This is a genomic window from Vibrio sp. YQ_11 (assembly GCF_043103065.1).
GTDB lineage: Bacteria > Pseudomonadota > Gammaproteobacteria > Enterobacterales > Vibrionaceae > Vibrio > Vibrio parahaemolyticus.
In genome coordinates, this window is record NZ_JBICJM010000053.1 from 1 (window position 1) to 115,343 (window position 115,343).

Sequence of the window (115,343 nt, forward strand, 5' to 3'; positions counted from 1 at the left end):
TTTTAGGCTGTCATTTTCCCTTCCAAGAGAAGTCATACCAATCTGGAAAATTAACTGGTCAGGTCTATCCATCTTCTCGAGCATATTTTGGTGACTCTTTTGGAGCAATCCAAAAACCGATACTATGCATCGCAGACTTTGGAGATGATGTCGTCGTAACCCGTAAAAGGTTGGTTGGATAAATCGCGTTGCCTCAACCAACGCCATACTTGTTCGATAGGGTTTAGCTCTGGAGAATAGGGCGAAAGTTTGATGACACTGACATTCTTAAAGTCATTGGCAATTTCTTCTGTAAGCCATCCTCCTCCATCCATTACAACGACGGCGCGACATCCCTCCTCCGTGACTGCTAATATTGGTTTTAAGTGCTCTATCATGATGTCTTTATTAACCCAGGGACAATGATAGCCTCACCAATTCCTTTTCTGGGACAGACTGAACCGAACAGATAAGTATACACAAATTGTTCTTGCTTCACGGCTCTTGGGCGAGTTGCTTTTTCAGCCCATAAGCGTGTTGTCGTGTTTTGAGCGGGAAGTTATTCATGAAAAGCCCATGTGGTCGAGCAGGTAATAGATAGAGTCAGGGCGGTAGTGCTTGCCAAATTTTTTCATGATATAAGCGTGGATATCGAAAACAGTCAGTCGTCCGCCTTGTGTATCATTGGTTTTATCTTTTATATCTTGACTCAATTGTTCTTTTTGCTCGGAAGTTAAGAATGGTGATCTTCCTCTTCTTGGCTTTTCTTTGCCGTCCTTCCGTCCCTTCTTAAAGAGAGGTCTGAACCCACTTATTGACACTGGTTCGGCTTACCTTGAGAAACTTGGCGATTTGTGTGCGTGAATGTCCATCATTTGAAATGAGCAAGGGCCTGCAGGCTCATTTTCATCTGAATGGATTTTTGCTGACTTGCGAGCTTTTTAAAGTCGATATTAAGGATGTAATGATGGTGGTTTGGTTCGATAAATAGCGAACACATATAGAGCACTTTTTACTAATAGTTATAAAGGTTTTAGATAAGCGAGTTTTTAGCGATGTTATTGTGGGGAGTGCGTAGGACGGAGGTTTCTTAGTAAAGAGGCTATTGTGGTCAGAAAGGGGGGAACTTATATTTAAGAAACTCTTTGTATTTTTAAGTGACCGGCTTGATAAAGCTTAAGATCTGGCAGGTTTTCGTAAGCTAGGGTGACTTGATTGCGTCCTGAGTGCTTTGAATAGTACATCGCTTTATCGGCCTCGATTAGAAGCTCTTTTGCGTTGGATTGTTGTGAATTCAACCCTGCTACACCAATACTAACAGTGGTCGTAATTTCAACGTCATCGACATGACAGATCGTTGCTTGTATAGCTTGGCGTATGCGCTCAGCTACGTCATACGCTTGAATCGCATTCGTATCTGTTAAGATTACTGCGAACTCTTCTCCTCCCAATCGACCTATAAAGTCGCTGCCACGAATGACTCCTTGGCAAACGTGAGCAATGCGAGTGATAACATGATCACCAGAAAAATGACCAACTCTATCATTAATATCTTTGAAGTGATCAATATCGATCATCAAGCATGAAAGTGTTTTAGAACGTTTTGTATGTTGAATGATCGCATTATCTAAATTGGAGATAAACGCCCGGCGGTTGAGAAGACCAGTAAGTGCATCAGTTTCTGATAATTGTTTAAGGCGTTGCTCTAGCAAATGAGTCTTGGTGATATCACGTACAGACCAGATCACCAGTTTGTTTGCATTTTCAGGAGCGTTAACTGGTTTGATAATCGCTTCAAACCACATTTCTTCTGGATTTTCTAACGCTTCTAGTTCTTCTATAGGCAGGAGTAGGTGGTCATGCAGAGAAAGATTGTATTTCACGACTTTCGCTTCGTTATCTTGCATAACGTCAAAAATGAACCCCATGAGTTCATCTGCTTTGCTTGGGGAAAGGACATCGCTAAGCTGTAAGCCAGTGTAGCGTTTTGCGTTGAACGTTTTGGAGTGGTGGGTTCCACCAAAGCTTTCAATATAGCGCCCGCTTTCGTCTAGGATAAACACATGATCAGGTAGGGTGTTTAAAATGGCTTCTAACCATGTTTCCCTTTCTTTATAAATCATGTGGTTACTTTCCTTCTTTTCGGCAAGTAGCCGATTATATAGGTTTGTATTGATGACACAATCAATATGGAACACATAATGGTTTATCGATTCAGCTAATCTGTGTGTGTTAGCTTTTGAGCTGTTTGAGTGAAATTTTTATAGCACTTTGTTTCGTGCGGGTGTAGGCTCTTGCCTGTATATTTTTGAGACAAAAATTCATGTTATATCTCTTGTTTAAAAACTTCGTAAGAAGGCTGAACTCCGTGCATAAAACGCGATGAAGTGTTGCTCGGAGTCATAAATTATCTTCATCAGATGTGGAAATACGTGCACAGCTAAGCTGGAAAATGCGTAAGTTGTATTACATCTGAGTAAAGACAAGAGACCGCCGGTGATATTTCATCACTGGCTTTTTTGTATCTGAAGTTTGAAATCAGATATGAAGTTACCCATAGTTGAAATAGGGGCCGGTATGTAAGTACCGGCCCTTTTTATTTGGTAAAAAACATGAGTGTGTTACACGTTAAAAATATGTCCTATCAGGTTGTTGATCATCACCTATATAGCCATTCCCACTTCACTATTCATGCTGGAGAGCATGTAGGAATCACCGGTGCAAACGGAGTAGGAAAAAGTACGTTGTTAAAGTTGCTTGTTGGTGAAATTTCTGCCGATGAGGGAGATATTCATTGGCAGCCAAACTTAGAGATTGGCTATCTTGATCAACATCTTGTGGTTGATAAAACTCAGACGATTAGAGAATGTTTACAATCGGCATTTAATGAGTTGTTTGAAGCTGAACGTGAATTATTTTCTTTGTATCAAGAGATGGCTGAATCTGCATCGCCTTCTTTGCTTCGCCGAGTTGCTAAGTTACAAACGGAATTGGAAGCCCAAGGCTTTTACGCCTTACATGCCCAAATTGAAAGTGTATCCGCAGGGCTTGGTATACAGCAGTTGGGACTGGATACTCTAATGAGTGCGTTAAGTGGCGGGCAACGCCATAAGGTTTTATTAGCGCGCTTATTGTTGCGTGAACCAGACGTCTTATTGTTAGATGAGCCGACTAACTATCTTGATGCAACTCATATTGAGTGGTTGAAGAGTTATCTCAATGCTTATGTAGGAACCGTACTGTTGGTGTCTCATGATGTGAGTTTCCTGAATGCGGTTACTACCTGCATCTGTGATATCGACTATCAAAAAATCCAGAAATACACCGGCTCATACCACAAAGCAATGGCGCAAAAGCGACACAACAATTCGCTGTTGGAAAAAGAGTACCACTCACAGCAAGCTGAGATTAAGAAACTGGAACAGTTTATTGCGAAAAATGGCGCAGGTGTGAATGCGAGCATTGCGAAGGGCCGTAAGAAACAATTGGATAAAATTGAAAGGATTCAGTTGCATAAAACAGATGCCGTGACTGAATTTGATTTTTCTTATGCTGCCTGCTTGTTTCGTTTTTGGCATCTCCTCGATTCTGACTGGCTTGGTTAGCCAGTTTGAATGGGCTTTAGTCACTCGTGTTGTTACGGGCATTGCTAGCGCAGGAATGCTGCCAATCGCATTTGCGTTGGCTGGTGATGCAAAAGGTGGGCGCTCGATGCGGCAGATTGTGATGGTGCAAGCTGGATTGACATTAGGAATGATAACCAGCCCTGCTATCGGCGCACTGATCACTCAGCTCTTATCATGGCGAGCTGCTTTTATCATCTTAGGGATGGCGGCACTTGCTGTTGGGGCCTTAGTTTGGGGATGCATGAGAGAGCACCATGAGCAGAACGAGCGGTTAATGACATTACCTCCCGTTATAGAGGCATTTCGCCTTCCTGGAGCTTTGGGTGCGATTGCGGCTATGTGTTTTGGCTTAGGTGGTGGTATTGGTGTGTTCAATCTCATTGGGCTCAATATGCGAGATGTCGCGGGAGTGTCGATAAGTTGGATTGGCATGATGTACGCAGCTTTAGGAATCGTGAGTGTTCTTGGAAATCTACTCACGACTCGAGCTTCTCATCGCCTTGGAAGTGGCCGAGCTGTAATGCGTATTGCGCTTATGGTGTGCATGCCATGTAGCATCTGGGTATTTGCGTGTGGTGCGAGCCAATTCGTGGCCTATCTTCCCATATTGGCAATTTGGTCGTTGGCAGGCGGTATAGGCTCTCCGGCTCTACAGGCTTATATAGCGAGCTTATCGGATGAATATCGAGGAGTTTTAATGTCATCTGCGATGAGCATGATGCATTTTGGCGTCGCAATTTGGTCTGCGCTTGCTGGATTTGCCTATGATGTAGGGAGTGAATGGGTCGCTGTATTGGCCGTATTACTCTTTGGCTTCGGTATCGCAGCATTGAAGCCCATTCAGGAAATGGAGCAACTCCAGCGCTACTCATAAAAGAGTGTGAATCGCGTGATGCGAAAGTGTCACGCGTGTTTCTTCACTAATATTTTTAGATCAGTAGATAAAGAAAAGCCGCTACCCGAAGGTAACGGCTTGTTCCAAATACTTTTGAAATCCGGTCTTAGTTCATGCCGTATTTCTTAAGTTTCTTGCGAAGAGTACCGCGGTTGATACCCATCATAGTTGCTGCGCGAGTTTGGTTACCGCGAGTGTACTGCATGATAGTATCTAATAGTGGCTGTTCAACTTCAGCTAGAACTAATTCGTATAGTTCTGTTACTTCCTGGCCATTTAGTTGAGCAAGGTAGTTTTTAAGAGACGCTTTAACAGAGTCACGTAAAGGCTTTTGAGTAATCTGGTCTTGTGACGTTACTGTAGTTACTGTTAATGCTTCTGAAGTCAGATTTTGTTCGAACATATTCGGTCTAGCTCTTCTCTTAATTATGATGCAACGTTATCAAAATAACCTTCTAGCGCTTCAATTTGCAGCGGAGCTGCGTCGATAGCGTTGAAGGTACGGCGAAACTCACTCGCTTGTTCATGTTCTTTCAGATACCAACCTATGTGCTTACGCGCGATACGTGGACCTAAATACTCACCATAAAATTCATGAAGAGCATTCACATGACCAAGCATAATGGCTTTCACTTCCTGAGTGGGAAGCTCCTCCATTGTGGTGCCGTTTTCCAAATAGTGATGGATTTCCTGGAAAATCCAAGGACGGCCCTGGGCAGGGCGTCCAATCATTAAAGCGTCCGCACCGGTGTACTCCAGTACAAATTTGGCTTTCTCCGGGCTATCGATATCACCGTTCGCGATAACCGGAATTGAAATCGCCTCTTTTACCGCTTTAATGCTGTCGTATTCGGCCTCACCTTTGTACATACACGCTTTTGTTCTGCCATGCAGGGCAAGAGCTTGTATGCCGCAGTCTTCGGCTAATTTAGCGATTTGGACACAGTTTTTGTTGTCTGTATCCCAGCCTGTTCGGGTCTTTAACGTTACAGGAACGTCTACCGCATTCACTACCGCTTTCAAAATCTCTTCGATAATGGTTGGGTATTGAAGCAGTGCAGAGCCCGCCAGCTTCTTATTCACTTTTTTTGCCGGGCAGCCCATGTTGATGTCGATGATTTGCGCACCGTTTTCAACACTGAATTGAGCTGCATCTGCCATAAGCTGTGGATCGGAACCGGCAATTTGTACAGAGCGAATGCCCGATTCGCCTTCATGTACCATGCGCTGTTTCGACTTCGACGTTTTCCATAGTTTTGGGTTGGCGGACATCATTTCACTGACGGCCATTCCCGCACCATAACGAAGACACAACTCGCGGAACGGTCTATCCGTTACACCAGCCATAGGGGCTACGATTAGATTGTTCTTAAGTTGGTAGTTTCCGATTTTCAAAACGTCATCACAGTTCTGTGCCAGCAAGGGCGCGCATTTTACGCATTTTTTCACTGCGTGAAAAGACTAATATTTGAGCATTTACAAATTGTTTTTGTAAATTGTATGAATTTCAAACAATTAGCCCTGAAAACCTTGTCTAGCCTTGCTTACGACCAGAGATGCGACACCATTCGCTTTGCTCAATGATAGGGTCAATGTGAAGCTCATCACGGTAATAGCTTGCAACATCTTCCGCTTGCGTGTCCAAAACACCAGACATCGCTAGGGCGCCATTTGGCTTAACTAGGCCTTTAATGATTGGTGCAAGTTCACGTAGTGGGCCAGCAAGAATGTTAGCAACAACCACGTCTGCAATCAGACCTTCTGGTTGGTTGTGAGGAAGGTATACTTCTAGTTTGTCGGCAACGCCGTTACGCTCTGCGTTGTCTTTTGAAGCAAGTAGCGCTTGAGGATCAATGTCGATCCCGATAACTTTTTCTGCGCCCAGTTTGATCGCTGCGATCGCAAGAATGCCTGAGCCACAGCCGAAGTCGATAACGGTTTTACCGCTTAAGTCCATGCTTTCTAGCCACTCAAGGCAAAGCGCGGTTGTTGGGTGAGTACCAGTACCGAATGCAAGACCTGGATCCAGCATTACGTTGACAGCGTCTGGTTCTGGCACTTCACGCCAGCTTGGGCAAATCCATAGGCGCTCACCAAATTTCATTGGGTGGAAGTTTTCCATCCACTCGCGTTCCCAGTCTTTGTCTTCAAGCTGTTCAACTTTGTAAGCAAAATTTTCTGCTAGCATATTGCTTGCTTTGATTTGGTCGATGATGAAGTTGGTATCGGCTTCTGCATCGTACAGTGCCAGAATGTCAGTATCGCCCCATAAGCGAGTCTCGCCAGGTAGAGGTTCGAATACAGGTGTATCCTGCGCGTCTAAGAAAGTTACAGACAGCGCACCAGTCTCTTCCATTAGCATGTCGCCGATTTGCTCGGCGTTTTCATTGGTCGCGTTGAGTTTGATTTGAATCCAAGGCATTTGTTTTTGCTCTTAAAGTGAATGAAGTGGCGCAGAGTTTACCAGAACTCTGCGATTTGTTTGAGTATAGACTTTATACAAAACAAAAATGCCCACAGATGTGGGCATTTATTTAGAGGTTCGCTGAGGCTTATTGTAGGCCTAGTTTCTTCTCTAGGTAGTGAATGTTCGCACCGCCGTGTTGGAAGTTTTCATCATTCATGATTGACACTTGCAGTGGCACGTTAGTTTTAATGCCTTCGATGATCATCTCACCCAGTGCATTCTTCATACGTGCAATCGCTACGTCACGGTTTTCACCGTAAGTGATCAGCTTACCGATCATTGAGTCGTAGTGAGGTGGTACTGTGTAACCAGAGTAGATGTGCGATTCCCAACGAACACCCATGCCGCCTGGCGCGTGGAAGCGTTGAATCTTACCTGGAGATGGTAGGAAGCGCTCTGGGTCTTCTGCGTTGATACGACACTCAATCGCATGGCCGCGGATCTTGATGTCATCTTGAGTGAATGACAGTGGTTGACCTGCTGCTACGCGAAGCTGTTCTTTGATTAGGTCGATACCGGTAACCATTTCTGTTACTGGGTGTTCTACCTGAATACGAGTGTTCATTTCGATGAAGTAGAATTCACCGTTCTCGTATAGGAATTCGAACGTACCCGCGCCACGGTAACCGATTTCAATACATGCACGAGTACAACGTTCGCCGATGTACTTACGCATCTCTTCAGTGATGCCAGGAGCTGGAGCTTCTTCCACTACTTTTTGGTGACGACGCTGCATAGAACAGTCACGTTCACCTAGGTGGATTGCACCGCCTTGACCATCAGCAATAACTTGTACTTCAACGTGACGTGGGTTTTCTAGGAATTTCTCCATGTAAACTATGTCGTTGTTGAATGCAGCTTTTGCTTCTGCACGAGTCATAGCAATAGCTTGAACGAGGTCTTTTTCTGCACGAACTACGCGCATACCACGACCGCCGCCGCCGCCAGATGCTTTGATGATAACAGGGTAGCCGATACGCTTAGCGTGAGCTTTGTTCTTGTCTTCGTCGTTATCTAGTGGACCGTCTGAGCCAGGTACACATGGAACGCCCGCTTTTTTCATTGCGGTGATCGCTGATACTTTGTCGCCCATCATGCGGATAGTGTCCGCTTTTGGACCAACGAAGATGAAACCACTGCGCTCAACTTGCTCTGCGAAGTCAGCGTTTTCTGACAAGAAGCCGTAACCTGGGTGGATAGCTACCGCGCCAGTTACTTCTGCTGCAGAAATGATGCGTGGGATGTTTAGGTAGCTGTCGATACCACGAGCAGGGCCGATACATACGGTTTCATCTGCAAGTAGTACGTGCTTAAGATCGCGGTCAGCTGTTGAGTGAACAGCAACGGTCTTAATACCTAATTCTTTACAAGCGCGAAGAATACGAAGTGCAATTTCACCTCGGTTCGCGATGACTACTTTGTCTAGCATAAGGCAAGCCTCGCTTATTCGATTACAACTAGAGGTTGGTCGAATTCAACTGGTTGGCCGTCTTCAACTAGGATTGCAGTAACAACGCCAGATTTGTCCGCTTCGATTTGGTTCATCATCTTCATTGCTTCAACGATACATAGCGTGTCGCCAGCGTTAACTTTTTGGCCCACTTCTACGAATGATTTCGCATCAGGACTTGGAGAGCGGTAGAAAGTACCAACCATTGGAGAAAGAACTTGGTGACCTGCAGGTACCGCTGCTGCTGGAGCTTCAGCTGCTGGCGCGTCTGCTACAGGTGCTGCTACTGGCGCAGGTGCTGCTACTGGAGCTGCTGCGTAGTGAACTGGTGCTGGAGCTGCTGTGCCGTGACGACTGATGCGTACTGACTCTTCACCTTCAGAAATCTCTAGCTCAGCAATGCCAGACTCTTCAACTAACTCGATTAGCTTCTTGATTTTACGAATATCCATCTTTTCTTTCTCTTTTATCTTGTGATTAAGACAACCCCTGTGGGGTTGCAGAGTGTTAGGGTTACTTTGCCTGTAGCTTTTTAATCGCGGCAGACAGAGCGAATTCATAACCTTGTGCGCCTAAACCGCAGATCACGCCTTCTGCCTTATCAGACAGGTAAGAGTGATGACGAAACGGCTCACGTGCATGCACGTTCGATAGGTGCACCTCGATAAATGGGATGGCAACGCCAAGTAATGCATCTCGCAGTGCTACACTGGTGTGAGTGAAAGCAGCTGGATTGATGATGATGAAATCAATCTTGCCGTAAGCGGCATGAATGGCTTCAATCAGTTCGTACTCACGATTTGATTGTAGGTGTTCCAATTCCACCCCTGCGTTGTGCGCTTGTTCAGTCAAAGCGTCCACAATTTGTGCTAGGGTGTTGTTACCATAGTGTGTCGGTTCACGCAGACCTAATAGGTTAAGATTTGGTCCGTTTAGAACAAGAATCCGTGACTTTGCAGACATTATGTTGCTATCTTCCCTTATCGTGAGTGGAACGTTTATATTCCCAAATATACGATAATTCAGCACGATTTTTTTGTTAAAACCGAGCAAATTTTAAAAAATCGACCAAGATTATAGCTAATTCATAGCAATTAGCAGCAATTTACTGGTCTAATCTCCCAATTGCCCGCTTCGTTTCTGTAACCAAGTTAACAAAAACAACATAATCACCATATCTATGCTGTGGTTAATTTGCGCCCAAAAGCAAAAAACCGCCATGCAAAGATGGCGGTTTTCGTTCACTGTTTAAAACAGGCTGGCGAGCTTATACCAGTTCTGCTTTTTCGGCGATGAGTTTGTCTACTACACTTGGATCGGCAAGCGTTGAAGTATCGCCTAGGTTGCTTGTATCACCTGTCGCAATCTTACGCAGAATACGACGCATGATCTTACCTGAACGAGTCTTTGGTAGAGAGTCTGTCCAGTGCAGTACATCAGGCGTTGCAATTGGACCAATCTCTTTACGCACCCAATCTTTCACTTCTTTGTGCAGTTCTGCGGATGGGAATTCGCCATCGTTGAGCGTGATGTAGGCGTAGATCGCTTGGCCTTTGATGTCGTGTGGAATACCAACAATCGCGGCTTCGGCAATTTTGTGATGCGCGACTAGCGCAGATTCAATTTCAGCGGTGCCCATACGGTGTCCAGACACGTTCAGTACGTCATCGACGCGGCCAGTGATCCAGTAGTAGCCGTCTTCGTCACGACGCGCACCGTCACTGGTGAAGTACATGCCCTTAAAGGTTGAGAAGTAGGTTTGTTCGAAGCGTTCATGGTCGCCGTAAACCGTACGCATCTGACCTGGCCATGAATCAAGAATTACCAAGTTACCTTCAGCCACGGTGTCTTCAAGGATATTACCCATGTTATCAACCAGTGCAGGTTGTACGCCGAAGAATGGGCGAGTTGCTGAACCTGGTTTGAGATCTGTCGCGCCCGGAAGTGGAGCGATCAAGATGCCGCCGGTTTCCGTTTGCCACCAAGTGTCGACGATAGGTGAATTTTCGTTACCGATCGTTTTGTAGTACCACTCCCATGCCTCTGGGTTGATTGGTTCGCCCACTGAGCCCATGATGCGAAGGCTTGAGCGAGACGTGCCAGCAACCGCTTCGTTGCCTTTTGCCATCAGCGCACGAATAGCCGTTGGTGCGGTGTACAGAATGTTCACTTGATGCTTATCGACCACTTCGCTCATACGGCTTGTGTTCGGGTAGTTTGGTACACCTTCGAACAGGATGGTTTTCGCACCGTTCGCAAGTGGTCCGTAGATAAGGTACGTGTGGCCAGTAATCCAGCCTACGTCTGCGGTACACCAGAACGTTTCACCTGGTTGGTAATCGAAGACGTATTTAAACGTCATGGCAGCATAAACAAGGTAGCCACCTGTTGTGTGAAGTACGCCTTTTGGTTTGCCTGTCGAGCCTGATGTGTAGAGGATGAACAGTGGGTCTTCCGCTTTCATCTCTTCTGGTGGACAAACATCAGATACTTTTGCGGTTGCTTCGTGCCACCAAACATCACGATGCTCATGCCAATCTACATTGCCGCCTGTGCGTTTTAGTACCACAACTTTGCTGATGGTTTTTACTTCTGGGTTAGTGAGTGCTTCGTCCACGTTCTTTTTCAGTGGAACGGCACGTCCACCGCGCACACCTTCGTCCGCAGTGATCACAACTTTCGCGTCAGAGTCGATGATACGACCAGACAGTGCTTCTGGTGAGAAACCACCAAACACCACGGTATGCACCGCGCCGATGCGTGTACACGCCAGCATAGCGATAGCTGCTTCTGGCACCATTGGCATGTATAAACACACCACGTCGCCTTTGCGCACGCCTTGGTCTTTTAATGCGTTAGAGAACTTGCACACTTCTTTGTGCAGTTCGTTGAAAGTCAGCGTTTTGTCGTCTGCTGGATCATCGCCTTCCCAGATGATCGCTACGTCGTCGCCGTGTTCCGCGAGATGACGGTCGATACAGTTTTCAGATACGTTCAGTGTGCCATCTTCAAACCAGCGAATGTCAACGTGGCCGGTGTCGAATGAGGTGCTTTTTACTTTGGTGAAAGGTTTGATCCAATCAACGATTTTGCCGTGCTCGTTCCAGAAGCCCTCTGGATCGGTGACTGACTGCTGATACATGGCTAGGTAGGTATCATTATCCGCGTGTGTATGAGTTTTAATATTTTCTTTTACCGGATAAACGTGGGCTTCGCTCATGGCTTCTCTCCTTGTGCCTTAATTCTCGGCCTTACACCAATCTACTTAAGATTCTGAATATGTATTTTTGTAGGGCTGTCTTTTGGTTCTTAAATACTCAGTCGTCCTAGAACGACGTTGTGCCTATAACTGTCAGTCACAGCGCGTATTTCCACAATTAGACTTTAGGATGAGACAGAGGGGTGTGCCGGAAAATGCTTGAAATAAAAGTAATTATGGGAGCTAGGTCAACAGGATTTATGTGTATGGCGCGGTGAGATTTGGCAGATCGCCCTTGGTGAGGCGCACAAAAACCAAGGCGGCAGAAATCGCATCTTGCAGCGCGTCGTGTTTATCTTGAATGGGCAGTTCAAGGTGCTTGCAAATCGCATCCAGACTTAAGTCGAAGTAGGCATTGGGTAAATGCCGTTCTAGTTTGTCGTGATAAATCTGGCTGACTTCAATCAATGGGTTTGGCAGTGGGAAGCCGAGTTGCCTTTGGCAGGCAAGGTCGAGAATTTTTTTGTCATAGCGAATGTGATATCCGACTAAAGGACGGTTGCCGATGAACGTGAGCAGTTTCAGCAACGCTTCTTTCTCGCTGATACCATCAGCCAGATCTTGGTGGCGAATTTTATGAATTTTCACTGACCCAGAATCTAACGATTGGGGTGCACGTAAGCGTACTTCAAAAGGCTGACTGGTGAGGATGCGGTTGTCGATGATCTTGGTTGCCGCGATGGTTACCAACTCAGCACGGTTCGGATCAAGGCTGGTGGTCTCACAATCTAGAGACACAAACTCGGTTTTGTGTGGCGCACAAAACAGCGACTGATAAGGCGAGCCTTTCAGTTTGTAATGCCAATATTTGCGTTGTAACCAGTTCATCCTCTACGCCTCATTTTGACTTGTGTAAGCGCTTAATCGCGGATTTGATAGTGGAAGCCCAAGAACTGCTTAAACTTCTTCACCACATGCAAGCTATGACGCAGCAAGTCACGCTCGGTTCGGTCTAACTGTTTGATATCAATGTTGTTAAGTGTTTCTTGTTTACTCAATTGCTGATGAAGGCGAATCTTAAAGAACAGCTTCAACGCTTCGTTTAAGTTGTCTGCGGTCTCCGGTTCTAAGATGCGTTTTTTTCTTAGTGCTTCGATGCGTTCAAAGGTGTTTTTTTCTTCAATCGCATATTCCAACGACAAGGTGCGAATACCATGCACGATAGGGAAGATGCCACCACGTTTGATATCCAAACCATCCTTGGCACTTTTTACGTTGCCAAACAGAGTCAGGGGCACGGAAAATTGCAAAGCAGGGCGCGTGAAATCCGACAAAACCAGCATGCGATCTTTCATGCTGTCTCTGAGGTGATTTGCTATTGGGGTGAGAAGCTCTCGATTCCCTGCTACTGCATGTGCGTCACTGAAAATCGCCAAGTCCATGATTGGTTCAGGTTCCGCCTTCGCAATCCAATGATCTAAGGTGTGGATCCACTCTTGCTGCGTTTTGACCCATTTCGGGTTGTTGACCATCACTTTGCCGGGGCAGAGTGGGTAACCAAGCTGCTGCAGAGTGTGGGTGAATGATTGCATCACTTGTTTGCAATGTTGCCATTCTAGCCCGTCTTCAATAATGAGCGCGTTGTCTTGGTCGGTCTTAAGAATTTGCTCGCCACGCCCTTCTGAGCCCAGCACGATCAAACAACAGTGGTCGTGCAAAGCGGGTGGCACCACCAGTTCAAAGGCTTTTTCGATAATTTGTTCGTTTACCGCAGAGATGAGCTCCATGATGAAGCGAGTGCGGATGCCGTTTCTCAGCAAGCTTTCTACCAGTTGACGTTGACGGTTTGAGGCCAACGCCAGTTCTTCTACGCTGCTTGCTCGTGCAATGCTGAGTGTTAACACGTGGGAGTGCGTCGAAAACGCGCTCAGAATCTGTGTCATGTCGAGCATGCCCACCGCGCGATTGCCTTCGCAAACCATCAAACGTTTCATGCGATTACGTGTCATGGTGATCATGGCGTTAAACAGAAAATCCCCGTCATCAACATGGTAGACAGGGAAAGTTGCGATCTCACCTACGGGCGTGTTCACGGCGCAATTATCCAACATAACCGAGTGCAGCATGTTGGTACGAGTCACGATGGCGTACGGGTGAGCTGACGGCCATTTTGCCAATCGCGGGTCGTCGTCATGGAGCTGAACCAATGCAGCATCGATGCCGTTATCTTTTAGAGTTCGAGTTACCTCGTTGATTGGCGTTTCTGGCGCGAGGATCATCGGCGGATGATAAATGCTGTTATCGACTTTAGTCAGAATGAATTCGGCCAAGTTTTGCTGTTGCTGCGCGGCTTCGATGAGTTCTTGTCGTTTGGATAAGTTGTTGTCGAAGTAAGCCGCGAACTGGCCATTCTCGTTATAAAGCTCGAGAAAAACGTCTTTTGGCAGCAAGTACGAAAGGGTGTCTTCCAGCGCGATGTATTGATGTCGAACGCATTCTTCAAACAGCGAGCGCACATCAAACATGTCATCATTGGCGTAGTGAGCGAACACTTCGGATTGGTCTTTGGAACGTTCTTCGACTGCGCCTTTGATCAATATGTGCAAGTGAGGGTTGGTCTGCCCGCTAGATAAAATGACATCTCGAGTTCGATAGTACGCCACATCTAAGGACGAGCGTAGCCGAGTTTGCTGGGCATCGGTCAGACGATCGAACGGGGGAGATTGCATATTAAATTTGTCAGGCATGGAGACACCTAAAATTGGGAGGAACACAGTATAAGTCTGACAAATTTCTTGCCGTAAGCCAGACGACTTTGGTCTAAACCGCTGGACATTGATGAGCGAGTTCGGCGCTTCAAAAGTCAGAATGACATCGAGGAAACGGTAAGTTGCCTATTCTTCCCTTTTTCTAATACGCATAGCGATCCATAATCCACGGTTCGAGCGATGGTGTTCCCGTTTTAGGATATTAGTAATGTTGAAACCTTCTCCGTATGGCTGGATTTCCCAGTACTTTCTCGGATTCTTTTTTGCGTATGGCGTTTACCTGCCATTTTGGTCGTTGTGGTTTAAAGAACAGGGCGTTTCTTCCACGGACATTGGTTTACTGGTTGGTTTAGGGTTGGCGACACGCTGCGTGGCTAACATCGTCATTACCCCTCGTGTACACCGAGTTGAACATCTAATGCCAACGTTGCGTTGGTTGAGTTTTGCTGCCCTCATTTTTGTTGGTTTCCACTTTTTTACGGGCGGCAGTTTTTGGCTCATGGCATTGGCAACGGTGTTGTTTAACTTGTGTTGTGGTCCGGTAGTACCGCTATCAGACGCGATGGCAAACTACTATGCTCGCTTGAAAATGTTGGATTACGGGCGCACGCGTTTGTGGGGTTCTATAGCCTTCATTGCGGGTTCGACGGTGGTGGGTTTCCTTGTCGCAGAATTTGGCTCGGATATGATTCTGTACACCGCGATGGTGGGGGTGTTCTTTTCATTGCTTTTCGCGATGCGCAGCATCAATCCAATGCCTGTCACTCGCGGTGACCAGCATGCTGAACGTCCGAAATTATCCGCACTGCTTACCGATAAATCAGTGGTGAAGTTCTTGGTTTTGGTGTCACTTATCCAAGGTAGCCATGCGGCGTACTACGGCTTTAGTGCCATTCACTGGAAAGCGGCGGGTCACTCAGAAGACGTGATCGGCTACTTGTGGAGTCTAGGCGTTGCGGCAGAAGTGGCTGTGTTTGCATTGAGTAAGCGTCTGTTTGCTGGTTGGGCGCTGCGCACGCTGTTTATTGTTGCAGCTTGTGGTGTGATGATGCGTTGGGGCATGACCGCAGCAACAACGTCTATCGTTGCGTTGGTTATTGTGCAACTTCTGCACGGCGTGACATTCGCGACGGCGCACATTGCGGCCATTCAATACATCCAAAACTCTGAAGAGCACAAAATGGTGGCGCTGCAAGCGCTATACAATGCAATTCCGCTTGGCGCATTTATCGCGCTGATGACGGTGCTCAGTGGTTGGGGTTACGAGCACTGGGGGGCGCTGGTGTTCTGGGGTATGGCGGCAATGGGCCTATTGGCGCTGTTCATCAAATTGGACCCTCAAGAGCCTAGCCACAACGTGGTGGATGTGTCTGAAAAGGCACTTGAAACACAGAATTAGACTTCTGTGACAAAGGTTAAAAACTAATCTTTGTCTCCATTGTGAAAGCAGTGTTAAATGAAACCTCTCCCTCAAGGAGAGGTTTTTTATTTTCTGTAAGAAAAGCTAGAAAGGATATCAGATGCAAGGATGGCTGGTGGTTCCCGTTTCTTTGGCGTACTTGGGAGCCCTATTTATAATCGCGTGGTACGGAGACATACAGAAGCGCTGGCTCGCCCGTTGGCGACCGTGGATTTATAGTCTCTCGATTGCGGTGTACTGTACCTCGTGGACCTTCTACGGCACGGTCGGACAGGCGAGCAGCAATCCTTGGTCTTTCTTGCCCATCTATATCGCGCCGATTTTGGTGTTTACCATCGGATGGCGGGTTCTGGCTCGACTCATTCTGATCGCGAAGCGCGAACACATCACTTCCATCGCTGATTTTATTGGTGCCCGTTACGGAAAATCGCAAGGTTTGGCGGTGGTCGTCACATTGATTGCGGTGGCGGGGATCTTACCTTATATCGCCTTGCAGCTGCGTGGCATCACCATGGGGTTGGAGATCATCGCCCCAGAATTGGCGACCGATTTTGGTTATCAGAATGACAGCGTGTCTTGGTTTGTCGTGGTGGCACTGGCCATTTTTACCATGTTGTTTGGTACTCGCCATATTGATAACACCGAGCATCACCGTGGGATGATGATGGCGATCGCGTTTGAATCCATCATCAAATTGCTGGCGTTTTTGGTGGTGGGGATTTTCATTGTCTGGTTGGCGATGAGCACGGAAAACTTGAGTCTGGTTGAAGTGGCTTCTGAAACCTACCAGTCGCCAAACATTCCAACCTTATTGATTCATACTGTGCTGACCATGTTGGCGATTGTCTGTTTGCCGCGTCAGTTCCACACCATGGTGGTGGAAAATGAACGTGCGCAAGACTTGCATGTCGCGCGTTGGTTGTTCCCGCTGTATCTGATTTTGATGGGCGTATTTGTGTTGCCAATCGCGTGGGTCGGGCAAGGGTTATTGAGCGGAACATCTGCCGATACTTACGTGATCAGTGTGCCGATGGCGGTGGGGGCAAGCGAGATTGCGTTACTGGCGTTTTTAGGCGGTACTTCGGCGGCGAGCGGTATGGTGATTGTTTCAACCATTGCGTTGGCGATCATGGTATCGAACGACTTAGTGATGCCGCTGATATTGCGTCGAATGCGCTTGGCACAGCGCAACCATCACCACTTTTCTGAGCTTTTGCTGCGTATTCGCCGCGCTCTAATTCTGATTTTGTTGATTGGTGCATGGGGATTTTATCAGGCCTTAGATAGTATCCACTCACTCTCTGCGATAGGTTTTCTCTCGTTTGCAGCCATTACCCAGTTTGCTCCTGCATTGATTGGCGGTATGTATTGGCGTCAGGGTAACAAGAAAGGCGTTTATGTTGGCCTCGCGGTCGGTTTTACGATTTGGTTGATTACCTTAATGAGCCAAACCGACATGTTGGCTGGTAATGCCAGCAACAACTTTTTGATTTGGTTAATCACGCCGCCAGAGATGCTGTCGAGCTTCGACATTGCGATTTCGGATTGGGGCATGATCATGAGTGTGGTGGCGAACGCGGTGTGTTTTGTCGCGGTGTCTCTGGCGACGCGTCCAAGCCTAAGTGAGCGCTTACAGTCGGCGTCTTTTGTCGGAACACCGCTGCCTGAAAGCGAAAACATCAGCTTGTATCAAAGTCGAGTTACCGTGGCTGAGTTGGAAATGCTTGCCTCGCGCTTTGTTGGCCGCACTCGGGTAAAAGTGGCTTTCCAAGCCTATTGGAGTCAGCAGCGAGAGGAGTTGTTACCGAACCAACAAGCGCCGTCTTCGTTGATTCGTCACACTGAGCGCGTGTTGGCAGGGGTGTTTGGTGCCTCTTCCGCTAAGTTAGTACTTACTTCTGCGTTGCAAGGCAGAAATATGCAGCTTGAAGAAGTCGCAACCATCGTTGATGAAGCATCCGAGTTGTACGACTTTAGCCGCGGATTACTCCAAGGGGCGATTGAACATATCGGCCAAGGGATTGCGGTGGTCGACAAACAACTGCGGCTGGTGGCGTGGAACCAGCGTTACCTAGAGCTGTTTGTATTCCCACCAGGATTAATTCAAGTCGGCCGACCGATTGCTGATGTGATTCGCCACAATGCTGAGCAAGGTTTGTGTGGCCCCGGCGATCCGGAAGACCACGTACGCCGCCGCGTGTATCACCTTGAGCAAGGCACGCGACATACCTCTTCCCGTGTGCGTCCTGACGGTCGAGTAATTGAAGTGCAAGGGAACCCAATGCCCGGCGGTGGTTTTGTAATGAGCTTTACGGACATCACCGTATTCCGCGATGCCGAGCAAGCGCTGAAAGACGCCAATGAAACGTTAGAAGAACGAGTGCGCGCGCGCACCAGAGAGTTGGAGCAACTCAACAAACAGTTGGTGGCAGCGACGCAGCGTTCGGATTTGGAGTCGAAATCGAAATCGCGTTTTTTAGCGGCCGTGAGTCACGACTTGATGCAGCCGCTCAATGCCGCCCGTTTGTTTGCGTCTTCACTTTCTGAAGTAGCCAAAGACAGCGAAACTCGCAAGTTGTCGGCACATATCGAAAGTGCGTTAGGCGCGGCAGAAGATTTGATCGGAGATTTGCTGGATATTTCGCGTTTGGAATCGGGTAAGTTGGAAGTCAATGTGCATGGCTTCGCGGTCAACGATGTTCTGGCGAACCTCAATGCGGAATTCAGCGCATTGGCCAAACAACAGGGGATCGAGTTCACTATGATTCCATCTTCTCTAATGGTGAAATCGGACCCTAAATTACTGCGCCGTGTGGTGCAGAATTTCCTCACCAATGCCTTTCGTTACAGTCCAAATGGAAAAGTTGCGCTGGGTGTGCGCCGAGTTCAAGGACGTGTGCGCATTGATGTGTGGGATAACGGCATGGGCATCGAGGAAGAAAAACAGCAGGAAATTTTCGAAGAGTTTAATCGCGGAACGCAAGTGCGCTCCGATCAAGGTTTGGGATTAGGCTTGGCGATTTCCAAAGGGATTGCGCAGGTGTTGGGGCACGAAATTTCAATGCGTTCGTGGTTTGGTAAAGGCAGCGTGTTCTCGATAACGTTGGATAAGGCTCATCACGTTCAGCCACACCCTGCGAAAGTCGAGACCAGTCCTCAATCGGAGTTGTGCCACTTGCGAATTCTGTGTGTCGATAACGAACCTGACATTTTGGTCGGAATGGAAAATCTTCTCTCTCGTTGGGGATGCGACATACGCGTTGCGACGGATCTCGTCGAAAGTTTACAAGCGCTCGAAGGCGATTGGGTGCCAGACGTCATTTTCTCTGATTATCGATTGGATAACGGACGTACGGGGTTAGAAGTGTTGCAACAGTGTCGTTTGCGTCTGGGGAATCGTTTTGAAGGGGTGATCATCAGTGCTGACCGTACTGACGATATGATGGAAGGCATCAAAGCGAACTGTTTCAGCTTTATTGCCAAACCCGTTAAGCCACTCAAATTACGCTCGGTGCTCAATCGAGTCGCGTAACTTAGATAAGTTGAGCGCATGAGCCAGATAGTAAGAGACCTCCAATGAGAGGTCTCTTTATATTCTGCGGAAATTCAAAGTAAGTGCTTTACTCTGCCACGCCACCTTGAGTCAATTTGGCTGGATTAAGCAGCCTTTCAAGCGTTTCGCGGTCTAAATCCGTTTCCTCTTCGGCCATATCAATGATGGCTCGTCCTTGTTTGTAGGCTTTTTTCGCGACTTCTGCCGCTTTCAAATACCCGATCACCGGGTTTAGTGCGGTGACTAAAATCGGATTCTTGGCCAAAGCAATATCGAGGTTATCTTGTCGAACGTCAAAGGTCGCAATCGCCTTATCGGCAAGGGCGGTCGCACTGTTCGCAACGAGCTCAATGCTCTCCAAAATATTATGTGCAATCACAGGTAGCATAACATTCAACTGGAAGTTGCCAGACTGACCCGCGATGGTGATGGTTGCGTCGTTGCCAATCACTTGCGCTGACGCCATGGCTGCGGCTTCAGGAATAACCGGGTTTACTTTGCCCGGCATGATTGATGAACCCGGCTGTAAGCCTTGCAGTTCGATTTCACCCAAGCCAGCCAATGGGCCAGAGTTCATCCAGCGAAGATCGTTTGCGATCTTCATGATCGCAACTGCTGCTGTTTTGAGCTGTCCAGACAGTGCGACGATCGCATCCTGGCTGCTGAGGTTGAAGAAGAAATTGTCGCTTGAAGTAAAGGTGACTCGAGTGGACTGAGTGAGGTTGTCTGCAAACAGAGAGGCAAAACGCGGATCGGCGTTGATCCCTGTGCCAACGGCAGTGCCGCCTTGAGCAAGGGCTTTCACCATCGGCAGTGTTTGTTCAATGGCTTGTTTAGCGTGTTCAATCTGGAATTGCCAGCCGCCCAGCTCTTGCGCGAAAGTGATTGGCATGGCGTCCATCAAATGAGTTCGGCCTGTTTTTACCACACCTTGCAAAGCTTGCTTCTTGGTTTCTAGGCTTTGGCTAAGATGAGCCAGTGCAGGCAACAACTTGTGTTCAATAGCAAGTGCTGAGCTGACTTGAATCGCCGTCGGCACCACATCGTTACTGCTTTGACCCATGTTAACGTGGTCATTCGGATTGACGTTGCCGCCAAGCAATTCAGACGCAAGCGTGGCAATCACTTCATTGGCGTTCATGTTGGAGCTTGTCCCAGAACCGGTTTGGAACAGGTCGATAGGGAACTGATCGAGATGTTGCCCATCAATAATGGCTTGCGCGGCGTCTGCAATCGCATTGGCGATATCACCTTCTAGTAACCCTAGTTGTGCGTTGGTCAGTGCTGCCGTTTGTTTGATGTGGGCTAAAGCTTGGATGAAGCCGCTTGGCATGGTGTGCTGGCTGAATGCAAAGTTATCGATAGCGCGCTGAGTTTGCGCTTGATACAAGGCATTCGCCGGGACTTTTACTTCGCCCATGCTGTCGGTTTCAATACGAAATTCGGTGGTCATAGTAGGGTTCCTTTCGTTTAATCAAGAGAAGTCTGAATGAGGCGTAATTGTTGTTGTAATTGGAGAAACTTTACGTCGCCATGTTCAAACTGATAGTAGTAACGTTTGAGGCAGAATAAGGGGGTGTGAACCGAATCAAGGCAGACTCGGCGAAATGTACGAGTGCGAGTTGGGTCTTGAATCGCTTCGAGAAGGTGGAAATACACTTGGCGTAAAAACAGTTCGCACAAGAGTAAGTTTTCGTCTTCTGCTTCATGCTCATAGCTGGATGACAACACCATACCCCAATGAATATAGTCATGAATGACGTCGGGCTCAAAGCCACTGGGCGCGGCAAGTTGGAAGCGATCTTGCGCTTTGAAGAAGGCGTTGAATATGTCCTTTCTGCGTTTCATATCTGCCTCAATAAATTAGATAATGATAATTATTATCAATTAAGAATAAATTAGCAACCCTCTATTTTCAGCAAGGCTAGATATAAAAAAGCCGACGCAGTCGCATCGGCAGAAATGGTTGGGTTTTCATCCCGCAGCAAAGTTTATCCGTTGTTTAGAAGGATAAGCAGCGTAATGTTACTCAGTAAACAAGGTTTCGTATTTCACAAATGCTGTTTGTGTTTCGCCGTAGTAAAGCGTGCCTTCGGCTTGGATAACGACTCGCAACCAGCTCTCTGCGGAGGTTGGCTTTGGCAGAGTGATGTACCAGTTTTGGCCAGCTTGATCGGCGCGTGTCATATCAATCGGTTGAGCGTTCTGTTGTTGGTCATCGACTACGGACAGCTTGACGCCTTCCAGCGGATAGGCAGCGTTGAGAGACAGTTCTAGGCTATCTTTTGTCAGTTTTTCAGAACGGAACTTAACTTTAAAATCGCCATTTTCCATGTCACATAGGCCACTGGTGTAACGGCAGTTGGACTTACTCGCGAGCTTGTAAGTTTCCCCTTCTTTAGCGGCATGAGGCTTTTCGCTCAGTGCCATATCGGTACCAAAGTAGGCAATGATAGAAAGGATGGGCGCGATTAACAGGGCGAGAATAAAGTGCTTGCTTTTGAACATCTTGGCTTCCTTGCAACGACATACTGCGAATATGGTAACTGAAACGTGAGAATAAAAAAGCCCCGGACGGCAGGTTCCAAACGGGGCTTTTGTGGTTTTGGTTATATTTTAGTGATCCACTGCGCTACCAGCACCTACCGGTACGCGAACGTGTTCGACTAGGTCTTTCACTTCTTGTGGTGTTTCTGCTGTTACTTTCGATACAGCGAACGCGACGATGAAGTTGAATAAGGCACCAATCGCACCAAATGCGTTTGGCTCAATGCCTAGGAACCAGTTGCTGCCCCAGCTTTCTAGGTAAGTCCAATCTGCGATGAATAGGATACCTTTGTGTTGGAACACGTAGAACAGAGTGATACTGATACCGGCAATCATACCCGCGATAGCACCTTCTTTGTTGATGTTCTTACTGAAGATACCCATCATCAGAGCCGGGAAGATGGAGGACGCCGCCAGACCGAAGGCCAGTGCTACCGTACCTGCCGCGAAGCCCGGTGGATGCAGACCCAAGTAACCTGCGACTGCAATGGCCACCGCCATCGAGATTCGACTCGCGAGCAGCTCTTTCTTCTCTGAGATATTCGGGTTAATTACCCCTTTGATTAAGTCATGGGAAATCGCGGACGAAATCGCCAGCAATAGACCCGCTGCGGTTGATAGTGCGGCGGCTAGACCGCCCGCTGCGACCAGTGCGATAACCCAGTTAGGTAGTTTCGCGATCTCAGGGTTAGCCAGTACCATGATGTCGTTATCAACTTTCAGTTCGTTAGTTGCAGCATCTGATGTGTAGTTGATGTTTCCATCACCGTTCTTATCATCAAAGCCTAGCAGACCCGTTTTCTCCCAGTTTTTGAACCAAGTAGGACGTTCGTCATAAGCCAAGTGTTGGCCCGGAGCTGGGTTAACGGTATCCATTAGGTTTAGACGTGCCATTGCTGATACTGCTGGAGCCGTTGTGTATAGGATAGCGATGAACACAAGTGCCCAACCTGCAGAGGTACGTGCATCACGCACCTTCGGTACAGTGAAGAAACGGATGATTACGTGTGGCAGACCTGCAGTACCGATCATCAGTGACATGGTGTAAACGAACATGTTTAGCGTGTCACCGCGGACTTGAGTGGTGTATTCACTAAAGCCGAGCTCCGTCACCACTTGGTCGAGCCGATCCAACAGATAGACATCGGTGCCGGCCATGGTACTACCGAGCCCTATTTGTGGAATTGGATTGCCGGTAAGCTGCAGAGAGATAAAGATTGCAGGAATAGTGTAAGCCAAAATGAGTACGCAATACTGAGCAATCTGCGTGTAAGTGATGCCTTTCATGCCACCAAGAACGGCGTACATGAATACGATACACATACCAATCAGTAGACCGGTTGAGTAATCCACCTCAAGGAAGCGACCAAACGCAACGCCAACGCCTTTCATCTGACCGATAACATAAGTGACCGACGCGATGATCAGACACACTACGGCTACGATACGCGCTGTCTTGGAGTAGAAACGCTCGCCGACAAACTCAGGCACGGTAAATTTACCGAACTTACGTAGGTAAGGGGCAAGCAACAGTGCAAGCAGCACGTAACCACCAGTCCAGCCCATTAGGAATACGCTGCCGCCGTAACCCATAAAGGCAATCAGACCCGCCATCGAGATAAACGATGCCGCAGACATCCAGTCTGCTGCGGTTGCCATGCCGTTAGCGATAGGGTTTACACCACCGCCCGCGACGTAGAACTCTTTGGTTGATCCAGCGCGTGCCCAAATCGCAATACCGATGTAGAGGACAAACGTCGCACCAACAACCAGATAAGTGATAGTTTTCAAATCCATCTGAGTGACTCCTTACTCATCCACGCCGAATTCACGGTCGATTTGGCGCATTCTCCACGCGTAGTAGAAAATAATACCTAGGAAGGCATAGATGGAGCCCTGTTGAGCAAACCAGAAACCAAGTTTGTATCCACCTAATTGAAATTGATTAAGTACGTCGACAAATAAAATGCCGCAGCCGAAAGACACGACGAACCAGATGACCATTAGACCGATCATGAGCTTCACGTTTTTGTCCCAATAGGCTTTGGCTCTTTCTTCGCTTTCAAATGCCATTGCCGTCTCCTTACGATTGGTATTGTTGTTAAAAAAATGTTTCACAATGTACATTAGCAAGGTGTTGGCAATAACTCTTTTCAACTTTAGTCGGGGCGTAAAAAAGGAAAAACGACCGAATAATGGGCGTTTACGGCGAAATTGATAAGATTTAATGATGTTAAAAAGGTGTTAAATTAGCCTAAGGTCTAATGATTTGATGCATAAAATTTTCAATATGTTGCATTGGTTAATCTTTTCTTCATTGATTTCACCGAATCTATACCTAGATTCAACCTTCTCAAGTGATTTGTTTACATAAAGTTTTCGTACCGGAGCTCGGTTTTGAGGCACAATAAAGCCTGTGCTTAACTCATCACGCTTACATCTTAAAGTTGAGGTGATTTAGGAACTTATATGCTTACTCGTTGAGATTGTTTGTAGCTTTTCATTTAGGGAGGGTGAGAATGGACGCAGACACCATTAACAGCTTTTTTCTGATTGGTGCATTACTGATTGCACTGAGCGTTCTTTTAAGCCCCGTGTCCTCAAAATTGGGGATTCCAATCCTTCTCGTATTTCTTGCGGTAGGTATGTTGGCTGGGGAAGATGGCCTTGGCGGAATCTTATTTGATAATTATTCCATCGCTTATTTAGTCAGTAACTTAGCGCTCGCCATCATTCTTTTGGATGGCGGGATGCGAACGCGAGTCGCCAGTTTTCGGGTCGCCTTGTGGCCTTCGGTGTCGTTGGCAACCATAGGCGTAGCCATCACGACATTGTTAACCGGTTTGATGGCGACTTGGTTGTTCGATTTGGATTTATTGCAAGGTATCTTGGTTGGCGCGATTGTCGGTTCAACGGATGCGGCCGCGGTCTTCTCTTTATTGAAAGGCCGCAGTCTGAACGAACGTGTTGGCTCGACGTTAGAAATTGAATCGGGCACCAACGACCCAATGGCGGTGTTCTTGACCGTCACGTTAATTGCGATTCTTTCTAGTACGGGAACGGAGTTAAGCGCCGGATTTTTAGCGCTCAGTTTTGTTAAGCAGTTTGGTATCGGTGCGCTACTTGGTTTTGCTGGTGGCTGGGTCTTGTGGAAAGTCATCAATCGCAATCAACTGCCGGATGGCTTGTACTCGATTTTGACCGTCAGCGGCGGCTTGATCATTTTCGCGTTGTCGAACTCGTTAGGCGGCAGCGGTATTTTGTCGATTTACCTAGTGGGTTTATTGCTGGGTAACCGTCCAACGCGCAGCCGTCATTCGATTCTGCATGTATTAGATGGTATGACGTGGCTAGCGCAAATTGGCATGTTCCTCGTGCTTGGTTTGTTGGTTACGCCGTCGAACTTGCTGAGTATTGCGGTGCCAGGCTTGGCGCTTGCGTTTGGTATGATTTTGTTTGCCCGTCCTATTTCCGTGTGGATTGGACTGCTGCCATTTAAGAGTTTCACGCCACGTGAAAAGTGGTTTGTCTCTTGGGTTGGTTTGCGTGGCGCGGTGCCAATCATTCTTGCGGTATTCCCTATGATGGCTGGTTTACCAGACGCGCAGCTGTACTTCAACTTGGCCTTCTTCGTGGTTATGGTATCGCTGATCGTTCAGGGCGGTACGCTGACCAAAGCGATGTCGCTTGCCAAGGTTGAGTTGCCACCAAAGCCTGAGCCAATCTCTCGCACTGGTGTGGAGATTTACCCAACCAGTGAGTGGGAACTGTTTATCTACCGATTGAAAGCGGATAAATGGTGCATTGGCGAACCGCTGCGTAGTTTGTCGATGCCTGAAGGCACGCGCATTGCGGCTGTTTTCCGTAACCAAGAACTGCTTCACCCATCGGGTAGTACCAGGTTGGAAGAAGACGATACCCTATGTGTATTGGCTCAAGAGAAAGACTTAGCTGCACTGAGCTTGTTGTTCAGTGAAGCGCCGGAGAAAGCCTCTCTGACTCGTTTCTTTGGTGATTTCTTCTTAGATATTGAAGTGAAGCTGGCCGACGTGGCGATGATGTACGGTTTGAATTTGGGCGATGAACTGCAAGATAAAACCTTGAGCAATATTGTTGAAGAACAGCTGGGTAGCACGCCTGTTTTGGGCGACCAGTTTGAATGGCAAGGTTTGCAATGGGTAATCGCGGACGTGGTGGGTCACCAAGTGACTAAGGTTGGTTTACGTTTACCCAATGAAGAAGAGGAAGGGGAAGAGGAGGACTAAGTCCTAATCATTCATTTCCGTTAACATGATGACGGCTTGCGTGCGGTTCTTCACGCCGAGCTTGCGGAAAATCGCCGTCATGTGTGCTTTGATGGTGGCTTCTGATACATTCAACTCGTAAGCGATTTGTTTGTTCAGCAAGCCATCAGACAACATCCCCAACACTTTGTATTGCTGTGGCGTTAGCGCGGCAATCTTCTCTGCTAAATCATTACACGCTGCGTTATTGGTGATCAGCCCTTCAGGGAAGTACGGGTCGCCATTGAGCACTTGGTTGAGTGCATTGACCAATTCACGCATATCACTCGATTTCGGAATAAAGCCAAACGCACCATGGCTCTTCACTTGACTCACCACCGTTGGCTCTTCGCTGGCGGATACCACGACGATAGGCAAATCTGGGTATTCCGCTCTTAAGTGGATAAGCCCTGACATTCCATTAGCCCCAGGCATTTTGAGATCCAACAGCACCAAATCCGGCTCTTCCTCTTTGGCGAGTAATGCAAGCAGGGCATCAAGAGAGTCTGCTTCAAGCAGATTGGCACCACTGACAGCCATGTGTACCGATTGGAACAATGCATTACGGAAGAGAGGGTGATCATCGGCGATGATGATGGTGTAGGTCGAATCCATGACGTTAAACACTTTTGACTATTTCGTTAAATGAATTATTGTCCAGCTTTGAGAAGGTGGACAATATTTATTCGCTAAAAGTCTGAACCAAATCGACTTTTATTAGGAAAATTGCATATAGCCGCATTTTTCTCATTCAAATCTGTGCAACAAAAAACGCCAGCGAAAATCGCTGGCGTTTGAATGATGTGATATCAGAATCGATTGATGTGCTCTAAGAAAGGCTCGGCTTGCATAAAACCAGTTAAACGAGCGTTTGAAACGTGTTCGCCTTTCGCATCCCAGAATTCGATGGTCGGCAAACCCAGCACGTTCATGTGTTTGAGTAGCTCAATATCTTGCACTTGGTTTTTGGTGACATCCGCTTGCAGCAACACAAAGTCTTGCAGCTTGGCTTCGACTTTTGGATCGTGGAAGGTGTACTTCTCAAACTCTTTACACGCTACACACCAGTCGGCGTAGAAGTCGAGCATGACAGGTTTACCTGCTGCTTTCGCCTGCGTCAGTTGCTCTTCAAGCTCGGCCACATTAGCAATGCGAGTAAAGCTAACCGTTGTTTGCTGTGCTTGGGTTTCGTGATTGCCAAACCAATAATTCAGTGCTGGTTGCGCGGAGGCGAACAAACCGAGGACGGCAATAATGCCAATTGCGCTTTGCTTCCAGCCACCAAATTCCAAGCTGTTTTTGATGTGATACAACCAACCAAATGCCGCGATACCGAGCGCAGACCACAACGCCGTCGACCATATTTCTGGCAAGATGCGCTCAAGCAAGAAGATTGGAGCTGCCAGCAGAATGAAACCAAATAATGTCTTCACGCGGTCCATCCAACCGCCGGCTTTTGGCAGCAATTTGTTGCCAAATACCGCTACGAGAATCAGCGGAATACCCATACCCATCGCCAGTGCGTAAAGCGCAATACCACCAGTCAGCAAGTCACCACTTTGTGCAACGTAGAGTAGTGCGCCCGACAGAGGTGCTGTGGTACACGGTGAGCACACCAGACCTGAGATCGCGCCCATCGCGAATACGCCTGCGCTGCTGCCGCCTTGCTGTTTGTTGCTCAGGTTGTTTAGCCACGTTTGTACACTGCTTGGCAATTGCAGGGTGTACACACCAAACATGGAGAGTGCCAACGTGACGAATAAGATACTCAAACCAATCAACACATATGGGTGTTGCATCGCCGCTTGGAACTGCATGCCCGCTGATGCCACCACTAAGCCGAGAAGAGTGTAAGTCAGCGCCATGCCTTGCACGTAAACTAGGGATAAACCCAGAGCGCGGCGTTGGCTGAGTTTCCCACTGCCAAGTACGATGCTGGTCAAAATTGGGTACATTGGCAGAACACATGGCGTAAACGCTAAGCCTACACCGAGAGCTAAAAATAGCAGCGGAGTCCACCAATTGTCAGCAAGGTTCGCCGCGAGGCTGTCTTGCTCAGTGACTGGTGCTGGAGCGTTGTTTGATGACACTGACGTGCTCACCGTTGGTGATGTCGTGCTTGTTTGGTTATTGTTCGCTGTTGATTGAGTTGGTTTTGTTGCGACTGCGGAATCAGCAATGGAAGCCGTAAAAGCGTCAATTGGAATGATGCGAGTTTCTGGCGGGTAGCAGAATCCAGCCTTTGCACAGCCTTGATATTGCACGATCACGCGTGCGCCTTCTTGCCACTCATCAAGCGGTACATTCACAAATAAAGGCGTGGTGTAGATATGCACATCACCGAAAAATTCATCTTTATGTGGCGTGCCGTTTTCCATTTGCAGTTCGCCCAGAGAGATGTTTTCACCAGACACAGACAAGCGCTCTTGATACAGGTAGTAGCCGTCTCGTACCTGCCAATCGAGCATCAACTTGTCGTCTTGTTGGTAGAAGTTAAATGGGAACGCTTGGTCGACCGGAACAAAGCTGTCGTTGTTGTTACCAAAGCTGTTATTCTGGCTATTGTTAAACTGGTCTTTGCCAAATAAAGCCAAAGACGGAGTGGAAAAGGTAATGAGCCCTAAGAGTAAAACGGAAAGTAATGCGCGCATAAAAGGTTCAATTCATCTTAGATAATTGCCGTTAGTGTAACTCAATCAGACCCGCAGGCGAGTTAATAAGTTTCATCCAAGTGAAGATTTGTTAAGCAATACTCAAGGCGCAGAAAAGAAAAAAGGGAGCCGAAGCTCCCCGAGTAAGACTCTGTTTCTACTAGATCAGTAGACCACCGAATGCGAAGCCAAGTGCTACCGCTGATGCGATGGTGACCACGCCTGGAACGAAGAACGGGTGGTTAAATACGTACTTACCGATACGAGTTGAACCCGTGTCGTCCATCTCAACCGCAGCTAGTAGCGTTGGGTAAGTTGGTAGTACGAATAGCGCACTTACTGCTGCGAAAGACGCAACCGCTGTTAGTGGCGCTACACCGATTGCAAGTGCTGCAGGCATAAGCGCAACGGTAGTTGCACCTTGAGAGTAAAGCAGCATAGACGCGAAGAATAGAACAAGTGCTAGCATCCATGGGTAGTCAGCTAGTAGTGCACCAGCCACTTCTTTGATGCCATCAACGTGCGCGTTAACGAACGTAGAACCTAGCCATGCCACACCAAGAACACACACACACGCTGTCATACCAGAGCGAAATGTCGCTGCTGCTGGGATTTTGCCAGCATCAATTTTACAGCTCATTACGATCGCCGCGGCTGCTGCCAGCATTACCGTCATGATTGCTTCGTTACGACCCAGTGCTGGGTTCTCGATTAGACCCACAGAACCAGAGATAGCCGCTGCGTAGCACACGACGAAAGCGATAGCGCCAAGGAAGATGAACGTCGCTTTTTTCGCCGTTGGTAGGATTTCGCGTTTTGCTTCTGTGTTTAGCTTGATTAGGCCTTTCTCTAGACGCTCTTGGTATTCAGGATCGTCTTTTAGCTCACAGCCCATGAAGTTCGCAACGAATGCACCGATCATACAAGCGATGAACGTGGTTGGAATACAGATTGCAAGTAGCGTTAGGTAATCCACACCAAACGGATGCAACATTGCAGCAAACGCCACAACTGCCGCTGAAATTGGAGAAGCTGTGATAGCGATTTGCGATGCCACAACCGCTATAGACAGTGGACGAGAAGGACGAACGCCTTGGCCTTTCGCTACTTCTGCAATAACCGGTAGCGTAGAGAATGCTGTGTGACCTGTACCCGCCATTAGTGTCATTAGGAATGTCACGATTGGCGCGTAAAAGGTGATGCGCTCAGGGTGTTTACGCAAAAAGTCTTCCGCAACTTGTACCATCCAATCCAAACCACCAGCCACTTGCATTGCTGCGATAGCCGTGATTACAGACATGATGATCAAAATTACGTCAACAGGAATGTACGCTTGGCTTGTCGGGACACCCAAGATCAAAGACAACGCAATGACCCCAGCACCACCGGCAAAACCAATGCCGATACCGCCGATTCTTGCCCCCAAATAGATGAAGAGCAGAACCACGAAGAGTTCGACCATGACCATATTGATACCTCTTTAGTTTTTTATTTGATTCTGATTTTTTGAACACTCAGGAACAGGAGTAAATGTTCAGAGAATCAGAACCCAGCGGCCTACGGCAATAAAAGCTTATTAAAAATGTGGTTACCGTGAAAAAGCCTAAAAAAGGGGCCTGGATGGCCCCCCTTAGCTTCAATGCTTACTCGTAGCGTTTCGCTTTGTAAGTAGGATGCATGAAGTTTTCAACTGTTAAGATTTCATCAAGTTCTTCTGCAGTTAGCAGGCCGCGCTCAAGTACGACTTCACGAACACTCTTACCAGTTTCTGCACAAATCTTACCGACAATGTCACCTTCGTGGTGGCCAATGTATGGGTTTAGGTAAGTTACGATACCGATTGAGTTGTAAACGTAGTTCTCACAGATTTCTTTGTTTACAGTGATGCCGTCGATACATTTATCACGTAGGTTCACACACGCATTGTGTAGTAGAGAGATAGACTCAAACATGCTTTGTGCGATAACCGGTTCCATTACGTTGAGCTGTAGCTGACCGCCTTCTGCTGCGAAAGAAACCGTGTTGTCGTTACCTAGAACTTTGAAACAAACTTGGTTTACTACTTCTGGGATAACTGGGTTTACTTTCGCTGGCATGATTGAAGAACCTGCTTGCATTTCAGGTAGGTTCAACTCGTTTAGACCCGCGCGAGGACCAGAAGAAAGTAGACGAAGGTCGTTACAGATCTTCGATAGTTTCACTGCTAGACGTTTTAGCGCGCCGTGAGTCATTACGTATGCACCACAGTCAGAAGTCGCTTCGATTAGGTCTTCTGCAGGCACAACGTCAAGGCCAGTTACTTCTGCTAGGTGTTTCACTGCTAGAGCTTGGTAACCAGTTGGAGTGTTAAGACCAGTACCGATTGCGGTTGCACCTAGGTTGATTTCTAGTAGGAGTTTAGATGTGTAATCTAGAGCACGAATCTCTTCGTTTAGCGTTACAGCCCAAGCGTGGAACTCTTGACCAACAGTCATTGGTACCGCGTCTTGAAGCTGAGTACGACCCATCTTCAATACGTCTTTGAATTCAGTTGCTTTAAGATCGAATGCGCCTTTTAGGTATTCAATCGCTTCCATTAGTTTGTGTACGCTGTTGTAAACCGCGATACGGAAACCAGTTGGGTACGCACAGTTAGTAGATTGGCTCTTGTTAACGTGGTCGTTCGGGTTGATGAACTCGTATTGGCCTTTTTCTTTGCCCATCAGTTCAAGTGCAACGTTCGCGATAACTTCGTTAGTGTTCATGTTAACGGAAGTACCCGCGCCGCCTTGGAATACGTCTGAAGGGAACTGATCCATACACTTGCCTGTTTCTAGGATCAAATCACACGCTTCTAGGATGTAGTTAGCAACTTCTTTAGGAATAGCGCCAAGTTCTTTGTTCGCCAACGCCGCTGCTTTCTTCGTCATCACCATGCCGCGTACGAACTCAGGTACGTCAGAAATAGTTACGTTAGAGATGTTGAAGTTTTCGATCGCACGTAGGGTATGAATGCCGTAGTACGCATCAGCAGGGACATGACGTTGACCTAATAGATCTTCTTCAATACGAGTGGCTTGGTTTGCTGTTTTTGGAGCATCAGATAGGGTAGCCATAGCAGGATCCTTAGATGATAATTCTGATAATAAAGTTATTTATTAGCCATTTCTGCAATCTAGAATCCATTCATCAGAATTTTTGGCTGGAAAATCCGTCCTGACTTATGTGGCACATCATACTGCACCTAGCGCATAAAAATAGTAACTAGATCACCTTTTTCGCTTTTCATGAGTCAATAATTTGCAAAGTATGAACGGGTTATTAATAACCCTTTGTGGGTATTCAATTTTCCTCGACAAACATGGTTTTTTAGAGTTCGAAATTGGCACTTTTCAAGCACGAAAAAATCGGTATGCGCACAAATGCAACGTATAAATGTATAGCGTGTTTTCGCAAAGTTTGCCTGTGTGTTCGCCTGAATAAAAAAGCCATGAGTATGAACACGCTTTTTTACAACGATTCGTTTGAGGTTACTTGGCTTTTACCATTACACTGAATTAAACAAAGGAGGGCGTGTGTTTCCTATCTTATTATTGGCGTTTATTTTCGTCCCAATCATTGAAATTGGCTTATTTATTCAGGTGGGGGGCTTTTTAGGTCTCTGGCCAACCATCGCATTAGTGCTGATCACGGCATTTGTCGGCGCGTCATTAGTGCGCAGCCAAGGTATTCAAACCTTGATGTCTGTTCAGGGCCGTCTTGAACAAGGCGAAATTCCAGCACAGCAAATTTTTGAAGGTGTGATGCTAGCGGTTGCCGGTGTGCTATTGCTGACTCCCGGCTTTATGACCGACGCGTTGGGTATGGTGGTATTGCTGCCTGCGCCGCGTGCCGCGATTGCGAAATATTTGATGAGCAAGATGGTCGTCAAAACCATGCATGGTGGTGGCTTCCAAGGTGGTTTCTCAAACCAAGGGCCATTTGAGCAAGATCCGTTTCATCGTGACCCGTTTGATTCTCGCTCGGACAACGGCAACACCTTCGAAGGTGAATTTGAGCGTAAAGACGACGATGATCGTAACAAGCTCAACTGATTGAATCAGTGAATCAAGAAAACAAAAGGGCGCATTCCGCGCCCTTTTTTGTGCCTGGAATTCGTTGAGCTTACAACGCCCCTTCAAAGCCCATTTGACGCCAGGCTTCAAAAGCAATGATCGCAACGGCATTCGAAAGGTTCAGGCTGCGCGCGTCTGGCATCATTGGGATGCGAATACGCTGTTCCATTGGCAAGCCTTCAATGATCTCTGCTGGTAGGCCGCGAGTTTCAGGACCAAACATCAACACATCACCTGCTTGGTATTGCGCATCAACGTGGTGACCTGTGGTTTTGGTGGTGCAAGCAAACAGACGGTAATTGCCTTGCTTTTCTTTATCGAGATATTCCAAGAATGCTTGATAGTTCTTATGACGCGTTACGCGAGCCAAATCGTGATAATCCAATCCTGCGCGGCGGACTTTTTTCTCTTCCAGATCGAAACCCAGCGGTTCAATCAAATGCAGATTTGCACCGCAGTTGGCACAAAGTCGAATGATGTTGCCGGTATTCGGCGCGATTTCTGGTTCGTATAAAGCGATATCAAACATGGTATTGAAATAGAGTTGGTCAAAGAGAGGGGCAGTATATACTCAAGTGCAGCGACTTGGGTACAAAAGAGGGCTTGGCGCTTACCAACCTTACCCCTTCATCGTTAGCGGTTACACGAGCGCGCGAGCGTAGTTCTCTTCGACGGCGCGCCAGTTCACCACATTCCACCAAGCGTCGATGTATTCTGGTCGACGGTTCTGATAACTGATGTAGTACGCGTGCTCCCACACATCTAATGCAAGGATAGGCTCGCCGCGTACATCGGCCACGTCCATTAACGGGTTATCCTGATTGCTGGTGGAGGAGATGTGGATGTCGCCATCTTTCACAACTAACCATGCAAAGCCAGATCCAAACGTATTAACGGCTGCTTGAGCGAATTCGTCTTTGAACTTTTCGAAGTGACCAAACTTGTCGTTGATGGCTTGCGCAAGTGCGCCTTGTGGTTCACCGCCGCCTTCTGGCGACATGCAATTCCAGTAAAGGATGTGGTTGTAGTAGCCGCCGCCATTGTTGCGAATGGCTGGGCTATGTTGCGAAACGGCTGCGAAGATTTCGTCTAGCGATTGTGTTTCAAGCTCACTGCCTTGCACGGCGGTGACGAATTTATCGAAGTAAGTTTTGTCGTGTTTGCTGTAATGCACTTCCATGGTTTTTGCGTCGATGTATGGCTCTAACGCATCGTATGGGTAAGGCAGAGCGGGAAATGTATGCGACATAGTAAATCCTCCTTAATCGGAGGATTTACTCTAATGTTAATGAAAATCATTATCAACTAAGATCTTGTAGGGTTATTTGCCTACTTTAACTAAAGGCAACGTGATGGAGACGCGTAAACCTCCCAGTGGGCTGCGGCTCGCGACTATCGTACCGCTGTGCTGACGAATCGCACTTTCGGTGATGGTTAACCCTAATCCTGTGCCGCCAGAGTGACGATCACGAGCAGTAGACACACGATAAAATGGACGGAAAATCGCTTCTAACTCTTCATCCGGCACACCATCACCGTTGTCATCGACGGTAATCGTCAGTGTGTCAGTCTTGTCTTGAATGTCTATCTGCACTTCATCTTTTCCGTAATAAATCGCGTTGCGGATGATGTTTTCTACCGCGCTCATCAACAGTTTTGGGTTGCCTGAGATATGTCGCTCAGGGATCTCTGAATAGCGGAGTGTTTTACCCATTTGCTCGGCTTCAAACTGCGCATCTTTAATGATCTCTTCCCACAAACTTTCTATTGGCTGTGTCTCGCGTGTCATGTGGCTGTTCACCTGCATGCGCGAGAGCTCAAGCAATTCGCTGATCATCTGCTCAAGGCGCTGCGCTTCGGTATCAATGCGAACCAATTCAGGGCTGTCACCCTGTTTGCGCGTTGCTAATGCACTGGCCATGCGCAAGCGAGTGAGTGGCGAGCGTAATTCGTGAGAAATGTCCGACAGTAAACGCTGCTGACCTGAAATCATCTGAATCACCGCTTCGACCATTTGGTTGAAGCTGCTGCCCGCTTGACGAAATTCTGCGGTGCCTTTTTCAAGGTTCGGATCGATGACGAACTCACCTTTTGCTACTCGCTGCGCGGCGGCTTCAAGGCGTCGTGCGGGTTGGCTCAGCGCCCAAGCAAGCCACAGCAGTAATGGCGTGCTCACCAGCATGACGGCCAACAGTAACTGGAATGGGTGGTCGAAGAGACGTAGCAGCAGCGGTGGTGGCTCGTTCCATTTAAAGCCAACGTACATCAGCAGTTCAGAGTCGGCCAGAACGATTGGCACAGGGCCGGCAATCATATAGCGGCCATAAAGTCTCTGTTTTGGCTTGTTGTAATCTTCAATACTGGTGACAAAGTTTTGCATCGCACGCAGTTGGAAGTTGCTGCGCTTATCGGTGGTTAAGACGTTGCCGTTGTAATCCGAAAAGAACACTCGTGGTCGTGGGTCATGCTTCCCTGCGCGATTGCCCTCTACGCGGAACAAAATGCGTCCTAGATCGGTTTCTTTGCTGTACTTGTTTTGAATGGCATCACGCGTTTCAATGATCCGCTGATAATGCTCGTCTGGGATGTCGCGTGCTTTCCTTGGATCCAAATGTGGCAGTGATAGCACGGCTATCAACACCAACAGCATAGTGAACCAAAAGATGGCAAAGATGCGTCCATACAAGCTATTAATCTTTGGCAGTTTGATGCGTGATAGGCGCATTAATCCTCCTCAAGCAGCATATAGCCGCGACCACGTAGGGTTTTGATGCGCGGTTTGCCATTGCTTTGGTCGGGCAGCTTTTTGCGTAAGTTCGACACGTGCATATCGATTGCGCGGTCAAAGGCCGCCAGTCGTTTACCTAGTACGTCGAGGCTCAACGTCTCTTTGGTGAGTACGTGTCCTGGGTTTTGGACAAAGTGGGTCAACAGCGCGAACTCGGTTGCGGTTAGATCCAGCAGTTGTTGATCGCAGTAAGCCTCTTGCTTGCCCGGATACAGGCGCAACTCTTGGTACTCAATACAATCGCTATTTTTGCCGTTTTTCTGCGTGTTACTGGTGCGACGTAAAATCGCGCGAATACGAGCGAGCAGCTCTCGGTCGCTGAAAGGTTTTGGTAAGTAGTCATCTGCGCCGAGCTCTAAACCGATCACTCGATCAATCTCTTCACCTTTGGCGGTCAACATCAACACGGGGGTTTCCCAGTTCTCTCGCAGACGCTTCAGCGTTTCCATACCATTCAATTTTGGCATCATTACATCCAGTAGGATGAGGTCGATACCGCTGTTGATTGCGGCAAGGCCGGCTTCACCGTCGTTTGCTTCACTGACTTCGAATCCTTCGAAGCTGAGCACCTCTTTTAATAGGCTTGTCAGTTCTATGTCGTCATCAATTAAAAGAATGTTTGCCATCGGGGCACCTTTGGTCAGTTACCGTTTACTTAATATTACATTGGATTGATGTGCGACGAAGAGGGCAAAAATCACTCTTTACGATTCTTTACGCTCCCTATACGCCGCTTTACCTAGCGAGTCGTATTCTATACTCAAGCGCTGTGAGAACAGCCCAGAAGAATCACTCACTTGTGTAAGGAATCGAATTATGAAATCTGCAAAAAAACTTGTGTTAGCTGCTGTTGTTCTACCTCTAACTTTAGGCACTGCGAGTGCATTCGCATTTGGCGGTAAAGATCACCACAAAGGCCCACGTGATGAATGTGGTATGGGTATGGACCGTGGCATCATGCGCGATTTGAACTTAACTGACGCACAAAAAGACCAACTGCAATCTTTCCGTGATGCAAACCGTGCGGAAATGAAAGGCAAATATTCACAAAACCGCGAAGCACGCATGGCAGAGCGCCAAGCGCATCACGCGAAAATGCAGTCTCTATTGCTAGCGGATACGTTCGATGAAGCGCAAGCCACTGCTCTAGCGAAAGAGATGGTTGAGCGCCAAACTGAGCACCGCGTGAAAATGCTGGAGAGAAAACACCAAATGTTGAGCGTGCTGACTCCAGAGCAAAAAGCTGAATTTGTAAAACTGCAAAACGAGCGCATGCAAGAATGTGGTGACCAAATGCAACAACGCATGGGAAAACACCGCAATAATTAAGTCATGATCCGATGATATATATGAAGAGGCAGCCACCGGTTGCCTCTTTTTGATCTGGCGATTTCACGCGCATTCAACGTATACTCAAAATACGGTTTGAGTTAACTCTTTGATTATGAAACAGCAATATGCACGCTTAGTCACGACGGCAGCTTGGACAGCAACCATAGTGGCGACGCTTCTTCTCATTGTAAAAGTCATCACATGGTGGGTGACGGGATCGGTCAGCCTATTGGCATCGCTTATTGATTCGATGCTGGACATCGCCGCTTCAGTGGTGAATTTGGTGGTGGTTCGCTATTCGCTGCAACCAGCCGACAGAGAACACACTTTTGGGCATGGTAAGGCCGAGTCTCTCGCTGCGTTGGCACAGGCGATGTTTATCTCCGGTTCTGCGGTATTTTTGATCCTCAACGGTATCGATCGTTTCTTCAGACCACACGAGCTGAACGCGCCGGAGCTGGGTGTGTATGTCTCCTTGTTTGCGATGATGGTGACGTTTGGTTTGGTCGTGTTCCAGAAACGCGTGGTGCGCATCACGGGCAGCCAAGCAATCGCGGCAGATTCGTTGCACTACCAAACGGATTTATACATGAACGGGGCGATCATGGTCGCGCTTGGGCTCAGCTATTTTGGTGTAACGCAAGCGGATGCGGTCTTCGCGATTGGTATTGGTATCTTCATTCTTTACAGCGCCTTCAAAATGGTCAGCGAAGCGATTCAAACGTTGCTCGACAGAAAGCTGCCCGATGAAGAGCTTGAGCAAATTAACCAAGCTTGTTTGAGCGTGAAAGGCGTGCTGGGCGTACATCAGTTGCGTACCCGTATGTCTGGGCCAACACGTTTTATTCAATTGCATTTGGAATTGGATGACAACTTGCGTTTAATTGAGGCGCATTATATTGCCGATAAAGTGGAAGATAACTTATTGGCATTGTTCCCAGAAGCGGATGTATTGATCCATCAAGATCCGTTGTCGGTGGTATTTGGGCCAGAAAAAGAGCAAAAAGCACAAGATTGGTAAGAGTCGAAAAAACGTTTTGATCTTAACGACAAACAAGCGCTTATTGACTATCTTTCCATCAATGCTTATTAAGATTCGTGATCCTGATGTGAATCAACAAAGTTTCAAAGAGAAACTGTAATACTCTTACATAAGTAGAAAAGTTACATAAAAAAGTGCGTTTTAATTGGTATTCCTGTAGAGGAAATGTAACATAACGCACAGTTCTGGATTATGCAGGTTGCTTGGTAACAAGGGGCCTAAAAGAAAATTAAATAATTGATTGCCAAAGATCGAGGGTGAGCATGATTAAGAAGATCGGTGTTTTAACAAGTGGCGGTGACGCACCTGGTATGAACGCTGCTATACGCGGCGTAGTACGTACAGCACTATCCGAGGGATTGGAAGTTTTCGGTGTGTACGACGGCTACCTAGGCCTATACGAAGGCCGCATCGAGAAGCTAGATCGTTCTAGCGTTTCAGATGTGATCAACAAAGGTGGTACGTTCCTAGGTTCTGCACGTTTCCCTGAATTTAAACAAGTGGAAGTGCGTGAAAAAGCGATCGAGAACCTAAAGAAACATGGTATTGATGCGCTAGTCGTGATCGGTGGCGACGGTTCGTACATGGGTGCGAAGAAACTGACTGAAATGGGTTACCCATGTATCGGTCTTCCAGGCACAATCGATAACGATATCGCTGGTACTGACTACACAGTGGGCTACCTAAGTGCACTAAACACAGTTATCGATGCAATCGACCGTCTACGTGATACTTCTTCATCTCACCAACGTATTTCAATTGTAGAAATCATGGGCCGTCACTGTGGTGACCTAACTCTGATGTCTGCAATCGCGGGTGGTTGTGAGTACATCATCACTCCAGAAACAGGTCTAGACAAAGACAAGCTGATCAGCAACATCCAAGACGGCATCGCAAAAGGTAAGAAACACGCAATCATCGCGCTTACTGAGCTAATGATGGATGCAAATGAACTGGCTCGTGACATTGAAGCGGCTACAGGTCGTGAAACTCGTGCAACAGTACTTGGTCACATCCAACGTGGTGGTCGTCCAACTGCATTTGACCGCGTTCTAGCATCTCGCATGGGTAACTACGCTGTTCACCTACTGCTTGAAGGTCATGGCGGTCGTTGTGTCGGTATCGTGAAAGAGCAACTTGTTCACCACGACATCATCGATGCGATCGAAAACATGAAGCGTCCAGTGCGTAACGATCTATACAAAGTTGCTGAAGAACTGTTCTAAGCAAGCTTGAAATAGATAAAGAAAAACCGCGGCTTTCCGCGGTTTTTTTGTATTTGAGTATCAGCGAAAGGAAGCTGATGTATCGGGTAGAATCTTACGAAGCGCCGTTTTGTTCAATCAGCGTCAATTTACGTTCGCGCAATGCGAACATGTAACCCAGTAGCCCACCTAGTGTGTTGCCCAGCGCAATACCGATGAACAAGCCTTCAATGCTGTACATTTGGCTGCCAACCCATGCAGCAGGCAACGTAAACACGAATAGACGCATGAAGCTCCATTGGAAAGCGCGTAGCGGCTTGTGCATCGCATTCAGCCCACTCACCAACATCATCACAATACCTTGGAAACCATAGCTAAATGGAACCACGAGTAGATAGTGCCAAAGCAGATTCTTCACAGTTTCTTCTTGTGAAAATAACGCCGCTAAAGGAATGCTCAATGGCACCATCATCAAGAAGATAAACCCTTGGAAAACCACTGCAAAACGCATGCTGAGAAACAAACCAGAGAAAGCGCGCTGAGGATTTTTTGCCCCTAAGTTCTGCGCCATAAATGGCGTGAGTGCGGAGGTTAGCGACATCAACACTAAGATCAGAATCGACTCAATACGCTGCGCAGCGCCGTAAGCTGCCACCGCTGCCGTGCCGTGGCTAGATAGCAGCATCATCAAAATCGCGCCCGACAACGGATTCATCGCATTGGATAGCGCTGCAGGGGTGCCAATTTTTAACGTCTGTTGCCAATCTTGTTTCAATGAGGCCCATTGAGGTTGTGCGAGCAGTTTTTCGCGTTTCACCAACACATAGAAAGAGCCGCACAAAGCGCCTAGCCAACTAAAGGCACTCGCTATAGCTGCGCCTTGAATGCCAAGTTCTGGGAAGGGGCCGTAACCGAAAATCAGTAGTGGATCGAGCATGCCGTTGATCAGACCGGCCAACATCATGATCTTAGCGGGTGTCTTAGTGTCGCCAGTGGCACGAATCGCACTGTTGCCCGCCATTGGAATCACCAACAGTGGAATGGTGAGATACCACACCTGCATGTATTGTTCGATGAGTGGAATCAGATCGTCGGTCGCGCCAAGGAAACGAAACAGTGGCGCAATGGTAGCAAAGCCAATAGAAGAAGCGATAGCGACGAGCAACACCGCCAACAGCAAACCGTGAGTCGTAAATCGCGCCGCTTGTGGAGCGTGACCTTGACCAAGTAAGCGGCCAATGTTGGTCGATAGCCCCATCCCGATCCCCATCGTGATGCAGTTAACCGCAAAGGTGACAGGAAACGTGTAGCTGATTGCCGCCAGGGCATGCGTCCCCAACAACGAGATAAAAAACGTATCCACCAAGTTAAACATCAAAATTGCGATCATGCCCATGGTCATGGGGATGGTCATCTTGCGCAGTGTTTCGGGAATGGGCGCGCTCAGCAAACCATGCTTATCTGTCGCGTGGCTTTCTGGCTTGTTCTTTTCCAGCATGTTGAACATCTATCTGGTGGGCAAACTGCAAGGATACAAGAAAGCGAGAAGCTGGGCGAGTGAGCATTTCGCACGCAAACCGTTGCTTAGCTGTTCGTTATTTTAACTAAGTCACAAAAAAAATACGTCTCCCCCTTGGGATTACTCGTTTGACCCCTTATATAGGGATCACGTGCCCCAACGCGGGCAATTATCAAATAAACATGGAAATTTTCAGGAGAGACGACCGATGAACATTCGTCCATTACATGACCGAGTTATCGTTGAACGTAAAGAAGTTGAATCTAAGTCTGCTGGTGGCATCGTTCTTACTGGTTCTGCTGCGGAAAAATCAACTCGCGGTGTTGTTCTAGCTGTAGGCAAAGGCCGCATCCTAGAAAACGGCACAGTACTACCGTTAGACGTAAAAGTTGGTGACACCGTTATCTTCGCTGAAGGTTACGGCACTAAAACTGAAAAAATCGACGGTAAAGAAGTGCTTGTCATGTCTGAAAACGACATCATGGCGATCGTTGAATAATAGCAATCATTGAGTAATTTTTTGCTCAGATTCAAATTGAAAATCAAACACAAAGAATTTTAGAAAGGAAATCAAAGATGGCTGCTAAAGACGTTAAATTTGGTAATGACGCACGAGTTAAGATGCTAGAAGGTGTAAACGTTCTGGCTGACGCAGTGAAAGTAACACTGGGTCCTAAAGGTCGTAACGTAGTTCTAGATAAATCTTTCGGTGCTCCAACCATCACTAAAGACGGTGTATCTGTAGCGCGTGAAATTGAGCTGGAAGACAAGTTCCAGAACATGGGCGCGCAAATGGTTAAAGAAGTAGCGTCTAAAGCAAACGACGCTGCGGGTGACGGTACAACAACAGCAACCGTACTAGCGCAAGCAATCGTAAATGAAGGTCTAAAAGCAGTTGCAGCGGGTATGAACCCAATGGATCTTAAGCGCGGTATCGACAAAGCTGTTGCAGCGGCAGTAGAGCAACTAAAAGAGCTTTCTGTTGAGTGTAACGACACCAAAGCAATCGCACAGGTTGGTACTATCTCTGCGAACTCTGACGCAAGCGTAGGTAACATCATTGCTGAAGCAATGGAACGCGTTGGCCGCGACGGTGTTATCACTGTTGAAGAAGGTCAGGCTCTTCAAGACGAGCTAGACGTAGTAGAAGGTATGCAGTTCGACCGCGGTTACCTATCTCCTTACTTCATCAACAACCAAGAAGCGGGCAGCGTTGAGCTAGAAAACCCATTCATCCTTCTAGTTGATAAGAAGATCTCAAACATCCGTGAGCTTCTACCAACTCTAGAAGCAGTAGCAAAAGCATCTCGTCCACTGCTAATCATCGCAGAAGACGTAGAAGGCGAAGCACTAGCGACATTGGTTGTGAACAACATGCGCGGCATCGTGAAAGTTGCTGCGGTTAAAGCGCCTGGTTTTGGTGACCGTCGTAAAGCAATGCTACAAGACATCGCTATCCTGACTGGCGGTACTGTGATTTCTGAAGAAATCGGTCTAGAACTAGAAAAAGTAACGCTTGAAGATCTAGGTCAGGCTAAGCGCGTAAGCATCACGAAAGAAAACTCAACCATCATCGATGGTGCGGGTGAAGAAGCGATGATCCAAGGCCGCGTTGCTCAAATTCGTCAACAAATCGAAGACGCAACTTCAGACTACGACAAAGAGAAACTACAAGAGCGCGTTGCTAAACTGGCTGGCGGTGTTGCAGTAATCAAAGTTGGTGCAGCGACTGAAGTTGAAATGAAAGAGAAAAAAGACCGCGTAGAAGACGCGCTACACGCGACTCGCGCAGCGGTTGAAGAAGGCGTAGTTGCTGGTGGTGGTGTTGCACTAATCCGCGCTGCATCTAAGATTGTTGACCTAGAAGGCGACAACGAAGAACAAAACGTTGGTATCCGCGTTGCGCTACGCGCAATGGAAGCGCCAATCCGTCAAATCACGAAGAACGCAGGTGACGAAGACTCTGTTGTTGCGAACAACGTGAAAGCGGGTGAAGGTTCTTACGGCTACAACGCAGCGACGGGTGAATACGGCGACATGCTAGAGATGGGTATCCTAGACCCAACTAAAGTAACTCGTAGCGCTCTACAATTTGCAGCGTCTGTCGCTGGTCTAATGATCACAACAGAAGCGATGGTAACTGACCTACCACAAAAAGAAAGTGCAGGCATGCCTGACATGGGTGGTATGGGCGGTATGGGTGGCATGGGCATGATGTAATCATCCCGCGCTATTCCAAGCCGAGTAGAACAAAAAGCCGAGGTGTGAACCTCGGCTTTTTTGCGTCTGGCGTTTACCCACTGTGTATTTTTCAGTACAGGTAAAAGAAGATGTGAATTGTGAGGGATGCGTTCCGGCAGCGTCAGTGGAAAAACAGAAAAATAACTGAGATGAATTTTTTCTAGGATAGTCAGATTGTTAAATATGACCTATTGCTAACACTTTTTGTGTCCGAATAGCGCAAAATCTGAACATTACACTATGTTGTAAATTACTGCTTACCATCATGGAGATAAAAATGAAAAAGCTTATGACGTCATTGGCTGTTGCAGCCACTATCGCATCACCTGTTGCTCTTGCGAACAGTACCCCTGTGATGTTTTCAACGATCGACCATACTAACGCTCCATCAAACTCTGCTGTTGGTGGTGTTCGTTTGGCGGTACTGCATGGCCAAGTAAACGAAGTAAAAGGCGTCGACTTCTCAGTTCTAGGTATGTCTGAAACTGACCGTACTACGGGTGTGAACTTCGGTCTGTTCTTTGGGGCAGCGAAAGTAAACCAAGAAATGAAAGGTGCGTCACTTGGTTTGGTTAACTGGAACCAAGGCCAAACAACCGGTGTGAACTTTGGTGCGGTAAACATCACGAACAACGTGAAAGGCCTAAACTGGAGTGCGGTGAACTACTCAGAAGGTTACACCATGGCAGACGTTGGTCTGGCGAGTATTTCTAAAAAGTCTAACTTCCAACTTGGTTTTTTCAACATGACAGACCAAATCGATGGCGTGCAAATTGGTCTGTTGAACTGTGCGGATAACGGCTTCTTCAAATGTTTCCCTATCATCAACTTCGCTAAATAATCTTAGCGAAAGCCAGATACCAAAAAGCCCGCGATGTTCGCGGGCTTTTTTATTGGAAAATTGAAACAGGCCAACCATTCTCTTATTTGATCAAGCGAGAGGAGGTTTTGCGCTGCTGAATTTTTTGATGAACACCGCGACGTAACGCCTTGATACGGTTTTCAGCTTTATCCACGCCAAGCAGAACGCTCAACGCAAGCAAGGTAATCACGACCGATTGCATTAAGTAACCGAGGCCGATCATCAAACCAAGCCCAGCCAGTACCCAAATGACGGCTGCCGAAGTGACGCCATGGATTTTGCCATCCAGCGTCATCATCACGCCAGCACCCAAGAAGCCGACGCCAGTAATTATCTGACCAAGCACACGAGCTTGGTCGAGCGTGTTTGGTGATAACGACACTGCCATCGACATAAACAGGTAGGTGCCTGAAATAATGAGAATTGCTGTGCGAATACCTACTGGTTTACCACGGGTTTGGCGTTCTATGCCAATCATTAACCCATTGATGGCACAGCAAAATAGGGCAGGCCAACTGAATGGGCCAAGATCGAAAATTTGTTCGAATGTTGTATGCATCTTGACCTCCAAAGCAGCGGAGTATGCATAGACTTATCCTGCAAAGCGAACAAAAAGGATCGTTCGTGTCGACAAATTTACATTGAACATCTGCTTCTGGTTTGGAGCGCGACGATGAGCCAAATGGTGAGCAAAAACGATCAAATTGGCGATGATCTTATTTTATCGTTTTGATGGAATGATTTTATTAAACAATAGACATAAAAAAGGCCAGTATGAGACTGGCCTTGGTGATTATTGCACTTGCCATTTAACGGTAAACGCGAGGGTTAGTTGCACCCCAGATAGTGTAGTGCTCAGGCAGAATACGACCGCTTTTCTCTTCGGTTTCTTCTGCTGTGATTTCTTCAAAGCCTTGGCGGCCAAATACAACTACTTCGTCGTTTGCCTGAACACCAATGATGTCAGTGACATCAACCATAGTAGTGTTCATTGACGCTTTACCCATTACGCGAGCACGCTGACCGTTGATCAGAACGTCAGCTTTGTTGCTTAGTGAACGGGCGAAACCGTCTGAGTAGCCGATAGGCAGGTTAGCCAGGATAGAGTCACGCTCTAAAACTTTAGTGCTGCCGTAGCCGATTGTGCTGCCTGCAGGGAAGAAGTGCAGTGATGCTACGCGTGTTTTGAAAGACACGATGCGCTCGTAAGGTAGGGTTGCAGGGTAATCACCGTACAGCATGCCGCCAGGACGAACCATATCCAGATGTGCTTCAGGAAGATTTAGCGTGATGTAAGAGTTAGCCACGTGCAGTGTGATGTCTTTACGTTTCAGACCTGCGCTGTCCATTAGCCACTTTGTTTCTACTTTGAAACGGTCAACCTTGCGGCGGATTTCATCAAGACCTTCATTCGGGAAGTGGGTCATCATACCTACGATTTTTAGGTTAGGATCGCTTGCGATTTCTACACCTTCAACCTGACCTTCATACGTTGTCAGATCCAGACCATTACGACCCATGCCTGAAGTATTCAGAGCAAGGTGAACAGGAATAACGGTATTGTAGTTGTATGCAATCTCGATGATTTGATCCGCCTGCATCTTAGTGCCAATCAGCTCTTCGATTTCGTACTGTACGCCGTTTTCAATTTCGTTGCGGCTAGCCGCACGGACACGCATGATCTTGCCTTCGAAGCCGTGCTCACGCACTACGCGAGCTTCTTCATTACTGGTGATACCTACACATGCAACGTTGTTCGCGATGATGCTAGGCATCAGGCCTGCGATACCGTTACCGTACGCGTCAGCCTTCATGATGGCACAGATCTGAGTGTTGCCCTTTAGCTCCTTCTGAAGCAACTGAATATTATTTGAAAATGCCTGAGTATCAATTTCTAGCCAAGCGTTGCTCGCCTGAACGCGCTCTTCGCGCTCGCTGTCATCAAAATCAACTAGCAGAGGAGCGGCATGTGCGGCTGTTTGGCCCATCAGAGCCAGTGCAGTTAGGCTAAGTTTCAGTTTCAAAGGATATCTCCTGTTATGAGTTTTTTCTTCTTGTTGGTTGAAGTTAAAGTGTAAATAGATGTACAACGTCGCGTAGCGCAGTAGCTTTGCGTTTCCGCTCTTCAACCCCTTGTTGTGCGTCCTTAGTAGATAATCGGTTTTCTTCGGCACTGTTGTTCAGTGCGGCAAGATTGAATGATAAGTGTTCGCAGGAAGAGTTCTCTCTTTGACCGATTCAGTCCTCTCTTCCATGCTTTGGCAACGGTTGAGATTTCGCTGCGTAAACCGTTAAGTGAGGCGTTGGCCTGGTCGACAGAATGCTTGATTACATCCCGAATCATCGGTGTCAGCTAGGTAATGGTTGCCGCAATACTTTCTGGTGGACGGGTTAACTTTCCGCAGGGCTGCCTTAAAGGCGATGAAGGCATTTACCATTGCGTAGACTTCACGTTTACTGGCTACCGTTCTTAACGTCTTTCATCTTCAGTTTGGTTGAATATGGATGTCGTAAACTCGACCATTTTTCATCACAATAGTGTGATTTTCATTCCATATTTTGTGTCGCAAATAATCTAGGCGGCAGAGACTACATGAGACTTAAATGTTTTAGAACGGTTTGGTGTCTTTTTTATTGAGTTTTCTGAAAATAAACAAAAATCAGAGAGAAATCGTAAGATTTTGCGTCTCGACCGACACAAAATCTCATGATTTGTAGGAGTTATAGATGGTTATGCGAGGTGTAGGTCGAGCGGCGTTTTGCTTTTTCGGCCGCCGATTTCACGGGTGAGGGTCGGGATCAGGTAGCCAGAGACGTTTTCTAATAAGCCTGCCATTAGTTGTCGGGCTCGTTCGTCATCGACCATAAAGTGGGCCGCTCCCTGGACTTTGTCTAGCACGTGCAAGTAATACGGCAGGATCCCAGCATCGAACAGGGCCTCGCTGAGCTGGCTCAGGGCATCAACGGAATCATTAACGCCTCTTAGTAAAACTCCCTGGTTTAGCAGGGTGACATTGGCTTCTTTTAGTTTTTTCATTGCCTGGCGCAGCTCATCGTTAATCTCATTAGCATGGTTGATGTGCGTAACCAGGATAATTTGCAAGCGTGACGCTTTTAGCAACTGACACAGCTCATCTGTGATTCGAGCTGGGATCACTACAGGCAAACGGCTGTGAATGCGCAGACGTTTGATGTGCGGAATCTTAGCAATGTGTTCCAGCAGCCAATGAATCTCATCGTCTTTTGCCATTAATGGATCACCGCCAGAGAAAATTACCTCATTGAGCTCTGGTTTTTCCGCCATGTATTCGATGCACTGGCTCCAAGCTTGTTTGCCGCTCTTGTTCTCTTGATATGGGAAGTGACGACGGAAGCAATAACGGCAATTCACCGCACAGCCGCCTTTGAGGATCATCAGCACTCGGTTTTTGTATTTATGCAGCAATCCCGGGATCGCATTGTCTTGTTCGTCAAGAGGATCATTGGAATAGCCTGCATGCACTTCAAACTCGTCACTCAAGGGTAAAACCTGACGCAAAAGAGGGTCTTTAGGATTGCCTTTTTCCATCCTATCGACAAAACTTTGCGGTACACGCTGTGCAAACAGCTTGCGTGCGGCAAACCCGTCTTGCCACGGTGAGGGATCTATTTCCAGTATTTCGAGCAATTTTGCAGGATCAGAGATCCCATTCGCCAACTGTTTGAGCCAGTTTTGCTCAACAGAATCGACTTTTCGGGTTATTATGTGCGGCATTGGAATTTAGCTCTAAGAATGTAAGAGGAAAAAATGGCTACAGTTAGCACCAATGAATTTAAAGGCGGTCTTAAGTTAATGCTTGATAATGAGCCTTGTGTAATTCTGGAAAACGAATACGTTAAACCAGGTAAAGGCCAAGCGTTCAACCGCGTGAAAATTCGTAAACTTCTTTCTGGTAAAGTGCTAGAGAAAACATTCAAGTCTGGTGACACTTGTGAAGTGGCAGACGTAATGGATATCGACCTAGATTATCTATATTCAGACGGCGAATTCTACCACTTTATGAACAATGAAACGTTCGAACAGATCGCAGCTGACGCGAAAGCGGTAGGTGAAAACGCTAAGTGGTTGGTAGAAAACAACACTTGTATGATCACTCTTTGGAACGGTAACCCAATTACCGTTACTCCACCAAACTTCGTTGAGCTAGAAGTTACAGATACTGATCCAGGTCTGAAAGGTGATACTCAAGGTACTGGTGGTAAACCAGCTACACTAGCAACTGGCGCTGTTGTTCGTGTTCCACTATTCATCGCAATTGGCGAAGTGATCAAAGTTGACACTCGTACTGGTGAATACGTAGGTCGTGTGAAGTAATTAATACTTCTCTGAGAAAGGTCGCTTCGGCGGCCTTTTTTATTGCCCGCAATTTCCCTTTTCTACTGCTTTTCAGCGAAATACGAAGCTCACCGCATATTCTTATCTATTTTGTATTATTCGTAAAAATCGCATTAATTTCATGAATCTTTCGATTATTTCTTAATGTAACAATTTGATACATTAACACCTGTTGTCAGCGAGTTGCTTAGCAGCTTGATTTTCATCGATTTAACTCAATGACAACCGAAATAATAAGGAGAAAAACATGGAAAGCAGAAGCTTAGGACAAGGCTTAAAAGTAGAAGAACGACGTCAGTTGCTTCATCGCGGGATAAAAGCTGCATTGATTGGTGTGCCTTTATTGGCTGTAGGTTTAACGATCAACAGTTCGGTTTTGATGACAGATGCTGGCTATAGTTATGTGCATCAAAACAACATCACTGGTGAGTTGGATGTGTTTACTGAACCTGGTATTCATTTCCGGATGCCGTTTCTATCCAAAATCACTAAGTACGATCAAGTGATCACTGTGTCTTTTGGTAATAGCAAGGGTGAAGACTTTTACCAACGTCTTGATTCGGTTCAAGTTCGTTTCGCTGATACCTATATTGGTCAAATTCCGGTGACGTTCCGCTTTAAATTGAGTAACGATCCAGAAGCTCTAAAAAAGATGCATCGTGAGTTTCGCAATAACAACAACTTGATCGACGCACTGCTTGTGAAAAATGCGCGTAACGTGACAGTGATTACCGCCACGCAATACACCGGAGAGGAGTTTTTCCAAGGTGGTTTGAACCAGTTCAAATCGAAACTTGGTGATCAGTTGCGAGAGGGAATTTATCTTACAGAGCGACGTCAGGTTGAAGTGGAAGAACTGGACCTTGCGCCTGTTGGGGCGAATCAGGCTAACGCGAACCAATTGCAACGTACCAATCAGCTGGTTTGGAAAACCGTGCCAGTCGTAGACAAAACCGGGCAACCGATTCGTCAAGATAACCCGTTGCAACAATACGGTATTCAGGTAACGCAGGTGACCATTGGTGATCCACAACCAGAGAAACAGCTCGACCAATTGCTGGCGGATAAAAAGCGTTTAGTGGCAGATCGCATTCGTGCGATTCAGGAACAAGAAACGTCGAAAGCACAGGCGGAAACGGAGCAGTTGCGAAAAGAAATTCAACGTACTCGTGAAGTGCAAGATGCACAGCGTCAGAAAGAGTTGGCGATTATTTCACAGCAAAAAGAGGTCGAGGTTGCGCGCCAAATCGCGGAACGTGAAATCGTCGAAGTGGAAAAAACCAAACGACTTGCAGAAGTTGAGAAAGAGAAAGAGTTGGCAATTGCCGAGGCTAACTTAGCGATTCAAAAAGCAAACGCACTTTCCGCAGAGTTTGAAGCGAAAGCGATATTAGCGAAAGGTCGCGCAGAATCTGAAGTTCTAAAAGGTAAGTATGCGGCGTTAGGAGCAAACCGTGAAGTTTACTTGGCGGAATTGAATCGAGACGTAGCGAACTCGTTGTACAACAACTTGCAAAACTTCCAAGTTCAGATGCCACAAAACTACATCGGTGGAAGTGACGAAACGGGCTTGAAAACGAACTTAGATGTGATTACTGGCTTTGGTGCGCTGGGTCTTATGGACCAAACAAAGAAGGTCACACAGCAATAAGATCATGGGTGGTCAAAAGCTTAAAAAGCAAAAAGATCATTGGTAACCCAAAGCAATAAAAAAGCTGGCATTGAGCCAGCTTTTTCTTTTGGGTCAGTCTCTTAAATCATGAAGATAAAGATAACTGCTAGTGCAGTGATTAAGCCTGCAAATGCGTAACATGCTACTTTACCAATCACACCTGTGTGGAATTTAAGGTCATGCATGCCGTGGTGTACACGGTGCATTGCATGCCACATTGGCAATGCTAGCGTGCCAATGATGAATAGCGCACCGATGATGCTGGTTGCGAATGCAGAGACACGCTCGTAGCTCATCGCTTCTGCGTCAATCACGCCTAGTGGTACCAAGATACCTAGCACAAGAACAGTGATTGGCGTCAGCATCGCGAACCAAGTACCGCCCGCACCAAACAGACCCCACCAGATTGGCTCATCAGAACGTTTTGGTGATGTGTTTACACTATAATTCGGTTTCATTGCTCAGCTCCTTACACCACGATGAGAACGATCAGTGAGATGAACGCAACAGCGGCCCACTGAGTCAATACGATGATTTTCTTGTCCACTGGTTTGCCTTTCAAACGAATTGGCATTACTTGTGGCATCATGCTGAAGAAAGTTTGAGCGTGGAATAGGCTACCTAGCAGCGCAACGATGTTGATTGCGACTACGACTGGGTTCGCCATGAACGCTAACCAACCTTGCCAAGCTTCAGGACCTTTCACCAAGCAACCTAAACCGAAAGTTAGGAACAGAGTGAATAGGATCAAAGGAAGCACAGTCGCTTCACGTAGCATGTAGAAGCGGTAGAAAGGATGGTTCTTCCACCAAGTGCGTTTTACTTCACGAACGTAAGGTTTACGGTTGCTCATCCTTATGCCTCCTGAGGTTTCAACATAGCAATCACGAAGTCCATAGAAGACTCCACTTTGCCTTGGTTTACTGCCGCTGCTGGGTCAACATTCTTCGGACAAACTTCAGAACAGTAACCAACAAACGTACAACCCCAAGCACCGTTTTCACCGTTGATAAGCTTCATGCGCTCATCTTTACCGTTGTCACGGCTGTCTAGGTTGTAGCGGTGCGCTAGTGTTAGTGCCGCAGGGCCGATGAACTCTGGGTTTAGACCAAACTGAGGACATGCTGCGTAGCACAGACCACAGTTGATACAGCCAGCGAACTGCTTGTATTTCCCCATCTGTTCTGGCGTTTGCAAGTTCGTACCGTCTTCTGGTTTACGGTCGTTACCAATGATGTATGGTTTGATTGCTTCAAGACGTTCGATAAACGGTGTCATATCAACAATCAAGTCTTTCTCGATTGGGAAGTTTGCTAGAGGCTCGATAGTCACGCCGTCTGGGTAGTCACGTAGGAAGCTCTTACAAGCAAGCTTCGGTACGTTGTTCACCATGATGCCGCAAGAACCACAGATCGCCATACGGCAAGACCAACGGTAAGACAGATCTTTGTCTAGGTGATCTTTGATGTAGCCAAGTGCGTCAAGCACAGACATGGTTTCATCGAATGGTACTTCGAATGTTTGCTTGTATGGTTCTGCATCTTTTTCTGGGTCGTAACGCAGGATGTCTACTTTTTGAATGCGATTTGCTGACATTATGCTTGCTCCTCTGCGTTCTTCTCTTCAGCCGCTGCTTTTTCTGCTGCTTCACCGTATAGACGAGCTTTTGGTTGTGACTTAGTGATGGTCACATTGCTGTAATCGATACTTGGCGCTGAATCTGGTTTGTAGAAAGCAAGTGAGTGTTTTAGGAAGTTCACGTCATCACGCTCTGTACAACCATCGTCTAGACGTTGGTGCGCGCCGCGAGATTCTTTACGTAGAATCGCAGAGTGAACCATCGCTTCTGCGACTTCTAGGCCGTAACCCACTTCGATTGCATATAGAAGGTCTGTGTTGAACACTTTACCTTTGTCTTTGATGCTGATGCGTTTGTAGCGTTCTTTCAACTCAGTGATTTTGTCGATAGTCGCTTGCATCAAATCTTCTTGGCGGTAGATACCACAGCCCGCTTCCATGGTGTGACCCATTTCTGTGCGGATCTCTGCCCAGTTTTCGTCGCCTTCTTGGTTCATCAGTTTCGCGATGCGTTCTTCAACGGCTTTTACTTGCGCGTCAATTGCCGCGTCGTTCCAGCCTTTGAATTCTGCCGCACGTTTCACTGCGTTTTCACCAGCTACGCGGCCAAATACCACGAATTCAGCCAGTGAGTTAGAACCTAGACGGTTTGCACCGTGAAGACCAACAGACGCACATTCACCAACCGCGAATAGGCCTTTAATGCGAGTTTCACAGCCGCCGTCCGTTTCAATACCACCCATGGTGTAGTGAACGGTTGGACGAATTGGAATTGGCTCTTTTGCTGGGTCCACGTTTACGTAAGCTTTTGCTAGCTCACAGATGAACGGTAGACGCTCTTGTAGGTACTCTTCACCAAGGTGGCGAAGGTCTAGGTGCACCACGTCACCCAGTGGGTGTTTGATGGTGTTGCCTTTCTGTTGTTCGTGCCAGAAAGCTTGAGAAACTTTGTCACGAGGACCCAGTTCCATGTATTTGTTCTTCGGTTGGCCAACTGGAGTTTCAGGGCCCATGCCGTAATCTTGTAGGTAACGGTAGCCGTTCTTGTTAACGATGATACCGCCTTCACCACGACAACCTTCCGTCATCAGGATACCTGTGCCAGGAAGACCTGTTGGGTGGTATTGAACGAATTCCATATCACGTAGAGGAACGCCGTGACGGTAAGCCATTGCCATACCATCGCCCGTTACGATACCGCCGTTGGTGTTACAGTGGTAAACACGGCCCGCGCCACCTGTTGCTAGAACAACAGATTTTGCTTTGATAGTAACAAGCTCGCCTTCAGACATGTGAATAGCAATCAGACCTTGAACTTCGCCTTCATCAACAAGCAGATCCACCACAAAGTACTCATCAAAACGTTTGATGTTGCTGTACTTCATTGATGTCTGGAATAGCGTATGAAGCATGTGGAAGCCAGTTTTGTCTGCAGCGAACCAAGTACGTTCAACCTTCATACCACCAAAGCGGCGTACGTTGACTTCACCGTTCTCTTTACGACTCCATGGGCAACCCCATTGCTCCATTTGGATCATTTCGCGAGTCGCGTTCTCTACAAAGTATTCAACAACATCCTGTTCACATAGCCAGTCACCACCGCCAACAGTGTCGTTGAAGTGGTTGTCTAAGCTATCTTCATCCTTGATAACTGCTGCTGAGCCACCCTCTGCAGCGACCGTGTGGGAGCGCATTGGATAAACTTTAGAAATCAGAGCGACTTCTAAGTCAGGGTTTGCTTCAGCCGCTGCAATAGCAGTACGAAGACCAGCGCCGCCTGCGCCGATGACTGCGATATCTGTGGTGATAATTTGCACAGTTATCCTCCAGTGTGTGATTGCGGAAATCCGCTTGTTATTGTGATTGCGAGGCGCTCTTTAAAAAGAACCCCCCAAAAGTAGTAGGGTTAGTGTAGATGAGCCACATGGCAGAAAAATTGATGTAATTGGGTTTTTGCTTCGGTAATGCACTTAAGGGCATAGAATTTATAGGTTATGTGACTGCTATCACGGCACGAAACATTTGAAACTCAAACGTCATATCCATGAATGTTAAATGAGTGTTGCCCGACATTGCTGTCATTGATAACAGGTTTTATTTCGAATGCTTTTTGTACTGCAGCACGAGTATTGCTTGCTTCAAATTTAAACAATGTGGCGGGAAAATAGAGAAGGGAAATTCCCCTCTCGTCGAACCGTGAAAAGCATGTAGAATGGGGTTTTTACGCGCTAAATTAGAGTTTTGAGAGACTTATTATGCAAACCAACTGGCAACCTACCGCTTCCATTGACCAACTGCGTCAACGTGCGACGTTAATCGCGTCGATTCGCCAATTCTTCGCTGATCGACAGGTGATGGAAGTCGACACGCCAGCCATGAGTCACGCGACCGTGACCGACATTCATTTGCATACTTTCCAAACCGAGTTTGTTGGCCCCGGTTACGCTGATGGCAGTAAGCTGTTCTTTATGACCAGTCCAGAATTCCATATGAAGCGCCTTTTGGCAGCGGGCAGTGGTTGTATTTATCAAATCAATAAAGCGTTTCGTAACGAAGAAAATGGTCGATACCACAACCCCGAGTTTACGATGTTGGAGTGGTATCGCGTTGGCTTTGACCATCATAAATTGATGGATGAAATGGATGACCTGTTGCAACTAGTATTGAAGTGTGGCGCAGCGCAGCGCATGACGTATCAACAAGCCTTCATTGATGTGTTGGGTGTGTGTCCACTAGAAGGCTCGATGACTGAGCTGAAAGCGGCGGCAAGCAAGCTGGGCTTGAGTGACATTGCTGAGCCAGAAGAAGATCGCGATACGTTGCTGCAACTGTTATTTAGCGTGGGAGTAGAAAACAAAATTGGTCAGGATGTGCCGGCTTTTGTGTACGACTTCCCTGCGTCACAGGCGGCGCTCGCAAAAATCAATCCTCAAGATCATCGCGTCGCGGATCGTTTTGAAGTGTACTTTAAGGGGATAGAGTTGGCGAACGGATTCCATGAACTGGACAATCCGAAAGAGCAATTAGCGCGCTTTGAACAAGATAACGCAAAGCGTATCGAAATGGGTTTAAAACCGCAGCCGATCGATTATCATCTGATTTCTGCACTGGAAGCAGGGTTGCCAGACTGTGCAGGTGTCGCGCTGGGTATTGATCGTTTGATCATGCTGGCGCTAGGCTGTGACCACATTGATCAAGTCACGGCCTTTCCATTTCCAATCGCATAAGGATATCCAATGAACTTGACGGCTGCACGTTTCGTCATCTTGAGCTACGCCATATTGATCGCTTTTTTATCTCTGAGTTCAGGTGAACTACAAGACTGGGGCAATATCGCGTACCTCGACAAAATGCAGCACGCCATGGCGTACAGCGGCTTTGCGTTTTTAGGTTGCTTTTGCGTGTGGCGTTGGCGCCAACGTTGGGCGGTGGCGATGGGTATTTTGCTATTTAGCGCCGTCATTGAGTGGCTACAAGGCTATGTCGGCAGACAAACCTCTTGGTTAGACCTTGTCGCCAACTCGACAGGCATCTTAACTGGTCTGTTATGTTACCGTATTTGGAGCCTCTATCGACCTAGGTTGGTGAAGCCGCTATACTCGATTCGTTAATGAAGAGGGAATACGATAACAATGAAAACGCGCGACAAAATCGTCTACGCGGCACTGGAGTTGTTCAACCAACATGGTGAGCGCAACATCACCACCAATCACATTGCCGATCACATCGAAATTAGCCCTGGTAATCTGTATTACCACTTCCGCAATAAGCAAGAAATCGTTCGTGAGATCTTTGCGCTTTATTCAGCAGAACTTTTAGAAAGATTTACCCCTATTCAAGGCTCGCAAGAGAGCCTGACTATGCTGAAGAGCTACCTAGACTCTATTTTTACCTTGATGTGGAAATACCGCTTTTTCTACGCAAACCTACCAGAAATCTTGTCACGAGATGAACAGCTGCACGAGCAGTACATCGATGTGCAAGAGAAGCTGCAAGCCAACCTCATTGCGATTATGCAGGAGTTTGTTTCTTTGAAGTTGCTGGATGTGAATGAACAGCAGTTGAAATCATTGGTGTGCACGCTGCATTTGATCGCTTGTAGTTGGTTAGCTTACCAATCTGCAATGGCATCGAAAACCAGCATTACCGAGCAAATGGTGAAGCAGGGGATGCTGCAGATGCTGAATGTTGTGAAACCTGTCGCGACTGAACAAGGTTTGGAGCAACTACAGCTATTGGAAGAAGCGGTCAGCACACTGCAGGGCTGATCGGTCACTTGCTTCAATATTTCGAGAGTCACTCTCATTTTCGAGTCGCGCCTTGAGTTGACTTGTCATACTTGCTACGCACAATAAGACGACTATCTCCCTCGATTAGTTCAAGGGATTGACTCTCGATAAAGGAACTATCGCTCAATGAATTACGACATCTTCAATGGTGATGCAGACGGCATCATCGCACTTCTACAACTGCGTTTGGCTGACCCTATCGATTCCCAATTAATTACCGGCGTAAAGCGCGATATTAAGCTGGTGGAAAAAGTGGACGTGCAAGCGGGTGATGAGCTGACTGTGTTAGACATTTCGATGGAAAAGAACATGGCTGGTTTAGAGCAAGCATTGGCTCAAGGCGCGCACGTGTTTTACGCCGATCACCACAAAGCTGGTGACATTCCTCAACATGGTAATTTGGACGCCAATATCGATCTTGACGCTAATATGTGTACCGCTTTGATTGTCGATAAGTTGCTGGAAGGACGCTTTCATACTTGGGCGATCACCGCTGCTTACGGTGATAACTTGATTGCTAAAGCGGATACGCTGGCGGATCAAGCCGGACTTAATAACGAGCAAAAAGCGCAGTTAAAAGAGCTCGGTACATTAATCAACTACAACGGTTATGGCTCGAAAGTCGACGACCTTCATTTCCATCCTGCGGATTTATACCGAGCATTGGTCCAATATATTTCGCCATTCGAAGTCATTGAAGATAAAGCCTCGCCTTACTATCAATTGCAATCAGCTTACCAACAAGACATGGATGCCGCGCAAGCGGTACCAGCCACATATGAAAGCGACACATTGAAGTTGTTTGAGCTACCAAACACGGCTGCATCACGTCGAATCAGCGGTGTGTATGGCAACTGGCTGGCAAACCAAAATCCAGACTCTGCGCATGCGGTACTCACAGAAAACGCAGATGGTACTTACACAGTTTCACTCCGTGCACCATTGAACAATAAACAAGGTGCTGTTGCCGTGTGTGGGCAGTTCCCGACAGGTGGTGGGCGAGAGGCGGCTGCAGGTATTAATGCCTTACGCAAAGAAGATGTGAATGCATTTATTGATGCGGTAGAAACGTACTACGCATAGCATTTTCCAAAATATGAATACAACAAAGGAGCCGAGTGGCTCCTTTGTTTTTACTACAAGTAAATAAGTCAGATAATCAGCGCTTTAACCAAGACTTCGGGTTCTGTGCTTCACTATTACGGCGGATTTCGAAATACAGTGATGGTCGGTCTTGACCACCTGTATCACCAGCGAGTGCTATCACTTCGCCTGCGGTGACTTTGTCGCCTTCTTTTTTGGTTAACGCTTGATTGTAGCCGTAAAGCGTCATGTCACCTTTACCGTGATCAAGCAGCACCACTAAACCGTAACCTCTTAAATACTCTGCAAATACGACTGTGCCAGGGTAAACCGCTTTAACTTGTTGACCATAGTTAGCGGAAAGCACCATACCTTTCCAGTTTACTTGTCCGGTTTGACGCGTACCGAAGTTATGTAACACACTGCCTTTTAGTGGCCATGGTAGTTTGCCGCGCTGTTTGCCGAGCCCGTCCATTGGTACTGCATTTCGTTTGGCGGCTTTTGCAATCTCGGCTTTTAGACGGGTTTCATTGCGTTGTAGTTCAGCAAGGTAACGTTTGTCGTTTTTAATGCTGCTCTGAATTTTGTTCAGCGTTTGCTTACGATTCGACTGCGTACTGGCCAGTGCGGTACGCTTTTCTGATTGCTGCTTGAGCAGGGTTTCGATCTGCTCTTTCTCTAGCTCAAGTTGGTTTTTGTTGTGCGCCAACTCTTGAGTGGTCTTGGTGATGGCATCAATCACTTCGGCACGAGCCTTGGCTAAGTGCTGAAAGTATTGGCTAATGCGGTCTTCTTCTACACCTTGATTCAATAAGTGCCCATTCGCTTTCGCTCGCTCGGTCACGTAATACGTTTGCAGCAACTGCTTGAGCTCTTCCTCTTGTGCTTGGCGCTGGGCTTCTTGCAAGGAGATTTTCTCTTCCAGTTTATTGATGTTCTTGTCTGCTTGAGCAAGGTCGGCTTTAGTTTGCTTGATTTCTCGCTCCAGCTTAGAAATGCCAAGCTCTTGGTCTTTGAGCGATTTTTGCAGCTCGTTAAGCTGTTTCTCTTGCGAGGTTAGCGCCTTCTTTTGGCGATTGATTTCGCTGGAAACGCCTTTGAGCTCTTGCTGACTAGCGGCGAAAGAAGAGAGGGGATAGGTGGCAGATAAAGCACAAGTTAATAAAATAGCCGAGCGGAGCACTGGGTGATTTTGTTTTCGCACTTGAGAGTTACCTACCACATTATTGTCAAAGGATCAGAAGACGGTTAAATGCCATCTCCATGGATAAAGCTTTGTGATTTACCGTTAAAGCCTTGGTCCATATCGAGAGACGGTTTGTCTGTTTTTGGTCGACCGACGATTTTTGCGGGTACGCCCGCCACGGTCGTGTGCGGTGGCACCGCTTGCAATACTACGGAGCAAGAGCCGATTTTCGCCCCTTCGCCCACTTCGATATTACCAAGAATTTTGGCACCTGCACCAATCATCACGCCTTCACGGATTTTCGGGTGACGATCGCCGCACTCTTTACCTGTACCACCTAGGGTGACGTCTTGTAGGATCGACACATCGTTATCAACCACCGCTGTTTCACCGATCACGATGCCCGTCGCATGGTCGAGCATGATGCCGCTACCAATACGTGCTGCTGGGTGAATGTCTACCTGACACGCCACAGAAATTTGGTTTTGCAAATACGTCGCGAGGGCATGACGGCCTTGTTTCCACAACCAGTTTGCCACGCGATAGCCTTGCAGCGCGTGGTAACCTTTCAAATATAATAATGGCATTGAGTACATGGAAACAGCAGGGTCGCGGTTGACCGTCGCACAAATGTCACACGCAGCAAAATCCGTGATGGTAGGGTCTGCGGCAAATGCCTCTTCGACCACTTCACGAACGGCCATTGCTGGCATCGACGCCGTGTTTAATTTGTTGGCCAAAATGTAACTCAGTGCCGCACACAAACTTTCATGCTTGATGATGGTAGCGTGGTAAAAGCTCGCCAACATAGGCTCTTGCTCTGACATTTCACGGGCTTCTGAGACAATTTTGTTCCAGACTTTTTGTTTTTCGCAGTGTTTCATTCTCAATATCCTGAGTGGTTCTTCCGTGACCCGACAACTTCTATTCTTCTCAGATGAGGTGCGAAGGTGCGTAGAGTGCTACTTTCCTTCGGCTTTTTTGTCACGAGCAAGTAAATCTTGCGCTGCCAGGCGTGCATCTTTTCCTTGATACAATACTTGATAAATTTGGTCAACAATCGGCATCTCAACGCCCATGCGTTGGGAGAGCATCCATACTTCTTTCGTGTTGCGGTAGCCTTCTACGACTTGACCAATTTCTTCTTGTGCCGTGTCAACGTCTTTACCTTGACCGAGAGCTAAACCAAAGCGGCGGTTACGTGACTGGTTGTCAGTACACGTAAGAACCAAGTCACCTAAACCAGCCATACCCATGAAGGTTTCTGGTTTGGCACCAAGTGCAGCGCCAAGGCGGCTCATTTCAGCCAAGCCTCGGGTAATCAACGCAGTACGTGCGTTTGCACCAAAACCGATGCCGTCTGACATACCTGCGCCAATTGCGATAACGTTTTTCACTGCACCGCCAAGTTGCATGCCGATGAAGTCGTTGTTCGCGTACACGCGGAAGGTTTTGCTACAGTGGATTTTCTCTTGCAGATCCGCCACGAACTCTGCATCTGGAGAGGCAACGGAAATCGCAGTTGGTAGACCCATCGCGAGCTCTTTCGCGAACGTTGGGCCAGATAGAACGGCCAGCGAGTAGTTCTCACCGATGATGTCGTACGCGACGTCTTTGAGCAGTCGGCCAGTTTCAGGTTCAAGACCTTTGGTTGCCCAACAGATACGCGAATCTTCACGCAGGAACGGTTTGCAGCTGTTAAGCACGATGCCAAAGACATGGCTTGGAACCACAACTAACAAGTCACGGCTTGCTTGAACGGCTTTTTCTAAATCCGATTCAATAATCAAGCTTTCTGGGAAATCAACACCTGGTAAAAATGCGTGGTTCGCGCGATCCGCCTCTAAGCGTGCCATGTGCTCTGGCTCGTGCCCCCAAAGGACAACGTTCGCACCATTACGCGCGAGGGAGATCGCTAGAGAAGTACCGTATGAGCCTGCGCCAATTACAGTCATTGCGATGTCTTTACCGTAAGCATTGTTTGTATTTGCTTGTGTCATGCTACCGCCTAATTGTCTTTCTACTAGTAGAATCTAGTTCATAATCACCAGATTTTACGCTCTCTAGGGATTAGGAACTAGGAACTTTTGTCAGAAATAAAAAATGCACATTGCATCGGATGGTAGACGCTATGTGCATTTTCTTCGAGTCGGTGACGAAAGCGCTTATGGCTGTTCGTCACTTATAAAACGTGAATTACGCTTGAGCTTCGCCTTGTTGAGCTTGCTGTTGTAGGTAGTTCATGAATAGCGCGTCGAAGTTAACTGGCGCTAGGTTCAGTTGAGGGAACGTACCTTTAACAACTAGGCTTGAGATAGTTTCACGAGCGTAAGGGAATAGGATGTTCGGGCAGAATGCACCTAGGCAATGTGCTAGTTGACCAGCTTCCATTTGCTCAGCAGTGAAGATACCACCTTGTTGAACTTCACATAGGAACGCAGTTTCTTCTTCGTTCTTCACAGTCACAGTTAGACGTAGAACCACTTCGTAAACGCCTTCACCAAGCTCACGGCTTTGAGTGTCTAGGTCTAGTTTAACGTCTGGGTTCCATTCTTTTTGGAAGATTACTGGAGAGTTTGGCGCTTCGAAAGAAACGTCTTTTAGGAAGATGCGTTGAATTGCGAAGTTTTGTTGTGCTTCTTGAGGTGCTGCTTCAGCCATTTTTTAATCCTTAATAAACATTTGTTGAGTCTAGAAACGCCTAAACTCAGAAATTTGGTTTGTCCTGAGACTAACTGAGCAAATGTACCTTGACTAGATGAAGCGTGTATTACGTGCAAAGCGTCACAACTTAGGGCTTCAACTGCTTTCTATTTGCTCAGTTTTATATCCACGAGGCTTGGCAAAATCGCGTTTAAATGCGTACCTTAGTTTTTGCCACGTTCCTACTTTTTACCACGAACTAAAGGTAGGTTTGCTTCGTTCCATGCAATCAAACCATTCTTAAGTAGGCTAACTTTTTCAAAGCCCGCTTTTACTAGAAGGTTCGCGCTTTCTTGAGCGGTTTGGCCCGTCTTGCATACAACAATGATTGGGTCTGATTTATGGTTTTCAAGGCTACCCAAGTTACCAGCTTTGATGTCTGAAGGTAAAATGTGAAGTGAGTCGGTGATATGACCTTTTTTGAACTCATCTTTTGTGCGGATATCCACAACAACGCCGTTTTCACGGTTCATTAGGTGAGTCAGTTGGTTTACGTTGATTTCTTTGTATGCTGCCGTCGCTGACTTCACGATGTTCATGATAAATGCGACAAGAAGACCTACCCAAACCAAAGATAGAATCATGTTCTGTTGGAAAAATTCAATGTACTCTTGCATGTCTTGAGCTCTTACGCTGTTGGCGGAAAAATAAAGCAGGAGTATAGCGGGGTTAAGCCTCTTAGGCGAGAGGGTTAAAATTTTCTAACGAATAATTGAGATCTCTATAAACTCGCTACGTCCTTGTTGTCGCATCCCTTCTCCTATCCTTATTCATCACTTTTTCCTATCGAAGTAATCGGTCTAAGTGACTTTTGTTTTGCCAAGAAAAGAGAACAATAGAACCTATCCTCAGCCAGTTATGTTGAGCGCTCTAAAAGCAGACCGTTTTGACAGTTTTGTGGCAACGTTGAGAGGCGCGCCATCGAATGTTGGCTTGGGTGTACAAAGCGTATTGGGAATGACTATGCTTGTGGAACACGTTTGTTGGTGACGCTTGGTTGCTCGCTAACTTGTAAGATAGCAACATTAAATCGCAAACATTATTTGATCTTAACCTACAGTTTTGGTTAAAAAGTGTAGTAAAATTACGCTAGTTTTGTTTCAAGGTTAGATAGGGCAGCGAAGCCCTACGCCAAAAGTTACTTAAATTTGATGAGGTCATCACTATGTCAGCTAAGAAGCCACTGGCTCTAGTTATCCTTGACGGTTACGGTTACCGTGAAGACACAGCAAGTAACGCAATTGCGAATGCGAAAACACCAGTAATGGATGCTCTGATTGCGAACAACCCACATACTCTAATCTCTGCTTCAGGCATGGATGTTGGCCTTCCTGATGGTCAAATGGGTAACTCAGAAGTTGGTCACACTAACATTGGCGCAGGTCGCGTTGTATACCAAGATCTAACTCGTATCACTAAATCAATTGCTGATGGTGAGTTCGAACAAACTCCTGCTCTAGTGGAAGCTATCGACGCTGCAGTGAAAGCAGAAAAAGCGGTACACATCATGGGTCTTATGTCTCCAGGTGGCGTACACTCTCACGAAGATCACATCTACGCAGCGGTTGAAATGGCGGCAGCTCGTGGCGCTGAGAAAATCTACCTACACTGTTTCCTAGACGGTCGTGACACACCACCACGCAGTGCAGAAAACTCACTACAACGTTTCCAAGATCTATTCGCGAAACTAGGTAAAGGCCGCGTTGCTTCTCTAGTTGGTCGTTACTACGCAATGGACCGTGACAACAACTGGGAACGTGTACAAGTTGCTTACGATCTACTAACCCAAGCTAAAGCTGAATTCACAGCAGAAACGGCTGTTGCTGGTCTTGAAGCGGCTTACGCTCGTGACGAAAACGACGAGTTCGTGAAAGCAACGGCGATTAAAGCAGAAGGTCAAGAAGACGCAATCATGCAAGACGGTGATGCGGTTATCTTCATGAACTACCGTGCTGACCGTGCACGTCAAATCACACGTGCATTCGTTCCTGGTTTTGACGGTTTTGAGCGCGCAGTATTCCCAGCAATCAACTTCGTGATGCTGACTCAATACGCGGCAGATATCCCTCTAGCAACAGCATTCCCACCAGCGTCTCTAGAAAACACGTACGGTGAATGGCTATCTAAGCAAGGTCAAACTCAGCTACGTATCTCTGAAACAGAGAAATACGCGCACGTTACTTTCTTCTTCAACGGTGGTGTTGAGAACGAATTTGAAGGCGAAGAGCGTCAATTGGTTGCTTCTCCAAAAGTAGCAACTTACGACCTACAACCAGAAATGAGCTCTCCAGAGCTAACTGAGAAATTGGTTGCGGCTATCAAGTCTGGTAAGTACGACACAATCATCTGTAACTACCCTAACGCAGATATGGTTGGTCACACTGGTGTTTACGAAGCGGCTGAAAAAGCGATCGAAGCACTAGACGAAAGCGTAGGCAAAGTAGTTGAAGCAATCAAAGAAGTTGGCGGTCAGCTACTGATCACTGCAGACCACGGTAACGCAGAAATGATGATCGACCCTGAAACTGGCGGCGTTCACACTGCACACACTAACCTACCAGTGCCTCTAATCTACGTCGGTGACAAAGCGGTTGAGTTCAAAGAAGGCGGTAAACTGTCTGACCTTGCACCAACAATGCTTTCTCTAGCGGGTCTAGAAATCCCTGCTGAAATGTCTGGTGATGTGCTAGTTAAGTAATTAACTGACGACCCAGAATGACAAAAGCCCGAGTATAAACTCGGGCTTTTTTGTGTCTGGTAATAAGGACTGGTTTGTAAGATTACTGAACCAAAATCCCCGCACCAATCACCGCTAGAGCCGCGCCCAACCAAGCAAATCGGTTTGGTCGGCGTTTAGTGTAAACCCAGAGCAGCGGTAGCAACATGATTGGCGTGGTTGAAGATAGCAGTGCAACCATACCTACGTTCCCTTCGCGCAGCGCGTAAAGAATTAACGTCATTCCTACGGCCATTGCGAGAAAGCCATTCAACGCCGTAATGCCAAAAACACGCCAAGTAATACGTTGGGTGGAGCGAGCAACTTTTACACCAACGATAAGTAACAAGCAGTGCGCAACGAACGCGCTGATCATTCGAATTGCCGATGCAGCGATTGGGTCGACACTGGTTTGCATGACCGGTTTGGCAATAATGCCACCGAGCGCCTGACATATTGCAGCGGTAAGGCCGAGTGAGACTCCAACCCAAATGTTACCTTTGATTTCCTCGAGCACATTGTTAGTTTGTCCGCGTCGGCCAAAGAATATCGCCATCACCACACCGCTAAACACCAGTGCAGAACCAAGTAGTTCAATGGCCGTCATGCTTTCGCTAAACAGGAAATAACCTAAGATGGTGGAAAACACGGCATGGCAGGAAAACAACAGGCCCGCTTGCCTTGGCCCCATGCGATTCAAACACGCAAACAGTGCGGTGTCGCCAATGAAGATCCCTATCAATCCGGATGCCATCATCGGCGTAATATGTTCCCAAGACACACTTAGCCAACCGCCGGTTATCCACGCCATGGTCGACAAAATTACGGCTGTGCAGCCCATCCGCCAACGACTGTAAGAGAAGGCACCCAGATGCTGCGCAGGAATAACCGAAATCAGGCTGGAAACCGCCCATAAAAAGGCAGCGCACAGAGCAAGCCATTCGTAACCCATGATTGATAGACGTCCTTGTTGAATAGGGTTGAGGGCTTTTAATATGCATGAAATGCCACGAGCAATGCCATCATTTTTTTATTTATTATTGGGAAGTTAAAGGGCTAGATAACATCAATAAAAAAGCAGCTCTGGGAGCTGCTTTTTCGGGGCGGTTTACACTTTAAAGCGACTGATGTTTTCTCGCATGGTGTTCGCTGTGTTGAACATTCTGCGTGCGCCTTCACTGCTTTTCAGTGATTGCTCAGCAATGACATCTGCATCGTCTTTGATGCCTTGAGTATTGCGGCTGATGTCTTCACTTACCGCTCGCTGCTCTTCTGCTGCGCTCGCAATCTGCATCGCCATATCATTAATCTCAGTGATAGAGTTGGTGATGCTGGTTAGACTGTCGTGCGCTTGCTGTGCGTAATCCACGCTGGTATCTGCCAAGCTAGTGCTGGCTTGCATGCTGTTTACGGCAAGCTTGGTATTGCTTTGCAGCGTTTCAATCATGGTACGGATTTCTTCTGTTGAGCCATGAGTGCGTTGGCTAAGTACACGTACTTCATCTGCTACCACGGCAAATCCGCGTCCTTGTTCACCCGCGCGTGCTGCTTCGATGGCCGCATTGAGAGCGAGCAGGTTGGTTTGCTCAGCAATGCCTTGAATCGTAGACAGGATTTGGTTGATGCTTTGGGTGTTCGCTTCCAGTTCAGAAATTACATTTGCCGCATCACTCACTTGCTCAGCAAGCGACACAATTGCTTCTCGGTTTTTCTGAATAACGCTTTGACCTTCCACACACGCAGATGCGGAGTTTTGGGATGCACTTGCGGTCAATTCTGCATGACTTGCGACTTCTGCAGCGGTTGCCGACATTTCATGAATGGCCGTAGCAATTTGGTTTACGTCATTTTGTTGGTGCTCAACGCGTCCTGCCGCCATGGCTGAGAGTTCATTCGCCTGTTGTGCTTGTTCTGACAACTGCTGACTGTTTTCGACGATGTTTTTTAGCATTGATTGCATCTGAGCAAGGAACTGGTTGACGTGCGTGGCCAGTTCACCAATTTCATCCATGCGTTCAATCTCGATGCGCTGCGTCAAATCACCTTCACCTTGTGACAGTTCAGAGAGTGCATCCGACAAAGTTTGCAGTGGACGTAGTAGGCGAGTGATCACGTAAGTGCTGGTGGCAGCGATGATCAAATACATCACGATTGAAGCAATGGCAGTAAAGGTCACTTGCTCCGAAACGGAGGCAAAAGCCATTTGTTTGTCTTGCACGACGCCCAGAGACCAATCGGTGTTGGGGACTTGAGCAACATAAATCAGTTGGTCGCCTTGTTTTGGCCACGTGATTGTTTCTAGCTTCGCGTGTTGTGCCAAGTTGGCCATTTTATCGCGAGTCAGTTCTGGATTTAACGTGGTGAGCGGTTTCTGGCTGAGCTTTTCATCTTTATAAGCGACGAGATTATTGTTGCCATCCACCAAAAACGCGAAGCCGTTGTTATCCAGTTGGATATTCAATACTTCGCTGATGATGTCTGTGACGGCCAAGTCAGCGGCCAATACGCCTTGTTTGTTTTGGTTAAACGCTTTGGCAAAGCTGACCACAATACTGCCATCAAAGTCTTGGTATGGCTCGGTAATGATCAGCCCAGATTGTGCCATCGCGTCTTGATACCAAGGGCGAGTTCGAGGGTCGTAATCGGATGGCCATGATTCGCTTTTATCGCCGTAGGCAATCGCGCCGTCAGAGAACCCTGCGTAAACAGAGAGAAATTTCCCCGCGCGTTTGGTCAGCAATAACTCGCGATCTGCATCATCAGAACCGGCGATGATTTGTTCGTTAGCCAACATCATATCGCTACGAATTGAGAGCCAATCGCTGATATAACGGTTAGTCGACTCAGAAATATTCTGTATTTCTCGGTTGAGTGTGGATGTGGTTTCTTCGTGAAGTTGATTAACGGAAACCCAAGCTTGAACGCCACTTACGATGGCGATAATGACTGCGATAGCAATCTGGATTTTTAACTTAATGGTATTTCTCATTGTCTAACCTTTATAAACAGACAAAAAGATCAGTGTCACAACGTGTGACTCCAGAGGGTTTAGACGATTCAAGCACAGAGCGTTACATGAAAGGCTTTAGTGAATTTATCGACAGTTAGTGATGAAACTTGAGGCACATGGTGTGATTTTTATTCAGCAATGCAATGTTAAATCTCTATTCATCATGGTGTGCAAAGGGGAACGAAGTCGAGGTAATGGGAATGAAGGGGCTCTGTGAAGGCGTAACCCCTCACAGAGCCAGAACGTTAGAAGAGAATCAACACAGCGCCGTAAACTATAAACAGACCAATTAAGCCAATGATGAGTCCGACTTTCGCCATGTCTTTGCTTTCTATCAAGCCCGTTGAATAAGCTAATGAGTTTGGTGGGGTGGAGACAGGTAAAATCATGCCCAGTGAAGCCGAGAATGCGACCACAACCAGTAAGCCTTGTAAGCCACCGACAGCGGCCAAACTCGGCATGGAAACCCCGATAGCTGCGGCAATTGGCATCAACAAGTTCGCGGTCGCGGTGTTTGACATAAAATTGGCCATCAACCAACACACGATGGAGAGTGCAACCACCACCGCAAATGGAGACAGTGCCTCATAATCAATTGCGTGGGCGAGCGCTTCTGCCAAGCCCGTTTTATCGAGTGCAATACCAATCGCAATACCACCGGCAACCAACCACAATACGTCCCAGTTGATCTGTTTGAGCTCTTCTTTGCCCATGATGCCCGTTAAGGTAAAGACTGCCAGAGGAATAATCGCGACGACGTACGTATTCATGCCATGAGCTTTGGTGGTCATCCACAAGACGATGGTGAGGGCGAAGGTCACGTAAACCACCATTGCGCGCCAGCTCTTTTTGAAAGTGCCATCCAACTTGAGTTTCATTTCTGGCTCGCTCGATGGGAACAGCTTTTGCAGTAAGAACCAAGCGATGGTCAATTGCACTAAGACAAAAGGTAAGCCCATCATCATCCATGAGAGGAAGTCGATGGTGTTTTCTCCAGTGAGATATTGCAGTGCGATGGCGTTCGGTGGCGTACCTATTGGCGTCGCAATACCACCCGTATTGGCGGCTATTGGAATACACAAAACCAGTGCTTTAATGCCTAAGTCACCTTTCGGTGCTGACGCCACAATAGGGCCAAGTAGCGCTAACATCATGACCGTTGTTGCGGTATTGGACATGAACATGGAAAACACCGCGGTGATCAACATCAGCCCGAGCATGATGAATTTGGGCTGGTTGCCAAACGGTTTAAGCAACACGCGAGCGAGGTTGTTGTCGAGCTCATACTTAGAGGCGGCAATCGCTAATGCGAAGCCGCCCATAAAAAGAATAATGATTGGTGACGAAAAGGCAGAGAAGATATCAGTGTAGTTGATCAGCTCACCAAGATCGTGCCCTGGTGGTGGATTGCGAAACAGATGCAAGCCTTTGTCAGAAATCATGATCAGTTCGAGAGCGATAATAAGAATGGACGTAGCAAAAACGGGAACCGGCTCAAGAACCCAAAGTAGGGCAGCAAGAAGAAAAATGGCCAACAAGCGATGCTGAATTAAAGTGAGATCATCAATGGGAATAGCATCTATCGGCATCATCAAAACACCGAGCGGAATTAAAAAACACACCAGCAATTTAGCCAGTGTGCTGACATTCATCTTTGGCATTGGTAGCCCCTCTAAATATTCATCCTAAGCGCAGGATAAATGATTGTGGATTGAGGGTCTTAGAGGCAGGTATGAGTTTGGAGAAGAGAGTCTAAATTTCGAACAGAATTTTGCTTTTCATCAATAAAAAAAGAGCCCTTGATAAAGGGCGCTTTTAACTGAATTTCGCTTATTTTTTCAGGGCGTAAGGTGTGCCCATTACGGTTGGCTGGCCGTTTTCCATGCTTGCGTCAAACTCAATCGCGTCTTTCGCAAACAGGTTGATCACAGTCGACCCCAGTTTGAAGCGACCCATTTCTTCGCCTTTTTTCAGGATAACGGCTTTGTCACCTTCTGCTGGGTAATCCCATTTGTAGACCGTGTTACCGCGAGGTGGCGTGATGGTGCCTGCCCAAACTTGCTCGATACTGCCTACGATGGTTGCACCAACCAGAACTTGTGCCATTGGGCCAAATTCGGTATCGAAGATACATACCACTCGTTCGTTACGTGCAAATAGGTTCGGTACGTTTTCTGCTGTCAGAGGGTTTACTGAGAACAGATCACCAGGAACGTAAATCATTTGGCGCAATGTGCCGTCACATGGCATGTGTACACGGTGGTAATCGCGAGGCGATAGGTATAGCGTTGCGAATGAACCGTCTTTGAATTCTTCTGCGAGTTTCTCATCACCACCAAGCAGTTCTTGCGCCGAGTAGTTGTGGCCTTTTGCTTGAATCAGTTGACCATCTTCAATTGGGCCAAATTGGCTCACACAAGCATCTGCTGGGTGCGTAATGATCTCATCACCTTCAGTGATTGGGCGTGCGCCTTCTTTGAGCTCACGAACAAAAAACTCGTTGAACGTTTTGAAATGCTTAGGATCAGAGTGCTTTGCCTCGTCCATATTCACATTGTACTGTTTGATAAACCAGCGAATGACCGCGGTGGTTAGACTACCAGCTTTGGCTGATGCCAGTTTGCCCATTAGGCGAGTTAGGCCATGTTGTGGGATCCAGTACTGCAGTCCAACTTTAATCTTGTCCATCTTTAATTCCGATACTTCTGTCTGTTCTGTTAGATTCGCGCTTTGGGCGCGTGATGTTACTGAACTTTAATGTGCTTGTCAGTATTCGGTGAAGAATTCTTACACAGTTGCTCAGACAATCTGGTTACAGATCGGCCTTCTTGTTGCGTGAGTATTGGCGGTTTGCCTTGTTCTCCATCATGCTTTCTAGAATGCGATGGTAGTTCTCAAAACGAACCTCACTCACTTCGCCTTTCTCAACGGCTTCACGCAGAATACAGCCAGGGTCGTCGTTGTGTTTACAGTCTCGGAATTTACAGCCACCAAGGTATGGGCGGAACTCAACGAACGCTTTGGTGACTTCTTCAGCCTCTAAGTGCCAAAGACCAAATTCGCGAACCCCTGGTGAGTCAATAAGATCGCCGCCAGTTGGAATGTGGTAAAGGCGTGCTGCTGTCGTGGTGTGTTGACCTAAGCCAGAGTTTTCAGAAATTGCGCCTTCTTCCACTTCTTGTTCTAGTTCAGGCATTAATGCATTAACCAAACTCGATTTACCTACGCCAGATTGACCAACAAAGATGTTGATACGATCGCGTAACTGCACTTCTAAATCACTAATGCCTTCACCAGAATTTTTACTCACGAACAGCACTTTATAACCAATTCGCTCGTATTCTTTGAGCCACTCTTCGTACATTGCACGGTCATCTGCCTCAAGCAAATCAACCTTGTTGAGCACCAACAATGGTGCGATGTTGAGTGTCTCTGCGGCCACTAAATAACGGTCGATAATGTTCAGTGATAGCTCAGGCAAAACAGACGAGACAATCACCATCTGATCGATGTTTGCCGCAACTGGTTTGAGGCCGTCGTAGTAGTCTGGGCGAGTCAGCATTGATGTACGTGGCTCTACGGCTTCCACAACACCTGAGATGCCTGCCATTGATTCAAGACCTTCACGCCAGAGCACTCGGTCACCGGAAACCAGAGACTCAATGCCACGACGTAGGTTACAGCGTTGAACCTCGCCAGTTTCTAAATCTTCGATGTCAGCGTGCTGGCCAAAGCGAGTAATCACTAGACCCTGTTTACTTGCGCCAAGCATGTTCTCATCCCATTGGATGGACTCTTCTTGCTTTTTTAGGCGTTTTTGTTGGTTGCTGCGTACGCGGCGCACCTGACCTTTGGTTAACTTTTTCTTCTTTGCCACAATGTTTTACTTAGTGAGTTAACTCAAGCGATTGAGCTCGATCTCGGCTCAAGTTCGTGAGTATCGTGTTTCAAGTATTTTCAGGTATAGTACCTCTTTTATCGATAAACAAATAGGCGGCGTAACCATGTCCTTTAGCGATCAAAACCTAATTTGGGTGGATTTAGAGATGACAGGGCTTGATCCTGAAACGCACAAAATCATCGAAATTGCTTCTATCGTCACGGATAGCGAACTGAATATTTTAGCTGAAGGGCCAGTGCTTGCCGTGCATCAGCCAGAAGAAGAGCTAGCCAAAATGGACGATTGGTGCACCAACACGCACACAGCTAGCGGTTTGGTTGAGCGCGTTCGGAACAGCAAAATCTCTGAGCAAGATGCCGTAGCACAGACCATCGAATTTTTAGAAAAATGGGTACCAAAAGGCGTATCGCCAATCTGCGGTAACAGCATCGGTCAGGACCGCCGTTTCTTGTACAAGCATATGCCTGAACTGGAAGAATACTTCCACTACCGTTACTTAGATGTGAGCACACTAAAAGAGCTGACTCGTCGTTGGAAGCCAGAGGTGTTGGACGGTTTCTCTAAACAGGGCACACATTTAGCGTTGGACGACATCCGTGAATCTATTGCGGAGTTAAAGTACTACCGCGAAACGATCTTTAAGATCTAACTGTTAAGGCTGCGATCTAAATTGTTGTCATTCTTGATTGTTTTGCTTGCTTTTTCGTCGTTCAGTAAAAAATTAAAGTTTTTTTGAACGAAGGACTTGCATCACAAAAAAATGCTCTTATAATTCGCAGCCCTGAACAGCGGAAACGTTGTTGATGCGACACTAGCTCAGTTGGTAGAGCGCAACCTTGCCAAGGTTGAGGTCACGAGTTCGAACCTCGTGTGTCGCTCCAAATTTTTATTATTGCACTAAGCAATAATACATGGACGCGGGATGGAGCAGCTTGGTAGCTCGTCGGGCTCATAACCCGAAGGTCGTCGGTTCAAATCCGGCTCCCGCAACCAATTCTCTTCTTGAGAACATGCGACACTAGCTCAGTTGGTAGAGCGCAACCTTGCCAAGGTTGAGGTCACGAGTTCGAACCTCGTGTGTCGCTCCAATTTGATAGCTCTCATTGTGCTTAACAATGAAATACGGACGCGGGGTGGAGCAGCTTGGTAGCTCGTCGGGCTCATAACCCGAAGGTCGTCGGTTCAAATCCGGCCCCCGCAACCAAATTTAATCAATAGCGTTTGCTGTTGATATGCGACACTAGCTCAGTTGGTAGAGCGCAACCTTGCCAAGGTTGAGGTCACGAGTTCGAACCTCGTGTGTCGCTCCACTTTCTTTCTAAGTGGACAGTATAGCTCTCATTGTGCTTAACAATGAAATACGGACGCGGGGTGGAGCAGCTTGGTAGCTCGTCGGGCTCATAACCCGAAGGTCGTCGGTTCAAATCCGGCCCCCGCAACCAAATTCAATCAATAGCATTTGCTGTTGATATGCGACACTAGCTCAGTTGGTAGAGCGCAACCTTGCCAAGGTTGAGGTCACGAGTTCGAACCTCGTGTGTCGCTCCACTTTTCTTTAAGTGAAAAGTAAAGCCTTCATTGTGCTTAACAATTACATGCGACACTAGCTCAGTTGGTAGAGCGCAACCTTGCCAAGGTTGAGGTCACGAGTTCGAACCTCGTGTGTCGCTCCACTTTTCTTTAAGTGGAAAGTAAAGCCTTCATTGTGCTTAACAGTGACATGCGACACTAGCTCAGTTGGTAGAGCGCAACCTTGCCAAGGTTGAGGTCACGAGTTCGAACCTCGTGTGTCGCTCCACTTTCTTCAAAGTGAACTGCATAGCCCTCATTGTGCTTAACAGTGACATTGCGACACTAGCTCAGTTGGTAGAGCGCAACCTTGCCAAGGTTGAGGTCACGAGTTCGAACCTCGTGTGTCGCTCCAAATTTATATTATTGCACTACGCGATAATACATGGACGCGGGATGGAGCAGCTTGGTAGCTCGTCGGGCTCATAACCCGAAGGTCGTCGGTTCAAATCCGGCTCCCGCAACCAATTCTTTTAAGAGAATGTGCGACACTAGCTCAGTTGGTAGAGCGCAACCTTGCCAAGGTTGAGGTCACGAGTTCGAACCTCGTGTGTCGCTCCACTTTCTCTAATGAAAAAGCAAAGTTCTCATCGTACTTAACGGTGACGTAATACGGACGCGGGGTGGAGCAGCTTGGTAGCTCGTCGGGCTCATAACCCGAAGGTCGTCGGTTCAAATCCGGCCCCCGCAACCAATTTCAGACGATAGTTACAGTTTGAGTGGTTGGTATTTTCTAGCTCTCAGATCGTCACGGATGCGCCGCCCAGTTCACTTTGGCTTTCGCTCCATTCCATCGCTCTTTTCATAATGCTGCGAAGCATGAATCCCCTAAAAGCATATCTTAATCCGCATCAAATGATGTCGGACGGTTTCGTTTGTGTTTAAAACACGATATGAATCGGCTGGCGTAATCATTTCATGATGTTCGGAGCGTTTTACCTATGTTAATTAACAGAGTTATCCACATATAACGTTCTGTGGATAAGTTGGTTGATAAAGTGTTTTTAGCTTGAGGATTTTGATGGGTAAAGAAAGATCTTTTCTTTTTTAGGAAGTCTTGGTTGCTGGTGATTTGGTCTTAACTTGTTGTTATTTAAGGTTAAATGTATTATTTCATCGGATCGAATACGTTAAAATACGATCACAACCTTGTCTTTTTTTGATCCTAGTCATTTACTCAGGTTGTGTTTAACTTTTTTTTGCAACCCATTTTTAATCAAATCTAGAATTTTTTTCCACATTACAGAATTGAGAACAGGGTCATGTATTGAGCATGCAAAAAGTGTTTTCAATCTCTTGCATATAGGCTACGCACTAGGCATCCCTAGGTAAGCCTTTCTCAACAATTCTAATTAAACGCTTTTTCTTCGTCTCAATCGGTTCTGCATCTACAGAAGGGATATGGTTGAGCTGCTGGGTAAGTGCCCATTCGATGTGCTCATCCAGTAATTTACTTTCACCAAGTCGCGCATTAAGTGCGTCTATCACCCGTTGGCTGTATTCTGCATTACCAAGTGCGACAGATATATTACGTAGCCATTGTTCGTGACCGATACGACGGATAGCAGAACCTTCCATATTTTTTAAGAACGTCGCCTCGTCCCATTGGAATAATTCAACTAAGTCTGGATGGTGAAAGCTTTCCCTGCGATGGAAATCTTCTTGTTTGGTTACGTCTGCATAGCGGTTCCATGGGCAGACGAGTTGGCAGTCATCACAACCGTAGATGCGGTTACCCATCGGTTTGCGGAATTCTTCAGGGATGACACCATCAAACTCTATCGTGAGATAAGAGATACAGCGTCTCGCATCGACAACTTTATCTTCTACAATGGCTTGAGTCGGGCATGACGTAATACACGCTCGGCATTTTTCGCATTGGTCGACACTTGGAGTATCGACTGGCAAAGGTAGGTCAATCAGCAGTTCACCAAGGAAGAACCAAGAACCACACTCTTTATCTAAGATCAGTGAGTGTTTACCTGTCCAACCCAATCCGGCCTTTTGGGCTAAAGGGCGCTCAAGTATTGGCGCAGAGTCGACAAAAGGGCGATAACCAAACTGACCCACTTCTTCTTCTATGAGCTTACCCAACTTGTTGAGCTGCTTTCTGACCAGCTTATGGTAATCACGCCCTAGCGCATAGCGGCTAATATAAGCATGATTTTTATTCGCGAGATTTGAAGCGAATTGCGCTTCTGGCGGTAGGTAGTCCATCCGGACGCTGATAACGCGAACGGTTCCCGGTAATAACTCATTGGGTCTGGCGCGCATCATTCCGTGACGAGCCATCCAATCCATTGAGCCGTGATAGCCAGCATCTAGCCATTTTTGTAGTGCGGCTTCATGTTCACTAAGATCAACGTCGCAGATGCCCACTTTTTGAAAGCCGAGCTCTTTTCCCCAAACTTTGATTTGTTGTGCGAGTTGTTCGTAGTTCATGTTTTATCACCGAGATAAAGGGGGCGGGATCTTAACGGATCTATTCTATTGGTGCTACCGTAAAGTTGAGGTTGGTACTCGGAAATTCGTTTCTCAAAGTTCAGGCTGAATAGCCATTGGCGCGTTTTTATCAGCAAAATCATTATGCATGTATCACGGAACCTTTTGCTATGTACGGCGTTCTTATAACTGTGAGTTAAACTCTTTTCGATCAAAGTTAATACTCGGTAAATAAGTTACAGTTTTTGGCTACTTTTTTCGCACATATGACATTTGAAAGCTTGTCTCTCAAAACCAACACGGTTTACTATTCCTGTTCTTTTGATTTTTATATAGTCAACGATCATTAGTTAGAGAAGCATCAATGAGCACGAAACAATTTACTTTAAAAGATGAGCAAGAAACGGTAGCACTGGGCACCGAGCTGGCTCAACTTTGTTCTCAACAAACCACTATTTATCTGCATGGTGATTTAGGTGCAGGTAAAACAACCTTCAGTCGTGGTTTTGTCCGTGCTCTTGGGCATCAAGGAAACGTGAAAAGTCCGACTTATACGCTTGTCGAACCTTACCAATTAGATAAGTGGCAGGTTTACCACTTTGATCTTTACCGATTGGCAGATCCTGAAGAATTGGAATTCATGGGGATCCGAGACTACTTCACAGATGATGCGATCTGCTTGGTTGAATGGCCTGAAAAAGGGCAAGGATTGCTGCCACAACCAGATTTAGATGTAGAAATTCGTTATCAAGGTGAGCAACGCGTCGCTGAGATAACGGCGAACAATGATTACGGTGTGCAGTTACTCAGTCGATTGGAGCTATGTTGAGTCTTTCAAATTTTAGAGCAGTGGCGACGTTTGTCGCCACTTTTCTCCTTATCATCCCCAATGTAGCATTTGCTAACGTCGTTAAAAGTTTCCGAGTGTGGCCTTCCCCAGATGAGACTCGTGTTGTCATCGATTTAGGCTCGGAAGCGGACTATTCCTATTTTTCTCTGTCAGGGCCGGACCGTCTTGTGGTGGATATGAAAGACACCACCATGCAAGCTAAATTGCCAGTGACTGTTTCTGATAGCCCAGTGCTTAAATTGGTGCGTAAAAGCTCGCCTCCAGAGAAAGGCACCTATCGCCTTGTTTTTGAATTAAAGAAGAACGTTCAGGCAGAGTTATTCAAACTCAGTCCAACGCCGGGCGGCCAATATGGGCATCGTTTGGTGATTGACCTGCCACACGGTAAGAAAACCGCGACAACAGCAGCGAAACCAAGCAAACCGGCGACAACCAGCAAAGACATGAGTACCGTACAGCGTGCTCAAGAAGTATTGATCGTGATCGATCCTGGTCATGGTGGTGAAGACCCTGGCTCAATTGGTCCATCTCGTCGCAAGTATGAAAAAGACGCGGTACTGAGCATTTCTCGTAAGCTTGCAGCGCAACTTGATGCGACGCCGGGAATCAAAACGCGCATGACGCGTACCGGTGACTACTTTGTTAACTTAAACCGCCGTGTTGCATTTGCCCGCGAAAATGACGCGCACCTGTTAATCTCAGTTCACGCGGATGCGTTCACGTCACCACAACCTCGTGGGGGATCGGTATTCGTATTGAATACGCGTCGCGCAAACACTGAGATTGCTCGTTGGGTTGAGAACCACGAGAAACAGTCCGAGTTGCTCGGTGGTTCTGGCAATGCATTTGTCACGAACACGAAAGACCGCAATGTGAACCAAACTTTGCTCGATCTCCAGTTCAGCCATTCGCAAAAAGAAGGCTACAAGTTGGCGACCGAAATTTTGGGTGAAATGGGACGCGTCGCGCATCTACACAACACCAAGCCAATCAACACTAGCTTGGCAGTATTGCGTTCGCCACAAATTCCATCGGTCCTTGTAGAGACTGGATTTATCTCTAACCCAACAGAAGAGAAACTGCTGTTCCAACGCGCGCACCAAGATAAGTTAGCGCAGGCTATCTCTAAAGCGGTGGTTAAATATCTAAAAGATAACCCACCTGAAGGCACGGTGTTCTCACCTTCCTCTAAACCAATGGTGCACATTGTTAAGCGTGGTGAATCGCTGTCTGTGATTGCGAATAAATACGGTACTAACTCGAAAGCGTTGATGGCTGAGAACAAGTTGAAATCGACCAGCTTAGCGGTTGGACAAAAACTGCGTATTCCGTCAGCTGGCAAGATCCAAGTGCCAAGCAAGCCTATTACAGTAGAGACTGAAACGATTACTCATACCGTTAAATCGGGTGAGTTCTTGGGTAAGATCGCAAGTCACTATAAAGTGAAGCTGTCGGATATTCGTCGTCAGAACAACTTAAAATCCGATACCTTATGGGTTGGTCAAAAACTTAAGATCACAGTGGCAGTGAAAGATAAACCGATTCGCAAGCACAAAGTCGCGCGAGGGGAATACCTTGGTAAGATTGCGTCCAAATATGGCGTGAGTGTTGCGAGTATTCGCCAAGCAAACAACTTGCGCTCGGACGAGCTTGCTGTTGGGCAAGTCCTGATCATTCCAAACAAATAAGTAAGTGAGCTTCTAACTCATTATGACGATAAAAATTTTGCCAGCTAGGCTCGCCAACCAAATTGCGGCAGGGGAAGTGGTCGAAAGACCTGCCTCTGTCATCAAAGAGTTGGTGGAAAATAGCCTCGACTCTGGCGCAACCCGAATCGATATCGACATCGAAAAAGGCGGTGCCAAGCTTATTCGTGTTCGTGACAACGGAAAAGGGATTGCGAAAGATGAGCTCGGGCTGGCACTCAGTCGTCATGCAACGTCTAAAATCCATACCTTAGATGATTTAGAAGCGATCATGAGCTTGGGCTTTCGTGGAGAGGCATTGGCGAGTATCAGTTCCGTCTCTCGTCTTACATTAACCTCTCGCCCAGCTGCGCAAGAAGAAGCGTGGAGTGCATATTCGGAAGGGCGTGATATGCAGGTCAAATTGCAGCCTGCTGCCCATCCCATTGGTACCACGGTTGAAGTGCTGGATTTGTTTTTCAATACTCCTGCACGCCGTAAGTTTCTGCGTACCGAAAAAACGGAATTTGCTCACATTGACGAGCTGTTAAAACGCATTGCACTGAGCCGCTTTGATGTCTCGATCAACGTGCGTCATAACGGCAAAGTGATCCGCCAGTACCGTGCGGCTAAGAATCAACTGCAAACCGAAAAGCGTATAGCGGCGGTGTGTGGTAATGCATTTGTTCGTAATATGCTTCGTATTGAGCTTGAGCATCAAGGCCTCAAGTTGCATGGTTGGATCACCACCCCGGATGGGGCTCGTCAGCAAAGCGATTTGCAGTATTGTTACGTGAATGGCCGCATGATGCGGGACAAACTGATCAATCATGCGATTCGTCAAAGTTACGAAATGAGCTTAAAGCCGGATCAATTTGCCGCTTATGTGTTGTTCATCGAGCTAGACCCGCATCAGGTGGACGTGAACGTTCATCCAGCGAAGCATGAAGTGCGTTTCCACCAAGCAAGATTGGTACATGACTTTATCTATCAAGCTTTGGCTGATGCACTGGCACAAAGCTCTGTGATTGATAAGCCGCAAGTCAATGAGTCCGCGTTCCATCGAGCAGAGCCTGAAGAGCGAGAAAGCCAACCGGAAACGACGCCTCAATACTCGCCACAATCAGTGAGTACTACTGTCCCAGAGCGTGTGTATCAAGCGATTGATAAAACGCCTACGTACCCTGGACGTACTGATTATGAGATAAAGCCACGCGATCGTGCGCCGAGTGATTCATCTGTGCGTGAAGCGCGTATTGCAGATTCCTTTAAGCGAACGGATTGGATTGAGTCCAAACCTGCGCCTAAACCAAATGTCGGTAAAGAGCGTCATGCTGAACCTGCACCAAGTAAGCGAGAAGTCCACGCTTACCATGAACTGCTAAAAACACCCGACTTCGAATCGCAACAAGCTGAGCAACCGACATCGATAGAGTCCGTTCGAGAAGTGAGTTTGCCTCAAGTTACAGCGTTGGGGAAAGCGTTGGCTGTTGTGGATGAACAATTTGTACTGATGAGCAGCGACAGTGGAGTAGCATTAGTTTCATTACCTCGAGCTGAGTTCTATCGCACCAAAGGTCAGTTGACACCAAGTGAAGGAGCGTTAAAAGCGCAGCCTTTATTAGTACCGTTGTCGATGAAGTTGGACACTGACTTAGTGAAGTTGGCACAAGATTATCAACAAGACTTTGCTCAGTTGGGTATCCAATTAAAAGCCAGAAATGATAAAGCGCTAATGGTCATGGGCGTGCCAGCACCATTACGCCAACAAAACTTACAAAATTTAGTGCCAGATCTGTTATCTTACGCGCAAACGTGGATGAAGGGAGAAAAGGCGTCAACTCAGATGCTTCCTGCGCTGATCGATTGGCTTGCTGTGCAGGTCACAACGGTCAAGAGTCACTATACTCTCTCTGAAGCCATTCAAATTATTGCGGAACTTGAACAGTTAAGGCATGGTCAATTGCCACTAGACGATAAAACATTCGTATCTGCTGTTGATTTCTCTGCCACGATAGCCAAATTAAAACCATGACAGACAAACTACCTTTGGCTCTTTTCTTGATGGGGCCAACTGCATCAGGTAAAACCGAGCTAGCGATTCGCTTGCGTCAAAAGTTTCCGGTTGAGATCATCAGTGTGGATTCTGCATTGATCTACAAAGGAATGGATATCGGTACGGCAAAACCTGACGAAAGAGAGTTGAGTTTAGCGCCGCACCGCTTAATTGATATCCTAGATCCTAGCGAATCTTATTCGGCGGCGGACTTTCGCCGCGATGCTTTGCAAGCGATGGATGATATTGTTGCAGAAGGAAAAATTCCGCTCCTAGTGGGTGGTACAATGCTGTATTACAAGGCATTACTTGAAGGCTTATCACCTCTTCCTGCTGCAAATCCTGAAATTCGTCAGCAAATTGAACAAGAAGCATTGACTAAAGGTTGGTCAGTGTTGCACGATGAACTGAAAGAAATTGATCCTGTATCAGCTGCGAGAATACATCCAAATGATCCCCAGCGTTTATCTAGGGCGTTGGAAGTGTATCGTATTTCAGGTAAAACTCTTACTGAGTTGACTCAAACTAAAGGTGAAAGCCTGCCGTACCGAGTTAAACAGTTTGCAATAGCTCCCAAGGATAGGGCAGAACTTCACCGTCGCATTGAACTGCGTTTCGACAAAATGATGGAAGCGGGTTTTGAAGATGAAATGAAAGCGTTGTATGCGCGCAAAGATCTTCATCCGGATCTTCCTTCTATTCGTTGCGTTGGTTACCGACAGATGTGGGAGTATATAGATGGGGAGTGCACACGTGATGAAGCTGTATTTCGTGGCGTATGTGCGACTCGTCAATTGGCCAAGCGTCAAATCACCTGGTTACGCAGCTGGGATGACTTAACTTGGTTGGATAGCGATAACATTGAGCAGGCACTCGAAACCATGTCAGAAGCAATAGCATCTGATTGAGATAGCTGTGTATAATGTGATCGTTTTTGCGTGAACGCACTCTCAAAGGATCTGTTGTTGGCAGTTTTTATACTATGCTGCTAATTACTTAGAGTGCATTTTTGATTCGTTTAGCTCAGATGCAAAAGCAGTACTTTTTGCATTGCACCACTAGCTAAATAATTACAACTACAAATTAAATAAGGAAAATAAAATGGCTAAGGGGCAATCTCTACAAGACCCATTTCTAAACGCGCTACGTCGTGAGCGTATTCCAGTGTCTATCTACCTTGTTAACGGTATCAAACTACAAGGTCAGATCGAATCATTCGATCAATTCGTGATCCTGCTGAAAAATACTGTAAACCAAATGGTGTACAAGCACGCGATTTCTACAGTTGTGCCGGCTCGTCCAGTGAGCCACCACAGCGGTGATCGTCCTCAAGGCGACCGTCCACAAGAGAAATCAGAAGATTAATTCTTCATCGAGTATTTTTAAAATAAGGAGTTGATTGCTTGTTTGACCGTTATGAATCCGGTGAGCGAGCCGTACTTGTTCATATCAACTTCACGCAAGAAGGTGAATGGGAAGATCTGGCTGAGTTCGAGATGCTGGTTTCTTCCGCTGGGGTTGAGACGCTGCAAGTTGTAACTGGTAGTCGTCAATCCCCACACCCGAAATACTATGTCGGAGAGGGTAAGGCCCAAGAAATTGCTACTACGGTACAATTGACTGGTGCTGAAATTGTGATTTTTAATCACTCCCTCTCTCCTGCCCAAGAACGTAACCTCGAAGCACTGTGCAAATGTCGAGTCCTCGACCGCACTGGTCTCATCCTCGATATCTTTGCTCAACGAGCACGAACACACGAAGGTAAGCTACAGGTCGAGCTGGCCCAACTTCGACACATTTCTACTCGTTTAATTCGTGGTTGGACGCACCTTGAAAGGCAGAAAGGGGGGATCGGTTTACGTGGTCCGGGTGAAACCCAGCTGGAAACCGACCGTCGTTTATTGCGTGAACGAATCAAAGCCATCCTGCGCCGCCTAGAAAAGGTAGCCAAGCAGCGTGAACAAGGACGCCGTGCCCGAAATCGAGCTGAAATCCCAACAATTTCTCTCGTGGGTTACACCAACGCGGGTAAGTCGACACTCTTCAACCGAATAACCGAAGCTGGCGTGTATGCCGCTGACCAATTGTTTGCTACTTTGGATCCTACACTACGTAAGATGGAGTTAGCGGATGTTGGCCCAGCCATACTGGCAGATACGGTTGGTTTTATTCGACATTTGCCTCACGACTTGGTTGCTGCCTTCAAAGCGACCTTGCAGGAAACGCAAGAAGCTGACATTTTGTTACATGTTGTTGATGCCAGTGATGAGCGTTTTCGTGAGAATATTCAAGCTGTTCATGAAGTATTAGAAGAGATCGACGCGCACGAAGTGCCGACGCTTGTCGTCATGAACAAAATCGACAATCTAGAGTCGCAGACACCTCGTATAGAACGTGATGAGGAAGGGGTTCCTCGTGCGGTCTGGGTATCTGCAATGGAAGGATTGGGCATTGAGCTCCTGTTTGATGCGCTGACGGAACGTCTGGCGTCGCAAATGGTCGAGCATCAGTTGCGAATTCCTCCACAGTATCAAGGAAGATTCCGTAGTACATTCTTCCAAATGAAGTGTATTCAACGTGAGGAATACGACCAGGATGGTAACTTGTTGATCGATATTCGAATGCAGCAAGTAGATTGGTCTAGACTTGAAAAAAGAGAAGGGGCAGTTTTGACTGACTTTATAGTCACTTAAAGGACTGCTACAGTATAACGTCATATCAAATGATGGAGCTTTCTAATGGCGTGGAATGAGCCTGGAAATAACAACGGCAACAATGGCCGCGATAATGACCCTTGGGGTAATAATAATCGTGGTGGCCAGCGTCCTGGTGGCCGAGATCAAGGTCCGCCAGATTTAGATGAAGTGTTCAACAAACTGAGTCAAAAGCTGGGTGGCAAGTTTGGTAAAAAAGGCGGCGGTGGTTCTTCTATCGGCGGTGGCGGTGGTGCAATTGGCTTTGGTGTCATTGCGATCATTGCAATTGCGGTGTGGATTTTCGCTGGTTTTTACACCATCGGTGAAGCAGAGCGTGGTGTTGTACTGCGTTTAGGTAAATACGATCGTATCGTAGACCCAGGCCTTAACTGGCGTCCTCGTTTTATTGATGAATACGAAGCGGTTAACGTACAAGCGATTCGCTCACTACGTGCATCTGGTCTAATGCTGACGAAAGATGAAAACGTAGTAACGGTTGCAATGGACGTTCAATACCGAGTTGCTGACCCATACAAATACCTATACCGCGTGACCAATGCAGATGATAGCTTGCGTCAAGCAACAGACTCTGCGCTACGTGCGGTAATTGGTGATTCACTAATGGATAGCATTCTAACCAGTGGTCGTCAGCAAATTCGTCAAAGCACTCAAGAAACACTAAACCAAATCATCGATAGCTATGATATGGGTCTGGTGATTGTTGACGTGAACTTCCAGTCTGCACGTCCGCCAGAGCAAGTAAAAGATGCGTTTGATGACGCGATTGCTGCGCGTGAGGATGAAGAGCGTTTCATCCGTGAAGCAGAAGCTTACAAGAACGAAATCTTGCCGAAGGCAACGGGCCGAGCTGAACGTTTGAAGAAAGAAGCTCAAGGTTACAACGAGCGTGTAACTAACGAAGCATTGGGTCAAGTAGCACAGTTTGAAAAACTACTACCTGAATACCAAGCGGCTCCTGGCGTAACACGTGACCGTCTGTACATTGACGCGATGGAAGAGGTTTACACCAACACATCTAAAGTGTTGATTGACTCTGAATCAAGCGGCAACCTTTTGTACCTACCAATCGATAAATTGGCAGGTCAAGAAGGCCAAACAGACACTAAACGTAAATCGAAATCTTCTTCAACCTACGATCACATTCAACTAGAGTCTGAGCGTACACAAGAAGAAACATCGAACACGCAGTCTCGTTCAACAGGTACACGTCAAGGGAGATACTAAGAATGCGTAAGTTAATGATCCCTGTACTGGTAATCGCACTAGCATTGATGCTGATGTCTCTGTTTGTGATTCCTGAAGGTGAGCGCGGTATTGTGGTTCGATTTGGTCGTGTTCTTAAAGACAACAACGACATCACTCGAATTTATGAGCCGGGTCTGCATTTCAAAATGCCACTGTTTGATCGCGTGAAGCAGTTAGATGCTCGTATTCAAACGATGGATGGACGTGCTGACCGTTTCGTAACGTCAGAGAAAAAAGACGTTATCATCGATTCGTACGTGAAATGGCGTATTGAAGACTTCGGCCGTTACTACCTAGCAACAGGCGGTGGTAACTCTCTGACAGCTGAAGCACTTCTTGAGCGTAAAGTCACAGACGTACTTCGTTCTGAAATCGGTGCTCGTGAAATCAAACAAATCGTTTCAGGTCCACGTAATGATGACGTGCTACCAGAAGACGCAAGCAGTGATGAAGTGAACACAGAAGCGGCACGTGAAGCGTTAGAAATTGATGGTGAACGTGACCTAATCATGTCGGACGTACTGCGAGATACTCGTGAAAGTGCAATGAAAGACTTGGGTGTTCGTGTTGTCGATTTCCGTATGAAGAAAATCAACCTTCCTGATGAAATCAGTGAGTCGATTTACCGTCGTATGCGCGCTGAGCGTGAGTCGGTAGCTCGTAAGCACCGTTCTCAAGGTCGTGAGAAAGCAGAAATCATTCGTGCACAAGCGGAACTTGAAGTAGCAACCATTCTTGCAGAGGCGGATAAAACCGCTCGTGTTACACGCGGTGAAGCGGATGCAGAAGCAGCGAAGATCTATGCGAATGCATACAACAAAGATCCTGAGTTCTTCAGCTTCCTACGTTCTCTAAGAGCATACGAAAAATCATTCAGCTCTAAGAACGACATTCTTGTTCTGGATCCGAAGAGTGACTTCTTCCAGTACATGAATAACGCGAAAGGTGCGAAAGCTGAATAAGCGAACCATCTGAAATCTAAAAAGGCTCCGTAAGGAGCCTTTTTTGTATCGGTTGTACCGTTGGTTTTGGTATGCCACCAAACATTAGCTCATCATAAATGCGATGACGGCTCCCGCCACCACAAGGCAGCCACCAATGCGCCGTAGCTGGTTGTCCGGTTGTTCACTCAGCTGTGCCACCATGTTTCGCCAGCCGTTTGGCGCGATCAAAGGGCCTATGCCTTCGACAATTAAAACAAGTCCAATCGCTAGCCAAATAGAGTCAGACATAAAGATTTCCAGTCGAATTTAGAAAAGTAAATATTATCAGTGATGTATTGATTTAGAAATGTACAGCGTTGATGAGATTACATTCTGGTATCAACTCTGTGAACAAAAAATGACTGCAAGAATTGCGATTCGGTGCTAGAATCCATTTTTAACTAGCAATCAGACTTGGAAAGATGGGAAATAACGTAGTCGTTCTAGGCACCCAATGGGGTGACGAAGGTAAAGGTAAAATTGTAGACCTTTTAACTGAAGATGCAAAATACGTGGTGCGCTACCAAGGCGGTCACAACGCAGGTCACACTCTTGTAATTGACGGTGAAAAAACCGTTCTTCACTTAATTCCATCAGGTATCCTTCGCGATAACGTAAAATGTGTTATCGGTAACGGTGTTGTACTATCACCTGAAGCTCTACTTAAAGAAATGAAACCTCTTGAAGAGCGTGGTATTCCAGTACGCGAACGTCTTTTCATTTCTGAAGCATGTCCTCTAATTCTTCCTTACCACGTTGCAATGGACCAAGCTCGCGAAATCGCTCGCGGTAAAAAAGCTATCGGTACAACTGGCCGTGGTATCGGTCCTGCATACGAAGATAAAGTTGCTCGTCGTGGTCTACGCGTTGGCGACCTATTCGATATGGAAGCTTTCGCAGAGAAACTTAAAGAAGTTATGGAATACCACAACTTCCAACTAGTTAATTTCTACAAAGCTGAGCCAGTAAGCTACGAAGCTGTGCTTGAAGAAGCAAAAGGCTACGCAGAGCTACTAACTTCAATGGTTATCGACGTAACTGACGAACTAGACGCAGCACGCAAGCGCGGCGACAAGATCATGTTTGAAGGTGCGCAAGGTACACTACTTGATATCGACCACGGTACTTACCCATACGTAACTTCTTCTAACACGACTGCTGGTGGTGTTGCTGCAGGTTCTGGTTTCGGTCCTCGTCACATCGGTTACATTCTAGGTATTGCGAAAGCATACTGTACTCGTGTTGGTGCTGGTCCATTCCCAACAGAATTGTACGATGGTCTAGAGAAGCAAGACCCAGTAGGTAAGCACCTAGGTACTGTAGGTCACGAGTTCGGCGCAACCACTGGTCGTCTACGTCGTACTGGTTGGTTCGATGCTGTAGCTATGCGTCGTGCAATTCAAATCAACTCTGTATCTGGTTTCTGTCTAACTAAGCTAGACGTACTAGATGGCCTAGAAGAGCTTAAAATCTGTACTGGCTACAAGATGGAAGATGGCTCTGTATTAGAAGTTTCGCCAATGGCTGCTGAAGCATTCGAAAAAGCGACGCCAATCTACGAAACAATGCCAGGTTGGTCTGAGAACACATTTGGTGCTAAGTCACTAGATGCTCTACCACAAGCAGCTCTAAACTACATCAAACGTATCGAAGAGCTAACGGGCGTACCAGTAGACATCATCTCAACTGGTCCAGACCGTAACGAAACTATCATTAAGGTTCACCCATTCGAAGCTTAATAAGTACTCGTTAGAGATTTTAAAAGCCGACCTCAAGGTCGGCTTTTTTGTATCTGAGATAAAAATACCCACAGAGATAAATAATCTGCATATGGCAAGTTATTGCCGTTAAGCTTAAGGAAGAGGCAAAAATTGTCTAAAGCTTAGCTGCTGATTGCCGATAAGTTTATCAAGCAGAGGAGATCCTTGGCTGATCTTTGGTTTCTCAGATACCTTGAAGAGTACGTTTATGAAGTTACGAACAGTGGCTGCTTCACTGTTACTGATGCTGTCTGCCACAACAGTGCGAGCGAGTGCTGCTGATGTTGGCGCGCCAGTCCCCATCTACACCGAAGCAGAACTGATAAAGCTTATTGAGCAGAATAAGCATTTACAACGCGTGCGCGCTGATAACTGCCAGCTGGTGGAAGATATCGTAGCTCGTGCGACTCGAATTAACTTGCCTGCTTACGAGTTCTTATATGGCGACATGTTGGCGTGGGGCGTATGTGTCGAGCAAGATGTCGAGCTGGGGCTCTACTACATGGAAAATGCCGCGCAGCAAGGCTTACCTGCGGCATTAGAGCAGATTGGACGTTACTATTCGCGCGGTACTTTGGTGCAACAAGACAAAGAGCGTGCGATTCCGTATTTGCGTGAAGCGGCTTCTATGGGTAATTTAAACGCGCGTATTCATCTGGCTGAATTGCTGCTACGCGATTACGGTAGTCCGTTGGACTATGAAGATGCTTACCGCTGGTTGTACAACTCGGTGACCGCCGATCAGCGTCAACACAAACGCATTGCCGTGTTAAGGCGTGGGCTAGAACAGCGTATGCCACAAAACATCATTGCACGCGCAAAAAGGCGTGACATGTTCTGGTAGATCTCCAGAAAATTCTCGGTAACTTCATACAACAAAGCCCACACTTCGTGGGCTTTGTTGTTTTCCCGATAGGTGAACGCGCTTAAACCACCTTATGTGGGCCAAAGCATTCGTAATGGAATTGTTCCTCAGGGACGCCAAGTTCTTGTAGCTGTTTCGCGACGTGCTGCATAAAGCCCACCGGACCACAGAAGTACACTTGTACGTTGTCTTGTTTGAGTGCGGCTTCGATTTCATGCAGGTTTACAAAGCCGGTAAAGTGGAAGTCTTCACCTATCTTGTCTTCTGCCGTTGGTTGGTTATACCAAATGAGCGCGTTCATGTTTTCTTTCGCCGTGACTAGCTGGTTTACGTGCTCTTTAAAGGCGTGGTGTTTGCTGTTTTCTGTTGCATGTACCCAAGTCACTGGCGCGTGATGTTCCGTCAAGCTTTCTAGCATTGACAGTGTTGGCGTAAGGCCGACACCTGCAGAAATCAGCACCACTGGTGTATTGGTATCTACATCCATAAAGAAATCACCCGCTGGCGCTGCGAGTTTTACTTTATCGCCGATGTTTAGCTCATCGTGCAGGTAGTTGGATACTTTACCGCCTTGTTTACGTTTTACGGAGATGCGGTAAGTGTTCTCTTGAACCGAAGAAGATAGGCTGTATTGACGTATCTCTTGGTTTTCAAACTTATCGCTGTTGATGTAGATGCCGAGGTACTGCCCAGGCTTGTACTTCGTCACTTTACTGCCATCCGTCGGTTTGAAAACAAAACTGCAAATGTGTTCACTTTCCAATTGTTTACCAACCAACTCAAACTCACGTAGCCCTCGCCAGCCACCTTCTTGCGATGCATTTGCTTGATAGATTTGTTCTTCGCGCTGGATAAATACATTAGCCAATACGCCATAAGCTTCAGCCCACGCGTTTAAAACTTCTTGGCCCGGATTGAATAACTCATCAATCGTAGCGATCAAATGTTTACCTACGATTTGATACTGATCTTTCGTGATCAAAAAGCTGGTGTGTTTATGCGCAATTTTCTCCACTGCGCCAAGTAGAGCAGGCAAGTTTTCAATGTTAGCAGCGTATGCACAGATGGCATTGAATAGCGCTTCACGCTGATCGCCATTACGCTGGTTGCTCATGTTGAAAATGTCTTTTAACTCAGGGTTGTGAGTAAACATGCGGTCATAGAAGTGAGCGGTCAGTTTTGGTCCTGTTTCTGCGATTAGTGGCGCGGTCGCTTTCACGATCTCAATGGTTTGATTGCTGAGCATAAGAACTTCCTATTTTTAAGTTGTATTTGTAATGCATGTTTAAAGTTGTATCTCAAATGTATCTTTCGATCAAGAAAAGATTTACACTTTTGTCGATAGCGTAAGTTGGTTGTTTCGTCACTGACATTGAGCTATTAAGTCGCACTCTGGGAGAGAACATGCAGTTAACGAGCTTTACTGATTACGCGCTGAGAACCTTGATTTATTTAGCATCATTGCCAAAAGATGAGCTGACCAATATCACCGAAGTGACGGATTTGTTTGGTGTGTCTCGTAATCATATGGTCAAAGTAATCAACCGTTTAGGGCAGCTAGGCTACGTGCATACCGTGCGCGGTAAAAACGGTGGTATTCGCTTGATGAAGCCAGCGTCTGAGATCACCGTTGGTGGTGTCGTGCGAGATTTGGAGCCGTTAGATTTGGTCAATTGTGGGGTGGAGTTTTGCCACATTACTCCCGCATGCCGCCTCAAAGATAAGCTTGCCAAAGCAAAAAGTGCCTTCCTCGCCGAGTTGGATGAGTGCACCATTGAATCCTTACTGAGTGATAACTCTGAGCTTTTGATCCTGCTTGCTCGCCCTTAGTTTATTTGCAGTTCCAGAGTCGATCTCGATCATTCTTTTTTCAAAGCAATTCTGTAGGTTATCGAGAGACTCAGATATACTAGCTCTATACCTTCCTTGCTAGATAGGCGTGCCTATGTCAGACAATATTCCAAACGATCCATTCGCAGATCGTGAATCCCAAAATTACGAAAATCCAATTCCAAGCCGAGAGTTCATCCTCGAGTTCCTTGAGCAAGCGGGCGTACCAATGAATCGCAATGACTTGTTCGAAGCTTTAAAGTTAGCGGGCGAAGAGCAATACGAAGGGTTGCGCCGCCGTTTACGTGCCATGGAACGAGATGGTCAACTGGTGTTTACCCGCCGTCAGTGCTACGCATTGCCTGAAAAACTTGAAATGGTGAAAGGTTACGTGATTGGCCACAAAGATGGTCACGGTTGGGTACGTCCAGAAGGCAGCGTCGGCAAGGACGATGATATTTTGCTGCCACATCACCAAATGAAGAACATCATTCATGGTGATTTCGTGCTGGTACAACCAACAGACAACAGCAAGCGTGGTCGTCGTGAAGGTCGTTTAGTTCGCGTACTTGAAGAGCGCAATAGCCAGATTGTTGGCCGCTTCTTCCTTGAGTACGGCTACTCATATGTCGTGCCGGATGATTCGCGCATCAGCCAAGATATTCTGATCCCGAACGAGCATAAAGCTGGCGCTCGTATGGGTAACGTCGTGGTGATTGAAATTACTGATCGTGGTTCTCGCTCGCGTGGCATGATGGGTAAAGTGGTTGAAGTTCTTGGCGAAAATATGGCGCCAGGTATGGAAACACAAATCGCAATTCGCACCCATCAAATCCCTTATGAGTGGCCAGAAGCGGTCGAAAAACAAATCGTAAACTTGGGCGAAGAAGTACCTGAAGAAGCGAAAGTTGGCCGTGTTGACTTGCGTGAATTGCCGCTTGTTACTATTGACGGTGAAGATGCGCGAGACTTCGATGACGCCGTTTTCTGTGAGAAGAAAAAAGATGGAGGTTGGCGTCTTTGGGTCGCAATCGCAGACGTAAGCTACTACGTGCGCCCAGACTCAGCGTTAGACAAAGAAGCCATCAACCGTGGTAACTCTGTGTACTTCCCATCGCAAGTTGTCCCAATGTTGCCTGAAGTGCTGTCAAACGGTTTGTGTTCGCTTAACCCGCAAGTGGATCGCTTGTGTATGGTGTGTGAGATGACCATTTCTGAAAGCGGTAAGCTCTCAAGCTACAAGCACTACGAAGCGGTAATGAATTCCCACGCTCGCCTCACATACAGCAAAGTGAGCGCGATTCTTGAAGGTGATGAAGAACTGCGTGAACGCTACCAGCCACTCGTGTCGCATCTTGAAGAGTTGCACGCGATGTACAAAGTGTTGAAAGAAGCGCGTGATCAACGTGGTGCGATTGAGTTTGAAACTGTCGAAACCAAATTCATTTTTAATGCTGAGCGCAAGATTGAAAGCATTGAGCCAGTGATTCGTAATGATGCGCATAAGATCATCGAAGAATGTATGATCTTAGCTAACATTGCCTCGGCATCGTTGGTAGAAAAAGCCAAAGAGCCTGCACTGTATCGTATTCACGAATCTCCGGGTGAGCTGCGCTTGCAAGGCTTCCGCGATTTCCTAAGTGAGCTAGGTTTAGAGTTGAAAGGTGGTTTAGAGCCTTCTCCAACAGACTACGCCGATCTCGCGCGTCAAATTGCAGGTCGTCAAGACCAAGAGCTGATCCAAACCATGCTGCTGCGCTCCATGAAGCAAGCGGTGTACAACGCGGACAACGCAGGCCACTTCGGTTTGGCGCTTAAGCGTTACGCGCACTTTACGTCACCAATTCGTCGTTACCCTGACTTGTTGCTGCACCGTGCTATCAAGTATTTGATCGCTAAAGAAGAAGGCCGCAACCAAGACCGTTGGACGCCAACGGGTGGTTACCATTACTCATTCGATGACATGGACTTCTACGGCGAACAATGTTCAATGACAGAGCGCCGCGCTGATGATGCAACGCGTGAAGTTGCGGATTGGTTGAAGTGTGAATACATGCAAGATCACGTCGGCGATGAGTTGGAAGGCGTGATTGCTAACGTCACCAGTTTTGGCTTCTTCGTGCGCTTGACCGATCTGCATATCGATGGTTTGGTGCACATTTCAACGCTTGCGAACGACTACTACCAGTTTGATCCTATTGGTCAAAGACTTATCGGTGAAAGCTTCGGTAACATCTATCGTCTGGGTGATGCGGTCAAAGTAAAAGTGCTGGCTGTTAACCTAGATGACAAGCAAATTGACTTTGAATTGGTCGAAACAAGTCGTAAGCTACGCGGCGAAGGTAAGACAGCTAAGAAACGAGCTGCGGAAGCGAAACGCAAAGCCAAAGAGAAAAAACGTGCGGCGACACGTTCTTCATCAAAAGAAGGTGCTACAGCGCGCGCTGTTCCTGCTATTGAGCCAACTAAGCGCCCAGAACAAACGGATTCTGGCCGTAAACGCAAAGGGCCAAAACGTGGGGATGACGACAGCGCAAAGAAGCCAAAGGTGAAGAAAGCCCACAAGAAAAAGCCACACAGTAAGCCAAAGAAAACCAAGCGCACTAAGCAAGACGCGCAGTAGGCTGAAGCGCCAATCTGTTACCGCAGATTGGCGGTGAGCGAAGCACAGAAACAGGTTAAGTAATGAGTAACGAATTTATTTACGGCATTCATGCCGTGAAAGCGGTATTGGAACGCGAACCAGAACGTTTTATTGAAGCGTACGTTCTAAAAGGACGCCAAGACGATCGCCTAATGCCAATCTTGAACGATTTGCAGGTGTGTGGTGTTTCTATCCAACAAATGACGCGTAAAACCTTGGATGACAAAGCACATGGTGCAAACCACCAAGGCATCATCGCGCGCGTAAAACCAGCAAAACAGCTGAACGAAAACGACATCGACGACATCCTAGCGCAGCATGAGACACCGTTGCTATTGGTTTTGGATGGAGTGACTGACCCTCACAACCTTGGTGCCTGTTTACGTAACGCCGATGCTGCTGGTGTTGCTGCGATTATCGTTCCTAAAGATCGATCCGCACCAATGAATGCGACAGTAAGCAAAGTAGCCTGTGGCGCTGCAGAAGTGGTGCCTTTGATTCGTGTAACCAACCTAGCGCGCACAATGCGTACTCTGCAAGAGCAGGGCATCTGGTTCGTGGGTACGGCGGGTGAAGCGACACACGACATTTATCAAGCAAAACTGACTGGTCCTCTGGCAATCGTCATGGGCGCAGAAGGTGATGGCATGCGCCGCCTAACGCGAGAAACTTGCGATGATTTGATTAAAATCCCAATGGCAGGTAGCGTATCGAGTTTGAATGTGTCGGTTGCATCAGGCATCTGTTTATTCGAAGCAGTTCGTCAGCGCTTGGCTGCGAAGTAAGCGAATGAGAACATATGTCACTGAGCCCAAAGGCTTAGTGGCTTGAAGAATCAAACACATAGGATGGGAGACCATCCTTTGTTATTTTTAGCTAGGGAAATTATGACTCAACAAGATATTAAACTGATTGCGTTCGATCTGGATGGCACATTGTTGGACAGCGTACCTGATTTGGCCGTTGCTGCAGACCAAGCGGTACAAGCTTTGGGTTACCCTGCAGTATCGGAAGAGCAAGTACGTGATTACGTAGGTAACGGTGCTGACGTCCTGATTGGTCGCGCGCTAAGCCAAAGCATGACCATCAGTAGCGATCTTAGTGAAGAGCTGCGTGCAAAAGGACGCGAGCTGTTTGATGACTTTTACGCGCAAAGCGGTCATCAGCTGAGCCATCTTTACCCAACAGTAAAAGAGACGCTAGAAGAGCTACATCAGGCAGGCTTTACGATGGCGCTTGTAACGAACAAACCATCGAAGTTTGTTCCAGAAATTCTAGAGCAACATGGCATCGCAAAATACTTTGTGGACGTATTGGGTGGTGATGCATTCCCTGAGAAAAAACCAAATCCAGTCGCACTGAACTGGTTGATGGAAAAACATCAGGTGAAAGCGAGCGAAATGCTGATGGTTGGCGACTCGAAGAATGACATCCTTGCGGCGAAAAACGCAGGTTGTGCTTCGTTTGGTTTAACATACGGTTACAACCATGGTGAGCCTATTTCAGCTTCAAACCCAGATTTTGTCGCAGACAGTTTATCTGAATTATTGGAAGTAGTAGCCGTTTCTGCATAACGGCAACAAAAGAGCTTCCAAAATACTTGTTAATGAGTACACTGAGTAAACCGTGCGCTAAAAGCCGCACGGTTTTTCATTTTAATTAGATTAAGAAGTCAAAGGAATCATTCTAATGAGCAAACCCATTGTATTGAGTGGTGTTCAACCGTCAGGTGAACTAAGTATCGGTAACTACTTGGGTGCTCTACGTCAATGGCAGCAGATGCAAGACGATTATGATTGCCAATACTGTGTTGTAGACCTTCACGCGGTTACGGTTCGCCAAGATCCTAAAGCCCTACATGAAGCGACTCTAGACGCATTGGCGATCTGTCTGGCAGTTGGTGTTGATCCGAAGAAGAGCACGCTATTTGTTCAGTCACACGTACCAGAGCATGCTCAACTTGGTTGGCTTCTTAACTGTTACACTCAAATGGGTGAACTGAGCCGTATGACTCAGTTTAAAGACAAGTCTGCACGTTACGCGAACGACGTAAACGTGGGGCTGTTTGATTACCCAGTGCTAATGGCAGCAGACATCCTGCTTTACGGCGCACACCAAGTGCCAGTAGGTAGCGACCAGAAGCAGCACCTAGAATTAGCGCGTGATATCGCAACGCGTTTCAACAACATTTACTCGCCAGAAAGCCCAATCTTTACGGTACCTGAGCCATATATTCCAACGGTTAACGCGCGCGTAATGAGCCTTCAAGATGCGACGAAGAAAATGTCGAAGTCTGATGATAACCGTAAGAACGTTATCACGCTGCTTGAAGAGCCAAAATCGATCATCAAGAAGATCAACAAAGCGCAAACGGATACCGAAACGCCACCAAGCATTCGCCATGATGTTGAAAACAAAGCGGGCATTGCAAACCTAATGGGTCTTTACTCTGCAGCGACAGGCATGAGCTTTGAAGAGATTGAAGCGAAATACAAAGGCGTTGAAATGTATGGCCCATTCAAGAAAGACGTGGGTGAAGCGGTTGTTGCGATGCTTGAGCCAATTCAAGAAGAATACCGTCGTATTCGCGCAGATCGCGCGTTTATGGATGAAGTGATGAAGCAAGGCGCGGAGAAAGCATCGGCTCGTGCGGCGGAAACACTGAAAAAAGCATACGAAGCTGTCGGTTTTGTGGCTCGCCCGTAATCTCAAGTAATCCAATACCCAAAAAGCTCCACTTCGGTGGAGCTTTTTTTATGTGCTGAGAAAATTACTCGAAGGGCGTGTTGTCCATACAGCGCTCCATATCATAGTACTCAACGCGGCCACGAGCGCCTGAAAACGACGATTTCACCACCATCCCACGATCCACATAATTAGTTAGGAAAACACAGGATATCTCGTAACTTAACTGTTTGATTTTAGATGGCTCCCAGTAATAGTCTGGTCCAGGAAGGCGGGCACGAAAAGAAATGACACCATCGTCACTGACTTCAAACTCTTCCGTTCCCTTGAACTCATTTTTTGCTGATTGGATAGTTTTTTGATTGGCGGTTGGGTAAAGCGGTTCAGAAGATGTTAGCTGACAACCCGTCATAAGCCCAAACGCGGAGAGAGCTAGCCCAATACGTTGAATTGTTTTCATTGATTTTTCCACGATAGATGATGGATGAGATCTTATTGTCTCGCGTTGGTTTTATAACGCTTGTGTATGTTTTTCTCCACAGTGTTGTCGGAATTTATCATTTTTGATTGATAAAAATTTGAAGTGTAAATAGCGAGTGCGGAAATCGGGGGAGTAAATAACAAGCGAGATTCTGAAATAAACTAAATTAGCAATATTCTAAATTAGTAATTAATTATATTTAATGAAGCATGAAAGCGCTCGAAATAATAGTTTGATGTACCAAGAGAGCATTGATGTATTCCATAACATGGAACGGAAAAATAAACTGAGCAATTAGTCTAATTTTGCTTTCCTGCTGCACTACTGAACTGTATTTATTACAAAATATGTTTGAATACGCTGTTTTGGCATATTTTTATAGATTCACATGTGATTTATTTCACGGCTTTTACTGCTCTTTCTTATTTATTTCATAAATAAACCTGATAGTAGACGCAAATGGTAGGCTCTGATCGGAGCTTAGTTTGCATTTAAATAAATATCAGGTACGACAATGGACACGTTAATCAAACCCTCAATACTTGCATTAACCATCGCCAGTGCGCTTAGCGCTAACGCGAATGCAGAAATTATCATTTCCCAGTACGTAGAAGGTGGCTCGTATAATAAAGCGGTCGAGATCGCGAATACCGGTGATGCCGCAGTCACGCTAACAGGTTATGAGCTAGCGAAATCATCTAATGGTGGTGGAACTTGGGGCAGCAAGATCGATTTGAGCCAAGTGACGTTGCAAGCGAAGCAGGTGTTTGTTCTGGCCCATGGCGATGCCAGCGATGCGATTAAAGCGGTGGCTGACCAGACCGATAAAAACGTGGCGAACTTTAATGGTGACGATCCTCTCGCACTATTAAAAGATGGTGAAGTTCACGACATGGTCGGCGTGATGGGTGGTGTAGCATTTGGCAAAGACGCCACTTTGGTACGTAACGGTGACGCACTGACGCCTTCTGCGACTTTCCAATCTTCTCAATGGACAACGTTAGCGAAAGACAACATTGATGGCTTAGGCGAGCTGAATGCAGCTGAGCCACCTGCAGCATTTGTGTGTGAAGTGGATGGCCACGCGCCAACGTTCACATCCATTCAAGACATTCAAGGTGAAGGTGCTTCTTCGCCATTTATCGATGGTTACCCATACATTACGACAGAAGAGCATTTTGTTACTGGTGTCGTGAGCGCTGTTACTAGCGGTTTGACGAAAGGCTTCTACCTGCAAGCTATCGAGAACGATAACAACGATAAGACGTCAGAAGGTCTATTTATTCATACGAACGCCGCAGATACCGAGCTAAAGCCTGGTGACGTAGTTTGTGTGAAAGGTAAGGTTCAGGAGTACTACAGCAATACTCAGCTTTCTTCTGACGCAACCAGCTATGTAAAAACTGGCACGTCAGAAGACATTTCATTGGTGACGCCGCTTGTGATCAAAGAAGGCGAAACTCTGCGTGATGCGTTAGAGCGTCATGAAGGGATGCAAGTGACGCTGAACTCAGCCAGTGATTTGTTTGTTACTCGCAACTTCTCTTACGATTACGATTCAAAACGTAACAACATGATGTTGTCGCACCAAGCTCCACTCTTTAAGCCAACTCAGCTTCACGCAGCAGACAGTGCAGAAGCGGTCGCGTTAGCAAAACAAAATGCAGAGAATCGAGTTTTCCTAGAATCTGATGCTAAAGCACCGAACGGCAAAATTCCTTACTACCCTGAGTTTGGTCAAGATTTGGATCAAGACGGTTCATCTGAACAGCACATTCGCTTAGGTTCGCGCGTTGAAGGTTTACAGGGCGTAGTGAATTACAGCTACAACGAATACCGTCTGATCGCGACGAACGATGTAAACAACACTAACTTTGTGGCAACGGGTGATGGTTTTGATGTAGAGCGTAAAGCGGCGCCAGCTATCGCAGAGTCGGATTTACGCGTTGCAAGCTTTAACGTGCTTAACTACTTCACTTCGGTTGCAGACAGCGGAAACAACAACCCGACAGGCCAAAACCGTGGCGCGACGAATCACGATGAGTTCTTGATCCAACAAGCGAAGATCGTGTCTGCGATGAATAAGATGGATGCTGACATCATTGGTTTGATGGAAGTGGAAAATAACGGCTTCGGTGATGGCAGTGCTGTGCAAAACTTGGTGGATGCATTGAATGCAGAAATCGATGACGCAGACGATCATTACACTTACGTTGAAATCGCAGATAAAGACAAGTACCAAGAAGAGTACTTCGGAAGTGATGCGATCATGGTTGCTATCTTGTACCGCGCGAAAGTGGTCACGCCAAAAGAAGCGGCGAAAGTGATCTTCACGCCAGAGCAGCACATTGCCGAAAACACCATTACCCGTAAAGATGGTGCTGAGAGCAACCCTGCGTACGACAAATACCAACGCCACAGCTTGTTGCAAACCTTCACGGTACAAGAGAGCGGTGAAGATCTTTCTATCGTCGTTAACCACTTCAAATCGAAAGGTTCTGAATGTATTGAAGAGTGGATTGCCGGCGTAGAAGACTCGGAGCCTGCGGATCTGCAAGGTAACTGTAACAACTTCCGTGTTTCTGCTGCGCACGCAGTGGGTGAAGCGTTGAAAGACGTGAAAGGCGATGTGTTGCTGATGGGGGACCTCAATGCGTACGGCATGGAAGATCCACTACTGACACTGACTGACTACTCGAAAGAGAAATACGGACGTGATATCTACACAGCGGGTTACACCACAATCAACGGTGGTGAGTTGCAAGTTGAGCAAACGCAAATCAAACAAGGTTACGGCCTGAACAACCTTAATACCTTGCTGCATGGCACAGACACGTTTTCGTACACCTATTCTGGTGAGCTGGGCAATTTAGACCACGCCTTGGCAAGCAACAGTTTGGCGCAAAAAGTGGTAGCGATTGAAGATTGGCACATTAACTCACTAGAAAGTAACTTGTTTGAGTACGGCAGCAAATACACAGGTGATATGCCGAAATACAAAGACGCGTTCTCGGCATCTGACCACGATCCTGTGATCATCGCGATTGATTTACCTGATACGGATATCGATTTACCGAAAGCGGGTGAAAACTTAGCGGTAGATGTACGTTTGCCACCAAACGCGGTTGCAGGTGACATCGTGACTGTTAGCTTAACCGTCGCGACTCAAGCTACCGCTGTAAGTAGTGACGCGAAAGCTTACTCAGCGAGCAAGACTTTAGATCAAACGGACATTAAAGCGCGCAGCGTGAATGTTGAGTTTGAACAGGCGCCAGAGCAAGGTAACTACCAACTGGAAGAGAAAGTGACAGACTCGACTGGCAACGTCGTTAAGTTTAGCTCTGCTCGTGCAGTCTCTATGACTCAACCTGAAACGGGCACCACAGATTCGAAAGACTCTGATGGTGGTTCGTTTGGGTTTGGTGCACTGCTAGCAATGCTTGGACTTGGTTTGTTCCGCCGCCGCCGTTAAGCCACTCCTTTCCTAAAAACATAGCTGTAAAACTCAAAGGCCAGCCAATGCTGGCCTTTTTATTGCGCAAAGACTTGCCTTTCTAATTGGGTGTTGCAAAATACCGTCCTCAATTGTGGTAAACCAGACAATTGATCCTTAAGCCTTGCCAAAACGGATTGGAGCAGCCGACACGCTATGTTGTTGATCATCGATAACTACGATTCTTTCACTTACAACCTTTACCAATACTTTTGCGAGCTTGGCGCTCAGGTAAAGGTCGTGCGCAATGACGAAATCGACATTCAAGGTATCGAAGCCCTCAATCCAACCCATTTGGTGATTTCCCCTGGGCCTTGTACGCCAAACGAAGCGGGTATTTCCCTGCAAGCCATAGAGCATTTTGCCGGTAAGCTTCCTATTTTGGGGGTGTGCCTTGGCCATCAAGCCATTGCGCAAGTGTTCGGTGGTGAAGTTGTGCGTGCGAGACAAGTCATGCATGGTAAAACATCGCCTATCCGCCACACGGGTCGCAGTGTGTTTAAAAATCTTAATAACCCACTGACGGTGACCCGCTACCACTCTTTGGTGGTCAAAAATGGCACCTTACCAGATGGGTTTGAGCTGACTGCATGGACAGAGCTGCCTGATGGCAGTATGGACGAAATTATGGGCTATCAGCACAAAACCCTGCCGATTGATGCGGTGCAGTTTCACCCTGAATCGATCAAAACCGAACAAGGTCACGAACTGTTAGCCAACTTTTTAGCGCGCAAAACGATCTGATCTCGATCACTTTTCTTAACAAATTGTTCATCTTTTTGACGGTGTAAGTGGAATGCAAAACTATGCGTTTCATGGTTGATGGTCTGCTTATGCACGTCATTTTGACTCGTCTAACCCCTGTATTACATAACTTTTATAAAAATTCACTTCTCTATTTTACTTTCTTGATGCATAAATACTCATAAGTAGTGATTAATGGCAGTTGCTCTGCAATACGAAAAGAATAAATCACTATTGAAATGGTTAATTAAATGTAAATACAATGCCGCAATAGCTTAAATGCAAAACATTATTTGCTGGCAACGATGGCCGGTTAAATTCGCTTATCTGCTACGCATGCGGTATCAAGAAAGGAATGTGCAATGACAACGGAAATTAAAGTAGAGCGCGGTTTATTCGATGAGGTGATGGTACTTTGCTATAACCCGATGGAAATGATCCCTGTAAGAGGCAAAGGCTCACGTATTTGGGATCAGGACGATAACGAGTACATCGACTTTGCTGGTGGTATTGCAGTGAGCTGCTTGGGTCATTGTCATCCAGTAATGGTTGATGCGTTGACTGAGCAAGGCAACAAGCTGTGGCATCTAAGTAACGTGATGACGAACGAGCCGGCACTTCGCCTTGCGAAAAAGCTAACTGAAGTGAGCTTTGCTGAACGCGTATTCTTTGCTAACTCGGGTGCAGAAGCAAACGAAGCGGCACTGAAATTAGCACGCCGTTACGCGGCAGATGTTCATGGCCCTGAAAAATCAGAAATCATCGCGTTTAAACAAGGTTTCCACGGTCGTACATTCTTTACTGTTACGGTTGGCGGTCAAGCAGCTTACTCAGACGGTTTTGGTCCTAAGCCAGGCGATGTTACGCACTTACCATACAACGATATCGAAGCACTTCAAGCACACATGTCGGATCGCACATGTGCGGTTATGATGGAGCCGCTACAAGGCGAAGGCGGCATCGTGCCACCAACTCCGGAATTTGCTCAAGCAGTACGTGAACTGTGTGACAAGCACAACGCGCTACTTATCTTTGATGAAGTTCAAACGGGTAACGGACGTACTGGTCATTTCTATGCTTACCAAGGTCTAGGCATCACGCCAGATATTCTAAGCACAGCGAAATCACTGGGTGGTGGTTTCCCTATCGGTGCAATGCTAACAACAGAAAAACTGGCTGAGCATCTTAAAGTGGGCACTCACGGTTCAACTTATGGCGGTAACCCATTGGCATGTGCAGTGGCAGAAGCGGTCGTTAACGAAGTGACAAAACCAGAAGTGCTTGCTGGTGTTTTAGAGCGCGAAGCGCTGTTCCGCGCAGGTCTAGAAAAGATCAATGCGAAGTACAACCTATTCTCTGAAGTTCGTGGCAAAGGTCTATTGCTAGGCGCTGCGCTGAATGAAGAGTGGCAAGGCCGTGCACGTGATGTGCTGGTTGCTGCAGGTAAACAAGGTCTATTGGTATTGGTTGCGGGTGCCAATGTCGTACGTTTCACACCATCACTCGTTATCACACAACAAGAAATTGAAGAAGGCTTGGCGAAACTGGATAAAGCTATCGCGACTTTAGTTTAAGCGCGATATCAGTTTAAACGTCAACGCAGACACCCCCGTCAAGGATCTCTGATGGGGGAATTGTTCCTACAATATAGTTAGGATCTTCTTGCATCTGGAGGGAGTATTGATGCTAGTAGTTCGCCCTATCGCGATGTCGGATTATGACGCGCTGCACACTTGTGCGGTGGAGTCTGGTCACGGATTTACATCTCTACCGGTTAACGAAGAACTGTTAACCAATCGAATCAAACACTCGGAGTACAGCTTTGGTAAGCCCGACGTGACCGAGCCCGGTGACGAAGGCTACCTAATGGTGGGTTTTGACTCTGAATCGGGTGAGGTTGCGGGTACCACCGGAATCGAAGCATCTATTGGCTGGGACGTACCGTTCTACTCATATCACATCAGTAAAGTGGTTCACTCTTCGCCAAAACTCGGCGTAAATAACGTCGTTAAACTACTGACATTTGGCAACAACTACACGGGGAACAGTGAGATTTGTACGCTGTTTCTACGCGAAAAATATCGCCAGGGCTTAAATGGCCGTCTGATGTCTAAGTGCCGTTTTCTTATGATGGCGGAGCACCCAGAGCGTTTCTCTAAAACCATCTTTGCTGAGATGCGTGGCGTCTCTGATGCGAATGGTAATTCTCCATTCTGGCAATGGTTACAAGAGCATTTCTTCTCTATTGATTTCACACTTGCAGATTATCTTACCGGCATCGGCAAGAAAGGCTTTATCGCTGACTTGATGCCAAAGCTGCCAATTTACATCAACCTATTGAGCCCAGAAGCACAAGCGGTGATTGGTCAAGTGCATGACAACACGCGCCCAGCGCTGAAGCTGCTAGAGCGTGAGGGATTCACCAACCGTGGCTACGTCGACATCTTCGATGGCGGTCCAACGGTTGAATGTGACTTACGCAATATCGAATCGGTACGTCATTCATTCCGTGCTCAAGTCAAAATCTCAGCGCATACCAGCACTCAAGACTTCTTGATGTGTAACTCGTCATTCGAGAACTTCCGTGCCGCTGCAGCAAAAGCCGCTTACGACGCAGAAACGCAAAGCGTTGTGCTGGCGCCTGAATTAGCTGATGCGCTCTTGGTGAAGGAAGGGGATTCCGTTCGCCTTCTACCGCAGTAACAGACGACAGAATTTAAGGATAGTAACAATGACACATTGGATTGCAGGTGAATGGGTACAAGGTCAGGGTGAAGAGTTTGTGTCTCTGTCTCCGTACAACCAAGAAGTAATTTGGCGCGGTAACGGTGCAACGGCGGAACAAGTAGACCAAGCCGTTGCTGCAGCGCGTGCTGCGTTCGTCGAATGGAAAAAACGTCCATTCGCTGAACGCGAAGCAATTGTGTTGGCTTTTGCTGAAAAAGTGAAAGAAAACAGTGAAAAAATTGCCGAAGTGATCGCGAAAGAAACGGGTAAACCAATTTGGGAAACGCGCACAGAAGCGGCTGCAATGGCTGGAAAAATCGCTATTTCTATTCGTGCCTACCATGACCGTACTGGTGAAGCAACTCGCGAAGCTGCGGGCAACCAGATTGTATTGCGACATCGCCCTCTTGGCGTAATGGCGGTGTTTGGGCCATATAACTTCCCTGGTCACTTACCGAATGGCCACATCGTTCCTGCCTTGCTAGCGGGGAACACAGTTGTGTTCAAACCATCTGAGCAAACGCCTTGGACTGGCGAGCTAGCTATGAAATTGTGGGAAGAAGCGGGTTTGCCAAAAGGCGTGATCAACCTTGTTCAAGGTGCGAAGGAAACCGGTATTGCGTTGGCTGATGCGAAAGGTATTGATGGCATTCTGTTTACGGGCAGTGCGAACACGGGTCACATTCTGCATCGTCAGTTTGCAGGTCAACCAGGCAAGATGTTAGCGCTAGAAATGGGCGGCAACAACCCGATGGTCATCTCTGATAACTACGGTGATTTGGATGCAACGGTGTACACCATCATCCAATCGGCATTCATCAGTGCTGGTCAACGTTGTACTTGTGCTCGTCGTTTATACGTGCCGTTTGGTGAGAAAGGGGATGCTCTGATCACTAAGCTGGTGGAAGCGACGAAAAACATTCGCATGGATCAACCATTCGCAGAACCTGCGCCATTTATGGGCCCACAAATCTCTGTGGCTGCGGCGAAGTTCATACTTGATGCGCAAGCAAACCTGCAATCTCTAGGCGGTGAAAGCTTGATTGAAGCGAAAGCAGGAGAGGCGGCGTTTGTTTCTCCAGGCATCATCGATGTGACTAACATTGCCGAGTTGCCAGATGAAGAATACTTCGGACCGCTGCTGCAAGTCGTGCGCTATGAAGGTTTGGATAAAGCCGTAGAGCTGGCGAATGACACGCGCTTTGGCCTGTCGGCTGGTCTTGTATCAACAGACGATCAAGAATGGGAATACTTTGTTGACCACATTCGCGCAGGCATCGTAAACCGCAACCGTCAATTGACGGGCGCAAGTGGTGACGCCCCATTTGGTGGCCCCGGTGCATCAGGCAACCTTCGTCCAAGCGCCTACTACGCGGCGGATTACTGTGCTTACCCTATGGCATCTATGGAAGGGCAGGCGACGGAATTACCTGCGACATTGAGCCCAGGCGTGACGCTTTAAGTTTCAATAACAGGGTCACGACCATGCATCGTGGCCCAATGTGCTGACGCATCATTTAGGTTTGGGTAGTACGCGTTGGCATTACACGGCAAGTGAGCACAGACTCAAAAAGCGTGTTTGACTGACTGACATTTACCGTCACAGGTTGATGGTTGCTCGTTCATTATTCTGGACAGCTTTTGGGCTGTGAACGAGCGACCACACTCTTATCTTAATCCTACATCTCGTAACAAGGAGTCGTTATGACGCCCGATGTGTTATTTGAATCGCTATGGCAAGACTACATCCAACGTCTTTGTCCTTCTGCTGCTAAGGTGCATCAGCTTCTACAAGAAGATGAGGCTCTGATTAATGATCATATTGCTTTACGCACTTTCAATGTTGAACCGCTAGGTATCGAGACATTGGCGAAACCGTTTTTAGCTGCTGGCTATAAAGCGTGTGGGGACTACGTATTTGAGAGCAAAAAACTGGTCGCAAAACACTATGAGCACCCAGATCCGAAGCAGCCTAAAGTCTTCATCAGTGAGCTGAAAGTCGAAGAGTGTTCGCCAGAGCTGCAAGATATTGTGGCGAAACTGGTTGCGCAAGTGGATGCTGAAAAACTGTCGGGCAGTGCATTTCTGCATGGCGGTCGCTTATGGGAACTAAGCTTTGCTGATTACCAAACGTTGGCTAAAGAGAGCGAGTATGCGTCTTGGCTGGCCGCGCACGGTTATGGTGCTAATCACTTTACGGTAAGTGTGAATCAGTTGAATCAACACGATGAAGTCAAACAGGTTAACGACCATCTTCGTCAAGCAGGGTTTGTGATCAATGAGTCGGGCGGTGAGGTGAAAGGCTCGCCGGAAGTGCTGCTTGAGCAATCGTCGACGATGGCAGACAAAGTGCCAGTGACCTTCGAAGAAGGTTCGGAAATTATTCCAGGTGGCTTTTACGAGTTTGCTAAACGTTACCCAATGGAGAATGGCGAGTTGTATCCAGGATTTGTTGCAGCATCAGCAGACAAAATTTTTGAAAGCACTAATGGTTAAACGTACCAATGGCTAAACGCCATGGAATACCTTGGGCTAACCTGCTAGTTCGTTAGCCTCTGCGACCTAGGGTTTGACTGAGTTGCAAGGTAAATAACAAAGTAAATAAAAAGCCACCAATGTCGCCATTGGTGGCTTTTATAATTTTGTTCGTGTCACTCTAAATTGAGATTAACGAGTACCGTAAACAACGATAGTTTTACCGTGCGCAGAGATTAGGTTCTGCTCTTCTAGCATCTTCAAGATACGACCTACTGTCTCACGAGAACAGCCAACGATTTGACCGATTTCTTGACGAGTGATCTTGATTTGCATGCCGTCTGGGTGAGTCATCGCATCTGGTTGTTTAGCAAGGTTCAGAAGCGTCTGAGCGATACGACCAGTTACGTCTAGGAACGCTAGGTCACCCACTTTTTGGCTAGTTACTTGAAGACGACGAGCCATCTGCGCAGAAAGACGCATTAGGATGTCTGGGTTTACTTGGATAAGCTGACGGAACTTCTTGAAAGAAATTTCAGCAACTTCACAAGGAGATTTAGCGCGAACCCAAGCTGTACGCTCTTGGTCTTCTTCGAATAGACCAAGTTCACCAATAAAGTCACCTTGGTTTAGGTAAGAAAGAATCATTTCCTTACCTTCTTCGTCCTTGATAAGAACCGCAACAGAGCCTTTAACGATGTAGTACAACGTTTCAGCTTTTTCACCTGCGTGAATTAGCGTGCTCTTTGATGGGTACTTATGAATATGACAGTGTGAAAGAAACCACTCTAATGTTGGGTCGGTTTGAGGTTTACCTAGAACCATAATATCTCACTTCCTCTGCAGGGTACGCTTGCGCTATCCATATTTTAGCTAAGCCTGAATTAGGCTTACTAGAATAAGAGCACTTTTTATATGCTGCAAGCTCTCTTGTGTTTCGGTAAGAAATAGTATCCTTTTTCGAAAACGATTTCTTGATTTTAATCGTGCCATGATTGAGATTTTGTAAGCAAAACTGTGCACATGATCACGGTATGAAAAGTAAACATCTAGCCCGCTACGTTTTTAGCCAATTTTTCCTGTTTCAATCAGCTGTTGTAGGATAGGCCTAACTATGAGCTCCATTGCAAAGCTCATTTTGCCGCCTGGCACAACAATGGTGTTGTGGCGCGACATAAATGAGCCATCAATCATGGCCAGCAGATATGGGAAGTCGACATTCTTAATGCCACGCAGACGAATCACCACAAAACTTTCATCTAAACTCGGAATGCCTTTGGCGTTAAGCGGGTTGGAGGTATCGACGGTTGGGACGCGTTGAAAGTTGATGTGAGTACGAGAAAACTGCGGCGTGATGTAATTGAGGTAATCGTCCATTGATCGCACGATTGAGTCCATCACCGCTTCACGCGAATGGCCGCGATCGCGAGTGTCGCGCACGAATTTTTGGATCCACTCTAAGTTCACAATTGGCACCATGCCAATCAAGAAATCCACATGCTGAGCAACATTAACATCGCCATCAACCACGCCACCATGCAGCCCTTCATAAAACAGCACGTCGCTGTTTTCAGGTAAGTCTTGCCACGGTGTAAACGTGCCTGGCATTTGATTGTAGGGAACTGCTTCGTCAAACGTATGCAGATAACGGCGCACGCTGCCAGTGCCGTCATGACCGAACTTACGGAAAAACTCTTCTAATCCCGGGAAGTCATTCGCTTGCGGACCAAAGTAACTGATGTGTCGGCCTTGCTCGCGGGCTTTGCGAATTTCGATGTCCATTTCAGGGCGAGTAAAGCGATGGAAGCTGTCTCCTTCCACCCATGCCGGCCTGATGTTCATCATATTGAACATCTTGCGGAATGCTTCAGACGTCGTGGTTGTGCCGGCACCGGATGAACCAGTAACCGCAATGATTGGGTGTTTAGCTGACATGACAAACCTTGTCGAAAATAACGTACCTGTAAAGTGCAGCAGCGAACCGCTGCACGGTCGATAACCCACTATAGCATGTAACAACGACTTGTCATCGAGTGGGATACGGTAAAAATGTGAACGTGCTAAAACTTTGCTTTGAGTTGAATATCAACCGTTTCATGCAGTTCTGAGAACACGATGACGGCTTCACCTTTTTCTAATTGCGTCTTCACTTGATCGATTTTGTTTTGCAGTGAAATTTCAACCGCGCCATAGTCGGTGCCTTCGCGTAGTACGAACTCACGAATTAGATTTTCCAGTGTTTCTGGCGCGATGTCTTGCCAAGGAATGATCATAAATACCTCAAACTTTTATGATGAAAGGCTAGTTTACTGTGTTCGCGGTTTGGATACAGCTGAAAGGTACTCTGCCGCGACACTTTCGTAGTACGCTGGCAGGGCTTCCTCTAACCAGAACTTTGGTTTTAATGCCGTACCAGTCAGAAAGCCAACGTGTCCGCCGTGCTCAAACAGACGGTAATCAATGTTATCTGGCAGAACAAATTTGGGGATCACCTCTTCGGTCATGAACGGGTCGTCTTTGGCGTGGATGATCAAAGTTGGCAAGGTGATCTGCTGTAGCTTGCTCAATCCTGAGCATTGATCGTAATAATCTTGTGCATCCTTAAAACCATGCAGAGGTGCAGTGATCAAGTCATCAAATTCGTACAGACGAGTAACGCGCTTGATGGAGTTGTACGACAGCGCCAATTCGCCATGCAGTAAATGATGTTTTTGTAGAGCATTCCTTTTGAGCGAAGAGAGTAGGTAACGGCGATACACTTTGGAAAAGCCCTGCTCAATTCGATTGGCACAAGCCGCCAAATCCAGTGGTGCAGAGACGATGGTGGCCGCTTTTAAAATCGGGTCATCTTTGTATTGGGCTAAGTAGTTCGCCAGCATATTGCCACCAAGGGAGATGCCGACGGCGACTTTTGGATTGTTTGGAAAGCGCAGATGAAGGTGTTCCAAAAAGAAGCGAGCGTCCGTTACTTCTCCTGAATGGTATGCGCGAGCTTTTTTGTTCGGTTTGCCGCTACAGCCACGAAAATGCATCATCACCGATAACCAACCAGATTTCGCAAACGCATTCATCAGGCCGTTTGCATACGGGCTGTAGAAGCATCCTTCCAAGCCATGAAACAAAACGAAGATGGGTTTGTTCTGCGCGGGTTCTTTGGTGGGGTCTTCACTCCAAGCGAGATCGAGGAAGTCGCCATCGTCGGTATCCAGCGTCTGCCAAATAGGCGTAAACAGCGCTTTTTTACGAATAAAGCGCGGTAAAAGGGTCTGAAGGTGCGGGTTCTTGATCCCGGCGGCTGCGAAAAATTGTGTCATACCTAACTGCTCTTATATGGTCCTTCATGTCAGTTGAAGAACTTATTAATATAATCCTTTATAAAGATTATAGGTATTCTACAGCGTTATGAGTGTTTTGGTGGGTGAATGTTTGGCACAGGGATAGCAAAGGCTTGTTGCAAATGCTCTCCACCAAGCTGACGACAGTATCTGAGCGTGAGTGGATCGCCATCGTTTTTAATCAGTGTAAGTGAGTTAATACAGTCGACCAAATCGGCTTGTTGTTGCTTTTCGAGTTGCAGTTCAAACTGCAGGCTTTCTCGATACAACGCATCGTTCACTTGGGATTTTAGATGACGTCGCAGGTCGCGAAAAGAGTGCAGCAGCGTTTCACTACGGCCAAGACAGCTTTGGACTAAGTGCCAGTCTTTCTCTTGTAAGATAAGCTGCTGCTCGTCGAGCCAACGGAGCAGCAGTAATAGATTCACGTTACCGTGGTAATTGTTTTGCAATGATAAACACGCTTCTTTTACTTCTCGCACGCCATAAAACTGCAGGCTGAACTGCCAAAGGTGTTCTAGGGTAAGAGTGTATTCCGCGTGTTTGTTTGTCATTGGTTAAACTCTAGCTCCATCTGCTCCAGTTCTTCCTGAGCAGACATCCATTCCATTTCCACTTCTTCAAGTTCTGATTTGCTCGAAGCTTGAAGGGCCAGCACTTCATTTAGTTTAGCTTTATTTTCGGCTTCATACAGTGAGTTATCCGCCAATTGTTCTTCAGCCTCTGCCAGTGCTACACCTAACTTATCCATTTTATTTTCTAATTGTGTCAGGGTTTTGCGAATTGGCGCCGTCAGTTTACGAAATTCCGCTTCGCGACGTTTTTGCTCTTTCTTCGCAGCGGCACTGTTTGCGGTATCTTTAACTGGTTGCGACGCTTGTGCTTCTTTTCGCTCGGCTTTTTGTTGTTCGGTCAACCATTTGTAGTAGTCGTTTAGGTCACCATCGAATGGCGCAACTTGGCGATCATGCACTAAGTACAAATCATCGGTGGTTGCGCGCAGTAAGTAGCGGTCGTGTGAAACAATCACCATCGCACCTTCGAACGTTTGCAGAGCCATGGTTAACGCTTGGCGCATGTCTAAGTCTAGGTGGTTGGTTGGTTCGTCGAGTAGCAATAAGTTTGGTTTTTGCCACACGATCAACGCCAGCACCAAGCGTGCCTTTTCACCACCAGAGAACGGTGCGACTTTTTCTAGCGCCTTGTCGCCTTGGAAACCAAAACTACCTAGGTAATCGCGCAGTTGCTGCTCTGTTTGATCCGGTGCAATCTGCATCATGTGCTGCAGTGGTGTTTCTTCTGGGTGCAACGTTTCCAACTGGTGCTGAGCAAAGTAGCCGATCTTTACGCCTTGCGAATAGGTGAGATCGCCACCTTGCGCTTTAAGTTCACCTGAAAGCAGTTTGATTAAGGTCGATTTACCTGCGCCGTTGCGGCCAAGCAAACCAATACGGCTGCCCGGTACTAAGTTCAGACGAATCTTTTCTAAAATTAGGTTGTCGCCGTAACCTGCCGATACGTCGTCCATCATCATGATTGGATTTGGCAGCGCAGCTGGTTGACGGAATTCAAAGCTGAATGGGTTATCGAACTGCGCGGGCAAGACTTTTTCCATGCGTTCTAGCGCTTTGATTCGGCTTTGCGCTTGGCGCGCTTTCGACGCTTTGTAGCGGAAGCGGTCGATGTAGCTTTGCATGTGCGACATTTGCTTTTGTTGTTTCTCGAACATCGCTTGTTGCAGCATCATTTTTTGCGCACGTTGATTTTCGAATGACGAGTAGTTGCCCGTGTATTCGTTCAGCTGTTGGTTTTCTATGTGGATGATGCGACCAACGATCGGATCTAGGAAATCTCGGTCGTGCGAGATCAAGATCAGTGTGCCAGGGTAGTTTTGCAGCCAGCGCTCTAACCACATTACGGCGTCCAAATCCAAGTGGTTGGTTGGTTCGTCAAGCAGTAGTAGATCGGAACGACACAATAGTGCTTGAGCCAAGTTAAGGCGCATACGCCAACCACCAGAGAACTGAGTTAAGTTCCAGCTCATCTGTTCTTGGCTAAAGCCAAGGCCGTCAAGCAATTCTGCCGCACGGGCACGGATGCTATAACCGCCAATGGTTTCGATCTTGCCGTGAATTTCTGCCACCAGCGTACCGTTGTCTTTTTCTTCGGCAACCGCTAGCTGTTGCTCAAGACCGCGGTATTCGCGATCACCATCAATGACGTATTCCAGTGCGCTGCGTTCTAAAGCAGGTGTTTCCTGCGCTACCCACGCCAATTCCCAATGCTGAGGTTGGCTGAACGAGCCCGCGTCAATCGACAGTTCATCTTTCAGTAGAGCAAATAAGGTCGATTTACCACAGCCGTTTTTGCCAACCAGACCCACTTTGTCACCTGGGTGAATGGTTGCCGATGCTTGGTCTAAAAGAGGTTTACCGCCACGCAGTAACTGAATATCAGAGAAGGTAATCATAGGGTTTTTGTTCACTTTGCGCAGCGCGCGTTTCTTGGTCGTTGATCTCGCGATGAATAGTAGGGCTATTGACGGGAAAAGTCGATCACTGAGCTTTAATTGCATTATGCTATACAAAAAAGTATAACAATTTGATAACGGATAAAAATCACCACAAGGACGACCATTTGGCTGTAGCAGCGTCTATTCTCCCAAGAGTTCTGGTCATTTATGCTCACCCAGAGCCGCACAACTCCATTGCTAATCAAGTGATGATAAAGCGAGTGCAATCACTTGAGCACGTGACGGTGCACGATCTTTATGGCGCTTATCCTGATTTCTTTATCGATGTGAATCACGAACATGATCTACTGATGAATCATGATGTGATTGTCTTTCATCATCCTCTTTATATGTATTCATGTCCGGCGTTGTTGAAAGAGTGGTTAGACCGAGTACTCGGCAAGGGCTTTGCGTTTGGCGACGGTTCTGCACTAGAAGGCAAATATTGGCGCAGTGTGATCACCACGGGTGGTAAAGAAGAAGCCTTCAGTGCTAGGGGGTATAACAAGTATCCGTTAGAGCAGATTCTGCAACCGTTCGAGTTGACGGCAGCGTTGTGTCAGATGCATTGGATGGAGCCGCTGGTGCTGTATTGGTCGCGCAATGTTTCTGATATTGAACGCTATGAACACGCGGAGCAGTATCGTCGATGGCTGAGTAATCCTCTTGATGAGTGGGAAGCGTTGCACCAAGGAGGTCTGCATGGCGATAACCAGTGAGTTTCTACAAAGCAGTGTCGTGTTTCTGTCGGCGGCGGTGATTGCTGTTCCTTTGGCGCAGCGATTTGGCTTAGGTTCAGTGCTTGGCTATTTGTTGGCAGGAGTATTGATTGGCCCTTGGGGATTACGCCTGATTAGCGATGTCGATGCGATTCTGCATTTTGCCGAGCTCGGGGTGGTGTTGCTGCTGTTCTTAATTGGCTTGGAATTGAACCCGAAAAAATTATGGCAAATGCGAGGGCCGATTTTAGGTCTTGGCGGCGCGCAAGTTGTGGTGACGACGGCGGTTATTGGTAGCATTGTCAGTTTGTTTGGCTTGAGTATGCAGGTGAGTTTGGTCATCGGCATGGGGCTCGCCCTTTCCTCTACGGCTATTGCACTCAAAGTGATTGAAGAGCAAGGCCTCAATGGCACCGAAACGGGCCAGTCTGGTTTTGCTGTGCTGCTTTTTCAAGATATCGCCGTCATACCGATGTTGGCTATGTTACCGCTTTTGGCTGGTGAACAGAATGTAGGTAGTTGGTTCGATGCTTTTACCGTTTTAGGCAGTGTCGTAGCCTTGTTGATTGGTGGTCACTTTTTATTGCGCCCTCTGTTTCGTTTTGTCGTGATGAGTGGGGTTCGCGAGCTATTTACCGTGGCTTCACTCTTGGTGGTGCTAGGCATTTCGGTGGTGATGCAAAAACTGGGCTTGTCCATGGCGCTAGGAACTTTCTTAGCTGGAGTGTTGCTGGCCGAAAGTGAATATCGCCATGAGCTAGAAATCGCTATCGAGCCGTTTAAGGGTTTGCTGCTTGGTCTGTTTTTTATTGCGGTTGGCATGGCGGTAAACTTGGGCTTACTGGCGTTGCATCCTCTTGAAATTCTTGGTGCGGTGGTGGCTTTGGTTGTGGTGAAAGGTTTGGTGTTGTACGCCCTAGCCAGAGCGGGTCGTGTGCGAGAAAAAGCACGTAGCCGTATGGCCGCCATCTTAAGCCAAGGCGGTGAGTTTGCTTTTGTGATTTTCACCGCGGCAAGCCAAGAAGGCATTTTATCCAAAGAACAAGTGGCGTTTTTGTTGGTTGTGGTGAGCCTATCGATGGTGACCACGCCACTCTTGTTGATGGGACAAAAGAAGTGGTTCGCTCATACGCTTAATCAGGAAGAAGAGAGCGTCACCAGCCACGTGGTTGATCGTCGTCCTCGTGTCATCATTGCGGGTTTTGGTCGTTTTGGGCAAATCGTTGGGCGCTTAATGTACGCCAATAAAATCAAAGTTACGGTATTGGAAAGTGACGCCAGCCAAATTCACTTACTGCGTAAGTACGGTTACAAAGTTTTTTATGGCGATGCCACGCAAATCGATTTGTTGCGCGCCGCTGGCGCAGACAAAGCGGAAGCGTTAGTGATTTGTACAGACTCGCCGGATGAAGTGATGGCGATTGTCGATATCTGCCGTACGCATTTTCCGAATCTCAAATTGCTCGCTCGTGCTCGAAGCCGAGTGGAAGCCTATCAGTTGATGAGCCATGGTGTGCAAAACTATTCGCGTGAGACTTTTTTAGGCGCACTGGATCTTGGTCGTCAAACTCTGGTTGAGTTAGGCATGCACCCATATCAAGCAAAGCGGGCAGAAGCACATTTTCGTAAGCTCGATAATGCTATGCTTAAAGACTTGCTGCCTCAGCATAATGAAGATAAGAAGCTCGCCCAAAGAGCCAAAGAAGCTCGTAAAGAGCTAGAAGAAATTTTTGGTCGTGAGATGGAAAGCGATCACCAGTCGCCTAATCATTGGAAGTAGTACCCGCAGACCTAAGCGGGAAAAGGAACAAAAGTGAAAGCCAAGAAACGTTTTATTGCGGGGGCAACTTGCCCACAGTGCAGCCAGCAAGATACCCTACGCTGGTGGATAGAAAACAATATTGAGTTAGTCGAGTGCGTTGAGTGTGACTACACCGAGCAGCGTAAACCGCAATCTGTAGAGAAAAATAAACACTCCGCGCAGGAAATGATTGGGATTTTTAAGCCTGAGTAATTGAACTTCGATAATTGATCCCCATAATACTACCATCGCAGTACTTAACCCCATTCTGGTTAAGTCAATTAATCTCTCTGGAGTTAGTATGAAAATTGAAAAGAACGTTGTTGCAAGCCTTGCATACAAAGTAATGATGGAAGACGGTGTAGTAGTTGACCAATCAACTGCAGACGCGCCTCTAGATTACCTTCACGGTCACAACAACCTAATCACAGGTCTTGAAAAAGAGCTTGAAGGTAAAGGGGCTGGCGACAAGTTCTCAGTAACTGTAGCTCCTGAAGATGCATACGGTGAGCACAACGACGCTCTAGTTCAGCGCGTTCCTGCTGACGTATTCCAAGGTGTTGCACAAATCGAAGTTGGCATGCGTTTCCTAGCAGACACTGACCAAGGTCCAATCCCTGTAGAAGTGACTGAAGTAGACGGCGACGAAGTGGTTGTTGATGGTAACCACATGCTAGCAGGTCAAACGCTAACATTCGAAGTTGAAGTAATGGCAACTCGTGAAGCAACAGCAGAAGAGATCGAACACGGTCACATTCACCAAGCTGGTGGTTGTTGTGGTGGTCATGACCACGATCACGATCATGAAGGCGGCTGCTGTGGCGGCGAAGAGAAAGGCGACGACCACGAATGTTGTGGCGGCGGCGGTTGCGGTTCTCACTAATCGCATGCTCTTCACTAGATAAACGCATCTAGTAAAGCTTTAAAAAAGCGCAAGTTGAGGTTTCAACTTGCGCTTTTTGTTTATCTGCGGTGTAGTGCAAATCATACAAGGAATAACAGTTGGACAAAGCGATGACGAAACCGTTCTCAATTGCCATTCACGGCGGAGCAGGCACCATTTTGCGTGAACAAATGAGTGATGAACTTCAGCAATCCATCTTGGCAGACTTAGAAGCTGCGGTAAAAGCAGGACACCAAATACTCGAACAAGGCGGAGAAGCGCTTGATGCGGTGGTCGCTGCGGTAAAAGTACTGGAAGACTCTCCCAACTTTAATGCGGGTAAAGGCTCGGTTCTTACTCACAACGAAATGGTAGAAATGGATGCCTCTGTGATGGATGGTCGCAACCTTGCCGCAGGTGCTGTCGCGGGCGTTAGACACATTAAAAACCCGATCGAGCTGGCTCGGGATGTAATGCTTCGCAGCAACCATGTGTTGTTGGTTGGTGAAGGCGCTGAGAAGTTTGCTTTTGAACAAGGCCATCAATACACCGAACAAGATTACTTCTTCACAGATCGCCGTTATGAACAGCTGCTCTCAATGCGTGAGAAAGGTTTGTTTGCGTTATCTGAGTCTCGTTACCCGGATGATCGTAAACACGGCACCGTAGGCGCAGTGGCGTTAGACCAGCAAGGCAACTTAGCTGCGGCGACCAGTACGGGTGGGGTAACCAATAAGCAATATGGTCGTGTTGGAGATTCTGCACTGATAGGCTGTGGCACGGTGGCTGAGAATGGCGTGGTGGCAGTTTCAACTACGGGTGTTGGTGAGTTCTTTATTCGTAAACGTGTTGCGGAAGATGTAGCAGCACGTATGCGTTATTTGCAAGAGGACGTACATACCGCGTGTGAAGCCATTATTCAGGGAGATCTCAAAACCATGGGCGGAGAAGGTGGCCTGATTGCCATTGATGCGAATGGGGAGTTGCATTTCGCTATGAACAGTACGGGGATGTATCGTGCGGGTATCAATACTCGTGGTGAGTTGTGTGTGAAAATCTACGCTAAAGACTAACCGTTCGATCATTTCACGATGAGCCACCGTGCAATTACAACAAAGCCCAGCATAAGTCTGGGCTTTGTTTTGTCTTTCGCGTATTGATCAGTAATGCGGTGGCGGTGGCTCGTTGGCTGGATCTTCCATATTCGAAGAATCCATATTTTTCACTTTGCCTACTACGTACTTCATTTGATCTTGCATCTTCGTGATCTGCAATTGTTGTTGTGACAATGCACTGTTCAGATCTTCGATTGTTTGCTCTTGGAACGCCACCTGACACTCTAAGTCGTTGATGCGTGCTTCCAATTGCTCAATGAGTTTTTCTGTCATGACCCGTTCTCTAGTTGCCAAGCTTGGGCGATGCCCGCCGATGTGGCAGTAATTACACGTTGCTTAGAATCAAAGGCAGCATCATACACGACCGCGCGAGGAGGGCGAGTATCTTTTTTCGGCTCGACTTCAAATCCGTCAATGCGCTTTCCGCTCTGCGTATCCCAAATCGAGACGCGGCCTGAAGGTGTTCCCGTCACCAGTTGAGAACCATCATCAGAGAAACGCGCGGTAGAGAAAATCAGCTGGCGCGACCAACTGCTGAGTTGCGAAACCTTTTGACCTGTTTCTAAATTCCAAATGATCGCTTGATTGCCACCGTCTGACGTCATGGCGAGTTTGCCATCTCGTTGCAGTGCTACGCGCACAACACGTTGTTCATGTTCAAAAGTTCGTAATACCTGACCAGATTCAGTATCCCAGAGGTAAGCTTTGTAGTCGTTACCGCCTGTTAATGCGAATCGACCATTGGGAGAGATGGCGACAGAGTTGACTTTTTCTCGGTGAGCGAGGAACTCCAAGCGACGACCGGTGACTAAGTTGACGTAAATGGCTTTACCGTTTGAGAGCCCGAGTAGCACTTGTTCACCGTTGCTGGTGATGTCGATGTCGCGAATTAACGCGTCAGAAATGGACCACAGCCCTTGTGCTTGCGTCCAGCCAAGGTCCCAAACGGCAAAGTTCATTTGACCTGCGGTTACAGCAAAACGGCCGTTGTCTGAAATACGAATATGAGATACCGCGTTGCCATCGGCATCAAGCTCTCCAAGCGTTGCGAGTTTTTTGTTTTGCTCTAGGTCCCACAAAACCAAGTGGTGTTCTTCAGAGTAGAGCAGGGCAAATCGACCATCTCGGCTGAGTCCAAAGCTCGTTGAGCCCTGTGGTTCGAGTGGCCAACGTTGAACTTCATGCTCGGTAAAAAAGCAACCATTTAACGTGGTGATGACAATTAAATATAGGAATAAATGAGAAATTCTTTGCATCACATCTAATAATCCGGTTTGTGTCTTAAGACATATA

The 115,343-nt window shown here is 47.1% G+C and carries 101 protein-coding genes, 13 tRNA genes and 1 pseudogene; 59 read left to right on the top strand and 56 right to left on the bottom strand.

What is annotated here, in order from left to right:
• Positions 1-122 precede the first annotated feature (122 nt).
• The 4 genes from ACF8EG_RS24795 to ACF8EG_RS24810 form a co-directional block, all read right to left on the bottom strand.
• Positions 123-380: a transposase gene (locus ACF8EG_RS24795; RefSeq protein WP_267414087.1), complete on the bottom strand. Its 258-nt coding sequence runs from the start codon at positions 378-380 to the stop codon at positions 123-125.
• 162 nt (positions 381-542) lie between these two features.
• Positions 543-614, bottom strand: coding sequence for a winged helix-turn-helix domain-containing protein (locus ACF8EG_RS24800; protein WP_242536749.1), 72 nt, complete (start codon positions 612-614; stop codon positions 543-545).
• 154 nt (positions 615-768) lie between these two features.
• A complete protein-coding gene (locus ACF8EG_RS24805) occupies positions 769-867 on the bottom strand; it encodes a helix-turn-helix domain-containing protein (RefSeq protein WP_139124744.1) in 99 nt (32 codons plus the stop codon).
• A 245-nt stretch (positions 868-1,112) separates the two neighbouring features.
• Positions 1,113-2,102 (bottom strand): sensor domain-containing diguanylate cyclase, encoded by a 990-nt coding sequence (locus ACF8EG_RS24810; protein WP_069507440.1) that lies wholly within the window; start codon positions 2,100-2,102, stop codon positions 1,113-1,115.
• A gap of 489 nt (positions 2,103-2,591) precedes the next feature.
• Here ACF8EG_RS24810 and ACF8EG_RS24815 point away from each other — a divergent pair.
• Together ACF8EG_RS24815 and ACF8EG_RS24820 are read left to right on the top strand one after the other, a co-directional pair.
• Positions 2,592-3,533, top strand: a pseudogene (locus tag ACF8EG_RS24815) (ABC-F family ATP-binding cassette domain-containing protein); the annotation flags it as partial.
• A complete protein-coding gene (locus ACF8EG_RS24820; protein WP_069507441.1) occupies positions 3,529-4,479 on the top strand; it encodes an MFS transporter in 951 nt (316 codons plus the stop codon). The pseudogene ACF8EG_RS24815 and the gene ACF8EG_RS24820, both read left to right, overlap by 5 nt.
• 127 nt (positions 4,480-4,606) lie before the next feature.
• Here ACF8EG_RS24820 and fis read toward each other — a convergent pair whose 3' ends face one another.
• The 9 genes from fis to ACF8EG_RS24865 all read right to left on the bottom strand — a co-directional run bounded on the left by fis (position 4,607) and on the right by ACF8EG_RS24865 (position 14,363).
• Positions 4,607-4,903, bottom strand: a complete 297-nt coding sequence (fis, locus tag ACF8EG_RS24825; RefSeq protein WP_000462885.1) for a DNA-binding transcriptional regulator Fis — start codon at positions 4,901-4,903, stop codon at positions 4,607-4,609.
• 23 nt (positions 4,904-4,926) lie between these two features.
• On the bottom strand, positions 4,927-5,895 hold the full coding sequence (dusB, locus tag ACF8EG_RS24830) for a tRNA dihydrouridine synthase DusB (RefSeq protein ID WP_069507451.1): 969 nt from the start codon (positions 5,893-5,895) through the stop codon (positions 4,927-4,929).
• A gap of 139 nt (positions 5,896-6,034) precedes the next feature.
• Positions 6,035-6,922 (bottom strand): 50S ribosomal protein L11 methyltransferase, encoded by an 888-nt coding sequence (gene prmA / locus ACF8EG_RS24835; RefSeq protein WP_020839802.1) that lies wholly within the window; start codon positions 6,920-6,922, stop codon positions 6,035-6,037.
• Between the two features lie 130 nt (positions 6,923-7,052).
• A complete protein-coding gene (accC, locus tag ACF8EG_RS24840; RefSeq protein WP_020839801.1) occupies positions 7,053-8,396 on the bottom strand; it encodes an acetyl-CoA carboxylase biotin carboxylase subunit in 1,344 nt (447 codons plus the stop codon).
• Between the two features lie 14 nt (positions 8,397-8,410).
• On the bottom strand, positions 8,411-8,869 hold the full coding sequence (gene accB, locus ACF8EG_RS24845) for an acetyl-CoA carboxylase biotin carboxyl carrier protein (protein ID WP_005459553.1): 459 nt from the start codon (positions 8,867-8,869) through the stop codon (positions 8,411-8,413).
• A 61-nt stretch (positions 8,870-8,930) separates the two neighbouring features.
• The gene (gene aroQ / locus ACF8EG_RS24850) at positions 8,931-9,380 is read right to left on the bottom strand and encodes a type II 3-dehydroquinate dehydratase (RefSeq protein ID WP_017449381.1); all 450 of its coding nucleotides are present in this window, start codon (positions 9,378-9,380) and stop codon (positions 8,931-8,933) included.
• A 304-nt stretch (positions 9,381-9,684) separates the two neighbouring features.
• Complete coding sequence (gene acs / locus ACF8EG_RS24855) at positions 9,685-11,637, bottom strand: acetate--CoA ligase (protein ID WP_029843553.1); 1,953 nt, start codon at positions 11,635-11,637, stop codon at positions 9,685-9,687.
• Positions 11,638-11,874: 237 nt separating this feature from the next.
• Positions 11,875-12,504, bottom strand: a complete 630-nt coding sequence (locus ACF8EG_RS24860) for a 3'-5' exonuclease (protein ID WP_021449808.1) — start codon at positions 12,502-12,504, stop codon at positions 11,875-11,877.
• 32 nt (positions 12,505-12,536) lie between these two features.
• On the bottom strand, positions 12,537-14,363 hold the full coding sequence (locus ACF8EG_RS24865) for a DUF294 nucleotidyltransferase-like domain-containing protein (protein WP_053343235.1): 1,827 nt from the start codon (positions 14,361-14,363) through the stop codon (positions 12,537-12,539).
• Positions 14,364-14,592: 229 nt separating this feature from the next.
• Between ACF8EG_RS24865 and ACF8EG_RS24870 the strand changes: the two genes are divergently transcribed.
• The gene (locus tag ACF8EG_RS24870) at positions 14,593-15,783 is read left to right on the top strand and encodes a 3-phenylpropionate MFS transporter (RefSeq protein WP_024702523.1); all 1,191 of its coding nucleotides are present in this window, start codon (positions 14,593-14,595) and stop codon (positions 15,781-15,783) included.
• A 121-nt stretch (positions 15,784-15,904) separates the two neighbouring features.
• Entirely contained in the window at positions 15,905-19,336 is a 3,432-nt protein-coding gene (locus ACF8EG_RS24875; RefSeq protein ID WP_206926137.1) for a hybrid sensor histidine kinase/response regulator, read from the top strand.
• An 88-nt stretch (positions 19,337-19,424) separates the two neighbouring features.
• Here ACF8EG_RS24875 and ACF8EG_RS24880 read toward each other — a convergent pair whose 3' ends face one another.
• From ACF8EG_RS24880 to ACF8EG_RS24900, 5 genes are all read right to left on the bottom strand, one after another.
• The gene (locus tag ACF8EG_RS24880; protein ID WP_069507442.1) at positions 19,425-20,810 is read right to left on the bottom strand and encodes a lyase family protein; all 1,386 of its coding nucleotides are present in this window, start codon (positions 20,808-20,810) and stop codon (positions 19,425-19,427) included.
• A 17-nt stretch (positions 20,811-20,827) separates the two neighbouring features.
• Positions 20,828-21,205, bottom strand: coding sequence for a hypothetical protein (locus ACF8EG_RS24885; RefSeq protein ID WP_005458016.1), 378 nt, complete (start codon positions 21,203-21,205; stop codon positions 20,828-20,830).
• A 177-nt stretch (positions 21,206-21,382) separates the two neighbouring features.
• Positions 21,383-21,865: a hypothetical protein gene (locus ACF8EG_RS24890; protein ID WP_029803027.1), complete on the bottom strand. Its 483-nt coding sequence runs from the start codon at positions 21,863-21,865 to the stop codon at positions 21,383-21,385.
• A gap of 108 nt (positions 21,866-21,973) precedes the next feature.
• On the bottom strand, positions 21,974-23,701 hold the full coding sequence (locus ACF8EG_RS24895; protein ID WP_005458020.1) for a sodium:solute symporter family protein: 1,728 nt from the start codon (positions 23,699-23,701) through the stop codon (positions 21,974-21,976).
• A 12-nt stretch (positions 23,702-23,713) separates the two neighbouring features.
• A complete protein-coding gene (locus ACF8EG_RS24900; protein ID WP_005458022.1) occupies positions 23,714-23,977 on the bottom strand; it encodes a DUF4212 domain-containing protein in 264 nt (87 codons plus the stop codon).
• Positions 23,978-24,423: 446 nt separating this feature from the next.
• Here ACF8EG_RS24900 and ACF8EG_RS24905 point away from each other — a divergent pair, with 446 nt between their 5' ends.
• The gene (locus tag ACF8EG_RS24905) at positions 24,424-26,169 is read left to right on the top strand and encodes a potassium/proton antiporter (RefSeq protein WP_069507443.1); all 1,746 of its coding nucleotides are present in this window, start codon (positions 24,424-24,426) and stop codon (positions 26,167-26,169) included.
• Positions 26,170-26,172: 3 nt separating this feature from the next.
• Here ACF8EG_RS24905 and ACF8EG_RS24910 read toward each other — a convergent pair whose 3' ends face one another.
• From ACF8EG_RS24910 to aspA, 4 genes are all read right to left on the bottom strand, one after another.
• Positions 26,173-26,802, bottom strand: a complete 630-nt coding sequence (locus tag ACF8EG_RS24910; protein WP_005465748.1) for a response regulator transcription factor — start codon at positions 26,800-26,802, stop codon at positions 26,173-26,175.
• A gap of 194 nt (positions 26,803-26,996) precedes the next feature.
• Complete coding sequence (locus ACF8EG_RS24915; RefSeq protein ID WP_069507444.1) at positions 26,997-28,838, bottom strand: protein-disulfide reductase DsbD; 1,842 nt, start codon at positions 28,836-28,838, stop codon at positions 26,997-26,999.
• A gap of 160 nt (positions 28,839-28,998) precedes the next feature.
• Entirely contained in the window at positions 28,999-30,306 is a 1,308-nt protein-coding gene (locus ACF8EG_RS24920) for an anaerobic C4-dicarboxylate transporter (RefSeq protein WP_005457503.1), read from the bottom strand.
• Between the two features lie 175 nt (positions 30,307-30,481).
• On the bottom strand, positions 30,482-31,933 hold the full coding sequence (gene aspA / locus ACF8EG_RS24925) for an aspartate ammonia-lyase (protein WP_005460458.1): 1,452 nt from the start codon (positions 31,931-31,933) through the stop codon (positions 30,482-30,484).
• 459 nt (positions 31,934-32,392) lie between these two features.
• On the opposite strand from aspA, the gene ACF8EG_RS24930 reads away from it, so the two are divergent.
• Positions 32,393-32,911: an FxsA family protein gene (locus ACF8EG_RS24930; RefSeq protein ID WP_025501248.1), complete on the top strand. Its 519-nt coding sequence runs from the start codon at positions 32,393-32,395 to the stop codon at positions 32,909-32,911.
• Between the two features lie 70 nt (positions 32,912-32,981).
• On the opposite strand, the gene trmL is transcribed toward ACF8EG_RS24930, so the two are convergent.
• From trmL to ACF8EG_RS24950, 4 genes are all read right to left on the bottom strand, one after another.
• Positions 32,982-33,461 carry a tRNA (uridine(34)/cytosine(34)/5-carboxymethylaminomethyluridine(34)-2'-O)-methyltransferase TrmL gene (trmL, locus tag ACF8EG_RS24935; protein WP_005460447.1) on the bottom strand — a complete coding sequence of 160 codons (480 nt, stop codon included), beginning with the start codon at positions 33,459-33,461 and terminating at the stop codon, positions 32,982-32,984.
• A 111-nt stretch (positions 33,462-33,572) separates the two neighbouring features.
• Positions 33,573-34,181: a superoxide dismutase gene (locus tag ACF8EG_RS24940; protein WP_043037722.1), complete on the bottom strand. Its 609-nt coding sequence runs from the start codon at positions 34,179-34,181 to the stop codon at positions 33,573-33,575.
• 72 nt (positions 34,182-34,253) lie between these two features.
• Positions 34,254-35,657 (bottom strand): envelope stress sensor histidine kinase CpxA, encoded by a 1,404-nt coding sequence (gene cpxA, locus ACF8EG_RS24945; protein WP_392419851.1) that lies wholly within the window; start codon positions 35,655-35,657, stop codon positions 34,254-34,256.
• Positions 35,657-36,346 (bottom strand): response regulator, encoded by a 690-nt coding sequence (locus ACF8EG_RS24950; protein ID WP_031850879.1) that lies wholly within the window; start codon positions 36,344-36,346, stop codon positions 35,657-35,659. The genes cpxA and ACF8EG_RS24950 overlap by 1 nt, the downstream gene beginning before the upstream one ends.
• 190 nt (positions 36,347-36,536) lie before the next feature.
• On the opposite strand from ACF8EG_RS24950, the gene ACF8EG_RS24955 reads away from it, so the two are divergent.
• The 3 genes from ACF8EG_RS24955 to pfkA all read left to right on the top strand — a co-directional run bounded on the left by ACF8EG_RS24955 (position 36,537) and on the right by pfkA (position 39,320).
• Positions 36,537-37,049, top strand: a complete 513-nt coding sequence (locus ACF8EG_RS24955; protein ID WP_005487153.1) for a CpxP family protein — start codon at positions 36,537-36,539, stop codon at positions 37,047-37,049.
• Between the two features lie 115 nt (positions 37,050-37,164).
• The gene (gene fieF / locus ACF8EG_RS24960) at positions 37,165-38,073 is read left to right on the top strand and encodes a CDF family cation-efflux transporter FieF (RefSeq protein WP_069507445.1); all 909 of its coding nucleotides are present in this window, start codon (positions 37,165-37,167) and stop codon (positions 38,071-38,073) included.
• Positions 38,074-38,357: 284 nt separating this feature from the next.
• Complete coding sequence (gene pfkA / locus ACF8EG_RS24965; protein ID WP_005460467.1) at positions 38,358-39,320, top strand: 6-phosphofructokinase; 963 nt, start codon at positions 38,358-38,360, stop codon at positions 39,318-39,320.
• A 94-nt stretch (positions 39,321-39,414) separates the two neighbouring features.
• On the opposite strand, the gene ACF8EG_RS24970 is transcribed toward pfkA, so the two are convergent.
• Positions 39,415-40,797: an MATE family efflux transporter gene (locus tag ACF8EG_RS24970; protein ID WP_069507446.1), complete on the bottom strand. Its 1,383-nt coding sequence runs from the start codon at positions 40,795-40,797 to the stop codon at positions 39,415-39,417.
• 229 nt (positions 40,798-41,026) lie between these two features.
• On the opposite strand from ACF8EG_RS24970, the gene ACF8EG_RS24975 reads away from it, so the two are divergent.
• The 3 genes from ACF8EG_RS24975 to ACF8EG_RS24985 all read left to right on the top strand — a co-directional run bounded on the left by ACF8EG_RS24975 (position 41,027) and on the right by ACF8EG_RS24985 (position 43,900).
• Positions 41,027-41,317 (top strand): co-chaperone GroES, encoded by a 291-nt coding sequence (locus ACF8EG_RS24975; RefSeq protein ID WP_005381516.1) that lies wholly within the window; start codon positions 41,027-41,029, stop codon positions 41,315-41,317.
• Positions 41,318-41,394: 77 nt separating this feature from the next.
• Positions 41,395-43,038, top strand: coding sequence for a chaperonin GroEL (gene groL / locus ACF8EG_RS24980; protein ID WP_005482180.1), 1,644 nt, complete (start codon positions 41,395-41,397; stop codon positions 43,036-43,038).
• A gap of 298 nt (positions 43,039-43,336) precedes the next feature.
• Complete coding sequence (locus tag ACF8EG_RS24985; protein WP_005457036.1) at positions 43,337-43,900, top strand: VC2662 family protein; 564 nt, start codon at positions 43,337-43,339, stop codon at positions 43,898-43,900.
• 82 nt (positions 43,901-43,982) lie between these two features.
• Here the strand turns inward: ACF8EG_RS24985 and ACF8EG_RS24990 are convergent, their stop codons facing one another.
• The 3 genes from ACF8EG_RS24990 to epmB form a co-directional block, all read right to left on the bottom strand.
• A complete protein-coding gene (locus ACF8EG_RS24990) occupies positions 43,983-44,480 on the bottom strand; it encodes an MgtC/SapB family protein (protein ID WP_005482203.1) in 498 nt (165 codons plus the stop codon).
• Between the two features lie 250 nt (positions 44,481-44,730).
• The gene (alr, locus tag ACF8EG_RS24995; protein ID WP_079859015.1) at positions 44,731-45,945 is read right to left on the bottom strand and encodes an alanine racemase; all 1,215 of its coding nucleotides are present in this window, start codon (positions 45,943-45,945) and stop codon (positions 44,731-44,733) included.
• A gap of 707 nt (positions 45,946-46,652) precedes the next feature.
• Entirely contained in the window at positions 46,653-47,675 is a 1,023-nt protein-coding gene (gene epmB, locus ACF8EG_RS25000; RefSeq protein WP_069507447.1) for an EF-P beta-lysylation protein EpmB, read from the bottom strand.
• A gap of 33 nt (positions 47,676-47,708) precedes the next feature.
• On the opposite strand from epmB, the gene efp reads away from it, so the two are divergent.
• Positions 47,709-48,275, top strand: coding sequence for an elongation factor P (gene efp / locus ACF8EG_RS25005; protein ID WP_005456976.1), 567 nt, complete (start codon positions 47,709-47,711; stop codon positions 48,273-48,275).
• Positions 48,276-48,543: 268 nt separating this feature from the next.
• Positions 48,544-49,947 carry an SPFH domain-containing protein gene (locus ACF8EG_RS25010; protein ID WP_005456928.1) on the top strand — a complete coding sequence of 468 codons (1,404 nt, stop codon included), beginning with the start codon at positions 48,544-48,546 and terminating at the stop codon, positions 49,945-49,947.
• A 101-nt stretch (positions 49,948-50,048) separates the two neighbouring features.
• Here the strand turns inward: ACF8EG_RS25010 and frdD are convergent, their stop codons facing one another.
• The 4 genes from frdD to frdA are packed head-to-tail and all read right to left on the bottom strand — an operon-like array spanning position 50,049 to position 53,363.
• Positions 50,049-50,426, bottom strand: a complete 378-nt coding sequence (gene frdD, locus ACF8EG_RS25015) for a fumarate reductase subunit FrdD (RefSeq protein WP_005456924.1) — start codon at positions 50,424-50,426, stop codon at positions 50,049-50,051.
• A gap of 11 nt (positions 50,427-50,437) precedes the next feature.
• Positions 50,438-50,821 (bottom strand): fumarate reductase subunit FrdC, encoded by a 384-nt coding sequence (gene frdC / locus ACF8EG_RS25020; protein WP_005496468.1) that lies wholly within the window; start codon positions 50,819-50,821, stop codon positions 50,438-50,440.
• A 2-nt stretch (positions 50,822-50,823) separates the two neighbouring features.
• Positions 50,824-51,564: a succinate dehydrogenase/fumarate reductase iron-sulfur subunit gene (locus ACF8EG_RS25025; RefSeq protein ID WP_069507448.1), complete on the bottom strand. Its 741-nt coding sequence runs from the start codon at positions 51,562-51,564 to the stop codon at positions 50,824-50,826.
• The gene (gene frdA, locus ACF8EG_RS25030; protein WP_025631616.1) at positions 51,564-53,363 is read right to left on the bottom strand and encodes a fumarate reductase (quinol) flavoprotein subunit; all 1,800 of its coding nucleotides are present in this window, start codon (positions 53,361-53,363) and stop codon (positions 51,564-51,566) included. The genes ACF8EG_RS25025 and frdA overlap by 1 nt, the downstream gene beginning before the upstream one ends.
• A 438-nt stretch (positions 53,364-53,801) precedes the next feature.
• Between frdA and epmA the strand changes: the two genes are divergently transcribed.
• The 4 genes from epmA (at position 53,802) to ACF8EG_RS25050 (ending at position 56,918) form a co-directional block, all read left to right on the top strand.
• Positions 53,802-54,773, top strand: coding sequence for an elongation factor P--(R)-beta-lysine ligase (gene epmA, locus ACF8EG_RS25035; protein ID WP_005381485.1), 972 nt, complete (start codon positions 53,802-53,804; stop codon positions 54,771-54,773).
• 9 nt (positions 54,774-54,782) lie between these two features.
• Entirely contained in the window at positions 54,783-55,157 is a 375-nt protein-coding gene (locus ACF8EG_RS25040; RefSeq protein WP_069507449.1) for a VanZ family protein, read from the top strand.
• 21 nt (positions 55,158-55,178) lie between these two features.
• Entirely contained in the window at positions 55,179-55,814 is a 636-nt protein-coding gene (locus ACF8EG_RS25045) for a TetR/AcrR family transcriptional regulator (RefSeq protein WP_005456944.1), read from the top strand.
• 147 nt (positions 55,815-55,961) lie between these two features.
• Positions 55,962-56,918 (top strand): acetyltransferase, encoded by a 957-nt coding sequence (locus ACF8EG_RS25050; RefSeq protein WP_069507450.1) that lies wholly within the window; start codon positions 55,962-55,964, stop codon positions 56,916-56,918.
• Between the two features lie 76 nt (positions 56,919-56,994).
• Here ACF8EG_RS25050 and ACF8EG_RS25055 read toward each other — a convergent pair whose 3' ends face one another.
• The 5 genes from ACF8EG_RS25055 to ACF8EG_RS25075 form a co-directional block, all read right to left on the bottom strand.
• On the bottom strand, positions 56,995-58,140 hold the full coding sequence (locus ACF8EG_RS25055) for a murein hydrolase activator EnvC (protein ID WP_005456946.1): 1,146 nt from the start codon (positions 58,138-58,140) through the stop codon (positions 56,995-56,997).
• A gap of 26 nt (positions 58,141-58,166) precedes the next feature.
• Positions 58,167-58,988, bottom strand: coding sequence for a serine O-acetyltransferase (gene cysE, locus ACF8EG_RS25060; RefSeq protein ID WP_005496472.1), 822 nt, complete (start codon positions 58,986-58,988; stop codon positions 58,167-58,169).
• Positions 58,989-59,066: 78 nt separating this feature from the next.
• A complete protein-coding gene (gpsA, locus tag ACF8EG_RS25065; protein WP_005496473.1) occupies positions 59,067-60,104 on the bottom strand; it encodes an NAD(P)H-dependent glycerol-3-phosphate dehydrogenase in 1,038 nt (345 codons plus the stop codon).
• A 196-nt stretch (positions 60,105-60,300) separates the two neighbouring features.
• Positions 60,301-60,765, bottom strand: a complete 465-nt coding sequence (gene secB / locus ACF8EG_RS25070) for a protein-export chaperone SecB (RefSeq protein ID WP_005456911.1) — start codon at positions 60,763-60,765, stop codon at positions 60,301-60,303.
• 224 nt (positions 60,766-60,989) lie between these two features.
• Entirely contained in the window at positions 60,990-61,424 is a 435-nt protein-coding gene (locus tag ACF8EG_RS25075) for a rhodanese-like domain-containing protein (protein ID WP_005381472.1), read from the bottom strand.
• A gap of 548 nt (positions 61,425-61,972) precedes the next feature.
• Between ACF8EG_RS25075 and gpmM the strand changes: the two genes are divergently transcribed.
• Positions 61,973-63,505 carry a 2,3-bisphosphoglycerate-independent phosphoglycerate mutase gene (gpmM, locus tag ACF8EG_RS25080; protein ID WP_005456931.1) on the top strand — a complete coding sequence of 511 codons (1,533 nt, stop codon included), beginning with the start codon at positions 61,973-61,975 and terminating at the stop codon, positions 63,503-63,505.
• 82 nt (positions 63,506-63,587) lie between these two features.
• Here the strand turns inward: gpmM and ACF8EG_RS25085 are convergent, their stop codons facing one another.
• The 5 genes from ACF8EG_RS25085 to rsgA all read right to left on the bottom strand — a co-directional run bounded on the left by ACF8EG_RS25085 (position 63,588) and on the right by rsgA (position 70,410).
• Positions 63,588-64,475: a DMT family transporter gene (locus tag ACF8EG_RS25085; protein ID WP_005482188.1), complete on the bottom strand. Its 888-nt coding sequence runs from the start codon at positions 64,473-64,475 to the stop codon at positions 63,588-63,590.
• Positions 64,476-64,631: 156 nt separating this feature from the next.
• The gene (locus tag ACF8EG_RS25090) at positions 64,632-66,512 is read right to left on the bottom strand and encodes a methyl-accepting chemotaxis protein (protein ID WP_025795653.1); all 1,881 of its coding nucleotides are present in this window, start codon (positions 66,510-66,512) and stop codon (positions 64,632-64,634) included.
• Between the two features lie 266 nt (positions 66,513-66,778).
• Complete coding sequence (locus ACF8EG_RS25095) at positions 66,779-68,194, bottom strand: DASS family sodium-coupled anion symporter (RefSeq protein ID WP_025795655.1); 1,416 nt, start codon at positions 68,192-68,194, stop codon at positions 66,779-66,781.
• Positions 68,195-68,363: 169 nt separating this feature from the next.
• Entirely contained in the window at positions 68,364-69,221 is an 858-nt protein-coding gene (gene asd, locus ACF8EG_RS25100; protein ID WP_020839784.1) for an archaetidylserine decarboxylase, read from the bottom strand.
• Between the two features lie 124 nt (positions 69,222-69,345).
• The gene (gene rsgA, locus ACF8EG_RS25105; RefSeq protein WP_015297418.1) at positions 69,346-70,410 is read right to left on the bottom strand and encodes a small ribosomal subunit biogenesis GTPase RsgA; all 1,065 of its coding nucleotides are present in this window, start codon (positions 70,408-70,410) and stop codon (positions 69,346-69,348) included.
• Positions 70,411-70,537: 127 nt separating this feature from the next.
• Between rsgA and orn the strand changes: the two genes are divergently transcribed.
• The 14 genes from orn (at position 70,538) to ACF8EG_RS25175 (ending at position 72,697) form a co-directional block, all read left to right on the top strand.
• The gene (gene orn / locus ACF8EG_RS25110; RefSeq protein WP_005456987.1) at positions 70,538-71,083 is read left to right on the top strand and encodes an oligoribonuclease; all 546 of its coding nucleotides are present in this window, start codon (positions 70,538-70,540) and stop codon (positions 71,081-71,083) included.
• 156 nt (positions 71,084-71,239) lie between these two features.
• Positions 71,240-71,315, top strand: a tRNA-Gly gene (locus ACF8EG_RS25115).
• 35 nt (positions 71,316-71,350) lie between these two features.
• Positions 71,351-71,427 (top strand) — tRNA-Met (locus tag ACF8EG_RS25120).
• A gap of 19 nt (positions 71,428-71,446) precedes the next feature.
• Positions 71,447-71,522, top strand: a tRNA-Gly gene (locus ACF8EG_RS25125).
• A 39-nt stretch (positions 71,523-71,561) separates the two neighbouring features.
• A tRNA-Met gene (locus tag ACF8EG_RS25130) sits at positions 71,562-71,638 on the top strand.
• Positions 71,639-71,668: 30 nt separating this feature from the next.
• Positions 71,669-71,744, top strand: a tRNA-Gly gene (locus ACF8EG_RS25135).
• 55 nt (positions 71,745-71,799) lie between these two features.
• Positions 71,800-71,876 (top strand) — tRNA-Met (locus ACF8EG_RS25140).
• Between the two features lie 30 nt (positions 71,877-71,906).
• Positions 71,907-71,982: transfer RNA gene (locus tag ACF8EG_RS25145), tRNA-Gly, on the top strand.
• A 49-nt stretch (positions 71,983-72,031) separates the two neighbouring features.
• A tRNA-Gly gene (locus ACF8EG_RS25150) sits at positions 72,032-72,107 on the top strand.
• Positions 72,108-72,156: 49 nt separating this feature from the next.
• Positions 72,157-72,232 (top strand) — tRNA-Gly (locus ACF8EG_RS25155).
• A gap of 50 nt (positions 72,233-72,282) precedes the next feature.
• Positions 72,283-72,358: transfer RNA gene (locus tag ACF8EG_RS25160), tRNA-Gly, on the top strand.
• A 35-nt stretch (positions 72,359-72,393) separates the two neighbouring features.
• Positions 72,394-72,470: transfer RNA gene (locus tag ACF8EG_RS25165), tRNA-Met, on the top strand.
• 18 nt (positions 72,471-72,488) lie between these two features.
• A tRNA-Gly gene (locus ACF8EG_RS25170) sits at positions 72,489-72,564 on the top strand.
• A 56-nt stretch (positions 72,565-72,620) separates the two neighbouring features.
• Positions 72,621-72,697, top strand: a tRNA-Met gene (locus ACF8EG_RS25175).
• A gap of 620 nt (positions 72,698-73,317) precedes the next feature.
• Here ACF8EG_RS25175 and queG read toward each other — a convergent pair.
• Entirely contained in the window at positions 73,318-74,445 is a 1,128-nt protein-coding gene (queG, locus tag ACF8EG_RS25180) for a tRNA epoxyqueuosine(34) reductase QueG (RefSeq protein ID WP_025796024.1), read from the bottom strand.
• A gap of 364 nt (positions 74,446-74,809) precedes the next feature.
• On the opposite strand from queG, the gene tsaE reads away from it, so the two are divergent.
• The 8 genes from tsaE to hflC all read left to right on the top strand — a co-directional run bounded on the left by tsaE (position 74,810) and on the right by hflC (position 83,960).
• A complete protein-coding gene (gene tsaE / locus ACF8EG_RS25185; RefSeq protein ID WP_005457080.1) occupies positions 74,810-75,274 on the top strand; it encodes a tRNA (adenosine(37)-N6)-threonylcarbamoyltransferase complex ATPase subunit type 1 TsaE in 465 nt (154 codons plus the stop codon).
• Positions 75,268-76,983, top strand: a complete 1,716-nt coding sequence (locus ACF8EG_RS25190) for an N-acetylmuramoyl-L-alanine amidase (RefSeq protein ID WP_069504626.1) — start codon at positions 75,268-75,270, stop codon at positions 76,981-76,983. Before tsaE ends, ACF8EG_RS25190 begins: the two co-directional genes overlap by 7 nt.
• 22 nt (positions 76,984-77,005) lie before the next feature.
• Positions 77,006-79,015 (top strand): DNA mismatch repair endonuclease MutL, encoded by a 2,010-nt coding sequence (gene mutL, locus ACF8EG_RS25195; protein ID WP_025589037.1) that lies wholly within the window; start codon positions 77,006-77,008, stop codon positions 79,013-79,015.
• Positions 79,012-79,944 carry a tRNA (adenosine(37)-N6)-dimethylallyltransferase MiaA gene (gene miaA / locus ACF8EG_RS25200; RefSeq protein ID WP_069504624.1) on the top strand — a complete coding sequence of 311 codons (933 nt, stop codon included), beginning with the start codon at positions 79,012-79,014 and terminating at the stop codon, positions 79,942-79,944. Before mutL ends, miaA begins: the two co-directional genes overlap by 4 nt.
• Positions 79,945-80,137: 193 nt before the next feature.
• The gene (gene hfq / locus ACF8EG_RS25205; RefSeq protein WP_005438329.1) at positions 80,138-80,401 is read left to right on the top strand and encodes an RNA chaperone Hfq; all 264 of its coding nucleotides are present in this window, start codon (positions 80,138-80,140) and stop codon (positions 80,399-80,401) included.
• 38 nt (positions 80,402-80,439) lie between these two features.
• Positions 80,440-81,729, top strand: a complete 1,290-nt coding sequence (hflX, locus tag ACF8EG_RS25210) for a ribosome rescue GTPase HflX (protein ID WP_005496507.1) — start codon at positions 80,440-80,442, stop codon at positions 81,727-81,729.
• Positions 81,730-81,774: 45 nt separating this feature from the next.
• Positions 81,775-82,977, top strand: a complete 1,203-nt coding sequence (gene hflK / locus ACF8EG_RS25215) for an FtsH protease activity modulator HflK (protein ID WP_005460667.1) — start codon at positions 81,775-81,777, stop codon at positions 82,975-82,977.
• A gap of 2 nt (positions 82,978-82,979) precedes the next feature.
• Positions 82,980-83,960 (top strand): protease modulator HflC, encoded by a 981-nt coding sequence (gene hflC / locus ACF8EG_RS25220; RefSeq protein ID WP_005460668.1) that lies wholly within the window; start codon positions 82,980-82,982, stop codon positions 83,958-83,960.
• Between the two features lie 84 nt (positions 83,961-84,044).
• Here hflC and ACF8EG_RS25225 read toward each other — a convergent pair whose 3' ends face one another.
• Positions 84,045-84,230, bottom strand: a complete 186-nt coding sequence (locus ACF8EG_RS25225; protein ID WP_005480030.1) for a DUF2065 domain-containing protein — start codon at positions 84,228-84,230, stop codon at positions 84,045-84,047.
• 173 nt (positions 84,231-84,403) lie between these two features.
• Between ACF8EG_RS25225 and ACF8EG_RS25230 the strand changes: the two genes are divergently transcribed.
• Complete coding sequence (locus ACF8EG_RS25230; RefSeq protein ID WP_005460670.1) at positions 84,404-85,720, top strand: adenylosuccinate synthase; 1,317 nt, start codon at positions 84,404-84,406, stop codon at positions 85,718-85,720.
• A 229-nt stretch (positions 85,721-85,949) separates the two neighbouring features.
• Positions 85,950-86,585 (top strand): flagellar protein MotX, encoded by a 636-nt coding sequence (locus ACF8EG_RS25235; RefSeq protein ID WP_005496512.1) that lies wholly within the window; start codon positions 85,950-85,952, stop codon positions 86,583-86,585.
• An 82-nt stretch (positions 86,586-86,667) separates the two neighbouring features.
• Here the strand turns inward: ACF8EG_RS25235 and hmpA are convergent, their stop codons facing one another.
• The gene (gene hmpA, locus ACF8EG_RS25240) at positions 86,668-87,852 is read right to left on the bottom strand and encodes an NO-inducible flavohemoprotein (protein ID WP_069504622.1); all 1,185 of its coding nucleotides are present in this window, start codon (positions 87,850-87,852) and stop codon (positions 86,668-86,670) included.
• A gap of 158 nt (positions 87,853-88,010) precedes the next feature.
• Here hmpA and nsrR point away from each other — a divergent pair, with 158 nt between their 5' ends.
• From nsrR to trpS, 5 genes are all read left to right on the top strand, one after another.
• On the top strand, positions 88,011-88,436 hold the full coding sequence (gene nsrR, locus ACF8EG_RS25245) for a nitric oxide-sensing transcriptional repressor NsrR (RefSeq protein ID WP_005460673.1): 426 nt from the start codon (positions 88,011-88,013) through the stop codon (positions 88,434-88,436).
• A 115-nt stretch (positions 88,437-88,551) separates the two neighbouring features.
• The gene (gene rnr / locus ACF8EG_RS25250) at positions 88,552-91,059 is read left to right on the top strand and encodes a ribonuclease R (RefSeq protein WP_015297413.1); all 2,508 of its coding nucleotides are present in this window, start codon (positions 88,552-88,554) and stop codon (positions 91,057-91,059) included.
• 62 nt (positions 91,060-91,121) lie between these two features.
• Positions 91,122-91,865 carry a 23S rRNA (guanosine(2251)-2'-O)-methyltransferase RlmB gene (gene rlmB, locus ACF8EG_RS25255; protein WP_005455666.1) on the top strand — a complete coding sequence of 248 codons (744 nt, stop codon included), beginning with the start codon at positions 91,122-91,124 and terminating at the stop codon, positions 91,863-91,865.
• Positions 91,866-91,967: 102 nt separating this feature from the next.
• Positions 91,968-92,654, top strand: a complete 687-nt coding sequence (locus ACF8EG_RS25260) for a phosphoglycolate phosphatase (RefSeq protein ID WP_005496518.1) — start codon at positions 91,968-91,970, stop codon at positions 92,652-92,654.
• A gap of 115 nt (positions 92,655-92,769) precedes the next feature.
• Positions 92,770-93,786, top strand: coding sequence for a tryptophan--tRNA ligase (trpS, locus tag ACF8EG_RS25265; RefSeq protein ID WP_005468382.1), 1,017 nt, complete (start codon positions 92,770-92,772; stop codon positions 93,784-93,786).
• Positions 93,787-93,850: 64 nt separating this feature from the next.
• Here the strand turns inward: trpS and ACF8EG_RS25270 are convergent, their stop codons facing one another.
• On the bottom strand, positions 93,851-94,225 hold the full coding sequence (locus tag ACF8EG_RS25270; protein ID WP_053317823.1) for a hypothetical protein: 375 nt from the start codon (positions 94,223-94,225) through the stop codon (positions 93,851-93,853).
• Between the two features lie 535 nt (positions 94,226-94,760).
• On the opposite strand from ACF8EG_RS25270, the gene ACF8EG_RS25275 reads away from it, so the two are divergent.
• The 6 genes from ACF8EG_RS25275 to ACF8EG_RS25300 all read left to right on the top strand — a co-directional run bounded on the left by ACF8EG_RS25275 (position 94,761) and on the right by ACF8EG_RS25300 (position 103,706).
• On the top strand, positions 94,761-97,718 hold the full coding sequence (locus ACF8EG_RS25275) for an ExeM/NucH family extracellular endonuclease (RefSeq protein ID WP_069504620.1): 2,958 nt from the start codon (positions 94,761-94,763) through the stop codon (positions 97,716-97,718).
• Between the two features lie 177 nt (positions 97,719-97,895).
• Entirely contained in the window at positions 97,896-98,483 is a 588-nt protein-coding gene (locus tag ACF8EG_RS25280) for an aminodeoxychorismate/anthranilate synthase component II (RefSeq protein ID WP_069504618.1), read from the top strand.
• A gap of 362 nt (positions 98,484-98,845) precedes the next feature.
• Positions 98,846-100,057 carry an aspartate aminotransferase family protein gene (locus ACF8EG_RS25285; protein ID WP_206926143.1) on the top strand — a complete coding sequence of 404 codons (1,212 nt, stop codon included), beginning with the start codon at positions 98,846-98,848 and terminating at the stop codon, positions 100,055-100,057.
• A 109-nt stretch (positions 100,058-100,166) separates the two neighbouring features.
• Positions 100,167-101,186 carry an arginine N-succinyltransferase gene (gene astA / locus ACF8EG_RS25290; RefSeq protein ID WP_069504614.1) on the top strand — a complete coding sequence of 340 codons (1,020 nt, stop codon included), beginning with the start codon at positions 100,167-100,169 and terminating at the stop codon, positions 101,184-101,186.
• A gap of 28 nt (positions 101,187-101,214) precedes the next feature.
• A complete protein-coding gene (gene astD / locus ACF8EG_RS25295) occupies positions 101,215-102,672 on the top strand; it encodes a succinylglutamate-semialdehyde dehydrogenase (RefSeq protein WP_025442317.1) in 1,458 nt (485 codons plus the stop codon).
• Between the two features lie 242 nt (positions 102,673-102,914).
• Positions 102,915-103,706 (top strand): DUF1338 domain-containing protein, encoded by a 792-nt coding sequence (locus ACF8EG_RS25300; RefSeq protein ID WP_017449501.1) that lies wholly within the window; start codon positions 102,915-102,917, stop codon positions 103,704-103,706.
• A 171-nt stretch (positions 103,707-103,877) separates the two neighbouring features.
• Here the strand turns inward: ACF8EG_RS25300 and crp are convergent, their stop codons facing one another.
• The 6 genes from crp to ACF8EG_RS25330 all read right to left on the bottom strand — a co-directional run bounded on the left by crp (position 103,878) and on the right by ACF8EG_RS25330 (position 109,490).
• Positions 103,878-104,510, bottom strand: a complete 633-nt coding sequence (crp, locus tag ACF8EG_RS25305) for a cAMP-activated global transcriptional regulator CRP (protein ID WP_005381432.1) — start codon at positions 104,508-104,510, stop codon at positions 103,878-103,880.
• Between the two features lie 240 nt (positions 104,511-104,750).
• Positions 104,751-105,620: a phosphoribulokinase gene (locus tag ACF8EG_RS25310; RefSeq protein ID WP_005458134.1), complete on the bottom strand. Its 870-nt coding sequence runs from the start codon at positions 105,618-105,620 to the stop codon at positions 104,751-104,753.
• 125 nt (positions 105,621-105,745) lie between these two features.
• Entirely contained in the window at positions 105,746-105,958 is a 213-nt protein-coding gene (locus ACF8EG_RS25315; protein WP_005458136.1) for a YheU family protein, read from the bottom strand.
• 33 nt (positions 105,959-105,991) lie between these two features.
• A complete protein-coding gene (locus ACF8EG_RS25320) occupies positions 105,992-106,999 on the bottom strand; it encodes a hydrolase (protein ID WP_005496534.1) in 1,008 nt (335 codons plus the stop codon).
• Positions 107,000-107,085: 86 nt separating this feature from the next.
• Positions 107,086-107,574, bottom strand: coding sequence for a TIGR02444 family protein (locus ACF8EG_RS25325; protein ID WP_069504612.1), 489 nt, complete (start codon positions 107,572-107,574; stop codon positions 107,086-107,088).
• Entirely contained in the window at positions 107,571-109,490 is a 1,920-nt protein-coding gene (locus tag ACF8EG_RS25330) for an ABC transporter ATP-binding protein (RefSeq protein WP_021449774.1), read from the bottom strand. Before ACF8EG_RS25330 ends, ACF8EG_RS25325 begins: the two co-directional genes overlap by 4 nt.
• Before the next feature lie 167 nt (positions 109,491-109,657).
• Here ACF8EG_RS25330 and kefG point away from each other — a divergent pair, with 167 nt between their 5' ends.
• The 5 genes from kefG to ACF8EG_RS25355 all read left to right on the top strand — a co-directional run bounded on the left by kefG (position 109,658) and on the right by ACF8EG_RS25355 (position 114,008).
• Positions 109,658-110,251, top strand: a complete 594-nt coding sequence (gene kefG, locus ACF8EG_RS25335) for a glutathione-regulated potassium-efflux system ancillary protein KefG (RefSeq protein ID WP_005496536.1) — start codon at positions 109,658-109,660, stop codon at positions 110,249-110,251.
• Positions 110,235-112,031, top strand: coding sequence for a glutathione-regulated potassium-efflux system protein KefB (gene kefB, locus ACF8EG_RS25340; protein WP_005464769.1), 1,797 nt, complete (start codon positions 110,235-110,237; stop codon positions 112,029-112,031). The genes kefG and kefB overlap by 17 nt, the downstream gene beginning before the upstream one ends.
• Positions 112,032-112,064: 33 nt before the next feature.
• On the top strand, positions 112,065-112,265 hold the full coding sequence (locus ACF8EG_RS25345; RefSeq protein WP_005464767.1) for a YheV family putative zinc ribbon protein: 201 nt from the start codon (positions 112,065-112,067) through the stop codon (positions 112,263-112,265).
• An 88-nt stretch (positions 112,266-112,353) separates the two neighbouring features.
• Complete coding sequence (gene slyD, locus ACF8EG_RS25350; protein WP_069504611.1) at positions 112,354-112,935, top strand: peptidylprolyl isomerase; 582 nt, start codon at positions 112,354-112,356, stop codon at positions 112,933-112,935.
• Positions 112,936-113,066: 131 nt separating this feature from the next.
• Positions 113,067-114,008 (top strand): isoaspartyl peptidase/L-asparaginase family protein, encoded by a 942-nt coding sequence (locus ACF8EG_RS25355; RefSeq protein WP_029786622.1) that lies wholly within the window; start codon positions 113,067-113,069, stop codon positions 114,006-114,008.
• Between the two features lie 87 nt (positions 114,009-114,095).
• Here the strand turns inward: ACF8EG_RS25355 and ACF8EG_RS25360 are convergent, their stop codons facing one another.
• Together ACF8EG_RS25360 and ACF8EG_RS25365 are read right to left on the bottom strand one after the other, a co-directional pair.
• Positions 114,096-114,323, bottom strand: coding sequence for a SlyX family protein (locus ACF8EG_RS25360; RefSeq protein WP_005458294.1), 228 nt, complete (start codon positions 114,321-114,323; stop codon positions 114,096-114,098).
• Positions 114,320-115,306, bottom strand: coding sequence for a WD40 repeat domain-containing protein (locus ACF8EG_RS25365; RefSeq protein ID WP_021453043.1), 987 nt, complete (start codon positions 115,304-115,306; stop codon positions 114,320-114,322). Before ACF8EG_RS25365 ends, ACF8EG_RS25360 begins: the two co-directional genes overlap by 4 nt.
• Positions 115,307-115,343: the final 37 nt, after the last annotated feature.

Bases quoted from the DNA above. Each gene is read 5' to 3' on its own strand.
- ACF8EG_RS24810 (WP_069507440.1), bottom strand. From the start codon at position 2,102: ATGATTTATAAAGAAAGGGAAACATGGTTAGAAGCCATTTTAAACACC.
- ACF8EG_RS24820 (WP_069507441.1), top strand. From the start codon at position 3,529: ATGCTGCCTGCTTGTTTCGTTTTTGGCATCTCCTCGATTCTGACTGGC.
- fis (WP_000462885.1), bottom strand. From the start codon at position 4,903: ATGTTCGAACAAAATCTGACTTCAGAAGCATTAACAGTAACTACAGTA.
- prmA (WP_020839802.1), bottom strand. From the start codon at position 6,922: ATGCCTTGGATTCAAATCAAACTCAACGCGACCAATGAAAACGCCGAG.
- accC (WP_020839801.1), bottom strand. From the start codon at position 8,396: ATGCTAGACAAAGTAGTCATCGCGAACCGAGGTGAAATTGCACTTCGT.
- accB (WP_005459553.1), bottom strand. From the start codon at position 8,869: ATGGATATTCGTAAAATCAAGAAGCTAATCGAGTTAGTTGAAGAGTCT.
- aroQ (WP_017449381.1), bottom strand. From the start codon at position 9,380: ATGTCTGCAAAGTCACGGATTCTTGTTCTAAACGGACCAAATCTTAAC.
- acs (WP_029843553.1), bottom strand. From the start codon at position 11,637: ATGAGCGAAGCCCACGTTTATCCGGTAAAAGAAAATATTAAAACTCAT.
- ACF8EG_RS24860 (WP_021449808.1), bottom strand. From the start codon at position 12,504: ATGAACTGGTTACAACGCAAATATTGGCATTACAAACTGAAAGGCTCG.
- ACF8EG_RS24865 (WP_053343235.1), bottom strand. From the start codon at position 14,363: ATGCCTGACAAATTTAATATGCAATCTCCCCCGTTCGATCGTCTGACC.
- ACF8EG_RS24870 (WP_024702523.1), top strand. From the start codon at position 14,593: ATGTTGAAACCTTCTCCGTATGGCTGGATTTCCCAGTACTTTCTCGGA.
- ACF8EG_RS24875 (WP_206926137.1), top strand. From the start codon at position 15,905: ATGCAAGGATGGCTGGTGGTTCCCGTTTCTTTGGCGTACTTGGGAGCC.
- ACF8EG_RS24880 (WP_069507442.1), bottom strand. From the start codon at position 20,810: ATGACCACCGAATTTCGTATTGAAACCGACAGCATGGGCGAAGTAAAA.
- ACF8EG_RS24885 (WP_005458016.1), bottom strand. From the start codon at position 21,205: ATGAAACGCAGAAAGGACATATTCAACGCCTTCTTCAAAGCGCAAGAT.
- ACF8EG_RS24890 (WP_029803027.1), bottom strand. From the start codon at position 21,865: ATGTTCAAAAGCAAGCACTTTATTCTCGCCCTGTTAATCGCGCCCATC.
- ACF8EG_RS24895 (WP_005458020.1), bottom strand. From the start codon at position 23,701: ATGGATTTGAAAACTATCACTTATCTGGTTGTTGGTGCGACGTTTGTC.
- ACF8EG_RS24900 (WP_005458022.1), bottom strand. From the start codon at position 23,977: ATGGCATTTGAAAGCGAAGAAAGAGCCAAAGCCTATTGGGACAAAAAC.
- ACF8EG_RS24905 (WP_069507443.1), top strand. From the start codon at position 24,424: ATGGACGCAGACACCATTAACAGCTTTTTTCTGATTGGTGCATTACTG.
- ACF8EG_RS24910 (WP_005465748.1), bottom strand. From the start codon at position 26,802: ATGGATTCGACCTACACCATCATCATCGCCGATGATCACCCTCTCTTC.
- ACF8EG_RS24915 (WP_069507444.1), bottom strand. From the start codon at position 28,838: ATGCGCGCATTACTTTCCGTTTTACTCTTAGGGCTCATTACCTTTTCC.
- ACF8EG_RS24920 (WP_005457503.1), bottom strand. From the start codon at position 30,306: ATGGTCATGGTCGAACTCTTCGTGGTTCTGCTCTTCATCTATTTGGGG.
- aspA (WP_005460458.1), bottom strand. From the start codon at position 31,933: ATGGCTACCCTATCTGATGCTCCAAAAACAGCAAACCAAGCCACTCGT.
- trmL (WP_005460447.1), bottom strand. From the start codon at position 33,461: ATGTTTGATATCGCTTTATACGAACCAGAAATCGCGCCGAATACCGGC.
- ACF8EG_RS24940 (WP_043037722.1), bottom strand. From the start codon at position 34,181: ATGTCGCATACATTTCCCGCTCTGCCTTACCCATACGATGCGTTAGAG.
- cpxA (WP_392419851.1), bottom strand. From the start codon at position 35,657: ATGCGCCTATCACGCATCAAACTGCCAAAGATTAATAGCTTGTATGGA.
- ACF8EG_RS24950 (WP_031850879.1), bottom strand. From the start codon at position 36,346: ATGGCAAACATTCTTTTAATTGATGACGACATAGAACTGACAAGCCTA.
- ACF8EG_RS24955 (WP_005487153.1), top strand. From the start codon at position 36,537: ATGAAATCTGCAAAAAAACTTGTGTTAGCTGCTGTTGTTCTACCTCTA.
- fieF (WP_069507445.1), top strand. From the start codon at position 37,165: ATGAAACAGCAATATGCACGCTTAGTCACGACGGCAGCTTGGACAGCA.
- pfkA (WP_005460467.1), top strand. From the start codon at position 38,358: ATGATTAAGAAGATCGGTGTTTTAACAAGTGGCGGTGACGCACCTGGT.
- ACF8EG_RS24970 (WP_069507446.1), bottom strand. From the start codon at position 40,797: ATGCTGGAAAAGAACAAGCCAGAAAGCCACGCGACAGATAAGCATGGT.
- ACF8EG_RS24975 (WP_005381516.1), top strand. From the start codon at position 41,027: ATGAACATTCGTCCATTACATGACCGAGTTATCGTTGAACGTAAAGAA.
- groL (WP_005482180.1), top strand. From the start codon at position 41,395: ATGGCTGCTAAAGACGTTAAATTTGGTAATGACGCACGAGTTAAGATG.
- ACF8EG_RS24985 (WP_005457036.1), top strand. From the start codon at position 43,337: ATGAAAAAGCTTATGACGTCATTGGCTGTTGCAGCCACTATCGCATCA.
- ACF8EG_RS24990 (WP_005482203.1), bottom strand. From the start codon at position 44,480: ATGCATACAACATTCGAACAAATTTTCGATCTTGGCCCATTCAGTTGG.
- epmB (WP_069507447.1), bottom strand. From the start codon at position 47,675: ATGCCGCACATAATAACCCGAAAAGTCGATTCTGTTGAGCAAAACTGG.
- efp (WP_005456976.1), top strand. From the start codon at position 47,709: ATGGCTACAGTTAGCACCAATGAATTTAAAGGCGGTCTTAAGTTAATG.
- ACF8EG_RS25010 (WP_005456928.1), top strand. From the start codon at position 48,544: ATGGAAAGCAGAAGCTTAGGACAAGGCTTAAAAGTAGAAGAACGACGT.
- frdD (WP_005456924.1), bottom strand. From the start codon at position 50,426: ATGAAACCGAATTATAGTGTAAACACATCACCAAAACGTTCTGATGAG.
- frdC (WP_005496468.1), bottom strand. From the start codon at position 50,821: ATGAGCAACCGTAAACCTTACGTTCGTGAAGTAAAACGCACTTGGTGG.
- ACF8EG_RS25025 (WP_069507448.1), bottom strand. From the start codon at position 51,564: ATGTCAGCAAATCGCATTCAAAAAGTAGACATCCTGCGTTACGACCCA.
- epmA (WP_005381485.1), top strand. From the start codon at position 53,802: ATGCAAACCAACTGGCAACCTACCGCTTCCATTGACCAACTGCGTCAA.
- ACF8EG_RS25040 (WP_069507449.1), top strand. From the start codon at position 54,783: ATGAACTTGACGGCTGCACGTTTCGTCATCTTGAGCTACGCCATATTG.
- ACF8EG_RS25045 (WP_005456944.1), top strand. From the start codon at position 55,179: ATGAAAACGCGCGACAAAATCGTCTACGCGGCACTGGAGTTGTTCAAC.
- ACF8EG_RS25050 (WP_069507450.1), top strand. From the start codon at position 55,962: ATGAATTACGACATCTTCAATGGTGATGCAGACGGCATCATCGCACTT.
- cysE (WP_005496472.1), bottom strand. From the start codon at position 58,988: ATGAAACACTGCGAAAAACAAAAAGTCTGGAACAAAATTGTCTCAGAA.
- gpsA (WP_005496473.1), bottom strand. From the start codon at position 60,104: ATGACACAAGCAAATACAAACAATGCTTACGGTAAAGACATCGCAATG.
- secB (WP_005456911.1), bottom strand. From the start codon at position 60,765: ATGGCTGAAGCAGCACCTCAAGAAGCACAACAAAACTTCGCAATTCAA.
- ACF8EG_RS25075 (WP_005381472.1), bottom strand. From the start codon at position 61,424: ATGCAAGAGTACATTGAATTTTTCCAACAGAACATGATTCTATCTTTG.
- gpmM (WP_005456931.1), top strand. From the start codon at position 61,973: ATGTCAGCTAAGAAGCCACTGGCTCTAGTTATCCTTGACGGTTACGGT.
- ACF8EG_RS25085 (WP_005482188.1), bottom strand. From the start codon at position 64,475: ATGGGTTACGAATGGCTTGCTCTGTGCGCTGCCTTTTTATGGGCGGTT.
- ACF8EG_RS25090 (WP_025795653.1), bottom strand. From the start codon at position 66,512: ATGAGAAATACCATTAAGTTAAAAATCCAGATTGCTATCGCAGTCATT.
- ACF8EG_RS25095 (WP_025795655.1), bottom strand. From the start codon at position 68,194: ATGCCAAAGATGAATGTCAGCACACTGGCTAAATTGCTGGTGTGTTTT.
- asd (WP_020839784.1), bottom strand. From the start codon at position 69,221: ATGGACAAGATTAAAGTTGGACTGCAGTACTGGATCCCACAACATGGC.
- orn (WP_005456987.1), top strand. From the start codon at position 70,538: ATGTCCTTTAGCGATCAAAACCTAATTTGGGTGGATTTAGAGATGACA.
- queG (WP_025796024.1), bottom strand. From the start codon at position 74,445: ATGAACTACGAACAACTCGCACAACAAATCAAAGTTTGGGGAAAAGAG.
- tsaE (WP_005457080.1), top strand. From the start codon at position 74,810: ATGAGCACGAAACAATTTACTTTAAAAGATGAGCAAGAAACGGTAGCA.
- ACF8EG_RS25190 (WP_069504626.1), top strand. From the start codon at position 75,268: ATGTTGAGTCTTTCAAATTTTAGAGCAGTGGCGACGTTTGTCGCCACT.
- mutL (WP_025589037.1), top strand. From the start codon at position 77,006: ATGACGATAAAAATTTTGCCAGCTAGGCTCGCCAACCAAATTGCGGCA.
- miaA (WP_069504624.1), top strand. From the start codon at position 79,012: ATGACAGACAAACTACCTTTGGCTCTTTTCTTGATGGGGCCAACTGCA.
- hfq (WP_005438329.1), top strand. From the start codon at position 80,138: ATGGCTAAGGGGCAATCTCTACAAGACCCATTTCTAAACGCGCTACGT.
- hflK (WP_005460667.1), top strand. From the start codon at position 81,775: ATGGCGTGGAATGAGCCTGGAAATAACAACGGCAACAATGGCCGCGAT.
- hflC (WP_005460668.1), top strand. From the start codon at position 82,980: ATGCGTAAGTTAATGATCCCTGTACTGGTAATCGCACTAGCATTGATG.
- ACF8EG_RS25225 (WP_005480030.1), bottom strand. From the start codon at position 84,230: ATGTCTGACTCTATTTGGCTAGCGATTGGACTTGTTTTAATTGTCGAA.
- ACF8EG_RS25230 (WP_005460670.1), top strand. From the start codon at position 84,404: ATGGGAAATAACGTAGTCGTTCTAGGCACCCAATGGGGTGACGAAGGT.
- ACF8EG_RS25235 (WP_005496512.1), top strand. From the start codon at position 85,950: ATGAAGTTACGAACAGTGGCTGCTTCACTGTTACTGATGCTGTCTGCC.
- hmpA (WP_069504622.1), bottom strand. From the start codon at position 87,852: ATGCTCAGCAATCAAACCATTGAGATCGTGAAAGCGACCGCGCCACTA.
- nsrR (WP_005460673.1), top strand. From the start codon at position 88,011: ATGCAGTTAACGAGCTTTACTGATTACGCGCTGAGAACCTTGATTTAT.
- rnr (WP_015297413.1), top strand. From the start codon at position 88,552: ATGTCAGACAATATTCCAAACGATCCATTCGCAGATCGTGAATCCCAA.
- rlmB (WP_005455666.1), top strand. From the start codon at position 91,122: ATGAGTAACGAATTTATTTACGGCATTCATGCCGTGAAAGCGGTATTG.
- ACF8EG_RS25260 (WP_005496518.1), top strand. From the start codon at position 91,968: ATGACTCAACAAGATATTAAACTGATTGCGTTCGATCTGGATGGCACA.
- trpS (WP_005468382.1), top strand. From the start codon at position 92,770: ATGAGCAAACCCATTGTATTGAGTGGTGTTCAACCGTCAGGTGAACTA.
- ACF8EG_RS25270 (WP_053317823.1), bottom strand. From the start codon at position 94,225: ATGAAAACAATTCAACGTATTGGGCTAGCTCTCTCCGCGTTTGGGCTT.
- ACF8EG_RS25275 (WP_069504620.1), top strand. From the start codon at position 94,761: ATGGACACGTTAATCAAACCCTCAATACTTGCATTAACCATCGCCAGT.
- ACF8EG_RS25280 (WP_069504618.1), top strand. From the start codon at position 97,896: ATGTTGTTGATCATCGATAACTACGATTCTTTCACTTACAACCTTTAC.
- ACF8EG_RS25285 (WP_206926143.1), top strand. From the start codon at position 98,846: ATGACAACGGAAATTAAAGTAGAGCGCGGTTTATTCGATGAGGTGATG.
- astA (WP_069504614.1), top strand. From the start codon at position 100,167: ATGCTAGTAGTTCGCCCTATCGCGATGTCGGATTATGACGCGCTGCAC.
- astD (WP_025442317.1), top strand. From the start codon at position 101,215: ATGACACATTGGATTGCAGGTGAATGGGTACAAGGTCAGGGTGAAGAG.
- ACF8EG_RS25300 (WP_017449501.1), top strand. From the start codon at position 102,915: ATGACGCCCGATGTGTTATTTGAATCGCTATGGCAAGACTACATCCAA.
- crp (WP_005381432.1), bottom strand. From the start codon at position 104,510: ATGGTTCTAGGTAAACCTCAAACCGACCCAACATTAGAGTGGTTTCTT.
- ACF8EG_RS25310 (WP_005458134.1), bottom strand. From the start codon at position 105,620: ATGTCAGCTAAACACCCAATCATTGCGGTTACTGGTTCATCCGGTGCC.
- ACF8EG_RS25315 (WP_005458136.1), bottom strand. From the start codon at position 105,958: ATGATCATTCCTTGGCAAGACATCGCGCCAGAAACACTGGAAAATCTA.
- ACF8EG_RS25320 (WP_005496534.1), bottom strand. From the start codon at position 106,999: ATGACACAATTTTTCGCAGCCGCCGGGATCAAGAACCCGCACCTTCAG.
- ACF8EG_RS25325 (WP_069504612.1), bottom strand. From the start codon at position 107,574: ATGACAAACAAACACGCGGAATACACTCTTACCCTAGAACACCTTTGG.
- ACF8EG_RS25330 (WP_021449774.1), bottom strand. From the start codon at position 109,490: ATGATTACCTTCTCTGATATTCAGTTACTGCGTGGCGGTAAACCTCTT.
- kefB (WP_005464769.1), top strand. From the start codon at position 110,235: ATGGCGATAACCAGTGAGTTTCTACAAAGCAGTGTCGTGTTTCTGTCG.
- slyD (WP_069504611.1), top strand. From the start codon at position 112,354: ATGAAAATTGAAAAGAACGTTGTTGCAAGCCTTGCATACAAAGTAATG.
- ACF8EG_RS25355 (WP_029786622.1), top strand. From the start codon at position 113,067: ATGACGAAACCGTTCTCAATTGCCATTCACGGCGGAGCAGGCACCATT.
- ACF8EG_RS25360 (WP_005458294.1), bottom strand. From the start codon at position 114,323: ATGACAGAAAAACTCATTGAGCAATTGGAAGCACGCATCAACGACTTA.
- ACF8EG_RS25365 (WP_021453043.1), bottom strand. From the start codon at position 115,306: ATGCAAAGAATTTCTCATTTATTCCTATATTTAATTGTCATCACCACG.